This window comes from Clostridioides sp. LIBA-2809 (assembly GCF_056688965.1).
On record NZ_CP197004.1, the window covers coordinates 4,059,159 to 4,174,501 of the forward strand.

Genomic DNA, 115,343 nt, shown 5'->3' on the forward strand with positions numbered 1-115,343 from the left:
CTTCATCTAAGTCAGAACCAAATTGTGAGAATGCTGCAAGTTCTCTATATTGTGAATATGCAAGTTTTAATGTACCTGCAACTTTTTTCATTGCTTTAATTTGCGCAGAACCACCAACCCTTGATACTGATATACCAGGGTCAACTGCTGGTCTTACACCTGAATAGAATAACTCTGGTTGTAAGTATATTTGACCATCTGTTATAGATATAACATTTGTTGGTATATATGCAGAAACGTCACCAGCTTGAGTTTCTATTATAGGTAAAGCAGTCATTGAGCCTCCACCTAATTCATCTGATAACTTAGCTGCTCTTTCAAGTAATCTTGAATGTAAATAGAATACATCTCCAGGATATGCTTCACGTCCTGGTGGTCTTCTAAGTAATAATGACATTTCTCTATATGCAACGGCTTGTTTACTTAAATCATCATATACTATAAGTACATGTTTTCCATTATACATAAATTCTTCACCCATCGCTGCTCCAGCATATGGTGCTATATATTGAAGTGGTGCTGATTCAGATGCTGTTGCTGAAACTACTATTGTATAGTCTAAAGCTCCACCTTTTTCTAGTGAATTAACTAATTGAGCTATAGTAGAACGTTTTTGCCCAATTGCTACATATATACATATAACATCTTTTCCTTTTTGATTTAATATAGTGTCAATAACTATAGATGTTTTACCAGTTTGTCTGTCACCTATTATTAACTCCCTTTGTCCTCTACCAATTGGTATCATTGAATCTATTGATTTGATTCCTGTTTGTAATGGTTCATAAACAGACCTTCTATTTATTATACCAGGTGCCTCAGATTCAACTGGTCTAGTTTTTGTATATGCTATAGGTCCTTTTCCATCTATTGGTTGACCTAGAGAATTTACAACCCTACCTATTAAAGCTTCTCCAACTGGAACTTCAACTATTCTTCCAGTTCTCTTAACTATATCGCCTTCTTTTATTCCACTGTCATCTCCAAGTATAACAGCTCCAACTACTTCTTCTTCTAAGTTAAGTGCCATACCATATATTTCACCTGGGAACTCTAGTAACTCACCAGACATAGCTTTTTCTAATCCATATACACTCGCTATACCATCCCCAACTGTTAAAACACTCCCTGTATCTGTCAACTCAACTTTATTCTCATAATTTTTTATTTGCTGTTTAATTATAGAACTTATTTCTTCAGGTTTTAAGTTCATGGGTTCACCGCCATTCTTAAGATATTACTTCAGATAGCTTTTCTTTCATCTTATCTAGACGAGTTTTTACAGTGCCATCTATCTGTTCATTTCCAAGTCTAACTAGAACTCCCCCTAGTATAGTCTTGTCAACTACATTTTCTATAGTAACATTTTTGTTGTATTTACTTGAAAGTTTAATTTCAAGTTCTTTAATATCTGTTTCACTCATTGGAATAGCACTTATTGCTACACCAGCAATTACATTATTTTTCTTATTTAATAATTCTTTATAAGCTAATTCTATATCTTCTAAATATGATATTCTATCTTTATCTACCAAGACTTTTAGGAAGTTTTTTATGTTCAAACTTACTTCCTTACTAAAAATAATTTCTACCAAGTTTTTCTTTTCTGATTTTGAAACTAATGGTGATTTTAAAACTTTGTAGAAATCTTTACTAACTTTAGTCATCATATCTACTACTTTTTCTAATTCTTTGAACAATGCATCAGTTGAATTTTCTTCTTCTCCTAATTGAAATAGGGCTTCGGCATATCTGTTGGCTATTACATTTATCATTTAGCTTCCCCTACCTCTTTTATAAAGTTTTCTATCAATTCCTCATGCTTAGATTTATCTAAATCTTTTTCAATGACCTTAGATGCTGCAAGTAGTGCTATATTAGATATATCATTCTTAATTTCATTTATAACCTTTTGTTTTTCTTGTTCTACATCTTTACTTGCTTTTTCTTTTATATCAAGAGCATCTTTCTTTGCAGTATTTACTATATCATCTGATTTCTGTTCTGCTCTTATAGTTGCTTGTTTTATGATTTCTTGACCTTCATCTTTGGCAAAATTGATTTTTGACTCATATTCTTTTTTCAGAGCTAAACCTTCATTTTTTGCTTTTTCGCCTTCTGCCAAATCGTTTTTAATATCATTTTCTCTTGATTCAATTATATTTAATACTGGCTTAAATAAAAGCTTTCTCAGAAGTAAAAATATTATAAAAGTATTAACAATTTGGAACACAAATTCCCATGTTATACCTACTAGTGCTTTCTCCATAATTATCCTCCTTTCCATAAATCATAACTACTTATAATCACGAGAAGATAAAACTCTTCTCATGATTATAAGTTTGAGATGATTTACCTATAAACCTATCTCAAAATATTTAAGGACCAAATCTACATTCCTAAGTATTTAAAGAATGGATTTACGAATAGAAGTATTATTGATACAACCAAACCATATATTGCTGAAGACTCTGCTATAGCAACACCTAGTAATAAAGTTGAAGTTATATCACCTTTAGCTTCTGGTTGGTTTCCTACTGCTTCTGCAGCTTTACCTGCTGCTACACCTTGCCCTATACCTGCACCTATACCTGTTGCAACTGCTATTCCTGCACCTATTGCTGATGCTGCCGCTACTATTGCTGTTTCCATAATTATTTCCTCCTTAAAACTTTAAATTTTTAAATTATTTTATTTTTATCTTAATATAAGTTGATTTCTTAATCTAATTCTCCTGCACTTGATATAAACACCATTGTTAACATTATGAATATATATGCTTGTAACAATCCTGCAAATAAGTCAAAATACAAGTGCAATGGTACTGGTATTAATATCTGTCCAATTGGTATTGATAATCCTGGTATTAAACTGGATACAAAACCTAAAAGTTGATAAAACAGCCCCATTATAATTGTTCCACCTAAAATATTCCCAAATGGACGGAAACTTAACGATATTGGTCTAGCTAACTCACCTATAATATTGATTGGTAACATTATGGCAAGTGGTTGAGCCAATTCTTTAAAGTACGATAATCCCTTAAATTTAACTCCTGCAAAATAAATCATAAAAAATGTAATCATTGCCCATGCAGCAGTTGTATCCAGGTCGGTTGTTGGTGATCTTAATCCAAGTAATGGGCTTAAATTTGAGCATGCGAAAAATAAAAACAAACTTCCTATGTATGGTATCATATATGGCATTCTTTTTATTGTGTTTTTACCCATAACATTTGTAACCATTTTAGCAAGACCACCTATTGCAAATTCCAAAAATATTTGGATTTTACTAGTTGGAACTTTTTTTAAGTTTCTAGTCAAGAAATAAGATGCTATCGCTAAAAAGGCCATTATTCCCCAACTCACTAGTATTGTTTCACTAATTTTAAAGTTTCCTATGAGATAATAATGCGCTTGACTCATACTTATGCCTCCTTCCTCTTTAATTTATTTATAAAGTTTTTTGATAATATGACAAACTTTGTACTCAATAATCCTAATGCTGTTCCGATTATGTTTAAATGTGGTACTTTAGCTGAAGCAATTAGAACAACCGCCATTATAAATAACCTAATGGTATATTGTGCTGATGCATAAGCTTGTGCCTTTCCAGCAGAAAATGTCACCGATTTTTCCAGTGATATTGCCAATAATCTAAAATTTAACATAGCTATTATAGAGCCAAATATAAGTCCTAATAATACTGGCTTACTTAATGTTGATGTTATCAACATTAGCACAATTAAAATTACATCAAATATTACTATACCCTTTGTTACTGACCTTACTTGGTTAAGTAATTTTATATCCAATATATCACTTCCTTCGTGTATATACTATTAGAGTTTTATAAACACCACTGAAAGCTCCTCCAACACCTAACAATAAAAATATTATCGTCAGAACTGGACTAGTATTTAATTTACTATCTAAAAATTTTCCTAAGAAAGTACATCCTAATATTGATATTACAATCATCAATCCTATTTGACTTATTAAACTAAACAACTTTGCAATTTCCATATGTGTATTTCTTTTACTCATAAATAGTATCCCTCATTATTACAAAATAAATAACATTTAATTAATCTATATCATAAATTTATTTAATTATAAAATATATCTTACTACTAATCAGATGATTTTTCAAACACTTTCTTTTAATCATCCTATTCCATTGTCATAATTTAGCATTTATTGTCATGTCATTATCCTTTACTAAAATTTTATAAGCTCTATTCCTGCTTCTTTTAGCAATTCTGTAGACATGTCATCTGGATAATCACCTTCATAAACAATTTTTAATATACCTGCATTTATGCACATTTTTGCACACAAAACACAAGGCCTTGTAGTAACATACAAAGTTGCCCCATCTACACTAATACCATTATGGGCAGCTTGTATTATGGCATTTTGTTCAGCATGTAATGCTCTACATAATTCATGTCTTTCCCCTGAAGGAATATTTAGCTCCTCCCTTTTACATCCAATATTTTCACAGTGTTCAAGATTTCTTGGAGAGCCATTATATCCAGTTGTTAATATTTGTTTGTCCCTTACAATGACAGCACCTACTTGTCTTCTAATACAAGTTGAACGCTTTTTCACTACTTCTGCAATTTCCATGAAGTATTCATCCCATGATGGTCTCATAATTTACTTTTCTCCTCTTTGCTTATGTACTGGTCTTATATATTTATTAGATTTCAAGCTAAATAAATACTTATTTTTATATTATATACACATGTTAATTGAATGTCCAATAAAAAAAGAGCATTTTTACCATTTAAATTTTAAATACCCGTTATATGCTCTCTTTAATCTATTAAATTTATTATATCATCTTAATAAAATATTAATAGCCTTATCTAATATAAATTAATTTTTTGGATAGATTCCTTTGTTTAATATGGCTTCTAAAACCCCTCCAGCTATGCATCTAGCTTTATCTGATATTGTGAAAGCATTCTTAACTTCTTCTTTTCTAGGGTCTATGTCCAGTATTTTTAAATTTTTAGTTACCTTTGCTCCGTCTTTTAATAATCCTCTAAGCACTCCAGATATTGTTGCTCTAACTTCATGTTTTTTTTCATAATCACTAATATAACAAAGTAAGTCTCCCTTTTCAACTATGTCGCCTATCTTACATACATTTTCCATTATTCCAGTATACTGTGAATGCATTACCCTCTCTTTGGCAAAACCTTTTATTGCACCTGGTATTCCTGTATTTTTTTCTGCTCTACCATCAGTTATTATTCTTCCTAGGTTATGACCTCTCATTGTTTCTATCACAATATCTACGTCTTCTCCTGCACAAAACCCAGGACCTAACGCTATTGTAAGTGGTGCCATTTCTCTAGTTGTACCTAAGTTTTTCTTAGCTAATATTCCATCAACCAAAACAATCGGATTTATCTTAGATAACATTTCTCCTTTTGGGTCTATAATCAGTGCTACTTTATCTTGAGACAAAGTTTCTTCTATTTCTTTTTCAGTATTACAAAGTATGCACTCCACACCTTCAACAACTACCTTTTTTTCATAAACAGCTTCACAAAAAGAAATTTGTCTTCTTATAGCTAACGGTTCTTCTATTTCTAGAGCAATCACTTTAAAACCACTATTGTGTAATTTATGAATAACTGCTGTTGCTAAATCTCCTGCTCCTCTTACCACTATACAATTTTTCATGTATTATCACTCCTAATAGTATCATTCATACTTTATTTTTAATTAAATTAATACATATCAATTTAATTGTAAGCAACTAACATGCCACATTAAAAAACGCCACTATTTTGTAGATTCCTGTAAAATAGCCATTCTTTTTTAATTGGTAAAAACTTTTTATTCTCAATTTGAGAAATTTATCAATTCAAGAATTACTATTTTGAGAAAAATACATAAAAAGGAACCTTCTTACATAAAATTATATACTACATAAGAAAGTCCCTAAGAAATATTTATAGTTATTTATTTTTATTTAGTTCCAAATAATCTATCGCCAGCATCACCAAGACCAGGAATTATATATCCATGTTCATTTAATCTTTCATCAACTGATGCAACATATATATCAACATCATCGTGATATTTTTGTACTTCTGCTATACCTTCTGGAGCAGCTACTAAATTAGCTAGTTTTATACTTTTAGCTCCTTTAGATTTAAGTAAATCTATAGCTGCTACAGCAGACCCTCCTGTTGCAAGCATAGGGTCAACTACTATTATATCTCTTTCTCCTATGTCTTGAGGAAGTTTACAATAATATTCAACTGGTTTTAATGTTTCTGGGTCTCTATATAACCCTACATGCCCAACTTTTGCTGCTGGCATTAAACTTACTAATCCATCTACCATTCCAAGACCTGCTCTTAAAATTGGAATTATTGCTAACTTTTTACCTGCAACTACTTTAGATGATGTTTTTTGAATAGGAGTTTCTATTTCGACATCTTTTAATGGTATATCTTTTGTTATTTCATATCCCATAAGCATTGCAATTTCAGTTAAAAGTTCTCTAAAATCCTTAGAACCAGTATTTTTATCTCTCATTAAAGTTAATTTATGTTGTATTAATGGATGGTTTGTCTCTACCACTTTACTCATTTTGATAATTCCTCCTGATAAAACTGTAATTTTTATTATTTATTGTGTTTTTCTTCTATTGATTTAATCATATTTACTCTTCTAGCATGTCTATCACCTTCAAAATCTGTATTAATCCATGCCTCAACTATTTCAAGTGCTAGACCTTTTCCTAAAACTCTTTCACCTAATGACAACATATTTGCATCATTATGTGCTTTTGACATTTTTGCAGAAAATACATCTGATACAACTGCACATCTTATTCCAGAAACCTTATTTGCAGCTAGAGATATTCCTATACCTGTACCACAACATAATATTCCATAATCTACTTCTTTATCTATAACTGCATTTGCAACTACTTCTCCATAAACAGGATAATCAACAGAATCTGTCGCATTATTAGTTCCATAATCTACACATTCTATACCTCTACCTTCTAAATAGCTTATTATTTCTTTTTTTAAATTATATCCTCCATGGTCACAACCTAATCCTATCTTCATTTGTTTATCCTCCAATTCATATTTTTTTTACTATTTCGTTGACAGAATACATTATTTCTTCCATAGTATCTCTATAAGTATCTAAATTTCCACCAAATGGGTCAGATATATCTGCCTCATTTTCATTTACAAACCCTTTAAAAGTATACACTTTTTCTTTGCATTTTGGAACTGCTTGTACTAAAATTTCTTTATGATACTTGGTCATTGTTAGTATTATATCTGAGTTATCTATTAATTCCTTAGTAATTACTTTACTTCTATGATTTGACAAGTCTATCCCTAATTCTTTTAATACTTCTATAGAATTTTGGGAAGCATTCATACCATCTACTGTAGATATACCTGCTGATGATATGCAATATCCTTCAATATTTCTTCCTGATTTTTCAATTTCCTTCTTTAATATAGCCTCAGCCATAGGGCTTCTACAAGTATTACCTGTACATACAATAAGTATATTCATATTTTACAACTCCCTTTTAAGCCTTTATTACTTTATATCCTGCTGACTTAAGTAGTCTATTCATAATTGCTTGTCCAACTCCAGTCTTAGGGAACTCCTCTGAATATATGACATCAATACCCTTTTTATCCATTTCTATAAGAGCATCAAACAGATTACTTGCAACTTCTTCAAGAGTGCTTCCTAAATCTATCACTTCTCCATCATAAAACTCTCTATTTCTACTAATACACATTACACCTGTTTTTAGGCCTTTCTCTCTATTAGATTTTATCATATCATTTATCTTTGTTGCTACATTTTCTCTTTTTCCAGATATAATATATACATCTGCATTTGGAGAATAGTGTTTATACTTCATTCCAGGAGCCTTAGCTTTTTGATTATCCTCTTTTTTACTTAATGATGGGTCGAGCTTTACTTCTCCAAGAATTTCTTCTAAAACTTCTTTAGTTATACTTCCTGGTCTCAATATCATTGGAGTTTCTTCTGTTAAATCTAATACTGTTGACTCCAACCCAAAGTTACTATCTCCACCTAAAACTATCCCATCTACTCTTCCATTCATTTCTTCATATACATGTTTTGCTTTTGTTGGAGATGGTCTACCAGATATATTTGCAGAAGGCGCTGCAATAGGTACACCAGCTTCTTTTATTATTGCCCTGGCAATAACATTAGAAGGCATCCTTATTGCAACTGTATCAAGCCCCCCACTAGTTCTATATGGAATTATATCTTTCTTATTTAATATTATTGTTATAGGCCCTGGCCAAAGCTTTTCTATAACAAGTTTAGCTTTATCACTTATATCTTTAGCTAAATCATATACTTCTTCTTTTTCATAGATATGGACTATTAATGGATTATCACTAGGTCTTCCTTTAGCCTCATAAATCTTCTTTACTGCATTTTCATCTAACGCATTTGCACCTAGTCCATATACCGTCTCAGTTGGAAAGATAACTGTCTTACCTTCTCTAAGAAGTTTTGCTTGTATTTTTATTTCCTCATAATCAATATTATTTATATCAATACTACTTATAATAGTTTTCATCTTTTGTATGCCTGCTTTCATTTTAATTTTATATATAGTTTACAATTATTGTACCTACCAAAAAACCAATTATACAATACACACTTTTTGAATGCGGAAAAATTTCTTCCAATACAACATACATCATTGTACCTCCTGCTGTGGCAAGAAATACACCTATAAGAGACGTAAATGCTCCTCCAAAATAAACACCTAAAAAACTTCCTAGACCCATAGGTAGTCCAGCTATTACAGTAAATAAAATAACTTTACCTAGTTTCATTTTATTACAAACTAAACCCAATGCCATAGCCAATCCTTCTGGTATATTATGTAGACCTATAACTATAGCAAGAGTAATACCTAAGCTTTCAGTTGACATGAAAGAAGAACCTATAGCTAACCCTTCTGGCAAATTATGTAGTAATATACTTATGAATATAAGATACCCAGATGTCATACTTCCAGACACATCTAATTTTGTTTTTATGTACATAGTTATGAGAGCTCCAACAAATGTAAATATAACTGTATTGATTATCCCCATTTTATCCATTGATTCTTTCATCAAATCAAATACCACTACAGCTAACATTATTCCACCAGATAATCCCATAAAGAAATTTAGATATTTATCAACTTCCTTTTTAAAAATAGCTGATATTACTCCTCCTAATCCTGTCCCTATAACACCTGCCAAAAGTCCAATCATTGTTACTTTTAGTATCATATAACCCTCCTATACTTGTATATAACAATTATATACAGTAGAATATGATAACATGACCTAAAATGCAAAATAGCTGTTTCAAAATAGAAAATAATTTCTAGAAAGAAACAGCTTCTTTAAAACATTACTTATATTGCAGTCATTTTCTCTGTTTGGTCAACAGTAATTAAAGCATCTATCATTTCATCTATATCTCCATCTAAGAACGCATCTAACTTATATAAAGTTAAATTTATTCTATGGTCACTTATTCTACCTTGAGGGAAATTATATGTTCTTATTCTTTCTGATCTGTCTCCTGTTCCAACCTGGCTCTTTCTTTCTGCTGCTATATCTTTATGTTGCTCTGCCAATGCTTTATCGTAAAGTCTAGCTTTTAATATTTTTAAAGCTTGCTCTTTATTTTTTAATTGTGATTTTCCATCCTGACAAGATACTACTTCACCTGTAGGTATATGTGTTACCCTAACTGCAGAGTCAGTAGTGTTGACACTTTGTCCTCCATTACCTGAAGAACGGAAAACGTCTATTCTTAAATCATTTGGATTTATATCAACTTCTACATCTTCAACTTCTGGTAATACTGCAACCGTAGAAGTTGATGTGTGTATTCTTCCACCAGATTCAGTTGATGGTATTCTTTGGACTCTATGAACTCCAGACTCATACTTTAATCTTGAATATGCTCCCTTACCTTTTATCATAAAAGATACTTCTTTATATCCACCAACTCCAGTATCACTTGCACTTAATAATTCTATTTTCCATCTTCTTCTCTCAGCATATCTTGAATACATTCTAAATAAATCACCTGCAAATAGAGCTGCTTCATCGCCTCCAGCTCCACCTCTAATTTCAACTATAACATTTTTATCATCATTAGGGTCTTTAGGTAATAATAATATTTTTATTTCATCCTCTAAAGGTTCTACTTTTTCTTCCATCTCAGCTAATTCCATCTTAGCTAATTCTCTTAGTTCTTCATCTGACTCTTCTTGCAATATTTCTTTTGATTCTTTTATACTATCTAAAACATTTCTATACTCTCTGTATTTCATAACAATAGGTTCTAAGTCAGCATGTTCTTTTATATACTTTTGCCAAACTTTTTGATCATTTATTATATCAGGGTCACCTATTTTTTCACTTAAGTCTTTATATGTATCTTCCAATACCTCTAATTTTTTTAACATACTTTCACCTCGATTAAATGTAACATATCAATTGTTGATTATATCATATATTGTAACCTATAACAACTCTATCAATGCCTTGAATATCCTTCTTTGTATATATTTTTTTATATCCATTGCTTTTCATAATATTAATAACATCTTCAGCTTGATTATGACCAACTTCATATGCTAATATTCCACATCTATTTAAATATTTCTTACCTTGCTCTGTTATTTTTCTATAAAAATCTAATCCATCTTCTCCACCTTCAAGAGCATTATATGGCTCATAATCTTTTACTTGTGTATGCAAAGTTTCTATATCTTGCTTTTTAATATATGGTGGATTTGAAACTATGATATCAAATTTTATATTGCTATCACTTATTGCTGTAAATAAATCAGAATTAATGTATTTTATCTTTTCATCAACTTCATTTATAATAGCATTTTTTTTAGCTATTTCTAAAGCTATTTCTGATACATCAAAAGACATTACCTTAGAATTTTCAATGTATTTTGCCAAACTAACTGTAATGGCACCAGAGCCAGTACCTATGTCTAGTATACTTACATCTTTTTTTCCCTTACAGATTTCAATTATTTCTTCTACTAAAGTTTCTGTATCTGGTCTTGGTATTAACACACCTTCTTTAACAAAAAAATCTAATCCCATAAACTCTCTATTTTCAACTATATAGGCTATTGGTCTTCCATTTAATCTTTCTTTAGCAAAACCTATAAATTTTATTTCTTGTTCTTCAGTTAACTCTTTATTTAGATTTAAGTGAATATACAGTCTATCAACATCACCTAATGCTTTTTGCAATAATAACTCTGTGTCTAATCTTGGAGTATCACTTATATCTTTAAATGTATCTGAATATTTAATAATTATATCTTTTATCGTCATAATAAATATCCTTTTCTTTAATCTACCACTGCCTTTAACGCTTCTAAGGCTACCTCTAGTTGCTCATCATCAGGCTCTTTTGTTGTAAAATATTGCAACATCATTCCTGGGTATGCAACAATTTTAGTGAATCTATTATCATATTTTCCAAGAATTCTAATTACTTCATAGGATAAACCTGCTACTATAGGCACACATATGATTCTCATAAATATTCTAAGGATTGGATTTGGCCAACCAAAAAACGCAAACAGTATTATTGACACAGCCATAACTATAAATAAAAAATTCGTACCACATCTAGGATGTAATCTTTTAAATTTTCTTGCATTCTCTACTGTAAGTTCTAAATCATTTTCATAACAATATATAGATTTATGTTCTGCACCATGATATTGAAATACTCTTTCTATATCCTTGCTTCGTGAGATTAGTACTATATATGCAAACAATATCACTATTCTTATAATACCTTCTATTAAATTGAGCATAAAGTCATTAGGCATTACCTTAGAAAAAGCTCCTCCTACTAATGTAGGTATGAAAATAAATAATCCAGCAGAAAGTAGCATTGCTATGACCAATGAAAATATTATAATTATATCATTTGCCTTATCTTTAAAAATTTTCTTTATAAATAAATCAAATTTATCCTCTTCTGCTTCTTCCATAAAAAATTCTGAAGAAAAATTTAAACTTTTTATCCCTTGAATCATTGTATCTATCATAACAAAAGAACCTCTAACAAAAGGTATCTTATCTATATTCTTATCTCTTACCCAACTTTTTATTCTATCTTCTTTTAGTGCTATTTCTCCGTCACTTTTTCTAACAGCTACTGCTCTTTTGTCTTTTGATTGCATCATTACACCTTCAATAACAGCTTGCCCACCTACAGCTTGTTTTGACATCCACTCACCTCATTTTATTGTATTTAGAATACTCAATTTTACATATTTATTATTATAATACAAAAAGACAATTTAAAGTAGAATATGAATGTTTTTTTGTAATAAAATAGGAGTTGGCTTCCTCCAACTCCATTTTTATAAAAATTAATCCATTTTGAATCTTTTCTTGAATTTGTCGATTCTTCCACCTTTTTCTATGTTCTTTTGTTTTCCTGTATAGAATGGATGGCACTCTGAACATATTTCAACTTTTATTTCGTCCTTAGTTGAACCAGCAGCAAATGTGTTCCCACAAGCACAACGCACTTCAACTGGATTGTATTTTGGTTGTATTTCCTTTTGCATTATAGTCACCTCTTCTCTTTATTTAAAAAAATTAATTATATTAACTTTCTTTTTACATTATCAACTACATTATTATAGCACAACTTATTATGCCATTCAAGTGATTTTTCCATTACTTTATATAATCTATATTTACATTTATATTGCTGATATATTGCTGACTTTACAAATTCTTTATTGATTTTACAAACTCTTTATTGTCCTTAGTTCTTTTTATAAGTTCAATGACTTTATCTGTAATTTCCATTACTGAATTATTGCTCATTTCTCTTCTTAATCTCCAAAGAGCTGTCTTTTCTTCATCATCAAGCAATAAGTCATCTCTTCTTGTCCCAGATTTGTAAATATCTATTGCAGGGAATATTCTCTTTTCAGCTAACTTTCTATCTAGATGCAATTCCATATTTCCTGTACCTTTAAATTCCTCAAATATTACATCATCCATCCTAGAACCAGTTTCAACCAATGCTGTTCCTAGTATAGTTAAAGAGCCACCTTGTCTAATATTTCTGGCTGCTCCAAAGAACTTCTTAGGTCCATGAAGTGCACCAGGGTCAATACCACCAGACAAAGTTCTACCTGTAGGAGATATTGTAAGGTTATATGCCCTTGCTAGTCTAGTTATACTATCTAATAAGATTACTACATCTTTCCCATGCTCAACTAGTCTTTGAGCTCTATTTAACACCATCTCTGCAACTTTAACATGATGACTTGATACTTGGTCAAAAGTAGAATATATAACATCTCCTTCAATAGATTCTTTCATGTCAGTAACTTCCTCTGGTCTTTCATCTATAAGAAGTACTATAAGCTCAACATTTGGATGATTTTTAGCTATGCTATTTGCAACACTTTTTAAAAGAACTGTTTTCCCAGCCTTTGGAGGTGCTACTATTAATCCCCTTTGTCCTTTTCCTATAGGAGAAATTAAATCTATAATTCTTGTAGCTATTTCATTTCTATTAGTCTCCAGTGTAAGTCGTTCTTCTGGGAATATTGGTGTTAATGTCTCAAATGCGTTTCTTTGTATAGCTGTATCAGGATTTTCATCATTTATTTTTTGAACGTATAAAAGTGCTCTAAATTTCTCTCCGCTTTTTGGATGTCTAGTTATCCCTTTAATTTTATCTCCTGTTTTCATATTAAATCTTCTTATTTGAGATGGTGAGACATAAACATCTCCTTCAGTAGATAAATAATTTGAACCTCTTAAAAAACCAAATCCATCTGGCAAAATTTCAAGTACACCTACTACTTCATCTTCTTTTGATGTGTTAAATTCATCAACTATCTTAGATTCATCGACTTGTTTAGGCATATAATAGTTTTTATTATTGTTTCTGACCATTCTATTAGATATATTTGATGCCTTATTACAATCATTTACATTCGTTGTCTTATTATAATCATTTCTTTGGCTTCTGTTTTCTTGGTTTTGGGAAATATTTTGAGTATCTATTTCTTTCTTGTTGTATGATTTGGTAGGGCTCTTATATTCAACTTCTTTTTCTATACTCTCACGCTCTATATTTTCTTTTCTATTTTTTATGTCTTCTTTAATATCTTCATTTTTTTCTTTAATCTCTTCGTTTACTTTTTCCTCATTTTTACTTTTAGAATTTATAATCTCAATTAACTCATTTTTCTTATATGTAGTAATTGATTTTATTTTTAATTCTTTAGCTATCTCTCTTAGTTCAACTAAGGTTTTACTACCTAATCCTTCTAATACTTTATCATCTAAAATCAAAAAAATCCTCCTCATCTATATATTCATTTATATACATACTTATTTTGGAAATTGAAGGCATGAAAAAGAAAAGTCTTATTTAAACAGTTAAGTCTAATAATATCACTATTTATACATTATGGTCAATAAATAAAATTTAAAACACTGTTATCCATTATATTATTGTATCTCAAGTCCAATCTTAGCACGTTTTTATAAATTTATCACTATATTTATATCTTATAATAATATTTTCCCTTAAAATATGCAACTATTATAAAAATTTTTTTTTACATTTATAAATTCTAAAAACCATACATAACTAAAATGTTGTAAATTTTTAACTACATTAAGTTATATATGGTTTTTATATTTATGTATATTCACTGTAGTTATTTATCCTATTACATAGTTGCAATCATACTTAAAACAGCTGTTATGCTTGTTAATACAAGAATTCCCACAATCCCAACAGCTATTATTCTATTAATTTTTTTCTGACTTGATTTTGCCACAACACATCACCTTTCACTAATTATTTTTGAATTTCAAGTTCTCTAGCATCGCACACTTCAGATGAGTCCAATTCTTCATCTGTGCTATTGTATAACACATTTTTATCTTTATCAAATTCCTCACAAACATGTTTTAAATACTTAATAAAATCTTTCTTAAGGTCTTCTTTTTTTAGAGCAAAATCAACAGTAGCTTCTAAAAATCCTAGTTTATCACCAACGTCGTATCTCTTTCCTTCAAAGTTGTATGCATACATAGCTTCTTTCCTAGACAATATTTTTAAAGCATCTGTTAATTGCACCTCTCCACCTTTACCAGGTGGCAAATCTTTAAGAATATCAAATATTTCAGGAGTTATTATATATCTACCTAAGATAGCAATATTTGAAGGAGCTTTTCCTGGCTCTGGCTTTTCTACCATATCTTTTACCTTATAAACTCTACCTTCTATATTTTTTGCTTCTATTATACCATATTTATTAGTGTCTTCTAGATTCACTTTCTGAACACCTAATATTGTAGTTCTATACTCTTCATATGCATCTGTTAGCTGCTTTAGGCAAGGTACATCATTATCTACAATATCGTCACCTAACATTACTGCAAAAGGCTCATCGCCTATAAAGTGTCTAGCACAATAAATTGCATCACCCAATCCTTTTGGCTCTTTCTGTCTTATATAATGTATATTAATCATGTTAGATATATTTTGGACTATCTCTAACAATTCCTTTTTGCCTTTTTTCTCTAAGTCAAGTTCCAATTCTACGGATTTATCAAAGTGGTCTTCAATAGACTTTTTATTTCTACCTGTTATTATTAGTATTTCCTCTATCCCTGAAGCCACAGCTTCTTCTATTATGTATTGTAGAGTTGGTTTATCAACTATTGGTAACATTTCTTTTGGTTGTGCCTTAGTAGCCGGCAAAAACCTAGTCCCTAAACCTGCTGCTGGTATTACGGCTTTTTTAACTTTAACTTGCATAGAATCATCTCCCACTAATTAATAAATAAAAAGCCCTATCTTGATAGGACTTTAAACTTTTAGTATATTTTATCATTAATTCGATATATTTACCATGTGGATTATAATAATCTTTTATAATAGCTTTTCAAGTTCTGCTACTAAGCTGTCAAATTTTTTGATTGTATTTTCTATAGGCTTTGTATTAGTTAAATTTATACCACTTGATTTTAACAAGTTTATTGGATAATCTGAGCTTCCCTTTTTAAGAAAATTTATATAGTTATCTGAACCATTTTTTAGTATGTCTTGGGCAAAACTTACTCCTGCACTACAACCTGTTGCATATTTATAGACATAGAAACTATTGTAAAAATGTGGAATTCTAGCCCATCCGACCTTAGATAATTGGTCTAATTCATAGCTTTGTCCATAATATTTTTTAAGAAGTTGTCCCCAAACATCATTTAATACTAACGCATTTACACTTTTTCCTTTTTCCACTAACTCATGTATAGTTTTTTCAAATTCAGCATACATCGTTTGTGTATAAAGAGTATCTTTTATTAAGTCTAAATATTGTGTTATATAATAAGCTTTTTCATCATTACCTTTAGCTTCTCTTATAAGCATCTCATAAAGTAATGCTTCATTAGTTGTAGATGCAACCTCATGAGTAAATATAGATGGATTTGAATTAAAATAGTTTTGACTCTTAGAACTTAAATATTCATATACAGCATGACCAAGTTCATGAGATAAAGTTGAAACTGAGCCTAACGAATTATTATAATTCAAAAGTATATATGGATGATTTTCATAAACAGATAAGCAATACCCACCACTTACTTTATTTTCATGTGAATAGACATCTATCCATTTTTCATTGAAAGCTTTATAGACTACATCATTATATTCTTTTCCTAAAGGTGATAATGCTGAATACACTATACTCTGTGCTTTTTCATAATTAATATTATTATCAACAGCTTTAACTATAGGTACAAACATATCATATGAATGAATCTTATCTAATTTTAAGACTTTTTTCCTTAAATCTATATATTTGTGTAGACTGTCCATGTTTCCATTTACAGTTCTTATTAAATTATTGTATACTTTTTCATCTACATTATCAGACTCCAAATACATTTCTAAAGAAGACTCATAACCTCTCTCTTGAGAATAGAAAATATTCTTTTTAACTTGACCAGTAATCAAACCTGCAATTGTATTTACATTATCGTTGTAGGTTATAAGTTCATCTTGATAAGCTTTTTTTCTATTTTCTCTGTCTGATGATTCTAATTCACTAGCATATTGAGCTGGTGTCAAATTAGTTTTTCTATCCATATTCCTAAATAATTCATAAACTTGACTTGGAAGACTACTTATTGAAGACACTTTACTTAGGATGTCTTCTGACTTATCATCCAAATAATGTACTTTATTTCTTCTTATATCTCTTAAATATGCACCATATTTCCTATTTATATTTTTATTTGAAATAATTTTCTTATAATCTTTGTTTGATAATTTTAATATCTCTAATTCTAAATCCGAACAAATCCCCATATAGTTGCCATAAGATTTACTCATAGTATCATTCATATCTAAATATTTATATGAATTTTTATTAGTATCTTGTTTTAATTTTACATAGGCAGAAAGTCTATTTAATCTTATATCAAGCTTTTCCTTGATATTTAAGGCAAAAGACAAATGTGTTGGTGATTTTGTTACTTTACCTATGTAATTTTTTAATTCTTTAGTATCTTTATCAAAACTCTTAAGTTCTTTTTTCCATTGGTCATCACTTTTAAACAAAGATTGTAAGTTCCAACATGTTTTTTCATAATCTATTTCTTGTTTTTTTTCAGCATCATCTTCAGTATCATTATTCATGACAGTAACTGCTCTATCATTATTCTTTTGATATCCTTGGTCAGCTTTTATACTTATTATTAACATGCAAAAAATAGAAATAAATAAAGGTATTATTGCTTTGCACAATTTTCTATTCATAAAAAGCCATCCTTTCAATAAATTTACTTAATAATAGGATGGCTTTTTTTAGATATATTATTCAATTATTCATACTATATAAATAAATATCGAATTAATAGTTATCCACATAATAATCAACATATTCACAGGCTTTATTTACCTAGAAATTTAGTTATTTCAACATGAATCTCTCTTGATAATAGCTTTTGTTTTTTCTTTTTTTACATTTTATTAACATTTATGCCATACTTATCAACAAATTTTGTTGATTTATATGTTTTTTTTGTTAATAACTATACTTTTTTCAAAAGTCTATTAACATATTATACACAAGTTATCCACATATTATACACAGAATTTTATAAATTTTATTTTGTACATATCTTAGTAACTAAAACAGTCATATCATCTTCGATTTGTAACGCTTGTAACTCTAATGCTCTATCTAATATCAAGTTTGAAATTTCTTTTGGATTTGTAGTCTCTATATTCTTTAAGAAGTATATTAACCAATTATCTCCTAAATTGTTATTTCTTCCTGCATCTACAATTCCATCAGAAACCATTATAACATAGTCTCCTTCCTTAACCTTTACATTTTTTCTATCAATTTTTACATCTGATAATATACCCACAGGTAATGATGATGACGATATTAAGTCGACTTCTCCATCACCTCTTTTTATATAGGTAGAACACGCTCCCATCTTTATAGTTTCTAAACAGCCTCGTTTCAAATCTAAAATTCCCAAATCTAGAGTTGAAAACATCTCTTCTGAAGACTTTAATAGCAACATATTATTTATAGTATCTATAACTATTTCGTCTTTAATTTTTGCATCTATCATTTTTTCTAATATATCAATGGTAGCAGAAGATTCTTCATATGCTTTTTTACCTTTTCCCATACCATCACTTATAGCCATCATATATTTACCATCATTTATCTCCATATATGTGTAATTGTCTCCACAAAGAATATGCCCATCCCTTGACATTGCTGAAACTTCTGTAACAGCCTTATATTTTTGGGACTTAACGAATGTTGCCTTACATTTACCTCCTAAACAATGGCACCCTATTTTTCTAACAGACATATTTTCACCTACTAGGTCTGAAATTATGTTCACAATTTTATCTTCACACATACATCCATCATGACAAGTTTTCTTTTCTATTGATATTTCAAATTCACTGTTACTCTTCGTTAAGTAACTTACTTTATCAACTGTTATGTCATATCTCTCTAATTGCTCATATATATTTTTTTCTTTTTCTATATCCAACATTATATCGCCCTCTAAATCTTGAGATAACGATTTAATTGACTTTGAAATACTCCTTATCTGATTTGCTATTAATTTTCTACTTTCTGAGAACTTCACACTCCAATCATAATCTAATACAAACATTTTGTAATAATGATTTGATATTTTCACTATTGACTCTGGTTTCATACATTCCTTTCTAAAGTTTTTAGGTATATCGTTTAAACTTAACTCTCCCTTCTCCTCAATTTTTTCAAGAATGTTATATATCATAGTGTATGTATGATTAAATCTTGATTCCCAGCACATTCTTCTCATACTACAACTTTTACATTCATCATTATGAATCATATCTATTACATTGGCTATATCTCTTTGGTCTAGTACCTTATCCTTTTCCCTTATCTTGTCAAATGTATCTGCAAGGTCATCATAAGTTTTATAAATACTATTCAATCTACTATTAGTTAAGTTCTTGCTTCTCATAATATAATCGTATACGATTTCATTTGAAGCTACATTACTTTTTATTAATTTTTCAATCTTATTAAACAACCTCTCTGGCAACACTAGGACTATTAAGCAACCTAATAGTATATCTCTTAATTGCATCATATTAGAAGGAATACCAGAAGTATATAGGTATATTATTGTCCAACTTAGAATATATCCTAATATACAGAAATATTTATTTATTTTATTAAATGCACCACCTATTAATCCTGAAAAAGAATATATTCCCATATAAATAGCTGATGTCATGTTATTTAAAATGGATGCTACCCCAATAATTACACCACTAGATGCTCCCATGGTAGCTCCTCCTACTATGGAGGTCAGTAATATCAATACGGTTGATAAAATGGTCCTTATTGATATTCCAAACAAGGATATATCACCTATCCCCATTATGCTAAAGGTCAGCAGTAAACTTATTGAGATAGCTTCTTCTGTCCGTACAGACATCCTATTGTTGACATTGGCCATTAAACCTATCCCATAAGAAAACACATATATAGATATAAACATTATTATTGCTTCTACACCTGCTATAAGAAGATTGTACGTATACCTATTTGAAAAGAAAGCTTGTCCCATGGAAATTGGAAGTAATATCATTGCACCTATAAATGCTACCTTAGCAATTGAATCTGATAATTTTAATTTCTTATTCATCGCCATAAATATTGTAAGGCACACAGCATATTTTGCTACATTTCCAAAATCATTAGATGATAACAATATTCCTAATAATGTTGATATGAATACAGGTATCTTGTACTTGTCAATCTTTGATGCACATATAAAAAAGGCAATTCCTAAAGGGGCTACAGAGTCTACTATAATAGACCTACTAAGTAAAAATCCCATTACGGCGAATGCCGCCGTAGTAAAATCAATATATCCGCTTATTAATTTTATGACATTTGGTTTTACAGTCTTATTCTCCACAACTGCTACACTTCTTTGCATAAAAAAACCTCCTCTTTTGTTTATATTAAGAATTGTAACAAAGAGGAGTAATTTTTTTTGTCATAATCGGTTTTAAAAATCAAAAAATATTAATACATTTTTTTTGACTTTTGACATATTAAGCCTTCCAAATTATCGTATTCACTTACGGTTATTTCTTCTATTTCTAATTTTTCCATTATTATATTCAATATTTTTACACCAGCAGTTATAATATCCGCACGTTTTTCTTGTAGCCCTTTTAAGTTCTTTTTATCACTTAATGTCATGTTTATTAATTTTTGTAGAATTTCTTCTATTTCTTTTTTGTGTATTTTACTATTATGTATTTTTTCCATAGAGTAAACCTCTAATTCTTGATTCATTGCTGATAATGATGTAATCGTACCACCTATGCCTATAAGAGTTTTTAATCCCCTTTCTTTTATATAATTTAAAGTTTCATCAATCTCGTTATATATAAATGAACTCATATTTTCAAACTCTTCATCTTCAATGATATCATGCTTTAAAAATCTCTCTGTCATTCTAAGAGCACCTACATTTTCACTTTTATTAAATTTAATTCCATCTGAGTCGCCTATAATAAATTCTGTTGAACCTCCACCAATATCTATAACAATAATATTATCATCACCTTGTATACCTTCTAAGACACCCTTAAATCCCAAATTCGATTCTTCTATTCCTGTAACTATATCAACATCTATTCCAGTTTCTTCTTTTGCAAGTTTAACAAAGTAATCTCCATTTTTACTATCTCTAAGGGCAGATGTTCCCATACAATATACCTTCTCACACTTTTCACCATTACACTTTTCAGAGAATTCTTTTAAGGCATCTATATTTCTTTGAATAGCATCTTCTTTTATATATCCTTTACTATCTACACCATGCCCAATTCTAGTTGTATTAACAAACTTTTTTCTGTTTATGAGATTTCCATCTCTATAATCTGCTATTAATAATCTCATTGAGTTTGTCCCAATGTCTATAGCTCCTACTTTCATTATGAAATACCTCCTCAATAAAAATAAAAAGCCATCCTTAAACTGAATGACTTTTTTATCAAATCTTAAATTTTAAAATCAATACATCTGTAAACTTATTAGCAAGTTTTAATCAACGATTTATATCAACATAAACAGTTTCATTAGGCTTTACCATATTTAATCTTTTTCTTGCTATTTCTTCTAAGTCTCCTTCATATGATTTTTCATCTTTCTTTAAGCTGTTTATTTGTATTTCAGTCTTTTTTAATTGTTTATTTAGACTTGCTATTTCTTTTTTATATTCCTTGGCTTTTGTGTACTCAAATACAAACCCTGTTATCATACTAAAAACTGACATTCCTAAAAATAAACTGATAACAACAATTTGTCCTGAAAATTTTTTTCTTAAGTTCATTTTCTCTACACCCTTTTTTTAGTTTTATTTTTTTTCTTCTTAGGTTTTGTTTTTTTCTTGCTCTTTGATTTTTTATTTGATTTTCTTTTTATACCCTTCTTTGTTGCTATAAATATGTTTGGTATATAAAATATAATATCAAATAGTAGGTGTAGTGAATAGATTATAACGTAATACAAATTATTTAAAAAACTGACTATGTAGTGTATAACTTTTTTTAAAAAATTCCTCACAAAACAGATTATTTTATTGATAATTGATAAAACAATTTTACTTATGGTGTTATAGTATAAAATAAAACCAATAAACAAAGCCACAAAATGGTAATATCTTAAATCAAAAAATTCCGTAAGGTTTATTGTTAGAAATATTATAGCCGTTGCTAGAAACCAAAACAACACATCAAAGATTATTGCGAAATAATTGATAAATTTAAAGTTTCCTCTTAGACCTCTATAAAAATCAAACAATACTCCTATAAGTATTCCACCATAAATAGTAGCATAAAAAATACTTACATCTTGAGTGAAAGGTATCATCTATCTAAATACCTTTTTCAAGAAACTCTCTTGTGGCTTTTTAGGCTTTGCATACACCATAGAATTTATAGTTCCATCTATGCTAATTATATTTTCGTCTATACTTAGCTTGCTCATATCTAGGTTCTCGCCTTCAATCACCATCTCGCCTACAGAAGTTTTAAGCTCAACTCTTTTGTCATTAAAAGAATATATGTGCTCGACTCCTGAAATAACAAGCTTTGATCTATCTTTCAAAGTTATGTTCTGTTCCATAATATCCCCCCAGTAAATATTTCACTAATACTACTATTAATATACTAGAGGACTATCAATTTTATTCTAAAATTTCATACATTTCTTTTGCATCATTTTTTAACACATGCTCTTTTACTTCATTTATCTTAAGCTTCATCTTTTTCTCTCCAAATTGTATTTCTAATGTGTCTCCAATATTCACTTCTGAAGAAGATTTAGCAACTTTTCCATTTATAGTGACAATTCCTTTATCACATGCCTCTTTAGCAACAGTTCTTCTCTTTATAATCCTAGATACTTTTAAAAACTTATCTAATCTCATAATTATCACCTTCCTTAGTTCTATAGAAAAAGTGTGGCAAATTTATCCACACTTTTTCACAAGATTTCTAATTATCCATTTATTATATCCTTTAATCCTTTTCCAGCTTTGAAAACTGGTGCTTTAGAAGCTGGTATATCTATAACTTGCTCTGGATCTCTTGGATTTCTTCCTTGTCTAGCAGCTCTTTCTCTTGTCTCAAATGTTCCAAATCCAACTAATTGAACTTTTTCATTATTTACTAGTGCATCTTGAACAGAACTCATAAATGCGTTTAATGCAGCCTCTGCTTCCTTCTTTGTTAATCCACTTTTTTCTGCCATCTTTGATACTAATTCAGCTTTATTCACGATATTTACCTCCTAAAAATGTTTATAATATAGACTTCTATCTTTGTGATAAAAGTTCTAGATTTTTGACAAATTTCCTTCCACAATTTTATTGTTTTTTAGCCTGATTCCAAAATTCATCCATCTCTTCAAGTGTCATGTCTTCTAATTTTTTATTTAAATTCATTGCACTTTTCTCTACAAACTCAAATCTATTTATGAATTTATCTGTAGTACAGTTCAAGGCTTCTCCTGAGTCTATGTCTAAAAATCTAGCTAGATTTACTACCGAAAATAATAAATCGCCTAGTTCTTCCTTTATGTATTTTATATTCCCGACCCTGTGTTCGTCAAGTAATTCCTGATATTCTTCTTCAATTTTTTTAAATACATCTTCTACATTGTCCCAATCAAAGCCAACAAGGGCTGCTTTATGTTGAACTTTACTAGCCTTCATAAGAGCTGGTAGATGTTTTGGTATCCTTCTAAGACCATCTGTTACAGTGCTTTCGCCCTTTTCTTCCTTCTTTAATTCTTCCCAAGTTTTTTCAAACTTAGACATATCTAGTTTTACACCACTAAATATATGAGGATGTCTATGAATTAATTTTTTACAGATTCCATTTACTACTTCTTTTAAATCAAAGTAGCCCTCCTCATTTCCTATCTGACAATGGAATATAACTTGTAAAAGAACATCTCCTAGTTCTTCTACCATTTCATCTATATCATTATTGTCAATTGCATTACAAAGCTCATATGCTTCCTCTATAACAGAATTTTTTAATGACTGATGCGTTTGTTTTTTATCCCATTCACATCCAGATGGACTTCTAAGTGTATTAACTATTATTTCTAAGTCATGTACTGTATTATACATCTTTTTAGAACTTTTGGGTATATATAAGCTAGTTAAATAGTCAAAAAAGTTTTCATTTCTGTCCAATTCGCACAGTTTTATAAACTTTTTACTTTCTAAATCTTTGACACCTGCTCCATTTACTATACATACTTCTTGATTATAGTCATAGTATTCCATAAGCTTTAACTTTACATTAGATGCTATAAATTTATCATATACTTGAGTTATTATCATACTAGTATCTAAGTCTATATATGAATTTTCTATTTCAAAAGCATCTATCAATTTAAAGCCTTCAGATGGGTCTATGCCCAAATAGTTAAACATAGCGTCTACAAAGCTCATAGAAGGCAATATTTCTACTGTTATGTGCTTTTCATTGGCTAGTCTTTCTATTATACTTACAGTCTTTTCTGCGACTCTTGGATGACCAGGAACAGCATATATTAAGTCACCCTTTATAGCTTCTTCTATGATAAACTCAGATATTTTTAAATATACATTTTCAAAATTTTCTTCATTTTCATAAAAATAGTCTAAAGAAGTGTATTGTATAGTTTCTTTAAGTTTATCAATTATTGGATGTTTCTCTGTTCTAAAAAAGACTCTAGGGCTATTTTTTAAAGATTCTAAAACACCTTGGCTTATAAGAGAATAATCTCCTGGTCCAAGACCTACAATACTTATCTTACCCATAACATCACTCCTATTAGCAAATTTCACTTTATTTTTGTATTATTATGCAAATAAGGAGTTTTACTATTTGTATAGTATTTCCTTTATTTACATATATATTCCTATATTATCTTATAAGTTTAACTTTTTTTAACAATTTATATAATTTATCACCTTTTGGCATAGTTAAAATCTCTTCTTTTTTAACTCCGCCTATTCCAAGTATAACTACTACATATACAATTCCACCAATACATATTGCAATTATTGTAGATATGCTATTTCCTAAGAATCCAGCTAAAGCACCGTAACTCAACTTAACCATTATAAACATTGTCATAACTGTTATAAACGGCTTTATTATAAATTCTTTTTTAGGGAAGTTTACATTCATGTGTTTTTTAACATATAATAAGTTAATCATAGCTGCCACAAAGTATGCTGTAACTGTCCCAAATGCAGAACCCAATACATTAATATCTGGTATCCCTGTCAAAGTATAACTTATCACAATCTTACATAACATACCAGCACATAGGGCAATTACAGGGACTATTGGTTTTCCCATTCCTTGAATTATACCAGTTAATGTTTGTATTAAACCTAAAAATAATACACATGGAGTAAGAGTAAACAAAATAGTTCCTACAGAAGATGGTTCATGTGGAAATAAAAGACCCATTATTGGTATTGCTAAAGAAGCCATACCAAACGCACAAGGTAACACTATAAGTAAAGTTACCTTAACTGCACTCTTAGTATCTTTTCTAGCTTTTGACTTATTTCCTAATGCATATGCTTTAGAAATTGCTGGCACTAAGCTCATACTCATTGCAGTTGTTATAACTGCTGGTAAATTTATTGTGGCCATTGCCATACCTGTTAACTGACCAAACATTGAATTTGCTACTTTGTATGTAAAGCCTGCTTCCATAAGTCTTCTTATCACGATAACATTATCTATCATATTTACAAGTGGCATTACTGATGCTCCTATTGTTATAGGGATAGCAACAATTAAAAGCTTTTTAAAAATATAAGAAACTCTCTCATCTTTAAATCTTTGACTTGCATCTATCTCTGCTCTACGCTCTTTTCTTCCTAGCATATAAGCAAACATCAAGTAAATCATAGATGCTACTGAACCTATTGTAGCTCCTGATATAGCACCAGCTGCTCCAAAAGTCTGACCTAGACTTCTCATAAGTAGGTAGGCCAAAGTAAGACCTAATACAACTCTAAAAAATTGCTCTGCAACTTGAGACACAGCAATCTTAGTCATATCTTGTCTCCCTTGAAAATATCCTCTATATGCAGACATTGCAGGGACAAATAATAATGCTGGAGCAATAGCTTTCATAGAGTATAATGCACCTGGATTTTTCATTATGTTTGTTACTATGTAGTCGGCACCAAAAAATAATATACAAAATGATATTATTCCGGTTATAAATAAAACTGTATGTGATACCTTAAATATCTTATTTGCACCTTTAAAATTTCCAATGGCAACTTTTTCCGAAACCAATTTTGCCACGGCCGTTGGGAATCCAGCAGTAGCTAATGTTAAAAATAGAGTATACACAGGATAAGCAGCCTGATAGTATCCCATTCCTTCTGAACCAATCATGTTCCCAAGAGGGATTCTAAAAAATCCTCCCATTATTTTTACGATTACACCTGCTAGCCCAAGTATAAGGGCTCCCTTTAAAAAGGAGTCTTTATTTTTGTTATTGTTCATAACATAACCTCCATACTGTTTATATAACAAACTTTAATATACCATATTTTTGATGCTATATTCAATATTTTACACAAAAACTTCAAAAGACCTTCATTTAAAAGGTCTTTATGATAAAATTATTGAACTTGTTTTCCTAAAAAGTTAGCAGCAATTTTCAAAGATTTTTCTTCATTTTCTGCAATTGTATCTTTATCTTTTGAAACTACTACAATTGAACCTATACAGTCACCAGATGCACTAATTATAGGCATAATAACTTGACTAGTATATTCTTTTTGGTCTTCTTTAAATAAAGGTAAAAGGTTTTTATCTTTTGAATATTTTACTGTCCTTTCACTTATTATTGCTTCTAGCTCATCACTTATACTTTTTTCTTTATAATCTTTTTTAGGAAGTTTAGATACAGCTATTATAGAATCTAAGTCTGTTATCAATACACCATATCCTAGCACTTCAGCTAATGTTTCAGCATATTCTTGAGAGAATTCATTTAATTCTCCTATTGGAGAGTATTTTTTAAGTATGACTTCTCCATCTTTTGCTGTGAATATCTCTAAAGGGTCTCCTTCTCTAATTCTTAATGTCTTTCTTATCTCTTTTGGTATAACTACCCTTCCAAGATCATCTATTCTTCTAACTATACCTGTTGCTTTCATATTTTTTAATCCCTCCATAAATTACTTTAAGTTTATTTTTACCATTGTTAAGAAAAATATACAAAAAAAGCTATATCTTATCTAGATATAGCTTTTTTAAGCATATTACTCTTTTTTTAGTTTTTAGATTGTGATTTTATTTATTACTTTTTCATCTTTTTCCACTTTAGCTTCTTTAGTTAATTTTTCTATTTGCTCTTGATACTTATTTTTTAACAATTGGTCTTTTATAGTTTCTTTTGCATCTTCAAATGATGTTTGCTCATTTACTTTGTCTGTTACTTTAATTATATGATATCCATATTGAGTTTCAACTAAATTAGATACTTCACCCTTTTTCATAGAAAAAGCAGCTTCTTCAAACTCAGCAACCATTTGTCCTCTTGAGAAGAAACCTAATTTACCACCATCACTTGCTGTAGAGTCTTGTGAATATTTTTTTGCTACTTTTGCAAAATCTTCACCTGATTTAACTTCTTTAAGAGCTTCTTCAGCCTTTTTCTTAGCTTCTGCTTTTTTCTCATCTGAAAGTGGCTTGTTATTCTCATCTACTGTTTTTAATAAAATATGAGAAGCTTCTACCTCATCTTTTTTAAATTCATCTTTGTGCTCATCATAGTATTTTTTCATTTCTTCATCTGATATTTTAGTCTTTTTAGCGAAACTACTTTGATAGTTTTGCATAGCTAAATCTTTCTCTTGTTGGTCTTTTAAAAATGCATCATCTATTCCTAACTTTTTAAGCTGTTCTTTATATTTTTCATCCTTACTCATAGCATCTTTTAAATCTTTAAGACTTTTTTCAACATCTTCTTTCTTAGGAAGTAAGTTATCTTTTTTAGCTTGAGAATATATTACTTCTGTAGTTATAAGTTGGTCAAGAATTAAATCCTTAAACTTGTCCTTATACTTTACACCTTTTTCAACTTCCTTATCCCATATATCTTTTCCATAAGTTTGTTCCATAGAATCTTTATAAAGAGCTATAGTTTTTTTAAATTCATCTGATGATATCTTTGCTCCTTCAACTGTCGCTACAGTTTCTTCTTTACTAGAACTACAGGCAGTCATAGATACTACCAAAATCATAGCTATTGCCAATGTTATTACTTTTTTCAAATTTAAAACATCCCTTCTTAAATTTACAAGTTATTTCACCTTGCACATTTTTTCTAATAATTCTTCTAATTCTGTAACTATATTATAACCTATTTTCTGTTTAGTTCTATACTTTGTTATTGGAACTAATAATATTTCATCTTTTAATTGTCTTATTTTTTCTATTTTCAATACCTTACACAATGATTTTATATAAGCTATTGTAAGTAGTGTCTGAACTGGTTTAGGTATATCAGAGAATCTGTCCTCAAGTTCTTCTTGTATCTCCAACATATCTTCTTTATTTTCAATAGAAGCTATTTTTTTGTACATTTCAATCTTAATCAATTCATCTTTTATATAATTATCTGGAATGTATGCATTTACACTTAAATCTATTTCAACATCAATTTCTTCCACAATAGGCTCACCTTTAACCTTTTTAATTGCATCATTAAGCATTTTAACATACAAATCATAACCTATGACTGCCATATGACCATGTTGCTGAGAGCCTAAAATATTTCCAGCACCTCTTATTTCAAGGTCTCTCATTGCTATTTTAAAACCTGAGCCAAACTCTGTAAATTCCCTAATAGCTTTTAATCTCTTCTCTGCTATCTCACTCAGAGTTTTGTCTTTTTCATATAAAAGATACGCATATCCTTGTCTGGAGCTTCTTCCAACTCTACCTCTCAATTGGTAAAGTTGAGCTAATCCCATTTTATCTGCATCATATATAATCATTGTATTTGCATTGGATATGTCCATACCCGTTTCGATTATTGTAGTACAAACTAGTACATCATATTCTTTATTTAAAAATCCTAGGATTATATTTTCTAATGATTTAGAAGTCATTCTTCCATGTGCAACAGCTACTCTAGCATCTGGTACGAGCTTTTGAATCATACTTGCCATTTCTTCAATATGCTCAACTCTATTGTATACGAAAAATACCTGTCCACCTCTACTTAATTCTCTCTCTATTTCATCTTGAATTACGCTTTCCTTACTCTCTGTAACATATGTTATTACAGGGTGTCTTTCTTGTGGAGGTTCTTCTATAACACTCATGTCTCTTATTCCACTTAAAGACATATGTAAGGTTCTTGGTATAGGAGTTGCTGAAAGTGTAAGTACATCTACTGTAGATTTAATTTTCTTTAAAGCTTCCTTATGTTTTACCCCAAATCTTTGTTCCTCATCAATAACTACAAGACCTAAATTTGGTAAATTTATATCTTTGGATATTATTCTATGTGTTCCAATCAAAATATCTACTAATCCTTTTTTGGCATCTTCAATAATTTGTTTTTGTTGTTTTGGCGTTTTAAATCTGCTTAAAACTTCCACTCTCAAAGGATAATTTTCAAATCTCTCTTTAAATGTATTATAGTGTTGTTGAGCTAGTATGGTTGTTGGAACTAGTACAGCAACTTGTTTTTGGTCCATACAAGCTTTAAAAATACTTCTAATCGCCACTTCTGTTTTTCCATAACCAACGTCTCCACATACAAGTCTGTCCATTACCTTACTTGATTCCATATCTTTTTTAGTTTCTTCTATTGCCTTTAATTGGTCTTCTGTCTCTTGATATGGAAATAATGACTCAAACTCTGCCTGCCAAGGTGTATCTTTTGAAAACTTATATCCTTGTATTTTTTCACGTTTTGCATAAAGTTCAATTAAGTCCTTTGTCATGTCCTCAATTTCTTTTTTGACTTTTGCTTTTGCCTTTGTCCATTCATTGGTTCCAAGCTTATTTAACTTAACTTTTTCTACCTCTGCACCAATATATTTCTGTACTTTATCCATCTGGTCTATTGGCACATATAGATTATCTCCACCTTGATAAACTATTTTCATATAATCTTTTTTAATAGCATTGACTGTAATCTGTTCAATCCCTGTGTATCTACCTACACCACTATTTTCATGTACTACATAATCACCAACACTTAAATCTAAAAATGATTCTATCTTTTTCCCTTTTTTAGCTTTTTTATTGCTAGCTTTAGATGCTCTTTTATAAACACCTATCATTTCATTATCTGTTATAACAACAAACTTTATTGATTTATACTGGAAACCACTGTTTATATGTGCAGGTACGATTACAATTTGAGAAGATTTAATTTCAATATCTCTATCTTTAGAAACAGTTGTTTCTAAGCCTTTATCCAATAAATCTTTTCTTAATTTAGTTGCTCTTTCCAATGTATTTGTTGCTAAAATTATTTTGTATCCATTATATTTCAGTCGATTTAATTCTTCTATAAGCAAATCTACTTTTCCATTGAATGTAGGAACTTCTCTACTTTCAAAGTTGATTATAGATTTTATAGAAAAATTATTTATAGACTTTGGCAATAGTGAGTTTAAAACTACAGACTTGTCTTTTACTAGATATTCTAAGTCTGCATAATGATATAATAATTTTCCTTGGTTTTTAATAGCCAAGCCTCTTTCAAGATTCAGTTTGTAATTTTCTCTAAACTCATTTATATAATTTTCGCATCTTTCTTTAAGCCTTGTTATATCATTGATAAATACTATTGCATCATCTGCTAGATAGGTAAATATACTTTTGTTTTCTTCTGGATAAATATAGTCTATATAGTTTTCTACACCTTCAAAATAAGTCTTGCTTGATATATAGTCTATATTTTGAAATGTACCTTCATCAGTAATCTTAGTTGTTTCTTTTTTTAGTTTAACTAATGCATCTGTAGTTTTCTCTGGATAAATAAATTCTCTAGATGGCGTTATAGAAAATTGTTGTAATTTATCAATTGATTTTTGTGAATATACGTCAAAAGTTCGTATGGAATCTATCTCATCATCAAATAATTCCATACGAATTGGATTTGTATATTCAAGTGAAAACACGTCAATAATTCCACCTCTTATACTAAACTGACCAAACCCCTCTATTTTTGAAACTCTTTCATACCCTAATGAAACTAGTTTCTCAGTTAGTTTTTCTAAATCTAAACTGTCTCCCACCTTATAATGAGATACACTATCAAGTAAAACTTGTTTTGGTATGTATTTTCTTAAAACCGCTTCAATAGAAGTTACTAAAATTATTTTTTCCCTATTTGCTAGTTTTAACAATACCTTTAATTTCTTTGCCTCTTCGTTTCTGTCCTTTGCATCTAAGTGATAAAAATAAATATCTTGAAATCCTAAATATTCAACTTTATCTTCAATATAAAAACTTAAATCTTCATATACTTTCTTGGCTTCTAAATCACTACTAGTTATAAAAATCATTTGTCGTGACAAATCATTAAACATAGAATAAGATATATGAGGTTTTTGTACTGGCAAAAGTCCATTAACCAATAATGAGCCTTTTGTATTTTTTATACAGTTTATTATATCTTTATACTCTTTTGAATTTTGCAAAGGATATAAAAAAACATCATTCATTTAAATCTCCCTCTCACTATCCATTGTATTTGTTCATAGACATATCTATGTTTTCTCTTATTATAGAGTCAATAGCACATGCCGCTTTTTCTAATGCTTCATTTATATTATCAGATTCTTCTTTTCTAAATCTAGAAAGTACAAAATCAGCTAAATCTTGCCCAATTGCTGGCTTAGATACACCTACTCTTACTCTTGGAAAATCATTTGAACCTAGGCATTTTGTTATAGACTTCATACCATTATGCGTTCCTCCACTTCCCTTTTTTCTTATACGTATCTTTCCAACCTCTAAATCTATATCATCATATACTACTACTATATTACTTAAATCAACCTTGTAATATTTATATATATCTATTAATGTTTCCCCACTTAAATTCATATAAGTTTGTGGTTTTACTAATAATACTTTTTCAGTACCTACTCTACCTTCTCCAATTAAAGCCTTATGCTTTATTTTAGTAACACTAATGTTGTATTCTTTTGCAAGAATATCTATAACATCAAATCCAACGTTATGTCTAGTCTTCTCATACTTCTTTCCTGGATTACCTAACCCTACTACTACGTACATTTCTTACCTCCTGTTATATAAATTTGTATAACAAACTATAATAAAAATCAAATATATTATACTCTGTAAATATTATTATAATTGTCGATAGGGAAATAAAAGGTGTAAAAGGAATTTGCTTTTTTATGTTTATACCTTTAAATATTTTAGTTATGTATAAAACAATAAAAAACAAAAACGCTAAAATAAATGATAAAACTATCACATAAAATACATAATTATTTCCCAATGCAAAGCAACATAAGCTATAGAGACCTACATCTCCATAGCCTAATCCTTTTGTTAATTTAGCAATAATATAAGGTATAATAAAGCCTATCGCTAGTCCAATTATATGATTTATATAGTCAAATTGCACAACATTGCAAAAGACCAAAAAAATTATACCTTGAACTATTATACCACTAACTATTGTTATATCATATACATATATTGTGTAGTAATCTATAATGGATATAATTATTAGAAATGGAATTAATACCATATATTGTACACATTCTACACTAATTCCAAATTTTATATATATTAATAAAGATAAAACTACAGTTATTATGTAAATAAAAAACATATTATATAGATTTTTCTTTGCTCTATCACAAAAAATACATAGAGATTTATTTATCAAATGTGCAAAAAATAAGGAAATTATTATTATATACTCCATAGCCTATAGCACTTTAGTAATAGGGTTAATAATAATATTGTCCTTATCGAATACTTTAATTCACTTTTATAAAAATTAAAACTTGATTAAATTTAACTATTATCTACATAATCATAGAAAAATAAAGTTCAAGTAATTGTTTACCACATAAGATTGTTATTAATGCTCCAATTGATATAAATGGACCATAAGGTATAACAGAATTGTATTCCTTTTTCTTTATCTTACTTAAGATTATCACACAAATTCCATATACTGCTCCCACATAAACACTTAATAGAGCAGTCAAAAGTCCATTTTTAACACCCATATAAAGACCTATCATTGCAAATAGTTTAATGTCTCCTCCACCCATACACTCTTTTTTTACTATAAATTCAATCAAAATCACAATAAGCCAAACGCTTCCTCCACAAATAAAAACTCCTATAATTGAACTTTTAATTGGTATTTCTTTAAAAAGGAGATTAAAAATTATAGCGAATATAGCTCCAAAAATCAGTATTTTATCTGGGATTATAAAGTGGTCAATATCTATAAATGTTATTATAATCAGCAAAGATACAAGAACGAAATAATAAATAGTTGTTGTAGATATTCCATATATCATGAATACTGTTAAAAATAAAATTCCTGTAATTAATTCTACTATAGCATATCTAATAGAAATTTTCTCACAACAATATCTACATTTTCTACCACTAATTAAATAGCTTAGTACTGGTATTAAGTCTATAGGTTTTAGTCTAGTGTTGCAACTCATACAATGTGATGGAGGTCTAGAAATAGAAATTCCCTCTGGAATCCTAAAAATACAAACATTAAAGAAACTTCCAAATACTAGACCCACTATAAATACATATAAATTAACGATTATAATGTCCATTATAATTTACTCCACCTATCATTCTTGTCAGAAATTCTTGGTCAGTACATCTACTAAGTGCCATATCTTTTGTAATTTTTCCGTTTTTATAAAGTTCCATTAAATCTTGGTCCATAGTCTTCATACCTGCTTTGACGCCAGTTTGTATCATGTTTGGAATTTGATATGTTTTACCTTCTCTTATTAAGTTTTTTATTGCTGGAGTAGCAAACATCAATTCAATTGCAGCTATTCTACCTTTTCCATCTGCTGTAGGAAGTAATTGCTGTGATACTACCCCTTCACAAACTGTAGATAGTTGAGTTTTTATTTGTTGCTGTTGAGATGGTTGGAACATATCCACTATTCTATCGATTGTCTTAGCTGCTCCAACTGTATGTAGTGTTGAAAATACTAAATGACCTGTTTCAGCTGCTGTTAATGCTATTGATACAGTTTCAGGGTCTCTCATCTCTCCTATTAGTATTACATCTGGGTCTTGACGCAAGATAGCTCTAAGAGCTGAGTGAAAACTTTCAGTATCAGTTCCTACTTCTCTTTGATTTACTAAGCTTTGTTTATGGCGATGTACATATTCTATTGGGTCTTCAAGTGTAATTATATGTTTTTGTTGTGTTTCATTTATTATATTTATCATACTTGCAAGTGTTGTACTTTTACCACTTCCTGTTGGACCTGTAACTAAAACTAGTCCTTTATGTCTGTCAGTAAATGATTTTATATTTTCTGGAAGACCTAATTTCTCAAAAGTTGGTATCTCCGCTGTTATAGTTCTTATTGCTATTGCGTAATTTCCTTTTTGTCTATATGAGTTTACCCTAAATCTCTCACCTGTTTTTAGAGAAGCTGAAAAATCAGCTTCTCCATGTTCTTCTATTACTTTAAACATAGATTCCCCTGCTATGTCTTTTGCCATTTGCATTGTTATTTCTGGTGTAAGTATCTGTTCACTTAGTTTTACAAATCCACCTTTTACTCTAGCTACAGGATTTGTTCCAACTGTTATGTGTATGTCTGATGCATTTAGTCTTATACCTTGCTCCAATAAATCATAAATATACATAATATTTAATCTCCATATCTTCTATTAGTTTACTTATTTTTTTAGCAATAAATATATAAAGTTATTTTATTACTTGTTCATTTATACTAAGTTATATTTTTTTGTTTAGTTTACTTTTTTGTATGAACTTATGTCATGACTAATTGAAATTTTATCTTTTATGTCATAATTATCTAATATATTTGAATCTACATTTATATTAAATTTAACTTTAGCTTCAACTTCATATTTTGAATTTAAGTTTTCTTCAACACCTAATCCAAGAATATTTTTTTGCCCATCTTTAACTTCTACCTCTTTTATTCCATTTTTATCACCAGTTACTATTAAACTTAACTCTGCACCTGAGCCATTTTCTTTTAATTCTGGCCAGTTTTCCTTTGTCATGTCATAGTCAGCTTTATAAAAAGGTATTTTTATAGTGGCATCTTCTGTTTTATCAACTTCTTGAGGTTTTAATTCTTTCAGTCTACATTTTATCTCTGCTAAAAGCTCATTCTGTATATAGTCAAAAGTTGTTATCAAGGCCATATTGTCATATTCTACTGGTATCTTCTCATAAGACAAACTTTTTAATTGATTGCATTGTTCTGATATCTCATATAGTAAATCTTTATATTCCAGAAAATTTTCTGCTGTATTTTTATTTCCATTAGAAATATTATCACTTAATTTTTCAAATTTTTTTACATTATTTCTCAAGTGAACTCTCAAAGCATTAAACCCTTCATTTTGACTTGGTAAAATCTTTAACAGGTTTTCTAACGTCTCCCATTTACTATTCCAGCTATATCTATTACTATTTATTATAGGATTTTGTATTAAGTCATGATACTGTTGAGAATTTGGAATTCCATCAGATACTTCTACTTTTTGCTCATCAATATGAAATGTATGTCTATACTCAATCATATTTTGCATTGCCAAGGAAATATTATCTAACGATTTATAAGTGTATGAAAACGTAGGATTTAATTGTTCTTTTTCAATTTTACCTTCTTCTAAAAACATTTTTAAAAATAGATCATTATTCACCAACTTTGTCTCAATAATCGTAGTTGAATCTATATCACTAGACAAAATATTTTCACTTATTTTACTTATATCTCCAGAAGTATAATTCTTCCATATTTTTAATATAGAATCTCTATGTGATAGAATATTTGAATCTATATATTCAAAATCTCTATCATCAATTATATTTGAATTCTGTAATTTTTTTAATTCTGTACTAGCTTTTTCTAAATCAGAAGAAGCCTTACTTAAATAAGACTTTATATTATTCATATAACCTAGTCTTTCTTCTGGAAGATTTTCCTCGTCTTGATTATTAATATCTATATCTGATATGTTTCTTAATGTTGACCTAGATATAGATTTTTCTTTATTTTCACTTTTAAATTCATTGTCCATTTTTTCAAGCTCATCATATAATTTTGTATATGCTTTATCAACACTATTTTCCACACATGTCTCTGCCAAATACTTTGCTTGTATACCCTCATTAGTAGTTTTTGTAGATTTTATTCTATTAGCTATCTGATTTGAAAATGTCAACCCAACAATAGAAAGCAATGCTACTACAACCAAAACTAGAACTAAAGCTGCCCCTCTTTCACTTTTATATTTATTCCACTTCCTCAAAATCTCACCCCCAAGTAAAATTATTTATCCTTAAATATTTCAGTTACAACTTTAACTTCTTTTTTACTTGAATAGTCACTCATACTTTTCCCAGTTGCAGTTATTTTATATATTTGACCATTTTTATCTTCTACAGTAATCTTTATCTTATTTGCAATACTTTCTTTGTCAATTAAATCTCCATCTTTATTTTCTATTGTTGTAATCTTTTCATATGGAGTATCATATAAACTCACATCGTCTTTGCTAAGTACTTTATCATACACAACTTTTTTTGACTTATCTATTAGTTTTTCATACACGACAGTTCCATCTTCTCGCTTTTCTAAGCTATCAAAATCAAATTCTCCACTCTTTATTTTTCCCCTCAGATTTTCTATTTCACTTTGAACATAGTTTAAGGAACTTATATCTGTATCATTTTTAGTGTTAGCTTTGTTATTAGTATTGATAATATTAAAAAATGCAAATAGTATAATGCCCATAATAGCCAGAGCTACTAATACTTCCATTAAGGAAAATCCTTTTTCATTACTCTTTTTACCCATATTTTATCAACCTACTTATTTTTAAATAAATTCTCATTACCCAATTCTAGACATAACATCAAATGTATAAGTCTTATTATTTAAATCACTATCTTTCTGACTTTCTTGTGTTGATTCATTATAGTATATACTTACAGTATAAATAGATTTATCAGCTTGCTTCTCTATTTTAAATGGTGTTTCCTTCATTTCTTTATTATTTTGAACTAGTGGTTGATTAGATATTATTTCTTCTCTAACCGCATTTTCGGCATCAGGAGTATCCTCTTGAATTCTCGTTACAGAATATACTCCTGTATTATTTTTAGTTTCTATAGAAACTTCATACCTTACGATATTATCTGGTGTCTCTATATTATATTCATAATTACTACCTGAACTAGCTTTTCTTACCTCTTTGCAGTTTTCTAAATCCCTATTTAGATATTTATTAATCAAATTAACATTTACTTGAGCATCTGTAATGATTTGTTGTTTCTTTACTGCTGATGTTATACCATTAAACACTTTATAAGAAATACTTAAAACTACAGTTAATATAAATACTGCTACTATTATTTCTAATAAGGTAAGACCCTTTTCATTATTTTTGTACAAGTTTATCACCTATCTTTAAAGCCTATTTAGCTTTATTTTGCACTAGACTTAAATGGATTATATTTTCCTGGTCTCCATGAAGATGGATTATCTGTATCAAGTATCATAGTAGTATTATCCTTAGTGTACATTATAAATTTAAATGTAGCATCTACTACACCTTCTGCTTCTGGAGCCACAACTTCTTTTTGTGTTTCTTTCTCTGTAGCTGCTCTAAGTACACAAGTATTACATAGATAACTAGTAGACCTATCTAAAAGCTTATCATTTTTTAAAATTTCGCCTTCTTTTATCAATGGACAATCATTATATAAGTGCCATTTATCTTCGCCTTCTACCCAATATATTTTTGTATCTTTATTTATGTTCACATTTTTAATTAAATCCTTATTGCTTGTCGTTTCTTTTTCTTCTTTTTCTGGCTCTATGTATGAAGTCATTGTATAATCTAATATCTGAGTAACATTTTTTTGCTCTTCTAAATAAGCCATTAATTTTTTGACATTTCTATAATCCCCTCTAACACTTATTGTTGTTGATACACCATAAAAATGTTCATATTCTCTAATACTTCCAACATCGTAACTAGTTAAGTCAATATTATATACTTTCATTTTCTTATCTAATCCTATTAAAAAAAGTCCATCTTGCATATCATATAAAAGATTTTTACTTTTTTCTTTCAGCTCACTTTCAACTTCTTTAAGTTGTTTTTCATATTTTGGCATAAGAGCTGTTTTCTCTTTATATGTATTTAATTTTTCTGTAGATTGTTTTACAGAATTTTTTGTAGCAACATATTTTTGGTATTGAGGATAAAGCCCAAAGTAGCCATATGATAAAATAGCTAATAAAATTATGACTTTTATAAGAATTCCTTTTAAGCTAACCTCCATTTTAAATATATCTTTTATATCTTTTTTAAATATATCTTTATTCATTAGTTAATACACCTTCTTTCAGGTATAATGTCATACTAAATGTATAGTTAGAATCTTCTTCATTATTTTTTATGCTATGTAATTTAACATCTTCAAAATAATACAAGCCCTTTAATTTATATAAAAATTGACCTACATAAGAAGAATCTTTAGCGTTTCCTTCTATGTTTATAACATTTGGTATCTTATCATATAATGGTGTTTTATCATCTTTTTCTGTATCATCACTATCAGTTTCACTATCTCCAGTTAATGCTTCTGATACATTTGTAGTCTTATCTTCATTTAAATCACTGCTGGTTTTATCTCCATCACTATTACTTTTCGTATTTGATTTTGTTTCACTTGATTTATTTGTGGTAGTTTTATTGTTATTTGAGTTCTCAGTTTTATTAGTAGTTCCAAGGTTTTGATAAGTCGTTGATAAGTTCGTTAGTTCAACTCTACTTGGAGTATTTTTATCTATATCATCCAATAAATTTTCCCATTTTACCTTTTTCCCAATTAACATATCATATACCTTTATTTCTTCAGTTTTGCTTTGTATCATTTTTTCTATGTTTCCAATCTGATAATATGCAGATTCAATATTTCTTATTTCATCATTAACATTTTCAAGCTCTTTATTGGCTAGATTATTAAAAAAAATCAAACATAAATATGGAATAGCAAGAACTAATATAACTATTGGTGCTATTTTCAGTATGTTTTTCATTTGTTTGGCTTTCATCTGTTTTTTGAGTATATCCATTGGTAAAAAATTTATATTTTCAAAATCTTTTTTACCTTTAGGTTCTATCATACTTCCTAGAATCTCTACGATTGAGTTTATATCGTCTTCGTCTATATCTCCAGTTATCATATCAGATATATCCATTATTTCAGTAAGACCTTGAGAAACATAATTTGAAAATGCAGAACTAAAAGCCTCGTAAATCAATTTATTGGAATATCTTTTTCCTAAGATTAATATAGTGTCTGTAACTTTACCAAAGTTTCTTGATGAATAGTAATTCATAAGACCTTTTGATTCTTCTACTACATTTAATAACTGCATTTCCATGTCTTTTGCAGTTATTCTTATAGGTATGTTATCACTAATAAATAAAGTATCTTTCTTATATATATTTATAATTGTACTATTGTCACTTATATTAGTTACCATTATGTCACTGTAATCTAAATTTTTAAGGATTCTTAAATAAGCTGTTGATAACGTATCTATTCTATCTAATATTAAATCGAACTCATGCATTATCTCTACAATTGCGTTTATTTCTTCCTTTTTTATAGCTCCAATGATAAGATTCAAACTTGACTCCTCACCAGTTGAGCTATCTGATGTTTCACTAGATACTTCATATGAAAACACATATTCATCTGATTCCAAAGCCATCATCTCATCCATTTCTAGCTTCATAAATCCATCTAAATCCTTTTTATCCATCTTAGGGAGTTTTTGGGGTTTTAGAATTACATCTCTTGTATTTAAACAAAAAACTACGTGTCTTGATTTTAACTTCACATTTTCTAATGCGTATCTCAATAGAGCATACTTTTCCTTAGAAAAATCTTGTGCAATATCCTCTATTGAAAACGCATTAAAATTTTTTATATAAAACTTATCTTTATCATGTTTATATCTGCCCTCAACTATGGAAATAGAATCGCCATAATATGATACATAAACCTTGTTCATTTGTCCTTTCCCTCCTACATAGCATCATATATACTAAGCATTGGCATAAATATTGATACAACCAGTACCGCAACTATAATACCAACTGCAATTATTAAAACAGGTTCTATCATTGATGCCATCCTATTTAAATAAATTTCGGATTCATACTCATAGAATTCGGCCATCTGTCTACTTATATTCTCTAACTCCCCTGTCTGCTCCCCTATAGCTATCATCTGTACTAGTACAGAATCAAAATATGTATATCTTTCTAAGTTCTCTGCTAAGCCCTCACCTCTTGTTATTCCATCTTTGGCTGATGCCAAAATCTTTTCTGCCATGGTATTATTTACACTATCTATAATATAATCAAGCCCCTGAACTAAAGGGTATCCTGTTGATACAAATAGATACAATGCTCTTGAAAACCGTGTAGCCACCATACAGTTTATTCCTTTTCCTAAAATAGGAATCTTATTTATGACTCTATCTTTATGTGCTCTACCAATGGGTGTTTTTAGATACTTCTTAAATTGGTAAATAGACAATATAATAGCTAGAAGTACTATTATCCAAAAATTCTTCATAAACACACCAAACCCCATAACAATTCTTGTTATAAGTGGCAGAGATGCTCCTACTGTTGTAATTGAATTCACCATCTTAGGCACCATAAATGCTGTAAATATAAAAATCATTACAAAGGAAGAAATCAAAACTATTAATGGATATGTTGCCGCATTTCTAAGCTTTTGCTTAACCCTGTGTTCACTATCATAAAATGAAGCCATACTTTTTAGTACTTCATCTAATTTACCTGTAGCCTCACCTGTAGCTATCATAGCTCCAAGTAATTTTGGAAACTTTGATTTTGGTGAAAGCATTGAATCTGCAATAGTAGAACCTATTTTTATTTCTGCTACTATACGATTAATCTCTTCTCTCAAGGTAACATTAGTTGACCTTCTAGCTAATGTTTCTAGACCTGAGATACTATTTATACCAGAAGATACTATAATAGCAAACTGTCTACAAAAGTGGCTTATCTGGTCAGCTCCTAAGTCTTTTTTTCTCTTTCTACTAAAGACACTTATGTTTTTACTTTTACTTTCTTTAATTTCAAGAACTCTAAGATTTCTTTTTCTAAGGAGACTTCTAGCTTCATTAAAATCATTGGCTTCAATTACATCAGTTTGTTTTTTTCCATCCTCTTTTATTACTGTATACTTAAAACTTTTCATAATATCATCCTTTAATCAGTCATCAAAATTATTCTAATCATTTCTTCTACTGTTGTCTTTCCATTTAAAACCTTTTTAACTATATCCTCTTTCAGACTAATCATGCCTTGTTTTCTAGCCACCTTTAAAATTTCTCTTTGATTGGCAGATGAATCTATTAACTCTTTTATTTCTGGTGTAATTTCAAGCATCTCAAATATACCTAGACGCCCCTTATATCCTGTATTATTGCATCTTTCACATCCTTCTCCTTTATAAATAGTTACTGATTCATTTACATCAATACCAAGAGCCTTTTTTTCTCCAATGTCTGCTTCATATGAAACCCTACAATGCTCACATATTTTTCTTGTAAGTCTTTGAGATATTACCCCTAAAACGGATGAAGTTATCAGAAAACTTTCTACATCCATATCTAAAAGACGTGAAATTGCTCCAACTGCTGTATTTGCATGTAATGTACTTAAAACTAAATGTCCTGTAAGAGAAGCTCTAATTGCTATTTCTGCAGTTTCAGTATCTCTTATCTCCCCAACCATTATTATATCTGGGTCTTGACGCATAAAAGCTCTAAGCCCACTGGCAAAGGTAAGACCTGCTTTTTCATTTATCTGAGATTGATTTACACCAGGTAATTCATACTCTATAGGGTCTTCTATTGTTAAGAGGTTTCTATTTTCTGTATTTAATTGATTTAACATTGAATATAGTGTAGTTGTCTTTCCACTTCCAGTAGGGCCAACTACCAATATAAGTCCATAAGGAGTGTTTATCAACTCGTCATATATCTTAGAGCCATGTTCATCTATTCCTAGTACTTCTTTACTAACCATAAAATTACTCTTATCAAGAACCCTCATGGCTATCTTTTCATCCCTATTAGTTGGCATTGTAGAAACCCTAAAATCTATAGGTTTGTTATCTACTTTTAAATAGATTCTGCCATCTTGCGGTATTCTCTTTTCAGATATATTTATATCTGACATTATCTTGATACGACTTACTACTGCTTTGTATGGTGCTGAGTTCATCCTCATATATTCCCTTAACATTCCATCTATCCTAAATCTAACACGCATGTAATTTTCGCTTTGTTCTATATGTATATCACTTGCTTCCATTCTAACAGCATTTTCTAGTATGTTGTTTACTAATCTTACTATTGGAGCTGCATTTACATCTTCTTCAAGTATTACTGTTTCTCTTACTCCACCAGTTCTATTCTTGTTGTACTCAGTCATAGCTTTATTTATTTCTGAATGTGCATAAGCATGACCTATTGCTTTGTTTATATCTTCTGCACTCGATATAAATATCTCTACATCTTTACCTGACATACGTCTTACATCTTGAACTGCTTCTCTATCTTGTGGGTCTGACATGGCTAGACATATCTTGTTTCCATCTATTTTGAATGGAAATACAGCATATCTTTTGCATATATTTTCTGGAACCATTTTTGTAGCTAATGTGTCTATTTCTGTTCCTTCTAAAAATACACTTTCTATATCCAAAAGTTCTTTTAATACACTTATTAATAAGTTACTATCTATAAGACCTTCTTGTACTAGAAATTCTCCTAGTCTTTTTCCACTGTTTTTTTGCTCTGATAATGCCCATTTAAGCTGGTCTTCTGTTATGTATCCTTTTTCAACCAGTTTGTCTCCTATTCTAACTTTTTTAGCCACAGATTTCACTCCTTTACTATCTCAATTATATCATCATTTGTGATTGGACATTAAATAAAATAGTATAAAAGACAGGAAGATTTTCTTCCTGTCTTTTTTATTATATTTATCATTAAGTTTACATATAATTAAATATTGAAGATACTACTCAGCACTAGTTTCTAAATTATCTATAAGAATTATATATATTTTACCATTAAAAGCATCATCTAACTCATGCTCTTTAGCTACATCTACATTTGTATAAACCTTATCTTTTCCTATGTCAGATACTAGTTTATCTGCTTGTTCTTTTGTTATTGTTACGCCATCTATCAATAATGCTAATTTTTTACTATCACTAACTTTAACTAAACCATAAGTTCCACCAATATCAGAATTTTCTATATCAGATTCCAAGTATGATTTTAAGTGTGTTTTTATATCTGTAGGTAATGTGTTAGTATCTGCATAATAAGATAATGCTGCACTCTTAACTGAACTATAATCAGACTCAACACTTGCTACCTTAGCCTTATTTATATTACTAAATAAAGCTGGAACTGCTACTACTGCTAATATACCTATAATTGCAATTACTACCAATAATTCCACTAAAGTGAAACCTTTTTTATTCTTTCTTAACTTCATTTTTATTCCCCCTCAAATTTTTTAATTAATACTTACTTATAATATATCTGGTTAAAAATCTAAGTAAAATTATTTACACGTACTAACCAGATTTATTTCTAGCATATAACCATTTTAAAACAAAAAATGCTATGAAAATAAAAGTATCCATAAATAAATACAATTCCATAGCCGGTTGCACCACTAACTCCATATGTTCTAAGGTGCCCAAATCACAGAACATATATCAACGTTTCTATTTTTATTAAATTCAGGGTAATGCATAATTATATATACATATCCACTTATATTATATAATAGTTACCAAATTTTATCAACTAAGTTTATATTATTTATATATACCAATAATTTACATATTGAAACACAGTTCATACAAATAATTATACTATACAAAAAAAGAAACATCTCCCTACAATTATCATATATCGTAAGGAGATATTTATAAATTATCATTTAGTTTTATCATTGTCATTTCCATCCTTTGCTAATATTTATTTGAAAGCTAGAAGCTATTACAATATAGTATTTTATTAAAATCATCTATTATAAACATTCTATCTCTTTTAATTATGATTCAGCCACAATCACTATATAAATGAAACTCTTCATTTACAGATATGCTCATTGTGCAAAATTACTTTCTTTACAGTAACTTTATATAATCCAGAACCCTCTCACAAACATCAAAGATATAGAATAGATACTATTTTCAATTCTTATAAATAAACTTTCAATAGACTTTTATATTCCTTCTAGATTGTGGCTGAATCATTTAAGTATTAGGGGTTCATCTTCTGACCTTCCCATTGGAAACACCTCTTTCTTTGTTTATATTTACATAATACTACATAATCTGAAATTTTTCAATACTTTTTCCAAATATTTTTTATATTCATAATATTCATTATTTATGCACTTTTTCATATTTCTTTTTACGTATCTATTATAAATTCTAAAACATAATCTTTTTCTAAAATCGCATATACTCTTATAATAAATAAAAGACAGCTCTATAAATTTAAGTATCAAAAAAGAGTTGCTCAAAAGTTTTATATCCTTTTAAGCAACTCTTATAAGTCCAATAAATTAGAATAATTTACTTACTGATTCGTTAGAGAATATCATTCTTATAGCATCTCCAAATAAAGGAGCTACAGTTTTTATCTTTATTTTATCTATTCTTTTTTCTTCAGGAAGTTGTATAGTATCAAGAACTATTAACTCACTTATCTCTGAATTAGAAATTCTCTCAATAGCTGGTCCTGATAATACACCATGAGTACAACAAGCATAAACATCTTTTGCACCAAACTCTTTAAGTGCATTTGCCGCATTAACTATTGTTCCAGCTGTATCTATCATATCATCTAATAGTATAACATTTTTACCTTTAACATCACCTATTAAGTTCATAACTTCACATACATTAGCTTTTGGTCTTCTCTTATCTATTATAGCTATTGGCACTTCTCCATTTAAAGAATTAGCAAATTTTCTTGATCTAGTAACACTTCCTAAATCAGGAGATACCACTACTAAATCTTCTATTTTCTTTTCATTGAAGTAATCTGCTAATATTGTTCCACCTAATAAGTGGTCTAGTGGTATATCAAAGTATCCTTGTATTTGAGCTGCATGTAAATCCATTGTTAATACTCTATCTGCTCCAGCAGCAGTTATTAAGTTTGCAACTAATTTAGCAGTGATTGGATCTCTTGCCTTAGCTTTTCTGTCTTGTCTTGCATATCCATAGTAAGGAATAACAGCTGTTATTCTTCCTGCTGATGCTCTCTTTAATGCATCAATTAAGATTAATAACTCCATTAAGTTATCATTTACTGGGCTATTAGTAGATTGTACTACAAACACATCACAACCTCTTACTGTCTCGTTCATGTTTACACATATTTCACCATCACTGAATGTACCTACTTCACAGTCTAGCACTGATACACCTATATAGTCAGCTATTTTCTGTGCTAACTCTTTCGATGAATTACCTGCAATAATTTTAATCTCGCTTCCGCTAGTATTCATTTATGTAACCCTCCTGAAAATTTTAAAATCCTAATGAATATAATTTATAATAATTTCGAGCTAAATTTATTAGCCAAAATAATAAACTAATGATTACTTACCTTCTTCATCTTTTTGCTTTTTCTTCTCTACCCAGCCTTCTTTAATAACTTGTCTTTCTCTAGCTATTGCCAAAGCTCCATCTGGAACATCGTGTGTTATTGTTGAGCCAGTTGCTATATATCCTTTTTCTTCTACAACTACTGGTGCAACTAGGTTGGAATTTGAACCTATAAATGCATTATCTTTTACTATTGATTTAAATTTATTTTTACCATCATAGTTTACAAAGACTACTCCACATCCTATATTTACATTTTTACCAACATGTGCGTCTCCTATGTAAGAAAGATGAGATGCTTTTGAACCATCTTCTATAATAGCATTTTTTACTTCAACAAAATCACCTATTTTTACATTGTTTCCTAAGTTACTCTTTGGTCTTAAATATGCATATGGACCAATAGTAGTATTTTCTCCAACTTTACTATCAATTATAGTTGAATTTTTTACTTCTGTACCATCACCTATTTCTGAGTTTGTTATAGATGAATTCATTCCAATTATACAATCTGAGCCTATCTTTGTTTTTCCTTGTAACATAACACCTGGATATATTATAGTATCATTACCTATCTCAACATCAGATTCTATATAGGTAGAGTTAGTGTTTATTATAGTCACTCCATTTACCATATGAGATTCATTTATTCTTCTTCTCATAATCTCTTCTGCTTTTGATAATTCTACTCTTGAATTAACACCCATAAGCTCTTCAATAGTTGAACCTGCAAATGCACCAACTTTAAGACCTTTATCTCTCATTATTTTAGCAGTATCAGTTAAATAATATTCGCCTTGTGCATTGTTATTATTTAACAAATCCAATGCTTCTCTAAGGCTCTTACCATTGAAACAATAAATTCCAGAGTTTATCTCACTTATCATTTTTTCTTCTGAATTTGCATCTTTTTGTTCCACTATTCTAAGAAGGTCGCCCTTCTTATCTCTTATTATTCTACCATAACCTGTTGGATTTCCAACTCTTGTTGTAAGAACTGTGGCATGATATTTATTTTCTATATGATATTCAAATAATTTTTTTAGTGTCTCTTCCTTTATAAGTGGAGTATCTCCACAAAGTACAACTATTATATCTTCATCATTAATATATTCTTTAGCCATCTTTACAGCATGTCCTGTTCCAAGCTGTTCTGTTTGCATAGCTATTATAGTTTCTTCTGCTAGTTTTTCCTTTACTACATCAGCTTCATGCCCCAAAATCACAACAGTATCTTTTACACCTGATTTTTTTGAAACATCTATAATATGGTTAACCATTTCTTTTCCACATACTTTATGAATAACTTTTGGGTATTTAGACTTCATTCTTGTTCCTTTGCCTGCGGCAAGGATTATAGCTTTAAAGTTCATTGATACACTCCATTCAATCTAATTTAATTTTATTCGTATTATTCTCTCAATCAATATACATTATAATACATTTATTTGACAATTTGTATACAACATATACATTATCACTAATAATATAGCACTTTTTTACTAAAAAGTACATATTTTAATACAAATTCTACATTTAAAAAGAGCCTAAATGTTCGGGCTCTCTCCATTTTATATATTTATTATTATTCAGCAGCTACTTCCCATTGAACTAATGCTTCATGATATGCTTGTAAAACTGCATCTTCTAAAACTTGTCTCATTTCTGCATTTATTGGATGAGCTATATCTCTGAAATTTCCTTCGCCTACTTTTCTGCTAGGCATTGCTATAAATAGGCCATTATGGCCTTCTATAACTTTTATATCATGTACTACAAACAAATTATCGAAAGTTATTGAAACTATGCATTTCATCTTACCTTCTTCTGTTAATTTTCTTACTCTTACGTCAGTTATCTTCATACCAAAATATCCCCCTTTGATTTTGACAGAAATTAATTTATATTAAAATTATTATCGCTGGAATAAATTAATATAAACTGTTTTTTAAGTAATTCTATGAACAACTAGGGATATCCTCTTTTTATTTTTACATATTTTTCTAAATATTTTTTTTATTAATCTTCATCTATCTCAAATTCAAATTCTGAATCTTCTTCATCTAAATCTTCATTTCTATATTCATCTTTAAAAGTCTTTAAATTTGGCTCTACTACTATTTTATCTCCATCGACATCCAACTGAATTAATGAGATATAATCTTTTACCATCTTTTCTGAAGGATTTGTTGTAGATATGAATACTCCAGTACCTATAACTTCTGCACCAAATTCATTCATAAGGTCTACCATTCCTTTTATAGTACCTCCACCCCTCATGAAATCATCTATAATTATAACTTTACTGTCTGGCTTAAGGGCTTTTCTTGGCAAACTCATACTCTCAACCTTAGAGCTTCTATTTCCACTCACATATGTCATACTAAGAGTAGGACCTTCTGATACTTTTATATCTTTTCTTATTATAACTAGAGGTAAATTCATAGCTTTTGCAGTCATAAGTGCCATAGGTATACCTTTTGTCTCCATTGTCACAACATAATCTGCATCTACATACTCAATATTTGAGGCAAATATCTTTCCTATTTTAGCAGCTATTGTAGGGTCATAAATTAAATCAATCAAGTATAAAAAACCACCAGATAATATTCTAGACTTGTCGCATATTTTCTCACATAATTCCATTAAGAACTCTGCATTTTCTGCTATAGAAGTTTTAGGTATATATTTTACTCCTCCTGCTGCTCCTGAGATAGTTATAACTTTACCTAAATGCAGTTTTTCAAATACATTCTTTACGACTAATAAATCTTCACTTATTGTTGATTTTGCTGCATTAAATTGATTTGTAAAATAACTTAATGTATATATTTTATTTGGATTGTCAGATAGTATTTTAACTATCGCTCCAATTCTCTCTGTTCTTTTAAATTTCATTACTATTTCCTCCTACAAGTACCTTTATATAACGTTAAACTAACTAATGCATAACAATTCTTATTGTGGTATAATATTACTTATGTTTTATTATATTCAAAAATAAAATACATATAATATTATATGCATATTAATTATAAAATATTGAACATTATATTATTATACCACAAAAATAGTTCATATTGTAGGACTTAATTAAAAAGAAAGGTGGTTTTATTATGAATATACACTTTATAGGAATTGGCGGTATCAGCATGAGTGCATTAGCTGAAATATGTATCAATAAAGGTTACCAAGTTTCAGGTTCGGATTCAAACGAATCATACCTATTAGACAAACTTAGAGACCAAGGGGCAACTATCTATATTGGTCAGAAAAAAGAGAACATATCAGATAATGTAAATATGGTTGTTTATACAGCAGCAGTTCATCCAGACAATGAAGAACTTATAGCTGCTAAAGAAAAAAATAAATTAGTAATGAACAGAGCTACTTTTTTAGGTCAAATCATGAGGGAATATAAGAATTCTATAGCAGTTTCTGGAACACATGGAAAGACTTCTACAACATCTATGTTATCCACAATCTTTGAATATGCAGACTTAGACCCAACTATACTAGTTGGTGGTAACTTAAGTATGATAGGTGGTAATGTTAAGATAGGTAATTCTGACCACTTTATAACTGAAGCATGTGAATATGTAGATAGCTTCCTTAATTTTAACCCTAAAATATCTATAGTCCTAAATGTTGAGGAAGACCATCTTGATTATTTCTCTGGTATAGATGAAATCAAGGCTTCTTTTAACAAATTTGGTAAGCTCTTACCTCCAGATGGCTATTTCATAATAAATGGTGATGATGAAAATGTCGATGACATATTATATGATGTTAAAGCTACTATTATAAAATACGGTAGAGACTCTGATAATGATGCTGTAATAAAAGATATTCACTTTGACAATGGTGGTCATGGAATATTTAAAATAGAATATCAAGGAAAAGACTTAGGAGAATTTGAACTTTCTGTATATGGTCTTCATAACATATACAATGCATCTTCTGCTATAATAGCAGCTCTTGTTTCTGGTATTGATTTAGAGACTATAAGAAAAAATATAAAAATTTATAAAGGTGTAGGAAGAAGATTTGAAGCTAAAGGATATTATAAGAATGCTTTAGTAATAGATGATTATGCACATCATCCAACTGAATTAAAAGCTACTTTAGCTGCTGCTAAAAAATTAAAAAAATCTACTTTATGGTGTATCTTCCAGCCACATACTTATACTAGAACAAAATCTCTTTTAGGCGAATTCTCAGAGGCATTCTATGCTGCTGATAAAGTTATAATAACAGATATATATGCTGCTAGAGAAAATGACCCAGGAGATATACATTCTAAAGATTTAGTTGAAAAATTATATCAAAACAATGTAGATGCTATCTACATAAAAGAATTTGAAGATATAGTAAAATATTTACATGAAAATGTTAACGATAATGATTTAGTAATAACTGCTGGTGCTGGTCCAATTTATAAAGTTGCAGACTTGTTGGTTGAAAAATAATATATAAAAAATAATTTAGGCTATCAAATATCTCATTTGATAGCCTTCTTAAAGTCCTATTTCTTTCCAATCTCAAATATCTCATTTTTAAGGTAATCAAACAAACTTGTATGAACTTCATAATAAGATACAGTTTTCTTAGAAGTAACTTTCACATAATCTTTTCCCATTGTTTCAACTTTTACAGCAAAATTATCGCCTTTTATGTCTATAGTAAAGTTATATTCACTTCTTTCCTTACTTTTCTCAGGCTGAACTTTTCCTACAACCCTCTTTGAAATCATCTTATGTGCTAAATCATCAAACTTCCATCTATGAACTTTTTTAATTTCTTTTCCATGAGATATAGTCACTTCTTTCCAATCTTTATAGTGACTTAAAAGGTCAAATGAGGTATATATACTTTCATCTAAAAGCTTCTTAAAAGCATTCTTAGAATCAACTGGAACTTTATAATACTCTTCCTTGTTTACAGTATATACTCTAAAAAAATTAAGGTCTGTAGAAAATTTAACGCCATCATCAGAATATCCTTCATAAACTGCTTCATAAGAAGATGTAGTATTTCTTACTTTCTTAAAATCTGAGAAAAAGAACTTTATGTCATTCCACATATCCTCTTCAATTTTTATGTTTTCTATATTTTTGTCTGATATATAAATCTTCTTCTTCTCTTTTATTTGAGTCATTAAAGACCTAGTATCTTCTTCTTCTGTTTCTACCTTCTTTGGAACTTCACTTTTATCCTTTTCCATATTCAATCCTATTTTGAAGGATATAAAGTATATTATAAAGAAAACAACTACTCCTATTAATATCGCAGCTTTTTTCTTTAGTTTTCTTTTCTTACTCATTTAACCACCCCTAGAGTTTATAATCATAAAACAATTATATAACTTTTTACACTTTTTTTTAAGGTTTAATTATTTATTACACTTATTTCCTTGACAATTAGTACATGGTTCAACGTGAACCGTTATACCTTTTACAAATTCCATATGTCTTATTATATGTTTTTCCAATTTAGTAGCAATGTCATGACCTTGTTTAACTGTCAAATTTTCATCAACGCATATAGTTAAATCAACATATGCCATAGCCCCATGTTTTCTAGTTTTTATATCCCCTAGATTCTTAACACCTTCTGTATCAGCTACGATATAATTTAATTCTTTTATTTCTTTTTCATCAACTGAAACATCCATCAATTCATTAACAGAACTTATAAGTATATTGATTCCTACCTTAGCTACAAATATAGCTACTACAACTGATGCAATTGGGTCTAAAGGTTTAAAGCCTAAAATAGAACCTCCTATACCTATAAAAGCAGCTACTGAAGATAATGCATCCGACCTATGATGCCAAGCATCAGCTTTTAAGGCTGGAGAATTTATCTTTTTAGCAACTTTTATTGTTATTCTATATTGATACTCTTTTATCAAGATTGAAATAACTGATACCACTAATGGTAATATTGATGGGACATGTAATGCATCTAGGTTAAATAAAGATTTAATTGCTTCTATACCTATTGTTATAGAAACAAATATAAGTAATATTGATAATACGAATGATACCAATGTTTCTGCTTTCTCATGCCCATAATTATGCTCTCTATCTCCTGGTCTAGAAGATACATAGTTACCTATTAATACTCCTACAGAACTTATGATATCTGATGCTGAGTGTAATCCATCTGCAATCATTGCACTAGAATTACCAATAACCCCAGCTATCATCTTAATTATTGTTAATACTATATTCCAAAGTATCGACTGTATGGTTATTTTATTTGCTTCCTCATACCTTGTTTCCATTTTTATTCCTCCTTATAAAACAACTCTAACTATTCTGAACCTCCCATGACTAAAGTCACAGGGTTCCTGCTTCATAGAATTTTGCATACTAAAATATGTCTTACAAACTCTCCACAGGCTATCCCCGTAGTTCCTACGGCTCTTACATAAGTTATCTATTTTAAACTCTTATTAGTCTTAATCCTTCTTTTAATATATTTATACTTGCATTTATATCTCTATCGTGAGTTACATTACAACAAGGACAAATCCATTCTCTTATATTTAAATTCTTCATTTCCTCGTTTTTGTACCCACATTTATTGCATATTTGTGAACTTGCAAAGAATTTACCTACCTTTACAATTTGTCTACCATACCAATTAGCCTTGTATTCTAATTGACGAACAAATTCTGACCATGACACATCAGAAATTAAGCGAGATAGTTTACTATTTCTAGTCATATTCTTTACTTGTAAATCTTCTATGCAAATAATATCATTCTCTCGTATTAATTTAGTAGATAGTTTTTGTAGAAAATCCTTCCTTTGATTAGCTATATGTTCTTGAAGTCTTGCAACTTTTAATCTTGCTTTATTTCTATTTAAACTACCAATTGTTTTTCTCGATAGTTCTCTTTGTAATTTAGCAAGTTTGTTTAATGACTTTTGAAGATACTTAGGATTTTCTATAAAGTCTCCACAACTTGAGATACAAAATTCTTTAATTCCTAAATCTAAACCTATCTGATTATTAGTATTTTCAAATGCTTTAATATCTATATCAGTACAACATAATGATACATAATATTTACCACTTGGTTCTTTGGATACTGTAGCATTAAGTATTCTTCCTTGAGGTACTTGTTTATCTCTTACTTTAACCATACCAAGTTTAGGTAATTTTATATATTGACCACAGTACATAATATTTCCATTTGTAAAGTTAGTTCTATATGAAAATCTATTAGTTTTCTTTGATTTAAATTTAGGAAATCCTGCATTTTCTTTAAAGAATTTTTTATATGCGTTTTCTAAATCTTTTAAGGTGTTTTGTAGTGAAAATTTGTCAGGTTCTTTAAGCCACTCTAATTCTCTTTTTAAATTGGTCAAATCAGAACTGCACTGTTTATAAGTAAAAGTTTCTTTATCATTTTCATAAAATTCTATTTTTTTAGCAAGATACTTATTATATACAAATCTACAACATCCAAAAGTTTTATTAATTAACTCTTGTTGCTTTTTATTTGGATACATTCTAAACTTATATGCTTTTTCCACTACTATCACCTCACTTTACTTGTTTTTATGATTATGTAATACTGGATGTCTATATTTTACACACCATACTATATGGTATTGTACTAAATATACATATCTGAGCTACTTCAATTTTTACTCACCCATCCTAATATTAACAAGGTAAATTTTTTTAAACAAGTATTTTAAAGGTTTTTATATTTATTTCTAAATAACATATGTAAGAACCGTAAGTCCTAACTTTTATCATTTTGAGGTTGTCGTTCACATAAGTTCGCTACTACCTATGCAGTTCTCTTATGAACTTCTTACACTTTCATGTAAGCACAGACTATATCTTATCCTTCGGCGTTATTCGTTAAGGTCTACCCACTTCCACTACCAATAGCTTGTAGTGTACTTCCCTCAAGAGGAATAGTCGTTGAAGTTTCTCCTACTTAGGAGCTTACCTGCTGATTGCCCATTTTAAAGTACTTAGGGTTTAACCCTATACCATCTAACCAATTTTTTCTACTTTCGTAACTTTCACACTTAGGTTTATTTCATCCTTATGTTTTAGTTTGGTTAGCTTTAGGGGTTTCCAGCAATTCAAGTAGTATTGGATAGGTTATATCCTATCTCCACATATAAGTTTCCCTATATGCTGACTATTTTAGCTACTAACTCAAGACTTAAAGTCACGAGTATGCGTAGCTATTTTTTAATCAAAATATACATCTGGACATAGATTAAATCTACTATTACATGCAAATGTATACTCTTTACTTTCAATAAAGATTATCAATCTTCTATAAAATGAAAAATCACCTAGCTTAAGCTAGGCGATATATATATTATACACTATTATTTAAATTTATGCTTCTTTTATTATCTCTACTACCATCTTAGCAGAATCATATAAGTCTTTTATAGCTATATGTTCACTTAATGTATGAGCATTTTTCATACCTATTCCTAAAGTTATAGCTTCGATACCATTTTTACTTAATATATTTGTATCACTGCCTCCTCCTGTAGATTCAGTATGACCCTCTATACCTAAGTTTGAAAAAGCTTTCTTTGCAAGTTTTATTATTTCAGAATCTTCGTTAACATCTATTGGAGTATATGCTCTGTTTACATCTATCTCAATTTGAGCTCCAAAATCTTTAGCAGCTTTTTCAAAAGTATCTACCATATGTTTAGTTTGAACATCCAATTTATCTTCTTTTAAACTTCTAGCTTCTGCAACTATATTAACTTCACCTGTTACTATATTTGTAGCTGTTCCACCGTTTATAATTCCTATGTTAGCAGTTGTTTCTTCATCTATTCTAAGTAAATTCATATTTTCTATTGCTCTAGCTGCTACCATTATAGCACTTATACCAGCCTCAGGCTCAAGACCTGCATGAGCAGTCTTTCCTAATATCTTAACATTTATTACATCTTGTGCAGGAGCTTTTACTATTATTTCTCCAGGAGAACCACCACTATCTAATACAAAAGCATATTTAGAATCTATTTTTCCATAGTCTAAATTTTTAGCTCCAACTAATCCACATTCTTCACATATAGAGAATACAACCTGTATATCAGTATGTTCTATGTTATTTTCCTTTATATATCTTAAGCCTTCTAATATAGCTGCTATACCTGCTTTATCATCAGAACCTAATATTGTAGTACCATCACTTTTTATTATTCCATTTGCTTCATCCACTATAGGCTTTACTCCTATACCTGGAGTTACTGTGTCCATATGTGAACTAAATAATATTTTCTTACCTTCTTTATTTCCTTTTAATGTAGCTATTATATTGCCAGTTTCTCCATTTGTTTTTTCACCAGCATTATCTACTACAACTGAACAACCTATTTCTTCTAATTTTTCAACTAATACTTTAGCAACATTCCCCTCTTTTAAAGATAAACTGTCTATCTGTATTAATTCAAGGAACTCGTTTAAAATTCTTTGCTCGTTTATCATAATCTTCCTCCATAATATAATAGGTATTTCAACATATATTGTAGTGTAATATTTAAATATTATCAATAGTTTTTAAGTTTTTATATTACTTTCCTTAATTTTTTTTAGTAAAGTGAAAGTCAAGGCTAAATTCTTGCATTTTTATTATTTCTATCTAACTATATTTCTTTGTCTAGAATCTATAAAACATAACCAATATCCTAAGCTATTTGTTCTATTGTCACAAGCTTGATATCTTAAGAACCCTGTGCTTCCATTGTCTGGCTGTTCACTTCTATTTCCTGGAATAGCATAGATATAATGTTTTCTTTTATTATATTCATCATATTGAACTCCAAATAAGTAATGTCTATATTTATATGAATGCAATACTGCATCACTATACATCGTATAATTCAACACATTTAAATATCCTAAATGTGGCATTGTATATCCACATAGAGTTGTAGGATTTATCTCTATTTTCCACCATCTTGTCTTATCTATATAATCTGTTGCAAAAGGTTTTACTTCTCTAAATAATTTCAAACCTTTCTTTATTTGTCTAGGCATAAGTAATGTACTAGCTTGTTTATTTCCACTATCCCCCTGACTTACTCCATTGGCTCTTTTTATTTTTTCAATATTATTCTGCTCTTTCTGAGCTTTCTTTGATTTAGTAGGTTTTAAAGAAACAACAGATTCCTCTTCTCTGTTTATTTCAAAATCTTCTTCATCATCTTCATTATCTTCGTCACATTCATCATCATATTCCATATCTCTATATTCTTCTTGCGCCTTAACCTTATTGTAGTTTTCTATTTCCTTATAATTATTAAATTCTTCTATTTCCTCATCACTAGAATCTTCTATGTCCGTTCTTGCTTTTAATTCTCCATCTTCAACGTCTTCATCATCTTCCCAATAATCTTCGTACTCATCTTCATCATATTCTTCTATAATATATTCTTCATCATCGTCGCTACCTTCTTCTCTATCACTATCTTCCTCATTGTCTATCTCTTCATATTCTTCGTCTTCTTCCAGCTCTTCATATTCTTCATCTTCTACCTCTTGGAATAATATGTCCTCATAATTTTCAATCTTATTTCCTTTAAATCCAATTAATGGTATATTTCTTCCATACAACAATGCAATACCTTTTATTTCATCATCATAATCCTCTAAGTCTAAAACAAATTCACCTCTTCCTTGTTCGTTTAAAATTATATTTCCTAGGTCTATTAACCCATGGTCACCTTTTATTGCCACTGCTTTATACCCATCTTTAACATATTTTAGATTTTCTACATATAATGCAATAATTGCTTTTTCATCATTTACTTCAACTTTTGCAAAAGCTTTTGGCAGTACTCGTTCTTTGTATCTAAAGTTTATGTCTTTAGCTTCTAGTATTATATAGTCTCTTTTAAACTTTCTTTTAGAACCCACTGCAATCCCCCCTTAACACAGTTTCTCTAAACAATATATGTTAATAAAATAAAAAAAAGTACCTTCTATTTAGAAGATACTTTTGTATTTATTATATTTGAAAGAATTGCAAACTCTTCTATACTAAGAGTTTCACCCCTTCTTTTTTCATCTATATTAGCTTCTTTTAATATTTCTCTTATTTCGTCTTTATTAAGAAAACCAAGACCTCCCAACGAATTGAGAAGAGTTTTTCTTCTTTGCCCAAAAGATGCTTTTACTGTTTTAAAGAATAGTTCTTCGTTATGAACATCATATTTTCTTTCAGCTCTTACATGTAGACCTATAACTGTAGAATCTACATTTGGTTGTGGTATAAACATATGTCTTGGAGCTTTTGCTACAATCTCTGTTTCACAATAATATTGAACAGCTATAGATAATGCTCCATAATCTTTAGTACTTGGTATAGCATTCATTCTATCTGCAACTTCTTTTTGAACCATGACTACTATGTCTGTTACAGGTATATCTTCTTCTAAAAACTTCATAACTATTGGCGTAGTTATATAATATGGAAGATTTGCCACAAGCTTAACTGGCCCACCATTTAATTTATCTTTTATTAGTTCTTGTATATCTACTTTTAATATATCTTTATTTACTACTTCTGTGTTATCTAAATCTGACAATGTATCTTTCAGTATAGGTATTAGATTTCTGTCAATTTCTATAGCCACTACTTTTTCTGCTACTTTACCCATTTCACGAGTAAGAGTACCTATTCCAGGTCCTACTTCTATTATGTTGTCGCCTTCTTTAATCCTAGCTCCAACTAATATTTTATCAATTATATTACTATCTATCAAAAAATTTTGACCTAAAGACTTTGAGAATTTAAAATTATATTTTTGTACTACTTCTTTTGTTGCACTATGTGAAGATAGTCTATCCATTATTTACTCCTTTTAACTTATTTTAAGATTTAATTTTTTTAATTATACATATTTGTATGTGTTTAAAACAAAGTATTTATTAGAAATAATTTGTCTTAAATTAACCTGTAATTTCACATCTATTTTATATAATATTTTTCATATACTAAATATTCCATTTAGAGTTGTTTTAATGCATCTATAAATTCTTCTCTTTCAACTCCATAATTATTCAATCTATTTAAAAATTGTTTTGCGTTTCCATATCCAATTCCAAGTATTTTACCAAGTGCATCTCTTCTATGTGATGCATCTTCGTTACCTATAAGACCATTTCTAATTAGGTCAACTTGTTTAAATTCATTTCTTTTTTCTGTATTTTCAGTTCTAACTTTATTCAAAGCTGCTATTATACTTTTAGGAGTAGCATTTTCAATTCCTATGTCTCCATCTTTTTTAGCTTCTTCTCTTGGTAGAAATGCATGTTTACATCCTGGAACTTCTGATGCTATTTTTTTTCTTATTTTTTCACCTGCAAAGTCTGGGTCTGTAAATATTATGACACCACGTCTTTCATTAGCAGCTTTTATACGCTCCATTACACCTTTTGGAAATCCAAATCCCCCTGTAGTTATAAGTTCTGCATCTATTGCTCTCTTAACTGCTGTAACGTCATCTCTACCCTCTACTACGATTATTTCTTTTATCATATAAATTCACCTTTTATTCGTTTTTAGTTTTTCTTTACATCTATTTATTTTAAGGTTTTTATTTGATTTAATCAAGGTACTAAGCTATTTATTTTTATTTGAAAACATATCTTAATTAAAAAATCATTTTTATTAAATGAATACTACTTTGTTTTTTATAACCTTATTTACAAATAGTAGTAGAGATACTTTGCTTTATATTTAATATGTTAATATCTTTTATTAATATTAAGTATATTATGCCATCTATAGAACATTTGTATATGTCAAAAGGTGAATTCTATATATCAGAATCCACCTTTTTATACACATAAATTATCATTTCATTTTGATACATTCTATTTTAAATTACTTTTCTATAAGTTTAACTCTCTTTTTCTGTCTTTCCATCATATTTTGATGTCCATTTATTTAGTATAGCTTCTCTATTTCTAGCTGATAATTTTAAATCATTATCTATCATTTGTTCTAATGGCTTTTTAGGGAATCCTTCTGGTATTGGATTTCCTGTATCAATTGTAGTAACTGCAAAATTCTTAGAATACTCATTCATTGCTTCTTTACTTATCGCCCAATCTAAAAATACTTTTGAAGCTTCCTTCATATTGTCTTTTTTCACAAGAGCATTTGATTCTAACTCCCATCCAGAACCCTCTTTGGGAAATACAACTTCTACTGGATATCCTTCCTCTTTTAATTTTATACCTCTATTTCCAAAAGATATACCTATAGGGTATTCTCCAGAAGCTGCTGATATTGCTGGTGCTGAACCAGATTGAGTATATACCCCAATATTTTTATGTAGCTTATCCATGTATTGCCATGCTTTTTCTTCACCCATAATTTGTATAAGTGCTGATACTGTTAAATATCCTGTTCCTGCAGAAGATGGGTTAGGCATAGATATAAGACCTTTATATTCTGGTTTTATTAAATCTTCATAAGAGCTAGGAACTGGTATGTTTTTATCTTTTAATTCTTTAGTATTTACTGTTATACCTGTCATCCAAGCATCTATTCCAACCCAAGAAGGAACTTCCTTATCATCTTTAAAAGCAGGATTTATCTTATCAAAGTCTTTTGGAGTATATGGTTCTAACATTCCTTGATCATCTAAAATTATCATACTTGTAGCTGCAACTCCCCATACAACATCTGCTTGAGGATTATCCTTTTCAGCCAGTAGTCTTGCTGTTATGTCTCCTACTGATGCTCTAAAAACATTCAATTTAACATCTGGATATTTTTCTTTAAATGTAGCTAAATATGTGTCTATACTATCTTCTTCAATTGCTGTATAAACTGTTAACTCTCCTTTTGTCTTACTATCAGTCTTTGAATCTGAACCTGATGAGGCAGTACTGCACCCTGTTATTACACTCAATAAAAGTGTTGATAATACTCCTAAAGAAACTAGCTTCTTAAATTTCATTTTTTCTCCCCTAGGCAACATCTTTTTGTTGCCATTTTTGTGTGTTATTTTTTAGTTTTTTTGTTACAAATTCGTACAACAATCTTACTATTATATTTGTTAAGAGCACTAATACTGCCATAGCAGCTGATGGTCCTATATACCCTATCTCATCTAACTTTAGTATTGATATTGATGCTGTTTGAGTTTGAGGAGTATATAAGAATATTAATGCTGAAACAGTAACCATTGAATTCATAAAATAATATACTGCTATTTCAAGTATCGATGTTATAGACATAGGAACTGTTACATTGAAAAACACTTTATAAAATGGTATATTTATAGATTTTGCAACTAGTTCATATTCTTTATCTAGCATCTTTAGCGATGAATTTGAAGTTATGAAAGAAACGGTATAGAAATGAACTATATTTACTATAACTAGTATCATTGTACTCCCATATAGAAAGTTTAATGGATTATTTGATGAGTTAAAAAAAGTTATATATGATATACCTAAAACCAATCCAGGCAATGCCATAGGTATCATTGATAAAAAGTAAGCTATTTGTCTTAATCTAGGGAATTTATCTACTTTTTCTATCATATATGCACTAAAAAATACAAATATAGTTCCAAATATCGCTGTTAAAGTTGATATTTTTAAACTACTTAAATATGTTTTTATTCCATTTCCAGATATTCCTTTAAATGTATAATGCTCTATTGTGAAATTTAAATTATATGGCCATAACTTTATAACTGAACCTATAACTGAAACGAATATCAAGATAAAGATTAATAAAGTTATAAAACTACATGCTATTAAAAACACTCTATCTCTAAGCTTATTTTCCTTAATCTTATATGGTATAGATTTTGCAGTTATAGTCATCTCCTGTTTCTTGCTTGCCATCTTGTCTAATGCAAAAGCTATTAGTACAGGAATCAACATTACCATAGAAACAGTTGCTCCCATTGGTATATTAAATTGTCCAACCACTTGTTTATATATGTCAGTAGCCAATACATTATAGTTTCCTCCAACTACCTTTGCCGCTCCAAAATCTGTAAATGCTAGTATAAAGGATACAAAGAATGAACTAATTAGTGAATACTTTATACCTGGAATTGTGATTTTATAGAACTTTTTAAATCCACTAGCTCCCAAGCTATCTGCTGCTTCATAAAGTCTGTAATCTGCCATTGAAAGTGCGACAGACAATATTAAGAATGCTTGTGGAAATGTAAATAGTATCTGAGAAATAATTATTCCTAATGGACCATATAATTGTACCTCAAATCCCATAATTGTAAAAAACCCCTTATTTCCAAAAAGATATATAAGTGAAATACCATATAACATAGCTGGCGCAAAAAGTGGAAAAATTCCCATAGTTTTAAAAAAGTTCTTAAATTTTATATTTGTTCTTGTTATTGCATACGAATATATAAATGCTAAACATAGTGATATTAAAGACGAAACTGTAGATACAAAAACTGAGTTCTTAAACGATTTTATAAGGCTTGGATTTTCAATATACTTACTAAAGTTTGAAAAGCCTATAAAATTTCCACTTGTATCTAGAAAAACATTTTTTAATAATGATACTAATGGAAATAATATAAATACCATTAGTAAAATTACTGAAAAAGTTAAAGTATACTTTTGTATAGTACTATCACTTATTTTTCTTTTATTTTTTACTTTTATCATTCATTCACCCCTAGCTATTAAGCACATCCCTCTGATTTATACGCTATAATTCCTTTTGGTATCTTAAAGTTTATTTTAGAACCTATACACAGATTCATTTGTTCCATAACTTTTGAAACTACATCTATTTTTATTTGCTTAGAACAATACTCAACTGTAATTCTATAGTTAAATCCTCTAAATTCAATATCCAAAATCTCACCAACTTTTATATCCTCATCTTTAGAATCTCTATTAAATTCTATACTTATATCTTCTGGTCTAATTGCGATTTTATTAATACCATCATCTATAAAATTAATTGTTCCTATAAAGTCAGCTACAAAAGGTGTGTTGGGATTTTTATATACTTCTTTTGGTGTTCCGACCTGTATTATTTCTCCATTATTCATAACAACCATCTTATCAGATAAACAAAGTGCTTCATCTTGGTCATGTGTTACCATTATAGTTGTAATTCCTAGTTTTCTATGTAAGCTTCTAATTTGCTCTCTAAGTTTTAACCTTACTTTTGCATCTAATGCAGATAAAGGTTCATCAAGAAATAAAAAGTCTGGTTCTAAAGCAATTGCACGAGCTAATGCTACTCTTTGTTGTTGACCTCCGGATAATTGTGATGGATATTTTTTCTCATATCCACTCAATTCTACAATTTCTAGAACTTCTTTAACCTTTTTTTTGATATTAGATTTACTTATATTTTTATTTTCTAATCCAAAAGCTATGTTTTTGTAAACATTCATATTTGGAAATAATGCATATGACTGGAAAACTATACCAAAATTTCTACTTTCAGGCGGTGAATTGGTCATATCCTTATCGTTTATTATTATTTTTCCATCATGTTTATCTTCAAGACCTGCAATTATCCTAAGCAATGTACTTTTACCACAACCACTTGGACCTAGTAAACAGATAAACTCTCCTTTTTCAATGTCAATAGATATATCTTTTAGTACTTTGACTTGTCCATAACTTTTACTTACATTTTTTACTTGTAAAAAAGACATTTATAAAACCCCTCCCAAAGCCAACCTGAACCTAAATAGGTCTTCTCTATTTAAACTCTTGCTTTCAAGTTAATAGTTATCTGAAAGCAATTTACTTTTTATTTTCCTTCTTTATATCTTCTTTCATCATATATTCTAGAATTACTTAAATAAAAATTTACATACCTATTTTAATAATCGGTTAATAACGTAATTACTTGATATATTATAGTTATATTTTAATCTTAATATTAAAAATAACTTATTTTAATCTGTAATATCTATACTTCTAAATTAATAGTAATAAGTAAAATATGTTGATTGTTATAAGTTAATACATAATTATTTATAAATATTGAGTTTATATTGGTTCTGAAAAATATTTTGAAAATTTTAACACGTTAAAAGAGCCTAGATATAAAATTTATATTCTAGGCTCTTTTTTATTTGATTTTATTATTAAACTTAACTCTCTTTTTCTGTCTTTCCATCATATTTTGATATCCATTTATTTAGTATAGTTTCTCTATTTTTTGCTGCTGATTTTAAATCATTATCTATCATTTGTTCTAATGGTTTTTTAGGGAATCCTTCTGGTATTGGATTTCCTGTAGAAACTGTAGTAACAGCATAATTCTTAGAATACTCATTCATTGCTTCTTTACTTATCGCCCAATCTAAAAATACTTTTGAAGCTTCTTTTATATCATCTTTTTTTACAAGAGCATTTGCTTCTATATCCCATCCAGAACCCTCTTTTGGAAATACAACTTCTACTGGATATCCTTCCTCTTTTAATTTTATACCTCTATATCCAAAAGATATACCTATAGGATATTCTCCAGAAGCTGCTGATGTAGCTGGAGCTGAACCAGATTGAGTATATACACCAATGTTTTCATGTAATTTGTCCATGTATTGCCATGCTTTTTCTTCACCCATAATTTGTATAAGTGCTGATACTGTTAAATATCCTGTACCAGAAGAAGATGGATTAGGCATAGATATAAGACCTTTATACTCTGGCTTTGTTAAATCTTCATAAGAACTAGGAACTGGTATGTTTTTATCTTTTAATTCTTTAGTATTTACTGTTATACCTGTCATCCAAGCATCTATTCCAACCCAAGAAGGAACTTCCTTATCATCTTTAAATGCAGACTCTATTTCCTCAGAACCTTTTGGGGCATATGGTTCTAACATTCCTTGCTCATCTGCAACTAATAAGCTTGTAGCTGCAACTCCCCATACAACATCTGCTTGAGGATTATCCTTTTCAGCCAGTAGTCTTGCTGTTATGTCTCCTGTTGATGCTCTAAAAACATTTAATTTAATATCTGGATATTTTTCTTTAAATGTAGCTAAATATGGTTCTATACTATCTTCTTCAATTGCTGTATAAACTGTTAAATCTCCTTTTGTCTTACTATCAGTCTTTGAATCCGAACCTGATGAGGCAGTACTGCACCCTGTTATTACACTCAATAAAAGTGTTGATAATACTCCTAAAGAAACTAGCTTCTTAAATTTCATTTTTACCTCCCCTAAGCAACATCTTTTTGTTGCCATTTTTGTGTGTTATTTTTCAACTTCTTTGTGACAAATTCGTACAAAAGCCTTACTACTATATTTGTTAAAAGCACTAATACTGCCATAGCAGCCGATGGCCCTATATATCCTATCTCATCTAACTTTAGTATTGATATTGATGCTGTTTGAGTCTGAGGAGTATATAAGAATATTAATGCTGAAACAGTAACCATTGAATTTACAAAATAATATACTACTATTTCAAGTATTGATGTTATAGACATTGGAACTGTTATGTTAAAAAACACTTTATAAAATGGTATATTTATAGATTTTGCAACTAGTTCATATTCTTTATCTAGCATCTTTAGCGATGAATTTGAAGTTATAAAGCAAACTGAATAAAAATGAACTATATTTACTATAACTAGTATCACTGTACTTCCATATAGAAAGTTTAATGGATTATTTGCTGAGTTAAAAAAAGTTATATATGATATACCTAAAACCAATCCAGGTAATGCCATAGGTATCATTGATAAAAAGTAAGCCGTTTGTCTTAATCTAGGAAATTTATCTACTTTTTCTATCATATATGCACTAAAAAATACAAATATAGTTCCAAATATTGCTGTTAAAGTTGATATTTTTAAACTACTTAAATATGTTTTTATTCCACTTCCCAAGATACCTTTAAATGTATAATGCTCCATTGTAAAACTTAAATTATATGGCCATAGTTTTATAACTGAACCTATAACTGAAACGAATATCAAGATAAAGATTAATAAAGTTATAAAACTACATGCTATTAAAAATACTCTATCTCTAAGCTTATTTTCCTTAATTTTATATGGCATAGATTTTGCAGTTATAGTCATTCCTTGCTTTTTACTTGCCATCTTATCTAATGTAAAAGCTATCAGTACAGGAATCAGCATTACCATAGAAACAGTTGCTCCCATTGGTATGTTAAATTGCCCTACTACTTGTTTGTATATGTCAGTAGCCAATACATTATAGTTTCCTCCAACTACCTTGGCCGCTCCAAAATCTGTAAATGCTAATATAAAGGATACAAAGAATGAACTAACCAGTGAATACTTTATACCTGGAATTGTAATTTTACAGAACTTCTTAAATTCACTAGCTCCCAAGCTATCTGCTGCTTCATAAAGTCTATAATCTGCCATTGAAAGTGCAACAGATAATATTAAGAATGCTTGTGGAAATGTAAATAGTATCTGAGAAATAATTATTCCTAATGGACCATATAATGGTACCTCAAATCCCATTGTTGTAAAGATTCCTTTATTTCCAAAAAGGTATATAAGTGAAATACCATATAACATAGTTGGTGCAAAAAGTGGAAACATCCCCATAGTTTTAAAAAAGTTTTTAAACTTTATATTTGTTCTTGTTATTGCATACGAATATATAAATGCTAAACATAGTGATATTAAAGACGAAACTGTAGATACAAAAATTGAGTTTTTAAACGATGCTATAAGACTTGGATTTTCAATATACTTACTAAAATTTGAAAAACCTATAAAATTTCCAGTTGTATCTAAGAATGCATTTTTTAATAATGATACTAATGGAAATAATATAAATACTATTAGTAAAATTACTGAAAAAACTAAGAAACATTTCTGTATCGTGCTATCACCTATTCTTCTTTTATTCTTTGCTGTTATCATTTATTCACCCCTAGCTATTAAGCACATCCCTCTGATTTATACTCTACAATTCCTTCTTTAGGTATCTTAAAGTTTATTTTAGAACCTATACATAGTTTCATTTGTTCAGCAACTTTTGAAACTACATCTAACTTCATTTGTTTAGAACAATACTCAACTGTAATTCTATAGTTAAATCCCCTAAATTCAATATCCAAAATTTCTCCTACTTTTATATCCTTATCTTTAGAATCTCTATTGAATTCTACTTTTATATCTTCTGGTCTAATTGCTATTTTATTAATACCATCATCTATAAAATTAATTGTTCCTATAAAGTCAGCTACAAAAGGTGTGTTGGGATTTTTATATACTTCTTTTGGTGTTCCAACCTGTATTATTTCTCCACTATTCATAACAACCATCTTATCAGCCAAACAAAGCGCTTCTTCTTGGTCATGAGTTACCATTATAGTTGTAATTCCTAGTTTTCTATGTAAGCTTCTAATCTGCTCTCTAAGTTTTAACCTTACTTTTGCATCTAATGCCGATAAAGGTTCGTCAAGAAGTAAAAAGTCTGGTTCTAAAGCAATTGCACGAGCTAATGCTACTCTTTGTTGTTGACCTCCTGATAATTGCGATGGATATTTTTTATCATATCCACTCAATTCTACAACTTCTAGAACTTCTTTAACCTTCTTATCGATATTAGATTTACTTATATTTTTATTTTCTAATCCAAAAGCTATGTTTTTATAAACATTCATATTTGGAAATAATGCATATGACTGAAAAACTATACCAAAATTTCTACTTTCAGGCGGTGAATTGGTCATATCCTTATCGTTTATTATTATTTTTCCATCATGTTTATCTTCAAGACCTGCAATTATCCTAAGCAATGTACTTTTACCACAACCACTTGGACCTAGTAAACAGATAAACTCTCCTTTTTCAATGTCAATAGATATATCTTTTAGTACTTTGACTTGTCCATAACTTTTACTTACATTTTTTACTTGTAAAAAAGACATTTATAAAACCCCTCCCAAAGCCAACCTGAACTTAAATAGGTCTTCTCTATTTAAGCTCTTGCTTCCAAGTTCATAGTTATGCTGAGAATAATCCCCATGGTAATCTGAACCTCCTGTAACTACCAAGTTGTACTTCTTAGCATAAAAAAGTGATTCTTTTTCCAATTCTTTATTGTGTGAAGGATGATATGCTTCTATGCCATCTAATCCTACTTTTACCATATCTTCAATAGCACTAAAATTGTCCATTTGACCTGGATGGGCTAATACACAAATTCCACCAGAGTTTTTTATAGCTTTTATTGCATCTCTATAATCCACATACTTTAAGGATACATATGCCTTACCATTTCCTCTGTGAAACAATTCTTTATATAGACTGGAATATATATTATCTGTATATCCTTTATCTATAAGAGCTTTCATTATGTGCTGTTTAAATATTCCAGTTTTTGATGAGTATTTCTTTACATCTTCTAGAGATATTTTGTATCCTAAATCTATAATTTTATTTACCATCTTAACAGATGCTTTATGTCTATCACATACCATTGGATTACATAGACTTTTTATTTCTTGACTATTTAAATCTATGTTATATCCTAGAATATGAACTCTTTTTCTATTTTTGTAATCATAAGCCGAGATTTCTATACCTGGTATTATTGTTATTCCATAATGTTCTCCAAGTACAAGAGCTTCATCTAATCCAGATAAAGTATCATGATTTGTTATTGCTAGTACATTTATATTCTTTTCTGATGCTTTTTTTATTATTTCTTCTGTAGTTAAATTATTATCTGATATACTTGTATGACAATGTAAATCTGTTAACAATCTTTATACCTCCCTTTTATAAACTGTATTTCCATTTACAATAGTATTTACAATCTTTGGATATTCGCTATCAATATCTACTAAAACTAAATCTGCCTTTTTATTTTCTTCTATGCTACCTCTTTCATCGTATATACCAACTGCTTTAGCTGGATTTGAAGTAAATAAATTGACTGCTCTATTTAAATTGTTAGTTTTTTCTGCAACTATGCACATAGACTTTATCATAGCTGATGGAAGATAATCCGAACAAACAATGTCACAACAGTCTTCCAATATAGCATCCATTGCTGTTAAATTGTTATTGTGAGATTTTCCCCTTACAATATTTGGTGCACCCAGACAAGTTAAGACACCTAGCTTCTTTGAATATTTTGCAACCTCAAGAGTTATAGGAAATTCAGATACATTGACTCCTATATTTTTTATAAAATCCATCTTTTCTAATGTATCATCATCATGTGAAGCAATATTTATATTTTTATTTTTTGCTTTTCCTATAACATTAGCTATTTTATTCCAATCCAAATTATCATGTAAATCTACTAAACCATCTAGCCATGTATCAACATAATTTTCTGTAACTCCCCATATTTTAGTAGCATATTCTCTATAAAATTTTGGATTTGTATACTGACCTTGACCTGGAGAATGGTCCATTATTGATAAATAATCTATTTTATTTTCCTCTAATAATTCTGAAACCTTATCTAAACCTTCATGATATAATACTTCGTATCTTAGATGAACCTTATGATTTATACTCTTACTATCTACATTTTTGTATGAATCAATATTTTCAATCATCTTTAAAGAATTGTCAATACTTCTAACCCCTACTCCATCACCTAAAGATATAGAATGATAAACTGTAGTTATTCCATTTGCAGGTAATTTTTTATCAAGTTCATAAAATGCCATATTAAATGGTAATAATGTACTTGGTCTTGGCTCTATTTCCTTTTCAATAGCATCACTATGAATATCTATGATACCAGGTATGACATACAAGTTTTTTGCATCTATTATTTCATCTATCTCATTAAAATCAAATGCATAGTCAATCTTATCATTTGATACTTTTTTTATTGTATCTCCTTCTATAATTAAATGAGCATTTTCAAGTATTGAATCTTCTAATACAATATTTGCATTATGAATTAGTTTTATCATCTAGGCTACCCCACTTTCACTCATAGTCCCTTTTGCCATAGTAAAGGTCTTATCTATAACAGTTTCCATAAATTCTATATCATGAAAAATTCCTATCATTGTAGTTCCTTGACTTTTAAGTTCCAACATTTTTTCTTTTACATATATTTTAGATTGATTATCAAGCGATGCAGTTGGTTCATCAAGTAGCAAGAGTCTAGGTTTTTTAACCATAGCTTGAGCAAGATTTAATCTTAACTTTTCTCCACCAGAAAAATTATTTGGATAAGCATCCCATAAATTTTCCTTTATTTCAAATTGATTAAGTATATCTTTTGCCATATCATATGCACAAATTTTTTCAAACCCACTCTCAATTAATGAATGTACTACTAGTTCAATTGCAGTTATACGTGGCAGTGTCTTTAAAAACTGTGATACATACCCTATTTCCTTTTTTCTAAGGTTTATCATTTCTCTGTCCCCAATTTTAGCTAAGTCTACATTTCCATATATTTCTGAGTTAAATATTATTTCTCCAGTTGTTGGTATGTATGTTTTATAAATACTTTTTAATATAGTTGACTTACCTGCTCCAGATTTACCTATTATTCCTAAGAACTCCCCTTTTAAAACTTCAAAATTTATATTATTACATGCTTTTATAGTCTTGTTTAATGCATGTAGCTCAAAATCTTTACTAAAATTATTTACCTTAAGTATAGTTTCTTTCATTTTATTCAAAGCCCCCATTTTACTTATTTACAAACAATATTTATAACAGTGAATTTATAAGTTGCTGAGTATATGGGTGTTGTGGGTCTTCCATTATTTGGTCTGTAAGACCAGACTCAATAACACTTCCATTTTTCATTACAATTGTCCTATCAGCAAGCATTTTGATAACATCAAAGTCATGAGATACAACTACCATAGAAATTTTCAGTTCTCTTTGAATTTCTCTTATTAAATCCAAAACTTCGGCTTGTACAGATACATCTAAACCTGTTGTAACTTCATCTAGTAGCAATATTGGAGGATTATTTGAAAGAGCTTTTGCTATTTGAACTCGCTGTTGCATTCCCCCACTAAAGTATTTTGGTTTATGGTCTATTCTCTCTACAGGTATGTTAGTTTTTATTAGAAGTTCTTTGGCTCTATCCCTTATTTTTTCAACGTTATATAAATTTGCCATTAATAATTTTTCTGCTATGTTACCACCACTGCTAAAATCCAAGTTTAAACCAAGATGAGGATTTTGATATACAATACCCATAAAATGATTCTTTATATACCTCTTTTTCTGGTCTGAAAGTTCTAATATATTTTCATCTTTATTGTAATGTGATATATATACCTCTCCACTGTTGGCATGTTCTTGAAAAAATAGTATTTTTAATAATGTACTTTTTCCTGAACCAGATTCACCTACAATACCAAGAACTTCCCCTTCATAAAGTTCTAGATTTACATTATTACATGCAACTATAGAGCCACAATATTTGCATATATTGTTACTTTCATATCCTGTGCTTTCAAAACACTTTTCACATCCATCTCCATAAATAAGATTGATATTTCTCCCTATTAATACTTGTTTATCTACATTTTCTAATCTTTTAGTTTTATTTATATTACTCATTCCAAGCACCTCCAATTGTCACATCTACACCGTTATTTCTTAACCTAACCTTTTCACAATAACTTGTATCTGAGCAACTATAGTACTTTTCATTAGTGTCACTATCATACACTTCATCCAAAAATGTGTTTGTACTTTTACATAAACTACAATACTTTCCTTCAAATTTTTCCTCTTCAAATTTATAATCTTCAAATTCTAAAGGTTCCACTTTTGTATATGGAGGAATTGCATATATCCTTTTTTCTCTTCCTGCACCAAATAAGAATAAATTGTCTGACATGTTTAATTTTTTTATGTCAAACCTTGGTATTGGAGATGGATTCATTAAATATCTATCATTTACTTTACATGGATATTCGGCTGCTATTGATATATCATCAAATCTAACTATATCTTCATAAAGATATACCCACATCCTGCTATAATCTTCTTCTGAATGCATTCTTCTCGTTTCAACTTCACTAGGTTCTACTATTCTAAGTGTTTCTGGTATTGGTACTTGAAATATCAGTATTTGGTTAGATTTTAGTTTTTCTTCTGGTATTCTATGTCTTGTTTGAATCAATGTAGCATCTAATGTATCTTTTGTGGTTTCTACATTGCTTACATCTGCGACAAAGCTTCTTATATTACAAGCATTTGTAGAATCATCACTTCCTTGGTCAATTACTTTTACTACATCACTTTTACCAATTAATGATAGTGTCAGTTGTAGACCTCCAGTACCCCATCCTTTAGCTATAGGCAATTCTCTTGAACCAAAAGGAACTTGATAACCAGGTATTGATACTGCTTTTAATATTTTTCTTCTTATTTCCTTCTTCGTGTTTTCATCTAAAAAACCATAGTTATATATCACCTAAACTTACCTCCATAAACTATTTTATTCTTTCTACATCCGCTTTAAAATCTACATAATGAGGAAGCTTAAAGTGAGATATAAATCCTAATGAATCTATTCCATCTATATGAAGCAATACAAACTCTTCATCTTGTGCTAGTTTTTCACTATTTGGTTCCAAAGATTTATCTAGTATAGCCATAGATATAGCCTTATTCTCGTTGTTCCCCATACAAAGACCATATCCTAAAGACATTTTATTTCTATCTTCTGAACTTTTTTTAGAACTTTCAGTCTTGTTTTGTGATGCTTTGGAAACTATTTCACATTCAGTAACCAACATGTCACCAACTGTTATTTGCTCATCTTCATAGATAGGATGTTTTATTTTTATAGATACATTACCTGTTCTAAGTTCACTTATATATGGATGTTCATCACCAAAACCTCTTACAATAGTATAAGCAAAACCTGATACCACTCCACTTTCACCTCTGGTTAAAGCCTGTAATTTTGCCGACCTAGAAACTGGAAATCTTAGACTATTTCTTGTGATATCATCTATCACTTCCTCTGATTTATCTTCACACACTTCTTCTTGTAATAAATTTTCTTCTCTAAATATATTAGATATCTTTGTAAACTTAGGTATTTCATCCACTTTTTCTAATTCATTTATGAAACTATCTTTAAAGTCTCTATTCTTTTTTTCGTCTTCTTTTAATAATTCTACATTTAGTATTCTATTCTCATAATCTCTTGTTGCTCCAAGATATTGACCTCCTGGTATATCTTTAAATGTAGCTGATATTCTCCTCTTTATTCTCATTTCTTCTGTATTTATAGGTTCTGAATATGTAACTCTAGGCATTGTTGACCTTAAAGCTCTTATATAGAAAGATGCTTCTAATATATCACCTTGAGCTTGTTTTATAGCTAATGCAGATAGTTCCTTGTTGTATAAACTACCTTCAGACATTACTTTATCTACAGCATAAGACATCTGCTCTTTAATCTGCTTTACATCTATAGGCAAACTCTCTCCTTTTACTCTATAAAATTCAAGTATATTTTTAGCCTGTAATATAGCTTCTTCTCCACCTTTAACTGCTACATAAGCCATTTTTATAGTACCTCCCAACTTAATTTTGACGACCTTGGTATAAAAACAAGTTCTCCTTTTTTATCCACTAAAATCAAATCTACTCCTATTGGATAATCTTTATTTATAGTAGATAATCTTTCTAGAAATTCTTTTTTAACTCCATCTATATATAAACTATTTTTAGATTTTATACCAGGACCACTTAAATCAAGTTTTATATACTTAATTTGATAATCTATTGATAAATCATTTACTTGATGTATTATAGTTGCACTCTCATCTGGATATTCAAAAGAACCTATTCTAACTTGCAGTATATCTATTTCTGAATTAATATCTAAAAATAGATAATCTGACTTTTTATAATCTACTTGATTTGACATTGTAAGTGCTCTTATGTTTTTTATATCTTCTTGAGTATGATTTTCTACATAGAAGGTAACCTCTTGGTCTAATAGAGTAATTGCTATACCAATTGCTCCATTTGATAGTTTTGTATTATTTTCTATATTTATATTATCTATGTTATTTAATTTCCCAGGAAATGAAGCACTATCTAGCAGTTTTCTATATATTTCTTGTGTATAATTTACCATGATTCTCCTCCTATTTAATCCATAGTATTGAATTGAACTTTTGTTTTATTAATCAAACTAAACTCGTCAATAATCTCTTGCTCATATCTTAAGCTCTCTTCATATACACTTTTATTTATATAATTTTTTAACTCATCAAATTTAGTGTTATTGCTATGTAGAACTGCATCTATAGCTGCTAAATAAACAACTTTCTTATCATCATTTTCTGCAACTATTCCATAACCTAAACTTTCATCCACCTTTACACTACATTCTGTCACTAATATCTCTCCTAAATTAAATGTTGCATTATTTACACTTTCATTAGCTCTTACCATCACTGTAGCTAAGTTAGGTTCTTTGATTATAGAAATACTTGATATGTTTTTTATCATTGAATATATTTTTTCTAGTTTCCCTAAATCCATATTTATCAATATCTTAGTACTATCAACTGTATACAAGATTTTGCCTCCTTAATTTACTTTTCGTTTACTTACCTAAGAATATAATAAACAACTTAAGTTAAATAGATATTATGTTTCAGTTAATTCTAATGGATATCTTGTAAATTCTTTTTTAACAATGTTAAGAAATTATATATTGAAAATGTAAATTAAATCACTAGAAATAAAAAAGTAGGTTTTCCCAAAATAGATATAATCACCTTTTTCATTGTTAAAATGATGAAAATATATTTGATTTCATAAAAAAAAGAGTGCCTCATGAACTAAAAAGTTCATCTTGAGACACTCCCTCATTTTGTACTTATAATGATTTATTTTAATATATCATTATAAGTTTTAATTGTTTATTTTATATTAAAAAACTTTTTTGCATTTTCTTTTGTAGCTCTACATACTTCTTCATATGATATACCTTTTTCTTGAGCTATTTTATCAGCAACAAAAGCTACTTGAGAAGGGTTATTTCTCTTTCCTCTGTGTGGCTCTGGTGACATATATGGTGAATCAGTCTCTATAAACAGCCTTTCCAGAGGAATTTCTCTTACTACTTCTCTAGTTTTCTTATTATTCTTAAAAGTAACTGTTCCTGAAATTGATATATAACAACCCATTTTAACATATTCTCTAGCTAATTCCACATTGCCACTATAACAATGGAGTACACACCCTATTTCAGGACTTTTAGTACTTTTTATTATCTCAAAAGTATCTCCATGTGCATCTCTATCATGTATTATTATTGGAAGTTTTAACTCATTAGCTAACTCAATTTGCTTCTTAAACCACTCTTTTTGCTCTTCTCTTGGAGAATAATCATAATAATAATCTAACCCAATTTCTCCAATAGCTACAACTTTTTCATTTTCAGTTGCAAGTTTTCTTAAAGTATCTATTGCTGTATCATCTAGCTTTGATACATCATGTGGATGTACTCCAACTGCTGAATATATAAAATCATACTTTTTTGCTAGTTCAATTGCTGTTATTGATGTTTCTATATCTGCACCTGGATTTACAACTAAATCTACACCTTTTTCTTTTAATGAACCAATAAGTTCATCTCTATCTTCATCAAAACTTTCATCGTTTAAATGTGCATGTGAGTCAAATAACATTTTTAATCTCCTTACTGTTTAATTGCCTATTAACGAACCTCGCATCCATCTTTAGCCCCTTGTGTAAATGGTAGAACATATGGGTCTCCATCATCACCTGCTGCTAGTATCATACCTTGAGATTCTACACCTCTTAATTTGACTGGTTTTAAGTTACATACTACTGTAACTTCCTTACCTACCAAGTCTTCTGGCTTATAGTATTCAGCTATTCCTGATACTATTTGTCTTGTTTCTGGTCCAATTTTAACTTGTGATACTAATAATTTATTTGCTTTTGGATGCTTTTCACAGCTTATTATTTTTCCTACTCTAAGCTCTATTTTATCTAAATCATCAATAGTAATTTCTTCTTTATGCTCTAATGGCTTTTCTTCTACTGGAGGTTTCCCAGAAAACATCTTAGTTAATTCTTCTATTTCTTTTTCTACATCTAATCTTGGGAATAAAGGTTCACCTTTAAATACCTTTACATTTTCGCCAATAAGGCCAAATGTTTTTGTACTTTCCCATGTAGTTATATCACCTTGACCTTTTATTCCTATATGCTCATATATCTTATTTGCTGTTTCATTCATTATAGGATTTATTAATGTTGCAATTATTCTTATAGATTCACATAAATTATATAAAACTGTATCTAATTCATCTTTCTTAGTTTCATCTTTAGCTAGTGCCCAAGGCATAGTCTCATCTATATATTTATTAGTTCTTCTAACCAACTTCCATACACTCTCTAATGCTTCATGGAATTGCATTTTGTCCATTTCAGCTTCAAAGTTTTCTCTAGTTGATACAGCTTGTTCTTTTAAATCTGCATCAAAGTCAGTTGAAACTTTTGCTGTTGGTATTATACCATTATTATACTTTTCAACCATGGCTACTGTTCTGCTTATTAAGTTTCCTAAATCATTTGCTAGGTCATAATTTATTCTTGTTACAAAATTTCTATGGGTATAACTTCCATCTTGTCCAAATGCAAACTCTCTTAATAAGAAATATTTAAGTGTATCTATTCCATATCTTTCTATTATAGGTTCTGGATAAACCACATTACCTTTTGATTTACTCATCTTATCATCAGCAAATAATATCCATCCATGTCCAAATACTTGTTTTGGAACTTCTAAACCTAAAGCCATTAAAAGTGCTGGCCATATTATTGTATGGAATCTCACTATTTCTTTACCTACTATTTGAACATTTGCAGGCCAATATTTTTTGAATTCTTCATCATTGTCAGTCATATATCCTAATGCCGTTATGTAATTACATAAAGCATCTACCCATACATAAATTACATGTTTTTCATCAAAAGGAACTTTTATACCCCAGTCAAAAGTTGTTCTTGTTACGCTTAAGTCCTCTAATCCTTTATCTAAAAAGTTTGCTACCATTTCGTTTTTTCTAGCAGCAGGGAAACAGAAGCTATCATCCTTAAATAACTCTTTTAATCTATCTTCATATTTAGATAGTCTAAAGAAATAAGATTCTTCTTTCACTAAATATGTTTCTCTTCCACAATCAGGGCATTTATTTCCTTCCAATAATTGAGATTCTGTCCAGAAACTTTCACAAGGAGTACAATATCTACCTTCATATTCTCCTTTATATATATCACCTTGCTCATATAATTTAGTAAATATTTTTTGTATTATGTCTGTATGTCTTTTTTCTGTTGTTCTTATAAAATCATCATAAGATATATCCATAGTATTCCATAAAGCCTTTATATCTTTTATCATTCCATCAAGATATTCTATCTCTGACATTCCTTGTTCTATAGCTTTCTTTTGGATTTTTTCACCATGCTCATCTGTTCCTGTTAAGAACTTTACATCATATCCACAAAAACGCTTAAATCTAGCTATCGTATCTGCTGCTACTGTTGAATAAGTATGACCTATGTGTAATCCTCCACTTGGATAGTATATTGGTGTTGTTACATAAAAACTCGGTTTGCTCATATTATTTACCTCCTAATTTTTTTATCGTTCTAGTTTTATAAATATTTCATTGAAATAATAAAAAATCGCCTCCTATGAGCTAACATAGGGGCGAGATTATTCACGGTACCACCCTAATTCATCTATAATAATTATGTTTCACATGAAATGTAGAAATTCACTTTATAGACATCTTAATAGACTATAACGTGCCCAACCGTTTTATCCTAGCATATATGCTCAGATAAAAAGCTCCAAGACCATCTTCAATAAAGCTTTTGACACTAGCTTTCACCTAACCTAGCTCTCTGATAGAAAAAACCTTTATTTACTCTTCTTTTCATAGCTTATAATTTATATTACTATTTATTTCTATATAATCACTATATTATAAAATTTTTCCCACATTGTCAACAAATTATACAAATATTACATAGCAAATAAAAACAGCTGCTATAACACCAGCGACATGACTAATCATAGCACATGACAATGTATGCCTAGTATTTTTTATCTTTAGACTTCCATAGTATATTGCCATTGTATAAAAGATAGTTTCAGAAGAACCTACAATTGTAGCACCCATTTTTTCTACTAAACTACCTATTCCAACCCTATTTGCAAGTTCACTATACATACCTAAAGCACCACTTCCAGATAAAGGTTTTACACTTATCAGACCTATTAATTCTTTTGGTATACTCATCATATTAGCTATTGGTGTAAATAACCATTCTAACATATCAAGACCTTTACCTGTTTTGAATATTCCTATTGCCAGGAATATTCCTATTATATATGGTAATATGTCCCATGCTGCCTTTAGTCCATCAATTGCCCCTTTTACAAAACTATCATACACATCTATTTTTTTATATTTACCATAAACTACTATGTACAAAATTATTATTGGTATAAGTAAGTTTGAAAACACTTCCATGTATCTACATCCCCTTTATCTATATCTTCTTTGAAAAAATTTACATGTTATTATCGCTATTGCTGTAGATATAATGGTTGCAAATAAGGTTGTAAAAATTATTTCACTTGGATTTTGAGCTCCCATATCCATCCTTAATTTAATTATGGTAAATGGAATTATTTGTATAGATGATATATTTATTACCATAAACATAATCATATCATTAGTTGCTGTATCTTTTTTGTTGTTTAAAGTTTGAAGCTCACTCATTGCCTTTAAACCAAATGCTGTTGCACCATTTCCAGCACCCAGCATATTTAAAGCAATGTTCATAACTATATAAGACATTGCTTTGTGACCTTTTGGAATAGAAGGAAACAATCTTCTCATTATAGGATTTAATTTCTGGCCTATCTTTTCGATTAGACCTGATTCTTTTGCAATATTCATTACACCCATCCAAAGTGCCATTATACCAGCTAGACTTATTGCAAATTCTATACCTTTTGATGTTTCACTTAATATAACTTTATTTAATTCACCCATATTTTTAGAAATCAAACTTCCTATTATTCCTATTGATACCATATAAAACCATATTTTTCCTATCCTAATCATCCTCCTCTTTAAATAATTTTATGATAGTTAGGTAATACTTTATACTTGAAAGTTGTACTATATTATGTTTTAGTATAAGTGTGGGAGTTTTTATAATTTTTAATATTTAATAATAATTAAGGAGAGAAATAATGAGAAATCTAACACTTCTTACTGATTTATATCAGCTGACTATGTTAAATGGCTATTTTGAAAAAAATATTCACGAAGACATTGTTGTATTCGATATGTTTTTTAGAAAAAACGCTTGTGATGGAGGGTATACTATAGTTTGTGGTATTGATCAGGTTGTTGAATACATAGATAATCTTCATTTCTCAGATGAAGATTTAGAGTACTTAAAAAGCTTAAATTTATTTTCTGATAAGTTTCTAAAGTTTTTAAAAGAATTTAAGTTCACAGGAGATATATATGCTGTTGAAGAAGGAACTATCATGTTTCCTAATGAGCCATTGATTACTGTTAAGGCACCTTTATATCAAGCTCAACTTATTGAAACAGCATTGTTGACAATAGTCAATTTTCAATCTCTTATTGCTACTAAAGCCTCTAGAGTTTGTTTTGCAGCTCAAGGAGACCCTGTATTTGAATTTGGATTACGCCGTGCACAAGGTGCAGATGCAGGTATATATGGTGCTAGAGCTGCTGTAGTTGGTGGTTGTACTGGAACTGCAAATGTATTAGCTGGGAAAATGTTTGATATACCTATAATTGGTACACATGCTCATAGTTGGGTACAAAAATTTGATACTGAACTTGATGCATTCCAAGCATATGCTGATGTTTATCCAGACAAATGCTTACTACTTGTAGATACTTATGATGTATTAAACAGTGGTGTACCTAATGCAATAAAAGTATTTAAAAATATTTCCGAAAAAGGATACAAACCTATGGGTATAAGACTAGATTCTGGAGATTTAGCTTATTTATCTAAAGAAGCAAAAAAACAATTAGATAGTGCTGGTTTTTCAGATATTAGCATTACTGCATCTAATGACCTTGATGAATACACTATATCATCACTTAAAGCAGAAGGAGCTACTATAAATTCATGGGGAGTAGGCACAAAGCTCATTACATCTTTCGATTCACCTTCTCTTGGAGGAGTTTACAAATTAGCTGCATCTTGTGAAAATGGAACTCTTGAACCTAAGATAAAAATTTCTGAAAATCCAGAGAAAATAAATAATCCTGGTTACAAGAAAGTTATAAGAATATATAACGAAGACAATAAAGCAGAGGCAGATTTAATTATGTTACATGATGAAGTTATAGATGAATCTAAACCTTTAGAAATCTTCCATCCTACATATACATGGAAAACGAAGATATTTACAAACTATAAAGTTAAAGAGCTTCTTAAACCATTGTATATAAAAGGAATATGCAAATATAATAAAAAACCTGTTCTTGAAATAAAAAATCATGTACAATATGAATTAAGTACTATCTGGGAACAATACAAAAGACTTTCAAAACCACACATTTATAAGGTTGATTTATCTAGAAATCTTTGGTATTTAAAAACAAAAATGATAGATTCTAAAAAAGTTTTATAGCATTAATTATTTTTATTTAAGGGGGACTGTTTATTTATGGATGTTACAGATTATAGAATCATAGAAATTTTACAGGATGATGGGAGAATTTCTATGAAGGACTTAGGAAAAATAGTTGGTTTAACTTCTCCTGCAGTTTCAGAAAGAGTCAAAAGATTAGAAGAATCTGGTGTTATAGAAGGGTATAAGGCTATTGTTAACCCAGATTCATTAGGTAGAGTTATAAAGGCATTTATTCATATTTCTCTTCCAAGTAATGGATATACAGAGTTCATTGAATCAGCTGGAAAGGACCCTAGAATTGTAGAATGTCACCATATAACAGGTGATGATTGCTTACTTTTAAAAGTCATTGTAAAAGATATGTACGAATTAGAAAATGTGATTGATACTATAAAGAAAATAGGCTCTACTAAGACCTCTGTTATACTATCAACACCAATACAAGCAAAATCAATATTGTAATATAAGTTAAATACTAATGGTTTATTGACTAATAGACCATTAAGTATTCTTAATGAGATTCCAATTTTTGATATAAAAAAAGTTGTCTTTCATAATTTTATAACAAAGACAACTTCTTTTATGTTTTTGAAATCTACATATTTTAAACTTTATCTAACCATTTAAAATTCAATTATGTTAACTAAATTTATACATGCGTATAATTACTCTTATACAAGTAATTTGTTAGAATGTATTCCATATATGTCTTTAATACACTCACTTCTTCACTTTTATCTAATAGTTTTATTGTAGAAACTATATCTGCATATCCAAGAAGTATTATGCCTATAGTATCTTCATCCACTAGATTAAATACATTAATTAATTCTTTTCTACTCAAATCATTTTTCTTATACAAGGACAGCAGTATCATGTGATATCTTACATATTTGCTTATAAGTTTATATGTCTCTGTTGATAAATCTAACTTTATCCCCATATTGTCTATTATTTGAGCACCTATTTTTTCATGATTTGTAAAATGAACTCTTCCTGTTTCGTCTAAAGTCATACTATCAGGCTTACCTATATCATGTAGAAATATTCCTAACTTTAGTGCATGTAACTTATTTATACCATCCCCAATACATACATTTAAATAATTTGATACATGTTCTCTTAAATGTATTGGGAAAAAATCTTTATCATTTAACACTATTTCTAATTCTCTTAATGCATTTATAGAGTGTTCAAAGCAATTAACAACATGATACTTACATTCTCCTACAGACTTCATACATTTTACTTTAGGTATTATTTTTTCTAGTTCTTCCTTTTCATCTAGCTCTACAAACGTTTTGTATGTATATTTTCTCTTTAAACTCTCTATTATAATTTTTTCTATTTCCATAAAATCACCTCAGATTCAGGTTTTATAAATCCAGGACTTGTTTATAAACTACATCCTTTTTTAATTTTCTATCTTTACAAACTATTTTTATTGCATCTTTTTTGTTCATACCACTTTCAATTAGTTTTAAAACATATTCTCTGTCTGTAAGAGCATCATAATCTTCTTTTTTTGACTTTTCACCATGAAATCCTTCTACGATTAATACGAACTCGCCTCTTACTTCTTTTTCATCAAATATTTTTATAACAGTTTCTATATCTTCTCTGATTATCTCTTGATATTTTTTTGTAAGTTCTCTATTTATGGAAATTTTTCTATTTCCAAGAATCTTAAACATATCTTTTAGTGTATCCTTCAATCTATGTGGTGATTCATAAAAAATTATAGTTCTACTTTCTTCTTTTATTTCTTCTAGTTGCCCTTTTCTAACTTTTTTATCTCTATCTAAAAAGCCCTCAAAAACGAATTTATGTGTATCCATACCAGAACCAACCAAAGCAGTTACAAATGCTGTTGCACCTGGTAAAACTTCTATTTCTATATTGTTTTGTATAGCTTGTTTTATTATTTCTTCTCCTGGGTCAGATATCCCAGGCATACCTGCATCGCTTATCAAGGCTATATTTTCGCCATCAATTAGTTTATTTATTAAATAATCACCCTTTGAATCTTTATTGTGTTCATGATAACTAGTCAAAGGTTTTGAGATTTCAAAATGATTTAAAAGCTTTATACTATGTCTTGTATCTTCTGCTGCAATTAAATCCACTTCTTTTAATACTCTTAAAGTTCTATATGTTATATCCTCTAAGTTTCCTATTGGTGTTGGACATATGTACAATTTCCCACTCATCTATAACTCTCCTATATCTTCATTATTATATATTGCTTTTAATTCTTTTGTATAATTCCCATCTTCTCCATAAACATACAATGGGTCTAATATTTTAAGCTCTGGTCTTCCATCTTTTACAAATTGAACTAAAACCAAATTAGGTGCTTTTTTAGGTCTTGGATGTACAAATTGGATAACTTTTGGCTCTAGTTTATATTTTCGCCCTAAAGTTATTATATCAACTAACCTTGTTGGCCTATGTATCATGAAAAACTTTCCTCTAGGCATAACTAATCTAGATGCAGCTTTGATTACATCTTCTAAATTACACTTTACTTCATGTCTTGATATTGCTTTTTTATCATTTGGATTTTTTATTCCATCGATATGCATATATGGAGGATTTGATGTAACTACATGATAACCATTTATATCTAAAACTTTATCTATAGATTTTATATCCTCATTTATAATCTCAACTCTTTCTTCCAAATTATTTAATTTTACAGAACGAGTTGCCATTTCATATACATCTTCTTGTATTTCTACACCAATAATTTTTTTAGCTTCACTTTTTCCTGCTATTAAAATAGGTATGATTCCTGTTCCTGTACCTAGGTCTACAACTTTAGCATCTTTTTTTATTTTAGTAAAATTAGCTAATAAAACTGCATCTATACCAAAACAAAATCCATTAGTATCTTGTATAAGTCTAAGACCTTTTAATTGTAAATCATCTATTCTTTCTGAATCTTTTAATTGCATATTCATAAACGCTCCTCAAATATTAATAACTTCAAGTATTATTTGCTTTAAAAAAGGTAGGAAAAGCCCTACCTTAAATTTAATCTTCTAATTTCTTTAACTCTCTTAGTGTGGCTTCATCTAATCCATCATTATCTTTGCATTTACCGCCACAGCCATCACATTTTTTAGGCTCTCTAAGTATTTTTATCTCTTCTCTTGTATATATCTTTACTGTTTTATCCTGAAACTCTACTTTAATTTGCTCTAATAGAGGATTTACTTCTACAACTTTTCCTTTTCCATCATCTGATTGCACTAGTGCACCTACAATAGGCATTTTTTCTATCGCCTCACTATATACATCATGCTCATATTTTAAACAGCAGAACAATCTTCCACATATTCCAGATATTTTTGTTGGATTTAAAGACAAGCTTTGATCTTTTGCCATCTTTATTGAAACTGGTTGAAAATCACCCAACCATGATGAACAGCAAAGTTTTCTACCACAAGGTCCTAGACCTCCTATGGATTTTGCTTCATCTCTAACACCAATTTGTCTAAGCTCTATTCTCGTTTTAAATATAGCAGCTAAATCTTTTACAAGTTCTCTAAAGTCTATTCTTCCTTCTGCTGTAAAGTAAAAAATCAATTTATTTCTATCAAAAGTATATTCACAATCTATTAGAAACATTGTTAACTCATGTTCTTTTATTTTTTGTTGGCATAATTCAAAGGTTTCTTTTGCCTTTTCTTTATTTTCTAGATATATTTTTTTATCTTCTTCTGTAGCTATTCTTATAATTGGTTTTAAAGGGGAAACTAGTTCGCTCTCATCCATTTCTTTTGGCCCTACTACTACTTTTCCATACTCTAAACCTCTTGCAGTTTCTACAACTACATCCATTTCTTGCTCTATATTAAAATCAACAGGGTCAAAATAATATATTTTTCCTGCACTTTTAAACCTTATACCTACTATTTTTATCATTTAATCACCTCGTATATATTTAAAGACATAACTTGTATGCTTATATTGAAATTGCAATTGCTCTTTATTTTACTCTTTGCATCTTCTATTATATCAATAATCTTAGACAATTGAGAATAACTAATTTTTCCACTCATATTTTGAATAAAAACTAGCTTATCTACATTTATTAGCATATTTTTATTAACATTTTCTTTTAATAGGATAATATCTCGAAAATAGTTTATCATAATATCCAATAAACTTATAATCTTACCTCTGTATTTTTCCATATTATTTGGTATGTTTAGAATCTCTACTATGTTTTTATCTAACATTACTTGAATATACTGTTGTATATCTTCTCTCATCACTGAAAACTCAGTAGACTGAGATAGATTTAAAGCATTCTCAATACTTCCCCTTGAAAAAGTAGCCAACAGTTGAGCTCTTTCTTCCTCTATACCTGCATTTATCAAATAATTTTTTAAATCTTGCATTGGTATAGGTGAGAACTTTATTATATCACATCTAGATTTTATAGTTTCTAATAAAGATTCTTTGTTGTTTGTGACTAAGATTATTATAGCATAATTTGGAGGTTCCTCCAGTGTCTTTAAAAGTGCATTTTGGGCTTCTACAGTCATTTTTTCAGCATTGTTAATTATATATATTTTATAGTCCTTATGAGGTCTTATTACTATGTCTGATTGTAAACTTCTGATTTGAGCTATTTTTATGCTATTTCCATCTGGCTTTATGAGTACATAGTCTGGACTGTTTTCTAGATTTACATAGTCAAGCAACAGCTTGGATAGTTCATCAGCAAACTTCTTTTTCCCTATCCCATCTATTCCCTCAAACATATACGCATTATTAAGTTTATTTTTCTTTATAGAATTTGTTAAATATTTCTTTGCAAAACTTTGCCCTATAATATTTTCAAAATACATATTTATCTCTCCATAGATTTTATTGAATCAAGAACTATTTCATAAACTTCATTATGTATACTTTCAATACTTCTCAATTCGTTATCTGAAACACAATTTATTTTTTTCCAATTATATTTATCTGCTATGTATAAAGCATTATTATAAGATTTCTTTAAATACTCTATATCACTTTCATGAATATCTTTTTCTTCTTCTCCTGTAATCTTATTTTTTCTATTTTCCATAAGTTTCTCACTAAACTCAATAGGGACATCTAGAAATATAACACAATCAGGTTGTGGTATCTTAAATAAATTAAATTCATAATCAGCTAACCAGTTCAAATATTCTTCTCTATCAGAAGCATCCATTTTAGAAGCCTGGTGTACCATATTAGAAGTTGTATATCTATCTGCGATAATTATTCCACCTTCATTGTAAAACTTCTCCCAATCGGTTTTAAATGAAGCATATCTATCTGCAGTAAAAAAAGTTGATGCTATATATGGGTCTACATCTGAGGCATTTTTACCAAAATCTCCTTTTAAATACATTTTTACCAAAGCAGATGATGGAGACTCATAATTTGGATATTCTACCTTCTTAATCATATAGCCTTCTTTTTCTAATCTTTCATATAATCTTTTTGTCTGAGTTGCCTTTCCACTTGCATCTGAACCACTTTCTATAATTATTAACTTACCTTTCATTTTCATCTCCTCCATACAAACACTTTTTACTTTTTAATATAATTTTTATTTAGACAACTTTATATAAATATTCTATACATTACTTATTACAACTATAAGTTTTTTACTTCGCATTATAATTCTAAACTTTGTATTATAAATTTAAATATTTTCTAAATCTATTACTTCTATAAAATTTAAATCTACATCTTTTAATCCACTTACAACCATACCTTTAGAATTACAGAATATTAAATAATCTATTATTTCTTTGCTGATAATTTCTCCAGGCGATATTATGCTTATTCCAGGTGGATATGGGACTATACACTCACCACAGACTTTACCTATGCTGTCATATATTTTAACACTTTTTTTAGTTTTATAAAATGCTTCTCTAGGTGTTAATATTTTCTTTGGAATAAGAGTGGGATATTTTTTATTTTCTAACTTTGTAAATTTAAAGTCTTCTTTTACAATATTGTTCAATGCTGTTTCTAAACTATTGAAATCATTAGTACTATTTCCTATCGTGCATATTAAAAGAACTCCATAATAATTAGATAATTCTACTTGTATATTATATTTATTTCTTAGAATATTTTCTAGTTCATAACCTGTTAGACCTATATTTTTAGAAGATATAAATATTTTTGTTTTATCATTTGTATCGTATATCTCAATATTTTTGTTAATATTATTCTTAAAAACTCTAATTCTATTTAAAAGCTCTTTCATTAGTTCTTGTCCCCTATTTTCATATATATCTACTGCTAATTCCAAAGAAGATAACAATATATATGAAGGACTTGAGGATTCTGTGATTCTCAACATATTTAAGAGTTTATCTATGTCAATTCTATTTCCTTTTATATGTATCATTGATGATTGGGTAAATGATGGAAGTGTTTTATGAGTACTCTGCACAACTATATCTGCACCTTGCTCAAGAGCTGTTTTAGGAAGTCTATCACTAAGACCTAAATGAGCACCATGTGCTTCATCTATTATCACCACCATTTTTTTATCATGTGCATAATTACAAATATATTCTAAATCATATGTCATTCCATAATATGTAGGATATGTAAGAAGCACTGCTTTTGCATCTAAATTTTTATCTATTACATCAATTACATTATTTATGGATATTCCCTTTAAGACATTCGTATCTTCACTTATCTCACAAGAAATATACTCTATATCTATATCTCCCAAAATACATGCATTTATAACAGACTGATGACAATCTCTATTTACAATTATTTTACTTTTAGGAGTACACACTGACATTATCGCGGACTGTATTCCACAACTACTTCCATTCACTAGATAATATGTATAATCGCTTTTAAATACTCTTGAGGCTTTCTTCTGAGAACTCTTTATAATCCCTTCTGGCGAATGCAAGTTATCTGTTCCTAATATTTCAGTAGTATCCATTTTATACAAATTTTCTAATACATTTCTATATCCTAATTTCTCATAAATTCTGCCCTTTTTATGACCAGGCATATGAAAAGATATCACTTCTTCATCTACAATCTTACTTAATTCATTAATTATAAACATATATTATATAATACTCCTTTTTTCACATAGTATTTCTTTTTTCATAATACATCTTTTTAAAAACTTCAATTCTTATCTATTTTACCATTAAAAAAGATACAAATTAAGATTTTTATAAAATTAAATACCCCATCCTAAATATTTAGAATGAGGTATTTAATATAAAAGTATAAATTAAATTATTCTCTATCATCAGACATTAAGCTTGGTATTAAGTATAATCCAGCTAAACCTACAATGAAGTATATTATTCTACTTACCATTTCATATGTTCCACCAAAAATACTACCTATTAAATCTGTACCTAGGATACCAATTCCTCCCCAGTTAAGAGCACCGATTATAGCTAAAATTAAAGCAACTTTTTTCATTTCTATCACTCCTCAAGAATTAAATTTTTATAATAGTCCATAATTCCTGTGTTTAGTTTTCCCGAAATGAAAAAAGAAATACATATTTTTTGTTTTTTTTTACAAAAAATAAAAAAATTACGTGGCTACGTCCTACTCTCCCAGGCAGTTTCCCACCAAGTACCATCAGCGCTAGAGAGCTTAACTTCTGTGTTCGGAATGGGAACAGGTGTATCCTCTCTGCTATTGTAACCACATAATCTTTATGCTTAATATTTCTATTAAGTTATTAGAATCTAGTAATACTAGTTTCTTTAGAGTTAGCACTCTAAAAACTACATATATATTTTACTGAATGGACATCAAATAATTTGGTCAAGTCCTCGACCTATTAGTATCGATAAGCTAAATACATTGCTGCACTTACACCTTCGACCTATCAACCAGATAGTCTTTCTGGGGTCTTACCCTTGCGGTGGGAAATCTTATCTTGAAGTTGGCTTCGCGCTTAGATGCTTTCAGCGCTTATCCATTCCGTACATAGCTACCCAGCCATGCCCTTGGCAGAACAACTGGTACACCAGAGGTACGTCCATCCCGGTCCTCTCGTACTAAGGACAGGTCTTCTCAAATTTCCTACGCCTGCGACGGATAGGGACCGAACTGTCTCACGACGTTCTGAACCCAGCTCGCGTACCACTTTAATGGGCGAACAGCCCAACCCTTGGGACCTACTACAGCCCCAGGATGTGATGAGCCGACATCGAGGTGCCAAACCTCCCCGTCGATGTGGACTCTTGGGGGAGATAAGCCTGTTATCCCCAGGGTAGCTTTTATCCGTTGAGCGATGGCCCTTCCACGCAGAACCACCGGATCACTAAGTCCGATTTTCATCCTTGCTCGACCTGTATGTCTTGCAATCAAGCTCTCTTTTGCCTTTACACTCTACGTACGATTTCCGACCGTACTGAGAGAACCTTTGAGCGCCTCCGTTACCTTTTGGGAGGCGACCGCCCCAGTCAAACTGCCCACCTGACAGTGTCCCAAGACCAGATTCATGGCCTATGGTTAGAGTCCCAGTACTACAAGGGTGGTATCCCAAGGATGGCTCCGCCAAAACTGGCGTCCTGGTTTCAAAGCCTCCCACCTATCCTGTACATGTAGTACCAAGACCCAATGTCAAGCTACAGTAAAGCTCCATGGGGTCTTTCCGTCCTGTCGCAGGTATCCGGCATCTTCACCGGAATTACAATTTCACCGAGTCTGTTGTTGAGACAGTGCCCAAATCGTTACGCCTTTCGTGCGGGTCGGAACTTACCCGACAAGGAATTTCGCTACCTTAGGACCGTTATAGTTACGGCCGCCGTTTACTGGGGCTTAAGTTCACTGCTTCGATTGCTCTAACAGATCCCCTTAACCTTCCAGCACCGGGCAGGCGTCAGCTCCTATACATCGTCTTGCGACTTAGCAGAAACCTATGTTTTTGGTAAACAGTCGCTTGGGCCTATTCTCTGCGGCCACCGGATGGTGGCACCCCTTATCCCTAAGTTACGGGGTCATTTTGCCGAGTTCCTTAACAACAGTTCTCTCGCGGGCCTTAGGATACTCTCCTCACCCACCTGTGTCGGTTTGCGGTACGGGTACCTTTAACCTCGATAGAGACTTTTCTTGACAGTGTGAAATCAGCTACTTCGCTACTAAATTTCGCTCCCCATCACATCCCAGCATTATCAAAGCGGATTTACCTACTCTGACTGCCTCAATGCTTGGGCACACATAACCAACAGTGTGCTTAGCTTATCCTACTGTGTCATCCCATCTCTCAAACGGTTATCGGTAGTACAGGAATATCAACCTGTTGTCCATCACCTACGCCTTTCGGCCTCAGCTTAGGTCCCGACTAACCCAGGGCGGACGAACCTTCCCCTGGAAACCTTGGGTTTACGGCCTGTGGGATTCTCACCCACATCTCGCTACTCATGCCAACATTCTCACTCCCATACTGTCCACATGTCCTTACGGTCATGCTTCAACCCGTATGGGAAGCTCCCCTACCCATCATTACTGATGCCGTAGCTTCGGTAGTAAGTTTTAGCCCCGGAAATCTTCGGCGCAGGATCACTCGACCAGTGAGCTATTACGCACTCTTTGAATGAGTGGCTGCTTCTAAGCCAACATCCTGGTTGTCTGTGCAATCCCACATCCTTTACCACTTAACTTACATTTAGGGACCTTAGCTGACGATCTGGGCTGTTGCCCTTTCGACTATGAATCTTATCACCCACAGTCTGACTCCCAAGTATAAGATGACGGCATTCGGAGTTTGATAGTCTTCGGTAGGTGCAATACCCCCTAGGACATTCAGTGCTCTACCTCCGTATCTCTCACCTTGAGGCTAGCCCTAAAGCTATTTCGGGGAGAACCAGCTATCTCCGGGCTCGATTGGAATTTCACCGCTACCCACAAGTCATCCCCGAGCTTTTCAACGCTCGTGGGTTCGGACCTCCACGAAATTTTACTTTCGCTTCATCCTGCTCATGGGTAGGTCGCCCGGTTTCGGGTCTACGTCAAGTAACTGAACGCTCAGTTAAAACTCGCTTTCGCTACGGCTCCACACCTTAAGTGCTTAACCTTGCTACTTAACGTAACTCGTTGGCCCGTTCTACAAAAAGTACGCGGTCACACAAGAAATGTGCTTCCACAGCTTGTAAGTGCAGGGTTTCAGGTTCTATTTCACTCCCCTCCCGGGGTTCTTTTCACCTTTCCCTCACGGTACTATACGCTATCGGTCACTAGGTAGTATTTAGCCTTGGAGGGTGGTCCCTCCTGCTTCCCACAGGGTTTCACGTGTCCCGTGGTACTCTGGATCATATCTAAAGTCTTCTCGTTTAACATACAGGACTATTACCTTCTGTGGTGGGTCTTTCCAAACCTCTTCAATTACGATACCTCTTCGTTATGATATGTCCGCAACCCCAATAAAGAAAACTTTATTGGTTTGGGCTATTCCGCGTTCGCTCGCCGCTACTTACGGAATCGAATTTCTTTCTCTTCCTTCAGGTACTTAGATGTTTCAGTTCCCTGAGTTCCCCTCATTAAGCTATGTATTCACTTAATGATACTTAGACATTACTCTAAGTGAGTTTCCTCATTCGGAAATCTTCGGATCAAAGTTTACGTGCAACTCCCCGAAGCTTATCGCAGCTTATCACGTCCTTCATCGGCTCCTAGTGCCAAGGCATCCGCCCTGCACCCTTAATAACTTGACCAGTTAAAAAGGTTTGATAGATTAAAGTCTATCAACTTGATAATTTTTAAAAGTTATCAGCTTTATATATTACAAATTAGATGTCATATCACTAAATATATATGCAGTTTTCAAAGTGCTAACGCACAGCGCCAACGGATAAATCCCGTTGATTAAAGTGCTAACGCACGTCGCCAACAAACAAACTTCACATTCGTTCAGTTTATTCTGTTGCTTAAAGTGCAAATTTTGAGTATTCGTAAAAACGAACCCTCAAAATTAAACAGTAGGTAATTCTCCTTAGAAAGGAGGTGATCCAGCCGCACCTTCCGATACGGCTACCTTGTTACGACTTCACCCCAGTTATTGATTCCACCTTCGACGACTTCTTCCAAAAGGTTAGATAATCGGCTTCGGGCGTCTCCAACTCCCGTGGTGTGACGGGCGGTGTGTACAAGACCCGGGAACGCATTCACCGCAGCATTCTGATCTGCGATTACTAGTAACTCCAGCTTCATGTAGGCGAGTTTCAGCCTACAATCCGAACTGAGAGTAGCTTTAAGGGATTAGCTCCACCTTACGGCTTGGCAACCCTCTGTACTACCCATTGTAGCACGTGTGTAGCCCTAAGCATAAGGGGCATGATGATTTGACGTCATCCCCACCTTCCTCCAGGTTATCCCTGGCAGTCTCTCTAGAGTGCCCAACTTAATGATGGCAACTAAAGACAAGGGTTGCGCTCGTTGCGGGACTTAACCCAACATCTCACGACACGAGCTGACGACAACCATGCACCACCTGTCACCAATGTCCCCGAAGGGAAGTCTCCGATTAAGGAGATGTCATTGGGATGTCAAGCTTAGGTAAGGTTCTTCGCGTTGCTTCGAATTAAACCACATGCTCCGCTACTTGTGCGGGTCCCCGTCAATTCCTTTGAGTTTCACTCTTGCGAGCGTACTTCCCAGGCGGAGTACTTAATGCGTTAGCTGCGGCACCGAGGGGGGTAACCCCCGACACCTAGTACTCATCGTTTACAGCGTGGACTACCAGGGTATCTAATCCTGTTTGCTCCCCACGCTTTCGTGCCTCAGCGTCAGTTACAGTCCAGAGAGCCGCCTTCGCAACTGGTGTTCCTCCTAATATCTACGCATTTCACCGCTACACTAGGAATTCCACTCTCCTCTCCTGCACTCAAGTCTCCCAGTTTCAAGAGCTTACTACGGTTGAGCCGTAGCCTTTCACTCCTGACTTGAAAGACCGCCTACGCACCCTTTACGCCCAGTAAATCCGGATAACGCTAGCCCCCTACGTATTACCGCGGCTGCTGGCACGTAGTTAGCCGGGGCTTCCTCCTCAAGTACCGTCATTATCTTCCTTGAGGACAGAGTTTTACGACCCGAAGGCCTTCATCACTCACGCGGCGTTGCTGCATCAGGCTTTCGCCCATTGTGCAATATTCCCCACTGCTGCCTCCCGTAGGAGTTTGGACCGTGTCTCAGTTCCAATGTGGCCGATCACCCTCTCAGGTCGGCTACTGATCGTCGCCTTGGTAAGCCGTTACCTTACCAACTAGCTAATCAGACGCGGGTCCATCCTGTACTGGCTCACCTTTGATATTTAAGAGATGCCTCTCAAATATGTTATCCCGTATTAGCATACCTTTCGGTATGTTATCCGTGTGTACAGGGTAGGTTACCCACGCGTTACTCACCCGTCCGCCGCTCTTTACCGAAGTAAATCGCTCAACTTGCATGTGTTAGGCACGCCGCCAGCGTTCATCCTGAGCCAGGATCAAACTCTCAAATAAAAGTTTATCAGGCTCAGATACTATTGTTATTAAAATATCTGGCTTTATGGTTTGTTTCTTGTTTTATAAATTAACCTACTGTTTAATTTTCAAAGTTCATTTTTCATGTTTGCCCTTTTCTTAAGGACAAGTAATACTATATCATCTTAAAAATGATTCGTCAACACTTTTTCAATATTTTTTTATTTTTTATTTTTAAAAAGGTTATAGCTCTTTGTTTTTTTTAATCAATTTAATTAAAACTAATAGATATAACCCTTGATATTACAAGCAATACCTGCATATATAGTTTTACCTATTTTGCAATTTTATTTTCATAAGAATATGAATTAGCTCTGACTCTATCTGCCCAAACATTTATACTCTTAACTTTATTAACCTTAGTTGTACCTTCAAAAATATCCATTGCATCTTTACAAAAATATACCATAACATCAAGAACTAAAAATCCAACACAAAATAAACATAAAAAATCAATTACTTGAAACATCAGACATTCCCCCAATAATTTTTTATATATAGTATTCTCAGAAATTATTCCATTTCCCTTCCCAAAAATTATTCTAAATATTTTCATAATAAATTACTTTCAATCATATTTTCTAAATATAAAATCTCAATCAACAAAAATTAATATCATTTTGTAATATTTGTTGGTAATTTATAAATTAAATATCTAAAAATTTATTTGTAATATATAAAAAGCATTCTACATTGACATTTTAAATAAAATAAAGCTATTTATTGCTAATTTAACAGCTATACTTTATTTAAAACTTGGTAGAATGCTTATATTTTTTAGTTCTCTTCTTCTTTATTTGGATTATTATCAATAGGTTTCATAGTAGGGAATAATAATACATCTCTTATAGATGGAGAGTTAGTCAATAACATAATTACTCTATCTATACCGATTCCTAATCCTCCTGTAGGAGGTAAACCTACTTCTAATGCTTTTAAGAAGTCTTCATCCATTTCAAAAGCTTCATCATCACCTAATTCTCTTTTTCTCAATTGATCCATGAATCTTCCTTTTTGGTCAATTGGGTCATTAAGCTCAGAAAACGCATTAGCTAATTCCCACTTATTAGCAAATGCTTCAAATCTATCAGTCCTTCTTGGGTCTTCATTATTTCTCTTAGATAATGGAGATACTTCAACTGGATGATGAGTTATAAATGTTGGTTGGATTAATTTATCTTCTCCAAATTCTTCAAAGAAAGCATTTATTACTTCTCCTCTTCTCATTCCAGGTTTTATTTCTATACCTTTTTCTTTAGCAACTTCTAACGCTTCTTCGTCTGTATCTATAGTAGAAAAATCTACCCCAGAATACTCTTTAACACACTCTTCCATACTCATTCTTTTCCAAGGAGGTGTAAAGTTTATTTCTGTTCCTTGATAGTTAATTATCATACTTCCTGTAGCAACTTCAGCCATATGTGCGATAACATTTTCTGTTATTTCCATCATATCAGTATAATCAGCATATGCTTGATATAGTTCTATTGCAGTATATTCAGGATTGTGTTTTAAATCCATACCTTCATTTCTAAACATTCTTCCCATTTCATAAACTTTATCAAATCCACCAACAATAAGTCTCTTTAAGTATAATTCATTAGCTATTCTTAAATACATTGGTATATGTAAAGTATTATGATTAGTTATAAATGGTCTAGCATTTGCTCCACCTGCTATAGTGTTTAATATTGGAGTCTCAACTTCTAAAAATCCTCTATCATCTAAGTATGTTCTCAATGCTTTTAATGCTTTTGTTCTAGTTAAAAAAGCATTTTTTACTTCTGGGTTTACTATTAAATCAACATATCTTTGTCTATATCTTAATTCTTGGTCTTTTAATCCATGATATTTTTCTGGTAGTACTTGTAGAGATTTACATAGTAATACTACAGATTTAGCCTTTACAGATATTTCTCCCCTTTTAGTTTTAAAGATTTCCCCTTCAATTCCAACTATATCTCCAATATCATATGTTGAAAATACACTATACTCTTCTTCCCCTATAGCATCTAATCTTACATAAGATTGAATTCTTCCTTCTTGGTCTTGAATATCTATAAAACCAGCCTTACCTTGTATTCTCTTACTCATTATACGTCCTGCTATTTTTGTAGTTTCACCTTCAAGAGAATCAAAATTATCTTTTATCTCAGCAGAATAATGAGTTCTATCATATCTACTCTCTTTAAAAGGGTCTCTATTTGATTCTTGTAATTTTTTTAGTTTATCTCTTCTTACTTGAAGTACTTCACTAAGGTCTTCTTGAATTTGTGCTTCTTCATTGCTTTGTTGATTATTTTTCATTTTTTTCCTCCAGATTATCTTCTTATTTCTAATATTTCAAACTTAGCAACTCCATCAGGAACTTGCACTTCTACAACCTCTTTTACAGCTCTTCCTAAAAGTGCTTTCCCTACAGGAGATTCGTTTGATATTTTTCCATCATATGGGTCTGCTTCTGTCGAACCAACTATAGTATATTCAACATCTTCGTCAAATTCTAAATCCTTAACTTTAACTATTGATCCTATTGTAACAACATTAAGGTCTATTTTGCTTTCATCTATGATAACAGCTTTTCTAACCATATTTTCTAATTTTAGAATTCTTTCTTCAACTTGTGCTTGTTCCTTTTTAGCTTCATCATACTCAGCATTTTCAGATAAATCACCAAAAGATATAGCAACCTTTATTCTCTCTGCAACTTCTTTTCTCTTTACAACCTTTAAGTTTTCTAATTCTTCTTCTAATTTATCATATCCCTCTTGTGTCAATAAAAACTCTTTATTTTCTTCCATTATAAATACAACTCCTTCACAAATTTCTTAGGAATTTTCCTAATTATATTTTAAAAATTTTATAATCTTTTTTTAATTTATGCGCTATATTATAAGTCACTATTATTTTTATGTCAAGGAGTCTTCCATATAGTACTCCAATTTCGACACAACTTCTTGATAGTCTTCTATTTTGTTAATTTCATCTCTTAATCTTGCAGAATTTCTAAGTCCTTTTAAATACCAAGCGATGTGTTTCCTCATTTCCCTTACAGCTACATACTCTCCATGTTCTTCTACTGCAAGTTTTAAATGCTTAATGGCAGTACTTATTTTTTCGTTAAGAGTTGGCTCTGGCAAAATCTCGCCTGTATTCATATAATGGTTTATTCTTTTGAATATCCACGGGTTACCTTGAGCACCCCTACCTATCATTATAGCATCACAACCAGTTTTGTCTAACATATTTATTGAATCTTCTATTGTAAATACATCACCATTTCCTATGACAGGTATGTTTAAACTATTCTTAATTTCTGCAATTATATTCCAATCTGCTTTGCCTGTATAAAACTGTTCTCTAGTCCTTCCATGTATTGCTAGAGCACTTATTCCACAAGCTTCTGCTATCTTTGCTATTTCAACAGCATTTACACTATTATCATCCCATCCTTTCCTTATCTTTAAAGTTACTGGTTTTTTTGAATTCTTCACTACTGCCTTTAATACCTTCTCCGTAAGCTTAGGATTTTTCATAAGTGCTGACCCATCTCCATTTTTAACTACTTTTGGAGCTGGACATCCCATATTTATATCGAGAATCTCATTTGAATAATCATTCATTATCTCTGCTGCTCTTCCCATAAAATCTGGCTCTGAGCCAAATATCTGAACAGCTACTGGATGTTCTTCCTCTTCTATCTTAAGCATTTTTTTAGTATTTTCATCATCATAGCAAAGTGCCTTACCATTTATCATTTCTGTATATAAAAGTCCACAACCTTGTTCTTTACAAATTAATCTAAATGGAAGGTCTGTTACCCCTGCCATAGGTGATAGAAAAACTTTATTTTTCAATTCTAAATTTCCTATTTTCATTGCTTTTCTCCTATTTTTTCCTTTATTTTATGATTTGATTTTAAAGTTCATATTTCCTCATTATAATATACCACATAAAGCTAGGAAACTATCATAAAAAGGGAATTGGATATATAACCCAATTCCCTGTATATTAATTATTCTTGGTTTTTTTCATATATTATTCTCAATCCTTCTAGTGTTAAAAAACCATCTACATAATCTATACTTTTTGTCTCTGAAGCAATCAGTTTAGCTAATCCACCTGTAGCTATAACTTTAACATCATCACAATTTAATTCTTTCTTCATCATGCTTATTATTTTATCCACTAAACCAACATATCCATAAATTATTCCAGATTGCATAGCTGATACAGTACTCTTACAAATAGTCATACCTGGTTTAGTTAATTCTACCCTAGGTAATTTAGACGCACTTTGAAATAATGCCTCACTAGATATTTTTATTCCTGGTGCTATTGTCCCACCTAGATATTCACCTTTTTCAGAGATAGCGCAAAACGTAGTTGCTGTTCCAAAGTCAACAAGTATACTTGGTGCTCCATACTTTTCTATGCCTGCTACAGCATTAACTATTCTGTCTGCTCCAACTTGTTTTGGATTATCATATTTTATATTTAGACCTGTTTTTATGCCTGGACCTACTATTAATGGATGTTTTTTACAGTATTTTATACAAAAGTTTTCAAGAGAATGCATAACATTTGGTACTACAGATGATATTATCACATCATTAATAGAATTTATATCAACATTATCATACTCAAATAAACTACTTATTAGAATTCCATATTCATCAGATGTTTTTTCTCTATCTGTTTTAATTCTCCAATAATTAACTAATTTATCACCTTTATATATACCTAAAACCATATTAGTATTTCCAACATCAAATACTAGAAGCATATGTCATTAACCTTCTTTCTATTTTTTGCTTTTCTTAAGTACAGTGGCAACGGCAGCTACTACTAAAGCTCCTACTATTGCTTCTGGTACCCCATTTGCTGCGGCAAGAGCCATTATTACTTTTCCTGCTGAACCACTTTGACCCATTGCATGAAGATATTTGTCAGCATATAAGACATATATCATTCCTAAAACTCCAGCTGTATTTAACAAGGAACCTATAGCTCCTGTAATTAAACCTGATATGTATACCTTATTTGTAGCCTTAATTATTAACTGATATACATAATAAGCCAATATACCTATCATAACTCTTGGTAATATTGAAACTAACGGATTTATAAAAACAAAGGATGTTATGGTTGGATTTATTATAGCATTTAGGAGACTTGATACTCCAAATATAAATCCTATTGCACCCCCAACTATTGGACCCTCTATAATAGCTCCAATAATAACTGGTATATGCATTATAGTTGCTTTTGTAGGTCCAACTGGAATAAATCCCAATGGAGTCATAGATAGCATAATAGAAATAGCTGATAGTACTCCTATTATAGTCATTTTTCTTACATTTACTTTTCTTACTGATGCACTTGTGTTCATCATAAAAAATACACCTCCGTTCCAGCTCATAACGATGCCGGACTACTTAATTTTTTCGTTTTTTGGTCTTTTTTCTTATATTTCTGAGTCAGGCTACCATTCTAGGATGCCCGCTCTAACAAGAATAATTTTATCAAGATGAGTTGCTATTGTCAACAATTTGACAAGAAAAATATGCTAATTTCATCATATTTCTCGTTTTTTTACTATATCTTTATACGCTATTATATTTTCTACACTATCCGCTTTTTTTACTGCATTTATTATACTTTTTTCCACAACCTCTACAGCTAATGAACCCAATAATGTTATATCTGCTTCTATTTCTCCTGCTGATATTGTGAATATTGTATCTCCATCATGAGGTGTGTGAATAGGAAAAATAGCTTTAGCATATCCATCATGTCCCATTTGAGATATCTTTTTACATTCAGCTTTAGTTAACTTAGCATTTGTTGCAATTACTCCAATTGTAGTATTATCTATACTAAATCCACCTTTACTTTCGCCTTGTTTCATTAGCTTATATGTATCAATGGTCTCTGTCTTTTTATCATTTAAAGCACCTGCTATAACCTCACCATTTTCATAAACATCTCCAAGAGCATTTACAGCAACCAATGCAGATACAATTAGACCATTATCCAATTTTATGGAATAACTTCCTATACCACCTTTCATGGCATACTCCTGACCTCTTATCTTTCCAACAGTGGCTCCACATCCCGCTCCATAATTTCCTTGATTTAAAATATCCTTGCTTGCAACTTCACAAGCTCTATAACCCATTTGTAAATCTGGTCTACACTTAAAATCTCCTGCGCCCAAATCAAATAACACTGCTCCAACAACTATAGGTACTTTTCCTACACCTACATCAAACCCAATTCCTTTTTCCTCCAAGTATCTACTTACACCACAAGTAGATTCAAGACCATATGCAGAACCTCCAGCTAAAACTACTGCATGAACTTTTTGAACCATATTCACAGGGTCCAATAAATCGGTTTCTCTAGTCCCTGGAGCAGAACCTCTTACATCAACACCACAAGTAGCTCCTTCTTCACATATTACTACTGTACATCCAGTAAGACCATCTCTATCCTCAACTTGCCCAACCTTTAGTCCTTCTATATCCAAAATATTATTATACATATCCTTTTTCTCCTCTTATAGAAACTTCACCCGAAATGATTTCTTTTACAATTCCATCACTACTTTGAACTAATAGATTCCCATCCTCATTTATGTCTAAACATTTCACTAATTCCTTATCAGTGCCTTTTAATACATATATATTTTTATCTATAATTGCAGAATAATCTCTACATATCTTTAGAGTTTTTTCTTTAGAGTTATTTACGATATAATCTAAATATAGCTTTTCAAATTCAGTCAACACATTTCTAACAATATCTACTCTAGATAATTTGTATCCTTCTTTATACAATGATGTAGCTTTCTCGGCTATTTCTGGCTCAAAATCCATTATCTTAACATTTATTCCAATTCCAAGAACAACATAATTTGTTCTCTCAATTTCAGCAGACAACTCTGTTAATATACCACATATTTTTTTACCATTTAAAATAACATCGTTTGGCCATTTTATTAAGGTGTTTGCCCCTAAATTATTTAAAGCCTTCGTTACACTTGCTCCTGCTCTGAACCTCCCATGACTAAAGTCACAGGGTTCCTGTTTCATAGAATTTCGCATACTAAAATATGTCTTACCAATTCTCCACAGGCTATCCCCGTAGTTCCTACGGTTCTTACATAAGTTATCTATTTTAAACTGCTATTAGTCTTAATCCTTCTTTTAGTATATTTATACTTGCATTTATATCTCTATCGTGAGTTACATTACAACAAGGACAAATCCATTCTCTTATACTTAAATTCTTCATTTCCTTGTTTTTGTACCCACATTTATTGCATATTTGTGAACTTGCAAAGAATTTACCTACCTTTACAATTTGTCTACCATACCAATTAGCCTTATATTCTAATTGACGAATAAATTCTGACCATGACACATCAGAAATTAAACGAGATAGTTTACGATTTTTAGTCATATTCTTTACTTGTAAATCTTCTATGCAAATAATATCATTCTCTCGTATTAATTTAGTAGATAGTTTTTGTAGAAAATCCTTCCTTTGATTAGCTATATGTTCTTGAAGTCTTGCAACTTTTAACCTTGCTTTATTTCTATTTGAACTACCAATTGTTTTTCTCGATAATTCTCTTTGTAATTTAGCAAGTTTGTTTAATGACTTTTGAAGATACTTAGGATTTTCTATAAATTGTCCACAACTTGAGATACAAAATTCTTTAATTCCTAAATCTAAACCTATCTGATTATTAGTATTTTCAAATGCTTCAATATCTATATCAGTACAACATAATGATACATAATATTTACCACTTGGTTCTTTGGATACAGTAGCATTAAGTATTCTCCCTTGAGGTACTTGTTTATCCCTTGCTTTAACCATTCCAAGTTTAGGTAATTTTATATATTGACTAAAGTACATAATATTTCCATTGGTAAAGTTAGTTCTATATGAAAATCTGTTAGTTTTCTTTGATTTAAATTTAGGAAATCCTGCATTTTCTTTAAAGAATTTTTTATATGCGTTTTCTAAATCTTTTAAGGTGTTTTGTAGTGAAAATTTGTCAGGTTCTTTAAGCCACTCTAATTCTCTTTTTAAATTGGTCAAATCAGAACTGCACTGTTTATAAGTAAAAGTTTCTTTATTGTTTTCATAAACTTCTATTTTTTTAGCAAGATATTTATTATATACAAATCTACAACATCCAAAAGTTTTGTTAATTAACTCTTGCTGTTTTTTATTTGGATACATTCTAAACTTATAAGCTTTTTCCACTACTATCACCTCACTTTACTTGTTTTTTATGATTATTAATATACATATCCGAGTAACTTCTATTTTTCATCACCCATTATAATATTAACAAACGTAATTATTTAAAACAATTATTTCGAAGGTTTTATATTTATTTTTAAATAACATATTTAAGAACCGTAAGTCCTAACTTTTATCATTTTTGAGGTTGTCGTTCACATAAGTTCGCTACTACCTATGCAGTTCTCTTATGAACTTCTTACACTTTCATGTAAGCACAGACTATATCTTATCCTTCGGCATTATCCGTTAAGGTCTACCCACTTCCACTACCAATAGCTTGTAGTGTACTTCCCTCAAGAGGAATAGTCGTTGAAGTTTCTCCTATTTGGAGCTTACCTGCTGATTGCCCATTTTAAAGTACTTAGGGTTTAACCTTATACCATCTAACCAATTTTTTCTACTTTCGTAACTTTCACACTTAGGTTTATTTCATCCTTATGTTTTAGTTTAGTTAGCTTTAGGGGTTTCCAGCAATTCAAGTAGTATTGGATAGGTTCTATCCTATCTCTACATATAAGTTTCCCTATATGCTGACTATTTTAGCTACTAACTCATGACTAAAGTCACAAGTGTGCGTAGCTATTTTTTAATCAAAGTTATAAAGGGTGCCTTAAATGGCTCCATATCTGGTTTTAAAATAATACTCATCCAAACTCCTTCATGAGGTTTGGAATCCCAGGTTCTTCCTAATCGACCTTTTCCCATATCTTGATGTTCACTTAAAATCACAGTTCCATCTATATTATTTGTAGCTATTCGTTTTGCATATTCATTAGTTGAATCTACAGTTTCAAGGTGTATTATATTCTTTCCAATAAACTCCGTATTTAATTTATAGTAAATATTCTGTGGACTTAATAAATCCGTTGGATTTTCTGATAATCTATAACCTTTTTTATTTACAGATTCTATATTGTATCCTTCTTCTTTTAGGGCTTTCATGTGCTTCCATATAGCTGCACGTGATACCCCTAATTGTTTTGATAATTCTTCTCCTGAAATAAATTCAGATTTTTTATTTAATATAATTTCTATTATCTTATCTCGCATATTTCACCTCTAATATGACATAATTTCATGACTTATTTTCTTCTAATAAATAATTATACATTATTAATAGACTTTTAATACTATTAATTTTAAATTTCCTTTTCAATATCTTATCACAATAATATTTATATTTTATGTGGAGGATTTATTATTTTACTTAAATCTTCGTAAAATAATAAAAAACTGAAAGTATCAATCAAATTAACACTTGCAAATATACTTTGCTCATTAATTTAATATTATACTTTCAGTTTTAGTATTTAATCTATAACAGATAATAACCTTAAAATAATCAATATTTTAAAACTATTTATCCTCATCAGATTTATTATCTAAATTTTTATTTATATCAATAACATTGTTTCTTTCTACTTCATCTTTTTCTAATTTTATAGTTAGTTGTTCTTCAACTTCTTTAGGAGAATTTTCCTCTGTAATTGCATTTTCAATATCATTTAATGGTAATTCTTTATTAAATGCTTTTACAAATTGCTCTGCATCTAAAGTTTCATATATAAGTAAAGCTTGTGCTACATACTCTAATCTATCCATATTTTCTTGCAGTATACTTCTTGTCTTATCGTATGCACCATCAACTATACGTTTTGTTTCTTGGTCTATCTCAAAAGCAACTTCTTCAGAATAATTTCTCTTACTTGAAAAACTATTGCCTAAGAATACTTCATCATCACTATCAAATGACATTGGGCCAAGCTTAGAACTCATTCCATATTTTGTTACCATACTTCTTGCAGTAGCTGTAACTCTTTCTAAGTCATTTGAAGCACCTGTAGATACATCTTTAAGTACTAACTCTTCTGCTACTCTACCTCCAAGTAAAACTACAATGTTTTCTTTCATTTCATTTTTCGTAGCATAGAATTTATCTTCAACAGGAAGTTGCATTGTAAATCCTCCAGCTCTTCCTCTTGGTACTATTGTAACTTGATGAACAGGGCTTACTTCCTCAAGTACATGAGCACAAACTGCATGCCCACCTTCATGATATGCTGTAAGTCTTCTTTCTTTTTCACTTATTACTTTTGATTTTTTAGCCACACCTGCTATAACCTTAGTTATAGCTTCTTCTATAGTATCCATCTTAATTTTCTTTTCTCTTTTTCTAGCTGTCAATATTGCAGCTTCATTCATTAAGTTCTCTATATCAGCAGGAGTAAATCCTGGTGTTCTCCTAGCTAACACATCCATTTTCACATCATCACTTAGTGGCTTATTTCTCGAATGAACTTTAAATATAGCCTCTCTACCTTTTACATCTGGCGTACCAACAACAACTTGTCTGTCAAATCTTCCTGGTCTAAGTAAAGCTGGGTCAAGTATATCTGGTCTATTTGTAGCTGCCATGATTATTATACCTTGGTTTACTCCAAATCCATCCATTTCAACTAGAAGTTGATTAAGAGTTTGCTCTCTTTCATCATGACCTCCACCAAGACCTGCACCTCTTTTTCTACCAACTGCATCAATCTCGTCTATAAATATTATAGCTGGAGCACTTTTCTTAGCTTGTTCAAATAAGTCTCTTACTCTAGAAGCACCAACCCCAACAAACATCTCAACGAAATCAGAACCACTTATACTGAAAAATGGAACTCCTGCTTCTCCTGCAACAGCTCTTGATAGATATGTTTTACCAGTTCCAGGAGGACCTACCATAAGCATACCTTTTGGTATCCTTGCACCCAATTCAATATATTTCTTAGGATTCTTTAAGAAGTCTACTACTTCTTGTAAATCTTCTTTTTCTTCATCCAATCCAGCTACATCCTTAAATGTAACTCTAGTCTTTTCATCATCTTTATGAACCTTAGCCTTTGACTTACCAAAGCTCATAACCTTTCCGCCTCCACCTTGAGACTGATTCATAAATACAAACCAAAGAATTACCATAAAGAATATTAATAGTAATGTAGGCAACATTTCAACAAACCAAGGTGTAGATGGTTTAGCTTCACCACCAAAAGTTAGTTTACCAGCCTTAGCTTGGTCTAACACCTCATCTGCAAGTTTATTTCCCATTACTTCTGTTGGAACATATGACTTAAACTTTGTATTTGTATCTTTTATAGTACCTTCTACGGAAGTTTGATTTACAAAGTATAATCTTGATATATTCTCATCAGTTAATTCTCTATACACTTCGGAGAATTTTAAATCTTTTATTTTTTCTGTAGGCTTACCTGAGAATTGAACTATACCCACTATAATTATAAAAACGAGTAGATAAAAACCTGCCCCTTTTAGCAACTTATTCAATATAGAAGCCCTCCTTTCATACATTGCTTTGCTCTATAATTTGTTAAAATTAATTTTTAATACTTCTTTTGTGCTTTCGTCAATTTTATAATTCTCACTGATTTTATAATCTCCAACACATATTATTCCCTCACTATCTGTGATTATAGGAATTTTACACCTTTCTTCTCTTGGGATTTTTAAATCTATGAATAAATCTTTCACTTTTTTACTTCCCATAGCAAGCTTTATCTTATCACCTTGCCTTCTGCTTCTTATTACTATACCCCCTTTTACCTTATTAAAATCAAACCCTTTAGATGAATTGTCTAATTTCATACTCTTATACCTATCTATACTCATTATTTGGGTCTCAATAATTTGTTTTAATTCTTTTATTTTAATAAACCCATTACTAGGTACATTGTAATAAAATTCAATCTCCTCATTAACAATTTCCTCATTGGTTAATATTATACTGTCTTTTTTTCTATAAACAAATATATTTCTTGGAAGAGTTAACATTTTATTTACTTTCGAATTATCCTCTAAAGACATTATATCCTCTATATGTCTTTGGTCAACAAAATTAGTATCTCCTAGTATATGTTTTATAGAATTTCTAAGAACCCTAACTTTGATAGCATCATGCAAGCAAATAAAATCGTCTAAATTTATCTCTACAAAGCCCTTTTCTTTTACACTTGAAACTTCTCTAAATTTAGCTTCTGCCTCTTTCTCAATATAATCGTTATCAATTTTTAAACTATTGCTCATCCTCACTATAGATTCTATTACATTTGAATTAAAATTATCCTTCATATATGGTAAAAGGTCTAACCTTATTTTATTTCTAGTGTATATATTTTCTAAGTTGGTTTTATCTATTCTAGGATTTAAATTATAAGCTTCACAATAATCCTCTATATCACTTCTTTCCACATCTAATATTGGTCTAATTATACAATTATCTCTAATATAATCAATTCCCTTTAGACCTGTTAGACCTGTTCCTCTCATGATACGCATCATAACAGTTTCAGCTTGGTCATTAAGATTATGACCTATAGCTATCTTATTAGCTTTAATCTTATCCTTAATTTCATAAAACATTTCATATCTTAACTTCCTTGCTCCTTCTTCTAATGATAACCCCTCATTTTCACAATATTTTGGTACATTAATAGACTTTACAAAGAATACTATTCCCATATCCTCACAAAGTTTAGATACATATAATGCATCTTTTTGAGCTTCTATCCCTCTTATCTGATGATTTAAATGTGCTGCATATATTTCTATATTAAAATCTTTTTTTAATCTATTTAGTACATGCAATAAACAAACTGAATCAGGTCCTCCAGAGAGACCTAAAACTATTTTATCGCCTTTTTGTATTAAATTATGTTTATTTATAGTACTTAGTACCTTATCAAATATCATATTTATCCCTCTTACACTTAGTTTTATTCACTTTTAAGTATACTTTCTATAAAAAAACGCTAAACCCTTGTATCAATTTTAAGAAATTAAAGTTTAATATAAATATAATAATACCAAATAAATTAAATAAAAGGTAGTTTTTTCACTACCTTTATAAAATTTCTAGAAAATAGCTATAGTTATTATTTAATACCTATGTATATATCTATTTTATTCCTACCTAAAAATAAATCTTGTATCTTTATATTATAGTCTATTTTCAATTTTATGTGTTCCCCTTCTTGTATATTTATATCCAATTCTCTTGTATCAATATCAATTAATAGAGTACCTTGTGGGGTCACATATTTTGTAGCGCTACTTTCTCCACACTTAAACAGCATTGTTGAGTTAATAGCACCAAATTTTTTGATACTAACTTCATCTTTAAGTATCTTTATAGTATTAGTTATTTCTATATTTTCTTCTTTTTCTTTGTAAATAACATATATTCCATCATTTTTATAAAAAATTTTACCAAAGGCAGTCATCTCTATGGTGTCCATATTTCCTTTTTCATCATATTGTCTAGTATTTATACTTATTTTTACACTCAACGATTTTTCCTCCATAGATTCCTCATATACGCTAATATTTTTGTATTTCTACTTTTTGAATCTTATCAATTTTTTTCTTTAAGAATTCTCTTGCTATATCCGAAAACTTCTCATGTATGTCTGATACATAATATTGATATGTTCCATGAACTTCTGTATCGTTTATAATATTTTGTACCTCTAAAATCGTTTTTAAATCCTTAGCAGTCTCTTTAGCTGGATTAACTAATCTTATATGTTCTCCAACTTCTTCGCCTATTGTTCTCTTCAAGATAGGATAATGAGTACACCCTAATACTAAAGAGTCTATGTTTTTTTCTTTCAATTCTTGTAAATATATCTTTGCCGTCAATTTAGCTACTTCTGTATTTGCCCAACCTTCTTCAACAATAGGCACAAATAAAGGGCATGCTTTGTTAACAATTTCTATACTTTCATCTATTTTAGATATTTCTAAATTATATGCTTTTGAACTTATAGTTCCTTCAGTTCCTATTATACCTACAATTTTATTTTTTGTAGAACTTACAGCTGTTCTAGCTCCTGCCTCTATAACACCAATTATAGGTATATCATATTTTTCTTGAGCTTCTTTTAAACTTCTTGCAGTAGCAGTATTACATGCTATAACTATGGCTTTTACATCTTTAGTTTTTAGAAAGTTTATAGCTTGAAAAGTATATTTAATTATAGTTTCTTTAGATCTTGAACCATATGGTATTCTGGCAGTATCTCCAAAGTATATTATATCCTCATTTGGTAATATCTTCATTATCTCTTTTAGAACAGTTAATCCGCCTAATCCCGAATCAAAAACTCCTATTGGCTTATTACTCATTTTTATACAACACCTACTTTACAATTTTGTGTTTAACAACAACTTATTTATCGCTAAAATTTATATTTATATTCACAGTTAATATATTATTACCTAAATGATTATTATAGTTTATTTTAAACAAAAAATAAAGGAGCTATCTTAAATTAGAAAATAATTTCTAGAAAAAGACAACTCCTTTCGATATTTCAAAAATTTATATTTATTTTGCAAACACATGATTCCCTATTTTCATATATGGACTTAGTCTATTTATCCATTTGCAAGTGGCTATTTCTGGATTCCAAAAATATACTGCTTTATTAGTTGGGTCAGTTCCATAAAGTGCTTCTTGAGCTGCTTTACATGCTGAATCTGTTGGTGTCATATTTATTGACCCATCAAGCACAACTGAGAAAGCATTTTTTTGATATATGACTTCTTCTATTGTGTCTGGAAATCTAGGGTCCAATATCCTATTTATTACTACAGCTGCCACAGCTACCTGTCCCTCATAGCTTTCTCCTCTAGCTTCTCCTGCAACCAACCTAGATAATAGCATCAAGTCATCATTAGATAAATTTATGACTTCTTTCTTTGCTATATTTTTTTCTTGTTTATTTATTTTATTAACTTTCTCTGTTGGTTCATATGCAAATACCTCTTTAATAGGCATAAATATACAAGTCAAAGCTAATAGTATAGCCATCAGTTTACTCCACCTGTCCATGATTAAAACCACTCCTTACAATCTTATTTTTAAAATTTTTTCTCTAAATCCTTTACTACTTCAAGTACTTTAAACTTAATTTTTACTCTACTTGTTTTCTTTGGTGTATCTTGTTTTATTAACTTATATTCTTTATCAGTTAATACTTCTTTCAACTTATCATCTGTGGATTTATCTATTACTCCATTAGATTCATCAACAAAGCATAATGGTGGAAACATAACACACCACCAATTTTTTCCTTCGCCTTTTCCAATGATAATTTTTAAAGCTTTATATTCACCAGCTGGAAGAACTATATTAGAATATTGTTTAGTAGGGAAATTACTGTATTGTATACCTACCTTTACACTGTAATTATATCCATTTTCAAGAATAATATTTTTACTTATTTCTTCCAAATTGCTATATTCCCTTTTTATAATTGCTTCACTTTCTTCTATGCTTTTTGAATTTTGAAGCTTTGGCTGTAGGTATTTTATTACTTCATCTCTAACTTTTAACTTAAGTTCTTGGTCTTCATCTGTATTACTATTTGCTATAACATGAAATCTTATTAATTTATCTTTATAGTCTTTTGATATACTATCGACCTTTTTTACTTCACCATTTATTACTATTGTCATTATTGATATAACTGATATAAGACTTAATATTAATATTCCCAATCTAATCTTAACTTTTCTCACTGAAAATCCCCCTTAAGATAAATTTATATCATCAATTATGTCCAATTTAATTTAATTTATTCATAATATTTTTTAATATTAATAAAAAAAGCTATTTTAAAACGATTATAATCATTTTAAAATAGCTTTTTTCACTTTATATTTTATAAGTCTTTATTAATCATAGCCTTATCTATCATAAACTGTTCTGCTTTTTCTATATGTTCTGTAGCGTACTTCTTAGATAGCTCACTATCTCCCTTAATTATAGCATCAAGTAAGTATCTGTGTTCTTCAACAATATTATGTGATGTGTCATAATCAGACATGTAAGTAACTCTAAACCTATATACTTGTTCCCATAATGAGTTTATCAATTGGATTAATTTTTTATTGTTTGTTGCTTTAAATATACATTCATGAAACTCTACATCAAGTTTTAATAATGAATCTACATCACATTCTAAAGTGCTTTTTTTAAAGTCTTCTGATATATCTTTAAGCCTTTTAATATCTTCATCACTGATTCTTTCAGCAGCAAGATATGCTGCTAAACCTTCTAAGCTCGCTCTTACTTCTAATACATCCATAATATCTTTTAATGACATATTTGCCACATAAGCACCTTTTCTAGGCAACATAACAACTAAACCTTCTAATTCAAGCTTTCTTATTGCCTCTCTTACTGGAGTTCTACTTACTCCCAATTGTTCTGCTAGCTGTACTTCCATTAGCCTTTGACCAGGCTTTAATTTTCCTTCTAAGATTGCTTCTCTCAAATTTTCAAAAACTACATCTCTTAATGGCTTGTAATTATCCAAGTTCAGTTTAGTTAAATTCTCCACAAATTTCAACCCCTTTTTGACTGCTATTAACAACATATACCTGTTTATATTTTTTTAATAATTCTTTTTTTCCAATTAGAGCATCTTCTTTACTTTCAAATAATCCAAAAACTGTAGGACCACTTCCACTCATCATAGAACCTAAAGCATTATTTTTCATCATGATTTGCTTTATATTATCTATTTCTTTGTGCTTACTTATAGTAACATTTTCAAGAACATTTACCATATTTTCTGATAAAGCTTTTATATCTTCAGATTTTAAACATTCTATCAAATATTTATTATTTGGCCTTTTTTTAATATTATTCAAATCTAATCCTTGATAAACTTCCTTAGTAGAAACAAATAAGTCTGGTTTACATATTAATATATTTATATCACGTGGCAAACCTTTGATATCAGTTAGCTTTTCTCCAACTCCTTGAGCTAAAGCAGGTTTTCCTGATATGCAAAATGGAATATCTGCTCCTAAATTAAATCCTATGTCTTTTAATTCATCTTCAGATAATTCAAGCTTCCACAATTGATTTAAACCTACTAATACTGCGGCTGCGTTAGAACTTCCTCCAGCCATTCCCGCTGCTACAGGGATATTTTTTTCTATGAATATTTCTACACCTTTTTTTATATCAAATTTATTCTTAAGTATTTTGGCGGCTTTATAAACAATATTATCTTCATCTAAAGGAATATCTAAACTAGTGCTTTTTACCTTTATTTCATCTTCATCTAATTCTTTTACTTTTACTATATCGTATAAATCTATCGTTTGCATTATCATTTCAACAAAATGATAACCATCTTGCCTTTTTCCTAAGACATCAATGGATAAATTTATTTTTGCCTTACTTTTTAGTTTTATAAAATCCATTCTATCCTCCTTGTTTAAAGAATAATGCATCACTAACAATAATATTATACTACAAAAAATAAAATAATAGGGTATTATAATACCCTATTATACTTAATTACTTTAAATTTTTTAATATTAATCTACTAATACGACTTTTTTTTCTAAAATAAGACACTTGCCAGGCTTAATTGGTTCATCAAGTTTTATATCATTAAGCTCTGCAATTTCATTTTCTGTTGTATTGTATTTTTTTGCGATGTTCCAGAAAGTATCTCCCTCTTTACATATATATACAATTATACTAGGAGCCTTAGACAAATCATATACACCTTGGTCTTCACCTTTGATGATAAAGTTTTCTGCCTTTTTATCTAGTGCTTCAGTAAATCGCTTAATTTTTATAACTAAGTCTATTTGGTCTCTATTCAAATCAACTTCAATTTTATCAATGCATGCTGTATTAAATACAGATGCTGTATCAGTTAAATTATCCATCTCTATATCATGTTCAAATGGAATTTCTTCACTAATTTTGTAAACTAATTTTAGACCCTCAACTGGAACAAATAAAATCTCAACTTTTATAATCCCTTGTATAATACTTTTATTTTCTTCAATATAACTATTTTCTATAGACATAGTTGGACAAACGCTTACAATATCTTTTATTTGTATATCATCATTATCATTTCTTATGCCTTCTCTAACCATAAATGTCTCTTCACTATTTCTTAAAGTCTTGTTTAATTGAATAGGCTTATGGTCAAATTTTATTATTTTCTGAGGAGAATATGCATCTTGTAATACTTCTCTCGTCACCTCATCTGTAACTTTCACTTTACAACAAGCCATACAATCTATTTCTAAAAGACCTGTATTACTTTCACTATTTTGTTTGAAAATATGATTGAAGTCTGACATGGACAATAAGACTTCCTCAATCATACCATCACTAACTCCAGGTACTTCTACAAATTGAGTAAACTCAATACCTACTCTATCTAACTCTACAAGTTCACCCTCATATGTACAAGCTAATGGATTTATTTCTAATACTCCACCAATAATAACCTTATTGTCAGTCACTCTGCTTTCTTTTACTTTAACAGATGGATTCAAACTTATTATAGACTGAATTTCTTCTGTGTTTATAGTTATAGTATCTCTTATAGAACTTTCTGCTTTTTCTATTCCAACTATATCTTGAAAACAAATTTCTTTTCTATGCTTTTGTATTCCTTCTACTTGTGATACATCCTTTACTATATCTAATCTTTGCTTTTCAAATAAACTTCCTCTTATATTCATAAGAGCTCCTACTTTGATTTTTCTCTCATTCATTATAGTACAATCCATATGCTCTACTTCTGAAAATAACATGTATTCCATATCTTGAACAACATTATCTTTTTCTATAACTTCGTTTATATCTACTTTTCCATCTACATTAGAAATAGTATTTTTATCATCTGCAATATAGATTACATTATAATTAAAGCTTCCCCTACAAAGTATCTTCCCATCTGCCATTTCAATTTTTTTAAGTGATATGTACCCTTCTGTCTTTACAATTTCATATACATCTAATTTTTTGTCTGGTACTACCGCCTCCGCCTCAATAAATGTTTGAAATTTTCCAAAGTCTATTCTATTGTCAATCTTAATTACATCTTTAATTAATTCCATACTTTACCTCCTTAAGTATTATAAAAGTATCACACTATATTTATATTTAAGGAGCAAAAAAAAAATTACACCTATTTTTAATAGGTATAATTTTAACTTATCTGTAATTTATCTTGATCTCTAAAAACTTGCAATTTTACATTAGATGTTAATAAATCTGAGTAACTATAAGATACTCTAGGGTATCCATTACTTTCATCATCTAATTTTATAACGAACACGCTTGGATAAACTTTTTCTAGTATACCCTCTTTTGTAATAATCTGCTTTCTTCCTTTATTAGCTTTCAACAATATTTTCTTTCCTATATGTCTCTCTAAGCTTACTCTTATCTTATCCAGAGTTTGAACAGTAGCCACAATATCACCTTCTTTAACGTTTATATGTTTACATAATATCACATATAAACATTTTTGTCAAATGTTTAAACTAATTATTTTATATATTTTTTGCAAAAATGTCAATACTATTTTTGAAGATATACAGTATAATTATGCTAATTTTTGTTAATGTAATATTGTTTTTGGCATTGCCCATCTAAATTTCCCTCTTGTTTCAGAACCGCCGATACCCTTAACACCTGTAATAGTCTGCTCTATGACCTCGTCAATAGGCACTACTACATCAATTCTTGAACAAGCAATTTTCTCAACTACAAAAACAGGGTCTAAAGCATGTATCATTATTCTTCCAGGTGAACTTGCATAATTTGCTCCTGCACTTATTATTTTTTCATAATTTGATTGGCATGCTCCTGCAAATATAACAAGATTATCCAAATTTGGTTGCCATTTACGTGCTTCTTTTACCGTTTTCATAAAGTTTAAAGAGTTTCTATAGTTGCTCATATCTTCTATATCTCCTCTTTTTATTGTCATTGCATCATGACCTGTTATTACTAGTATATCCGGATTATATTTTTCTAGTAGTGCTCTTACTTCTTTATACTGGTTTTGCTCTGAAACTGCTACTCCTACAGCAGGTATTCCAAGTTGAGCGTATACATCCAAACAAATTTTTAGATATTCTTTATCTCCATCTATCTGTAATACTTTTCCAGGCATTCCATATGTGTTAGGATTTAATTGAAGTTTTGGAACTGCTCTTGTCATTCTCTTTTGTCTTTCTTTAGCTTTTCTCACTGACTTATATAATAAATTTTCTACATTTTTATCTATTAATATATCTTTTATATCAGGTGCTTTTACTAATTCTAAATCATCAATATAAGCATCTGCTATTACTCTAAATGCAATACCCTTTAGTATAGCTATTTTTTCATTATTTTCATCTACACCAAAAGAGACTATTTTAAATACTATATCTTTGTTATGTGACTTTCTAGCTACAATGTCTCCTACCTTCATAGTTAAACCTCCAATAAATTTTTATCTTAGTTTATACTATGTTCGATATAAAACTTTGTTTCCTAATGTCAAAAAAACATTTCTTATAATACGTCTCTTATTACTCTTAAAGCATTTTTATAGTATATCTTTTCTATTTCATCTTCACTAAATCCTTCTTTTTTTAGGGGTTCGTATAATTTACCCATTTGAGATATATCCTCAATCTCAACCTTTGAATCTATCCCATCAAAATCTGAGCCTAGAGCCACAACATCTATTCCTCCAACATTTACAATATGTTTTATATGTCTAAGCATATCTTCAAGCTTACTTTCGCTTTTATCACTTAAAAACATATGGAAAAAGTTTATACCTGTAACTCCGCCTTTATTTGCCAATACTCTAATCATATCATCAGTTAGATTTCTAGAATGATTCATCATTGCTCTTGAATTAGAGTGTGTAGCAATTATTGGCTTAGAAGAAATCTTCGCAATTTCATAAAATCCTCCATCTGAAATATGTGAAACATCAACTAACATTCCCAATTCATTCATTTTATGTACTACTTCTCTTCCAAAATCAGTAAGACCTTTTTCTCTATACTCTACTTTATTATGAGGAAAACTCAATTCATTCACATGATTCCAACTTATTGTCATCATTCTAACCCCTAAGTTGTAAAATTTAGTTAAATTTTCTATCTTACCTTCAAGTACTGCACCTTCCTCAATAGATAAAAGTGCTGTAAGTTTTCCTTCTGATTGATTTTTCATAATTTCTTCATAGTTAGTAGCTAAAGCTATCACATCACTATTTTTTTTCATTTCCTCATGAAATTTATTTGCCATGCTCATACAATAATCAAAAGGATGCTTTACTTCTTCAGTATCAACAAAAAGGGCAAATGTTTGAGCTAATGAATCCCCTTTTTTCAATCTGTCTATATCAACAGAATACTTGTTAGACTTAAGTTCGCTTGTTTCTACATTTTCCATTAGCTTTGCTATAGTATCACAATGTAAATCAATAAATTTCATATTTATACCCCCTGTATATTTTATATTTATATCCAAAAATAGAAATAGTTGTCCTTATAGACAACTATTGACAACTATTTTTTAATATTCTTTTTGATATTACTTAATCTTATTCCTCTTTTAAGTTAGGTATTACTCTTTTAACCTCTTCAATTTGATGCCATGTCTTATCTATATTATTTTCACTAATATATTTTTTTAAATCAGTTAAAGATGTAAAATCTTTAACTGATAAATTGTCATCATCATCTGCAAATCTTAAAATAAACATAAGACTACCTTACTTTCCACAACATTTCTTATATTTTTTTCCACTTCCACATGGGCATGAATCATTTCTTCCTATTTTTGCTTCTTTAACTATAGTTTTAGATTTTTTGTACGCTTTTATTATTTCTTTTCTTTGGTCTGCTGGTAATATTTCTTCCCAACCTTGTAGATTATATAACCAATGAGCTTCAACAGTTACCATATTGTTATATAATTTTTCCCAATCTATTTTTATAGAAACTTCTTTATCAGCTTCTACACCTTCTAAAACTATATCTTCTTTTAAACTTTCACTTATTCCATCTATGAATCCCATGAAAAATTCATTAGTAGTTCCAAATTTTTCAGCTAATTCACCTACTTTACCTTCAACAACATCCATTTTATTGTTTAATATTTCATTGTATATTCCAGCTTCAATTTTTAAATATGCTTCCCAGAATTTTACCTCTGCTTCTTGACTTTCATGATTATCACTTAAATTTCTCCATTCAGTATATAAACTCATACTTTTTTCCTCCTAAGTACATCTATATTTTTATAGTTTTTATAGTATAAAATCTTTTAGTTAGATTGGAAGTTTCTTCTTTTTGATTATACCATATTCTATTTAAAGTTAACTCTTATATTATATCATAATTAAACAATTCTTTTAACACTTTTATAGCATACTCTTGGTTTATAAAGTAAGGGCTTGTAGCAATTGTTATTACTTTAGCTTTTTTAATTAAGTTTTTTATCTTATCCAGTTTGAAATCAAACGGTATATACTCCATATCACTTGAAAATATATCCAAGTCTATATCAAGAACAAACTCGGGCTCTATCTCTAAATCAAATCCATATAAACTGTCTATTATTATTAATTCTGAAAATATTTTATGTTTTAGTGCTGGTTTTATAAAACTTCCTACATTTAGAACCTCA

The 115,343-nt window shown here is 30.0% G+C and carries 110 protein-coding genes, 3 rRNA genes, 1 pseudogene, 1 riboswitch and 1 other annotated feature (2 of these 116 cut by a window edge); of the genes and pseudogenes, 3 read left to right on the forward strand and 111 right to left on the reverse strand.

The annotated features are described in order from the left end of the window. The 49 genes from atpA to purR all read right to left on the reverse strand — a co-directional run. A protein-coding gene (gene atpA, locus ACTG44_RS19095) for a F0F1 ATP synthase subunit alpha (protein WP_021386417.1) crosses the window boundary here: on the reverse strand, positions 1-1,213 show its 5' portion. Its footprint begins 290 nt before the window's first position; the window shows 1,213 of its 1,503 coding nt (coding positions 1-1,213); the start codon lies at positions 1,211-1,213; its stop codon lies off the left edge, out of view. A gap of 16 nt (positions 1,214-1,229) precedes the next feature. Then, positions 1,230-1,775: a F0F1 ATP synthase subunit delta gene (locus ACTG44_RS19100; RefSeq protein ID WP_021386420.1), complete on the reverse strand. Its 546-nt coding sequence runs from the start codon at positions 1,773-1,775 to the stop codon at positions 1,230-1,232. Next, positions 1,772-2,269 carry a F0F1 ATP synthase subunit B gene (gene atpF / locus ACTG44_RS19105; RefSeq protein WP_021386412.1) on the reverse strand — a complete coding sequence of 166 codons (498 nt, stop codon included), beginning with the start codon at positions 2,267-2,269 and terminating at the stop codon, positions 1,772-1,774. Before atpF ends, ACTG44_RS19100 begins: the two co-directional genes overlap by 4 nt. Positions 2,270-2,391: 122 nt before the next feature. Continuing rightward, positions 2,392-2,652 (reverse strand): ATP synthase F0 subunit C, encoded by a 261-nt coding sequence (atpE, locus tag ACTG44_RS19110; RefSeq protein WP_021386434.1) that lies wholly within the window; start codon positions 2,650-2,652, stop codon positions 2,392-2,394. Positions 2,653-2,720: 68 nt separating this feature from the next. Then, positions 2,721-3,425 carry a F0F1 ATP synthase subunit A gene (locus ACTG44_RS19115; RefSeq protein ID WP_021386413.1) on the reverse strand — a complete coding sequence of 235 codons (705 nt, stop codon included), beginning with the start codon at positions 3,423-3,425 and terminating at the stop codon, positions 2,721-2,723. Positions 3,426-3,427: 2 nt separating this feature from the next. Then, positions 3,428-3,814, reverse strand: a complete 387-nt coding sequence (locus tag ACTG44_RS19120) for an ATP synthase subunit I (protein WP_021386396.1) — start codon at positions 3,812-3,814, stop codon at positions 3,428-3,430. Positions 3,815-3,818: 4 nt separating this feature from the next. Continuing rightward, complete coding sequence (locus ACTG44_RS19125) at positions 3,819-4,046, reverse strand: AtpZ/AtpI family protein (RefSeq protein WP_021386436.1); 228 nt, start codon at positions 4,044-4,046, stop codon at positions 3,819-3,821. Between the two features lie 174 nt (positions 4,047-4,220). Next, positions 4,221-4,658 carry a deoxycytidylate deaminase gene (locus tag ACTG44_RS19130; protein WP_021386393.1) on the reverse strand — a complete coding sequence of 146 codons (438 nt, stop codon included), beginning with the start codon at positions 4,656-4,658 and terminating at the stop codon, positions 4,221-4,223. A 225-nt stretch (positions 4,659-4,883) separates the two neighbouring features. Continuing rightward, entirely contained in the window at positions 4,884-5,699 is an 816-nt protein-coding gene (gene yqeB / locus ACTG44_RS19135) for a selenium-dependent molybdenum cofactor biosynthesis protein YqeB (protein ID WP_021386419.1), read from the reverse strand. A 288-nt stretch (positions 5,700-5,987) separates the two neighbouring features. Continuing rightward, the gene (gene upp / locus ACTG44_RS19140) at positions 5,988-6,617 is read right to left on the reverse strand and encodes a uracil phosphoribosyltransferase (RefSeq protein ID WP_003437840.1); all 630 of its coding nucleotides are present in this window, start codon (positions 6,615-6,617) and stop codon (positions 5,988-5,990) included. 35 nt (positions 6,618-6,652) lie between these two features. Continuing rightward, positions 6,653-7,105, reverse strand: coding sequence for a ribose 5-phosphate isomerase B (gene rpiB / locus ACTG44_RS19145; RefSeq protein ID WP_479919573.1), 453 nt, complete (start codon positions 7,103-7,105; stop codon positions 6,653-6,655). A 16-nt stretch (positions 7,106-7,121) separates the two neighbouring features. Next, entirely contained in the window at positions 7,122-7,571 is a 450-nt protein-coding gene (locus ACTG44_RS19150) for a low molecular weight protein arginine phosphatase (RefSeq protein WP_021386416.1), read from the reverse strand. 16 nt (positions 7,572-7,587) lie between these two features. Next, entirely contained in the window at positions 7,588-8,628 is a 1,041-nt protein-coding gene (locus ACTG44_RS19155; RefSeq protein WP_479919574.1) for an L-threonylcarbamoyladenylate synthase, read from the reverse strand. Between the two features lie 28 nt (positions 8,629-8,656). Further along, entirely contained in the window at positions 8,657-9,337 is a 681-nt protein-coding gene (locus ACTG44_RS19160; protein WP_021386431.1) for a ZIP family metal transporter, read from the reverse strand. A gap of 128 nt (positions 9,338-9,465) precedes the next feature. Then, entirely contained in the window at positions 9,466-10,530 is a 1,065-nt protein-coding gene (gene prfA, locus ACTG44_RS19165; RefSeq protein WP_021386387.1) for a peptide chain release factor 1, read from the reverse strand. 43 nt (positions 10,531-10,573) lie between these two features. Next, positions 10,574-11,425 (reverse strand): peptide chain release factor N(5)-glutamine methyltransferase, encoded by an 852-nt coding sequence (gene prmC, locus ACTG44_RS19170; RefSeq protein ID WP_021386400.1) that lies wholly within the window; start codon positions 11,423-11,425, stop codon positions 10,574-10,576. A gap of 17 nt (positions 11,426-11,442) precedes the next feature. Continuing rightward, positions 11,443-12,336: a DUF1385 domain-containing protein gene (locus ACTG44_RS19175; RefSeq protein WP_021386432.1), complete on the reverse strand. Its 894-nt coding sequence runs from the start codon at positions 12,334-12,336 to the stop codon at positions 11,443-11,445. Between the two features lie 144 nt (positions 12,337-12,480). Next, positions 12,481-12,681, reverse strand: a complete 201-nt coding sequence (gene rpmE / locus ACTG44_RS19180) for a 50S ribosomal protein L31 (RefSeq protein WP_021386394.1) — start codon at positions 12,679-12,681, stop codon at positions 12,481-12,483. A gap of 163 nt (positions 12,682-12,844) precedes the next feature. Beyond that, positions 12,845-14,449 (reverse strand): transcription termination factor Rho, encoded by a 1,605-nt coding sequence (gene rho, locus ACTG44_RS19185; RefSeq protein ID WP_479921037.1) that lies wholly within the window; start codon positions 14,447-14,449, stop codon positions 12,845-12,847. Positions 14,450-14,948: 499 nt separating this feature from the next. After that, on the reverse strand, positions 14,949-15,914 hold the full coding sequence (galU, locus tag ACTG44_RS19190) for a UTP--glucose-1-phosphate uridylyltransferase GalU (RefSeq protein ID WP_479917759.1): 966 nt from the start codon (positions 15,912-15,914) through the stop codon (positions 14,949-14,951). Positions 15,915-16,028: 114 nt separating this feature from the next. After that, the gene (gene pepF / locus ACTG44_RS19195; RefSeq protein WP_479921038.1) at positions 16,029-17,918 is read right to left on the reverse strand and encodes an oligoendopeptidase F; all 1,890 of its coding nucleotides are present in this window, start codon (positions 17,916-17,918) and stop codon (positions 16,029-16,031) included. 350 nt (positions 17,919-18,268) lie between these two features. Then, on the reverse strand, positions 18,269-20,641 hold the full coding sequence (gene spoIIE, locus ACTG44_RS19200; protein ID WP_479921039.1) for a stage II sporulation protein E: 2,373 nt from the start codon (positions 20,639-20,641) through the stop codon (positions 18,269-18,271). 89 nt (positions 20,642-20,730) lie between these two features. Then, positions 20,731-21,651 (reverse strand): Ppx/GppA phosphatase family protein, encoded by a 921-nt coding sequence (locus ACTG44_RS19205; RefSeq protein ID WP_479921040.1) that lies wholly within the window; start codon positions 21,649-21,651, stop codon positions 20,731-20,733. A gap of 112 nt (positions 21,652-21,763) precedes the next feature. Beyond that, positions 21,764-22,048: an FtsB family cell division protein gene (locus ACTG44_RS19210; RefSeq protein ID WP_021386423.1), complete on the reverse strand. Its 285-nt coding sequence runs from the start codon at positions 22,046-22,048 to the stop codon at positions 21,764-21,766. 5 nt (positions 22,049-22,053) lie between these two features. Beyond that, positions 22,054-22,587, reverse strand: coding sequence for a spore cortex biosynthesis protein YabQ (gene yabQ / locus ACTG44_RS19215; RefSeq protein ID WP_021386407.1), 534 nt, complete (start codon positions 22,585-22,587; stop codon positions 22,054-22,056). Continuing rightward, positions 22,588-22,842, reverse strand: a complete 255-nt coding sequence (locus ACTG44_RS19220) for a YabP/YqfC family sporulation protein (RefSeq protein WP_003421411.1) — start codon at positions 22,840-22,842, stop codon at positions 22,588-22,590. Between the two features lie 61 nt (positions 22,843-22,903). Next, on the reverse strand, positions 22,904-23,146 hold the full coding sequence (locus ACTG44_RS19225) for an RNA-binding S4 domain-containing protein (protein ID WP_021386414.1): 243 nt from the start codon (positions 23,144-23,146) through the stop codon (positions 22,904-22,906). Positions 23,147-23,217: 71 nt separating this feature from the next. Beyond that, complete coding sequence (locus ACTG44_RS19230) at positions 23,218-23,496, reverse strand: HU family DNA-binding protein (protein ID WP_003421415.1); 279 nt, start codon at positions 23,494-23,496, stop codon at positions 23,218-23,220. 88 nt (positions 23,497-23,584) lie between these two features. Beyond that, positions 23,585-25,033, reverse strand: coding sequence for a bifunctional methyltransferase/pyrophosphohydrolase YabN (yabN, locus tag ACTG44_RS19235; RefSeq protein ID WP_479921041.1), 1,449 nt, complete (start codon positions 25,031-25,033; stop codon positions 23,585-23,587). Between the two features lie 106 nt (positions 25,034-25,139). Continuing rightward, entirely contained in the window at positions 25,140-26,753 is a 1,614-nt protein-coding gene (locus ACTG44_RS19240; protein ID WP_479919576.1) for a putative polysaccharide biosynthesis protein, read from the reverse strand. A gap of 119 nt (positions 26,754-26,872) precedes the next feature. Continuing rightward, the gene (spoVT, locus tag ACTG44_RS19245; protein WP_021386391.1) at positions 26,873-27,412 is read right to left on the reverse strand and encodes a stage V sporulation protein T; all 540 of its coding nucleotides are present in this window, start codon (positions 27,410-27,412) and stop codon (positions 26,873-26,875) included. A gap of 123 nt (positions 27,413-27,535) precedes the next feature. Then, positions 27,536-28,531, reverse strand: a complete 996-nt coding sequence (locus ACTG44_RS19250; protein ID WP_021386426.1) for a peptidylprolyl isomerase — start codon at positions 28,529-28,531, stop codon at positions 27,536-27,538. 30 nt (positions 28,532-28,561) lie between these two features. Then, positions 28,562-31,948, reverse strand: coding sequence for a transcription-repair coupling factor (gene mfd, locus ACTG44_RS19255; RefSeq protein ID WP_479917765.1), 3,387 nt, complete (start codon positions 31,946-31,948; stop codon positions 28,562-28,564). A gap of 16 nt (positions 31,949-31,964) precedes the next feature. Continuing rightward, complete coding sequence (pth, locus tag ACTG44_RS19260) at positions 31,965-32,525, reverse strand: aminoacyl-tRNA hydrolase (RefSeq protein WP_021386404.1); 561 nt, start codon at positions 32,523-32,525, stop codon at positions 31,965-31,967. 13 nt (positions 32,526-32,538) lie between these two features. Continuing rightward, a complete protein-coding gene (locus ACTG44_RS19265; protein ID WP_479921042.1) occupies positions 32,539-33,189 on the reverse strand; it encodes a prepilin peptidase in 651 nt (216 codons plus the stop codon). 103 nt (positions 33,190-33,292) lie between these two features. Further along, positions 33,293-34,075 (reverse strand): prepilin peptidase, encoded by a 783-nt coding sequence (locus ACTG44_RS19270; RefSeq protein ID WP_479921043.1) that lies wholly within the window; start codon positions 34,073-34,075, stop codon positions 33,293-33,295. After that, positions 34,056-35,138 (reverse strand): type IV pilus twitching motility protein PilT, encoded by a 1,083-nt coding sequence (locus ACTG44_RS19275; RefSeq protein WP_021386438.1) that lies wholly within the window; start codon positions 35,136-35,138, stop codon positions 34,056-34,058. Before ACTG44_RS19275 ends, ACTG44_RS19270 begins: the two co-directional genes overlap by 20 nt. 105 nt (positions 35,139-35,243) lie before the next feature. After that, entirely contained in the window at positions 35,244-36,782 is a 1,539-nt protein-coding gene (locus ACTG44_RS19280; RefSeq protein ID WP_479921044.1) for a hypothetical protein, read from the reverse strand. 20 nt (positions 36,783-36,802) lie between these two features. Continuing rightward, a complete protein-coding gene (locus tag ACTG44_RS19285; protein WP_479921045.1) occupies positions 36,803-37,330 on the reverse strand; it encodes a prepilin-type N-terminal cleavage/methylation domain-containing protein in 528 nt (175 codons plus the stop codon). 36 nt (positions 37,331-37,366) lie between these two features. After that, positions 37,367-37,936 carry a PulJ/GspJ family protein gene (locus ACTG44_RS19290; protein WP_479921046.1) on the reverse strand — a complete coding sequence of 190 codons (570 nt, stop codon included), beginning with the start codon at positions 37,934-37,936 and terminating at the stop codon, positions 37,367-37,369. Positions 37,937-37,959: 23 nt separating this feature from the next. Next, positions 37,960-38,868: a type 4a pilus biogenesis protein PilO gene (locus ACTG44_RS19295; protein WP_479921047.1), complete on the reverse strand. Its 909-nt coding sequence runs from the start codon at positions 38,866-38,868 to the stop codon at positions 37,960-37,962. Further along, positions 38,861-40,567 (reverse strand): PilN domain-containing protein, encoded by a 1,707-nt coding sequence (locus ACTG44_RS19300; protein WP_479921048.1) that lies wholly within the window; start codon positions 40,565-40,567, stop codon positions 38,861-38,863. Before ACTG44_RS19300 ends, ACTG44_RS19295 begins: the two co-directional genes overlap by 8 nt. 14 nt (positions 40,568-40,581) lie before the next feature. Beyond that, complete coding sequence (locus tag ACTG44_RS19305; RefSeq protein ID WP_479921049.1) at positions 40,582-41,790, reverse strand: type II secretion system F family protein; 1,209 nt, start codon at positions 41,788-41,790, stop codon at positions 40,582-40,584. An 11-nt stretch (positions 41,791-41,801) separates the two neighbouring features. Then, complete coding sequence (locus tag ACTG44_RS19310) at positions 41,802-43,478, reverse strand: GspE/PulE family protein (RefSeq protein ID WP_479919581.1); 1,677 nt, start codon at positions 43,476-43,478, stop codon at positions 41,802-41,804. A 144-nt stretch (positions 43,479-43,622) separates the two neighbouring features. Beyond that, on the reverse strand, positions 43,623-44,108 hold the full coding sequence (locus ACTG44_RS19315) for a type II secretion system protein (protein ID WP_479921050.1): 486 nt from the start codon (positions 44,106-44,108) through the stop codon (positions 43,623-43,625). Between the two features lie 160 nt (positions 44,109-44,268). After that, positions 44,269-44,354: riboswitch (cyclic di-GMP riboswitch) on the reverse strand. Between the two features lie 840 nt (positions 44,355-45,194). Next, the gene (locus tag ACTG44_RS19320; RefSeq protein ID WP_021386410.1) at positions 45,195-46,145 is read right to left on the reverse strand and encodes a ribose-phosphate diphosphokinase; all 951 of its coding nucleotides are present in this window, start codon (positions 46,143-46,145) and stop codon (positions 45,195-45,197) included. Between the two features lie 93 nt (positions 46,146-46,238). Further along, positions 46,239-47,618, reverse strand: coding sequence for a bifunctional UDP-N-acetylglucosamine diphosphorylase/glucosamine-1-phosphate N-acetyltransferase GlmU (glmU, locus tag ACTG44_RS19325; protein ID WP_479921051.1), 1,380 nt, complete (start codon positions 47,616-47,618; stop codon positions 46,239-46,241). A gap of 212 nt (positions 47,619-47,830) precedes the next feature. Further along, on the reverse strand, positions 47,831-48,109 hold the full coding sequence (gene spoVG, locus ACTG44_RS19330) for a septation regulator SpoVG (RefSeq protein WP_003421453.1): 279 nt from the start codon (positions 48,107-48,109) through the stop codon (positions 47,831-47,833). Between the two features lie 155 nt (positions 48,110-48,264). Next, a complete protein-coding gene (purR, locus tag ACTG44_RS19335) occupies positions 48,265-49,143 on the reverse strand; it encodes a pur operon repressor (RefSeq protein WP_169468806.1) in 879 nt (292 codons plus the stop codon). Positions 49,144-49,361: 218 nt separating this feature from the next. Here purR and murC point away from each other — a divergent pair, with 218 nt between their 5' ends. Continuing rightward, positions 49,362-50,714, forward strand: a complete 1,353-nt coding sequence (gene murC, locus ACTG44_RS19340; RefSeq protein WP_021386408.1) for a UDP-N-acetylmuramate--L-alanine ligase — start codon at positions 49,362-49,364, stop codon at positions 50,712-50,714. Positions 50,715-50,770: 56 nt separating this feature from the next. Here murC and ACTG44_RS19345 read toward each other — a convergent pair whose 3' ends face one another. The 26 genes and pseudogenes from ACTG44_RS19345 to ACTG44_RS19470 all read right to left on the reverse strand — a co-directional run bounded on the left by ACTG44_RS19345 (position 50,771) and on the right by ACTG44_RS19470 (position 78,390). Then, a complete protein-coding gene (locus tag ACTG44_RS19345; protein ID WP_479921052.1) occupies positions 50,771-51,568 on the reverse strand; it encodes a hypothetical protein in 798 nt (265 codons plus the stop codon). A 69-nt stretch (positions 51,569-51,637) separates the two neighbouring features. After that, positions 51,638-52,534: a cation diffusion facilitator family transporter gene (locus ACTG44_RS19350; RefSeq protein ID WP_479921053.1), complete on the reverse strand. Its 897-nt coding sequence runs from the start codon at positions 52,532-52,534 to the stop codon at positions 51,638-51,640. A gap of 160 nt (positions 52,535-52,694) precedes the next feature. Next, on the reverse strand, positions 52,695-53,804 hold the full coding sequence (tnpB, locus tag ACTG44_RS19355) for an IS200/IS605 family element RNA-guided endonuclease TnpB (protein WP_479917768.1): 1,110 nt from the start codon (positions 53,802-53,804) through the stop codon (positions 52,695-52,697). A gap of 21 nt (positions 53,805-53,825) precedes the next feature. Beyond that, positions 53,826-53,891: pseudogene (locus ACTG44_RS19360) on the reverse strand (transposase); the annotation flags it as partial. A 736-nt stretch (positions 53,892-54,627) separates the two neighbouring features. Continuing rightward, a complete protein-coding gene (locus ACTG44_RS19365; protein ID WP_021386442.1) occupies positions 54,628-55,743 on the reverse strand; it encodes a tripeptidase T in 1,116 nt (371 codons plus the stop codon). 150 nt (positions 55,744-55,893) lie between these two features. Next, on the reverse strand, positions 55,894-57,174 hold the full coding sequence (locus tag ACTG44_RS19370) for a hypothetical protein (RefSeq protein ID WP_479921054.1): 1,281 nt from the start codon (positions 57,172-57,174) through the stop codon (positions 55,894-55,896). Between the two features lie 65 nt (positions 57,175-57,239). Next, positions 57,240-58,109 carry a 16S rRNA (adenine(1518)-N(6)/adenine(1519)-N(6))-dimethyltransferase RsmA gene (gene rsmA / locus ACTG44_RS19375; RefSeq protein WP_479921055.1) on the reverse strand — a complete coding sequence of 290 codons (870 nt, stop codon included), beginning with the start codon at positions 58,107-58,109 and terminating at the stop codon, positions 57,240-57,242. A 158-nt stretch (positions 58,110-58,267) separates the two neighbouring features. Further along, positions 58,268-58,798 (reverse strand): ribonuclease M5, encoded by a 531-nt coding sequence (rnmV, locus tag ACTG44_RS19380; protein WP_021386441.1) that lies wholly within the window; start codon positions 58,796-58,798, stop codon positions 58,268-58,270. Between the two features lie 364 nt (positions 58,799-59,162). Next, on the reverse strand, positions 59,163-60,230 hold the full coding sequence (locus tag ACTG44_RS19385; protein WP_479921056.1) for a putative 2-aminoethylphosphonate ABC transporter substrate-binding protein: 1,068 nt from the start codon (positions 60,228-60,230) through the stop codon (positions 59,163-59,165). Positions 60,231-60,240: 10 nt separating this feature from the next. Continuing rightward, positions 60,241-61,929 carry a putative 2-aminoethylphosphonate ABC transporter permease subunit gene (locus ACTG44_RS19390; protein ID WP_479921057.1) on the reverse strand — a complete coding sequence of 563 codons (1,689 nt, stop codon included), beginning with the start codon at positions 61,927-61,929 and terminating at the stop codon, positions 60,241-60,243. A gap of 17 nt (positions 61,930-61,946) precedes the next feature. Then, complete coding sequence (locus tag ACTG44_RS19395) at positions 61,947-62,939, reverse strand: ABC transporter ATP-binding protein (protein ID WP_479921058.1); 993 nt, start codon at positions 62,937-62,939, stop codon at positions 61,947-61,949. Positions 62,940-63,383: 444 nt separating this feature from the next. Next, complete coding sequence (locus ACTG44_RS19400) at positions 63,384-64,451, reverse strand: putative 2-aminoethylphosphonate ABC transporter substrate-binding protein (protein ID WP_479921059.1); 1,068 nt, start codon at positions 64,449-64,451, stop codon at positions 63,384-63,386. An 11-nt stretch (positions 64,452-64,462) separates the two neighbouring features. Beyond that, entirely contained in the window at positions 64,463-66,151 is a 1,689-nt protein-coding gene (locus tag ACTG44_RS19405; RefSeq protein ID WP_479917773.1) for a putative 2-aminoethylphosphonate ABC transporter permease subunit, read from the reverse strand. A 17-nt stretch (positions 66,152-66,168) separates the two neighbouring features. Beyond that, positions 66,169-67,164, reverse strand: a complete 996-nt coding sequence (locus tag ACTG44_RS19410; protein ID WP_479921060.1) for an ABC transporter ATP-binding protein — start codon at positions 67,162-67,164, stop codon at positions 66,169-66,171. Next, complete coding sequence (locus tag ACTG44_RS19415; RefSeq protein ID WP_021386467.1) at positions 67,165-68,001, reverse strand: PHP domain-containing protein; 837 nt, start codon at positions 67,999-68,001, stop codon at positions 67,165-67,167. A gap of 3 nt (positions 68,002-68,004) precedes the next feature. Beyond that, a complete protein-coding gene (locus ACTG44_RS19420) occupies positions 68,005-69,174 on the reverse strand; it encodes an alpha-D-ribose 1-methylphosphonate 5-triphosphate diphosphatase (protein WP_479921061.1) in 1,170 nt (389 codons plus the stop codon). Beyond that, positions 69,175-69,888: a phosphonate C-P lyase system protein PhnL gene (locus tag ACTG44_RS19425; RefSeq protein WP_054271965.1), complete on the reverse strand. Its 714-nt coding sequence runs from the start codon at positions 69,886-69,888 to the stop codon at positions 69,175-69,177. It abuts the gene before it with no gap. A 40-nt stretch (positions 69,889-69,928) separates the two neighbouring features. After that, on the reverse strand, positions 69,929-70,795 hold the full coding sequence (locus tag ACTG44_RS19430; protein ID WP_479921062.1) for an ATP-binding cassette domain-containing protein: 867 nt from the start codon (positions 70,793-70,795) through the stop codon (positions 69,929-69,931). After that, entirely contained in the window at positions 70,788-71,657 is an 870-nt protein-coding gene (locus ACTG44_RS19435; protein ID WP_021386460.1) for an alpha-D-ribose 1-methylphosphonate 5-phosphate C-P-lyase PhnJ, read from the reverse strand. The genes ACTG44_RS19430 and ACTG44_RS19435 overlap by 8 nt, the downstream gene beginning before the upstream one ends. Before the next feature lie 19 nt (positions 71,658-71,676). Then, positions 71,677-72,762 carry a carbon-phosphorus lyase complex subunit PhnI gene (locus tag ACTG44_RS19440; protein ID WP_479921063.1) on the reverse strand — a complete coding sequence of 362 codons (1,086 nt, stop codon included), beginning with the start codon at positions 72,760-72,762 and terminating at the stop codon, positions 71,677-71,679. A gap of 2 nt (positions 72,763-72,764) precedes the next feature. After that, on the reverse strand, positions 72,765-73,340 hold the full coding sequence (phnH, locus tag ACTG44_RS19445) for a phosphonate C-P lyase system protein PhnH (RefSeq protein WP_021386458.1): 576 nt from the start codon (positions 73,338-73,340) through the stop codon (positions 72,765-72,767). A 14-nt stretch (positions 73,341-73,354) separates the two neighbouring features. Then, complete coding sequence (gene phnG / locus ACTG44_RS19450; RefSeq protein ID WP_044214042.1) at positions 73,355-73,786, reverse strand: phosphonate C-P lyase system protein PhnG; 432 nt, start codon at positions 73,784-73,786, stop codon at positions 73,355-73,357. 347 nt (positions 73,787-74,133) lie between these two features. After that, positions 74,134-74,904, reverse strand: a complete 771-nt coding sequence (locus tag ACTG44_RS19455; protein WP_479921064.1) for a TatD family hydrolase — start codon at positions 74,902-74,904, stop codon at positions 74,134-74,136. Between the two features lie 29 nt (positions 74,905-74,933). Further along, positions 74,934-76,871: a methionine--tRNA ligase gene (gene metG, locus ACTG44_RS19460; protein WP_479921065.1), complete on the reverse strand. Its 1,938-nt coding sequence runs from the start codon at positions 76,869-76,871 to the stop codon at positions 74,934-74,936. 83 nt (positions 76,872-76,954) lie between these two features. After that, positions 76,955-77,203, reverse strand: a binding site (T-box leader). Between the two features lie 65 nt (positions 77,204-77,268). Next, positions 77,269-77,790, reverse strand: a complete 522-nt coding sequence (locus ACTG44_RS19465; RefSeq protein ID WP_021386457.1) for a spore maturation protein — start codon at positions 77,788-77,790, stop codon at positions 77,269-77,271. A 15-nt stretch (positions 77,791-77,805) separates the two neighbouring features. Next, positions 77,806-78,390 (reverse strand): nucleoside recognition domain-containing protein, encoded by a 585-nt coding sequence (locus ACTG44_RS19470; protein ID WP_044214044.1) that lies wholly within the window; start codon positions 78,388-78,390, stop codon positions 77,806-77,808. A 131-nt stretch (positions 78,391-78,521) separates the two neighbouring features. Here ACTG44_RS19470 and ACTG44_RS19475 point away from each other — a divergent pair, with 131 nt between their 5' ends. Together ACTG44_RS19475 and ACTG44_RS19480 are read left to right on the forward strand one after the other, a co-directional pair. Next, entirely contained in the window at positions 78,522-79,952 is a 1,431-nt protein-coding gene (locus ACTG44_RS19475) for a nicotinate phosphoribosyltransferase (protein ID WP_021386454.1), read from the forward strand. A 36-nt stretch (positions 79,953-79,988) separates the two neighbouring features. Next, entirely contained in the window at positions 79,989-80,417 is a 429-nt protein-coding gene (locus tag ACTG44_RS19480) for an Lrp/AsnC family transcriptional regulator (protein WP_021386461.1), read from the forward strand. Between the two features lie 187 nt (positions 80,418-80,604). Here the strand turns inward: ACTG44_RS19480 and ACTG44_RS19485 are convergent, their stop codons facing one another. The 36 genes from ACTG44_RS19485 to ACTG44_RS19660 form a co-directional block, all read right to left on the reverse strand. Then, positions 80,605-81,309 carry an HD domain-containing protein gene (locus tag ACTG44_RS19485; protein WP_479921066.1) on the reverse strand — a complete coding sequence of 235 codons (705 nt, stop codon included), beginning with the start codon at positions 81,307-81,309 and terminating at the stop codon, positions 80,605-80,607. A 22-nt stretch (positions 81,310-81,331) separates the two neighbouring features. Then, positions 81,332-82,165: a 16S rRNA (cytidine(1402)-2'-O)-methyltransferase gene (gene rsmI, locus ACTG44_RS19490; protein WP_021386462.1), complete on the reverse strand. Its 834-nt coding sequence runs from the start codon at positions 82,163-82,165 to the stop codon at positions 81,332-81,334. Further along, complete coding sequence (locus ACTG44_RS19495; RefSeq protein ID WP_079747087.1) at positions 82,166-82,912, reverse strand: tRNA1(Val) (adenine(37)-N6)-methyltransferase; 747 nt, start codon at positions 82,910-82,912, stop codon at positions 82,166-82,168. It abuts the gene before it with no gap. A 79-nt stretch (positions 82,913-82,991) separates the two neighbouring features. Continuing rightward, complete coding sequence (locus ACTG44_RS19500; RefSeq protein WP_021386447.1) at positions 82,992-83,885, reverse strand: PSP1 domain-containing protein; 894 nt, start codon at positions 83,883-83,885, stop codon at positions 82,992-82,994. Further along, the gene (locus ACTG44_RS19505; RefSeq protein WP_021386465.1) at positions 83,882-84,817 is read right to left on the reverse strand and encodes a DNA polymerase III subunit; all 936 of its coding nucleotides are present in this window, start codon (positions 84,815-84,817) and stop codon (positions 83,882-83,884) included. Before ACTG44_RS19505 ends, ACTG44_RS19500 begins: the two co-directional genes overlap by 4 nt. Before the next feature lie 2 nt (positions 84,818-84,819). Further along, entirely contained in the window at positions 84,820-85,509 is a 690-nt protein-coding gene (locus ACTG44_RS19510) for a dTMP kinase (RefSeq protein ID WP_021386466.1), read from the reverse strand. Between the two features lie 141 nt (positions 85,510-85,650). After that, the gene (locus ACTG44_RS19515; RefSeq protein ID WP_479921067.1) at positions 85,651-87,060 is read right to left on the reverse strand and encodes an aminotransferase class I/II-fold pyridoxal phosphate-dependent enzyme; all 1,410 of its coding nucleotides are present in this window, start codon (positions 87,058-87,060) and stop codon (positions 85,651-85,653) included. Positions 87,061-87,239: 179 nt separating this feature from the next. Beyond that, positions 87,240-87,431 (reverse strand): DUF378 domain-containing protein, encoded by a 192-nt coding sequence (locus ACTG44_RS19520; RefSeq protein WP_021386455.1) that lies wholly within the window; start codon positions 87,429-87,431, stop codon positions 87,240-87,242. A gap of 119 nt (positions 87,432-87,550) precedes the next feature. After that, positions 87,551-87,667 (reverse strand): 5S ribosomal RNA (rrf, locus tag ACTG44_RS19525). Between the two features lie 114 nt (positions 87,668-87,781). Then, positions 87,782-90,679 (reverse strand): 23S ribosomal RNA (locus ACTG44_RS19530). A gap of 282 nt (positions 90,680-90,961) precedes the next feature. Continuing rightward, a 16S ribosomal RNA gene (locus tag ACTG44_RS19535) occupies positions 90,962-92,464 on the reverse strand. Together the 16S, 23S and 5S rRNA genes form the textbook arrangement of a ribosomal RNA operon. A gap of 295 nt (positions 92,465-92,759) precedes the next feature. Next, positions 92,760-92,954 (reverse strand): hypothetical protein, encoded by a 195-nt coding sequence (locus tag ACTG44_RS19540; RefSeq protein ID WP_021386474.1) that lies wholly within the window; start codon positions 92,952-92,954, stop codon positions 92,760-92,762. A 308-nt stretch (positions 92,955-93,262) separates the two neighbouring features. Then, on the reverse strand, positions 93,263-94,792 hold the full coding sequence (gene lysS / locus ACTG44_RS19545) for a lysine--tRNA ligase (RefSeq protein ID WP_479919600.1): 1,530 nt from the start codon (positions 94,790-94,792) through the stop codon (positions 93,263-93,265). Between the two features lie 14 nt (positions 94,793-94,806). Continuing rightward, on the reverse strand, positions 94,807-95,286 hold the full coding sequence (greA, locus tag ACTG44_RS19550) for a transcription elongation factor GreA (RefSeq protein WP_021386470.1): 480 nt from the start codon (positions 95,284-95,286) through the stop codon (positions 94,807-94,809). Positions 95,287-95,394: 108 nt separating this feature from the next. Further along, on the reverse strand, positions 95,395-96,363 hold the full coding sequence (dusB, locus tag ACTG44_RS19555) for a tRNA dihydrouridine synthase DusB (RefSeq protein WP_479917781.1): 969 nt from the start codon (positions 96,361-96,363) through the stop codon (positions 95,395-95,397). Positions 96,364-96,500: 137 nt separating this feature from the next. After that, a complete protein-coding gene (locus ACTG44_RS19560; protein ID WP_021386477.1) occupies positions 96,501-97,271 on the reverse strand; it encodes a type III pantothenate kinase in 771 nt (256 codons plus the stop codon). Positions 97,272-97,289: 18 nt separating this feature from the next. Next, complete coding sequence (locus ACTG44_RS19565; protein WP_021386471.1) at positions 97,290-97,880, reverse strand: ECF transporter S component; 591 nt, start codon at positions 97,878-97,880, stop codon at positions 97,290-97,292. A gap of 183 nt (positions 97,881-98,063) precedes the next feature. Further along, positions 98,064-99,032, reverse strand: coding sequence for a P1 family peptidase (locus ACTG44_RS19570; protein ID WP_479921068.1), 969 nt, complete (start codon positions 99,030-99,032; stop codon positions 98,064-98,066). Continuing rightward, positions 99,025-99,666 (reverse strand): biotin--[acetyl-CoA-carboxylase] ligase, encoded by a 642-nt coding sequence (locus tag ACTG44_RS19575; protein ID WP_479921707.1) that lies wholly within the window; start codon positions 99,664-99,666, stop codon positions 99,025-99,027. The genes ACTG44_RS19570 and ACTG44_RS19575 overlap by 8 nt, the downstream gene beginning before the upstream one ends. A 1-nt stretch (position 99,667) precedes the next feature. Beyond that, positions 99,668-100,777: an IS200/IS605 family element RNA-guided endonuclease TnpB gene (gene tnpB, locus ACTG44_RS19580; protein ID WP_479921069.1), complete on the reverse strand. Its 1,110-nt coding sequence runs from the start codon at positions 100,775-100,777 to the stop codon at positions 99,668-99,670. A gap of 612 nt (positions 100,778-101,389) precedes the next feature. Continuing rightward, positions 101,390-101,860, reverse strand: coding sequence for a biotin operon repressor (locus ACTG44_RS19585; RefSeq protein WP_021386487.1), 471 nt, complete (start codon positions 101,858-101,860; stop codon positions 101,390-101,392). 306 nt (positions 101,861-102,166) lie between these two features. Then, positions 102,167-104,137 (reverse strand): ATP-dependent zinc metalloprotease FtsH, encoded by a 1,971-nt coding sequence (gene ftsH, locus ACTG44_RS19590; protein ID WP_021386495.1) that lies wholly within the window; start codon positions 104,135-104,137, stop codon positions 102,167-102,169. A 33-nt stretch (positions 104,138-104,170) separates the two neighbouring features. Continuing rightward, on the reverse strand, positions 104,171-105,559 hold the full coding sequence (tilS, locus tag ACTG44_RS19595; RefSeq protein WP_021386490.1) for a tRNA lysidine(34) synthetase TilS: 1,389 nt from the start codon (positions 105,557-105,559) through the stop codon (positions 104,171-104,173). A 182-nt stretch (positions 105,560-105,741) separates the two neighbouring features. Continuing rightward, positions 105,742-106,170 carry a YwiB family protein gene (locus tag ACTG44_RS19600; RefSeq protein WP_052328894.1) on the reverse strand — a complete coding sequence of 143 codons (429 nt, stop codon included), beginning with the start codon at positions 106,168-106,170 and terminating at the stop codon, positions 105,742-105,744. 16 nt (positions 106,171-106,186) lie between these two features. Continuing rightward, positions 106,187-106,993, reverse strand: a complete 807-nt coding sequence (gene murI, locus ACTG44_RS19605; RefSeq protein WP_021386488.1) for a glutamate racemase — start codon at positions 106,991-106,993, stop codon at positions 106,187-106,189. 202 nt (positions 106,994-107,195) lie between these two features. Then, positions 107,196-107,681 carry a cell wall hydrolase gene (locus ACTG44_RS19610; protein WP_021386494.1) on the reverse strand — a complete coding sequence of 162 codons (486 nt, stop codon included), beginning with the start codon at positions 107,679-107,681 and terminating at the stop codon, positions 107,196-107,198. Between the two features lie 50 nt (positions 107,682-107,731). Continuing rightward, a complete protein-coding gene (gene spoIIR, locus ACTG44_RS19615) occupies positions 107,732-108,391 on the reverse strand; it encodes a stage II sporulation protein R (RefSeq protein ID WP_021386486.1) in 660 nt (219 codons plus the stop codon). Between the two features lie 143 nt (positions 108,392-108,534). Beyond that, on the reverse strand, positions 108,535-109,215 hold the full coding sequence (locus tag ACTG44_RS19620; protein ID WP_479921070.1) for a GntR family transcriptional regulator: 681 nt from the start codon (positions 109,213-109,215) through the stop codon (positions 108,535-108,537). Next, on the reverse strand, positions 109,199-110,089 hold the full coding sequence (gene ispE / locus ACTG44_RS19625) for a 4-(cytidine 5'-diphospho)-2-C-methyl-D-erythritol kinase (RefSeq protein ID WP_021386484.1): 891 nt from the start codon (positions 110,087-110,089) through the stop codon (positions 109,199-109,201). Before ispE ends, ACTG44_RS19620 begins: the two co-directional genes overlap by 17 nt. A gap of 117 nt (positions 110,090-110,206) precedes the next feature. After that, positions 110,207-111,757 (reverse strand): DUF3794 and LysM peptidoglycan-binding domain-containing protein, encoded by a 1,551-nt coding sequence (locus ACTG44_RS19630; RefSeq protein ID WP_021386491.1) that lies wholly within the window; start codon positions 111,755-111,757, stop codon positions 110,207-110,209. A 92-nt stretch (positions 111,758-111,849) separates the two neighbouring features. Further along, positions 111,850-112,116: a Veg family protein gene (locus tag ACTG44_RS19635; protein ID WP_009892135.1), complete on the reverse strand. Its 267-nt coding sequence runs from the start codon at positions 112,114-112,116 to the stop codon at positions 111,850-111,852. A gap of 147 nt (positions 112,117-112,263) precedes the next feature. Continuing rightward, positions 112,264-113,124 carry a sporulation peptidase YabG gene (gene yabG, locus ACTG44_RS19640; protein WP_021386497.1) on the reverse strand — a complete coding sequence of 287 codons (861 nt, stop codon included), beginning with the start codon at positions 113,122-113,124 and terminating at the stop codon, positions 112,264-112,266. An 83-nt stretch (positions 113,125-113,207) separates the two neighbouring features. After that, positions 113,208-114,146 carry a dipeptidase gene (locus tag ACTG44_RS19645; RefSeq protein WP_479917785.1) on the reverse strand — a complete coding sequence of 313 codons (939 nt, stop codon included), beginning with the start codon at positions 114,144-114,146 and terminating at the stop codon, positions 113,208-113,210. A 109-nt stretch (positions 114,147-114,255) separates the two neighbouring features. Next, positions 114,256-114,417, reverse strand: a complete 162-nt coding sequence (locus ACTG44_RS19650) for a hypothetical protein (RefSeq protein ID WP_021386480.1) — start codon at positions 114,415-114,417, stop codon at positions 114,256-114,258. A 9-nt stretch (positions 114,418-114,426) separates the two neighbouring features. Next, a complete protein-coding gene (locus ACTG44_RS19655; RefSeq protein WP_479921071.1) occupies positions 114,427-114,924 on the reverse strand; it encodes an SEC-C metal-binding domain-containing protein in 498 nt (165 codons plus the stop codon). Positions 114,925-115,039: 115 nt separating this feature from the next. Continuing rightward, positions 115,040-115,343 carry the end of a peptide arginase family protein gene (locus ACTG44_RS19660; RefSeq protein ID WP_479921072.1) on the reverse strand. Its footprint extends 407 nt past the window's final position, so 304 of the gene's 711 nt are visible here — the last part of the coding sequence; its start codon lies off the right edge, out of view; the stop codon is at positions 115,040-115,042.

Coding starts and splice junctions, on each gene's coding strand:
- ACTG44_RS19100 (WP_021386420.1), bottom strand. CDS start 1,775: ATGATAAATGTAATAGCCAACAGATATGCCGAAGCCCTATTTCAATTA.
- atpF (WP_021386412.1), bottom strand. CDS start 2,269: ATGGAGAAAGCACTAGTAGGTATAACATGGGAATTTGTGTTCCAAATT.
- atpE (WP_021386434.1), bottom strand. CDS start 2,652: ATGGAAACAGCAATAGTAGCGGCAGCATCAGCAATAGGTGCAGGAATA.
- ACTG44_RS19115 (WP_021386413.1), bottom strand. CDS start 3,425: ATGAGTCAAGCGCATTATTATCTCATAGGAAACTTTAAAATTAGTGAA.
- ACTG44_RS19125 (WP_021386436.1), bottom strand. CDS start 4,046: ATGAGTAAAAGAAATACACATATGGAAATTGCAAAGTTGTTTAGTTTA.
- ACTG44_RS19130 (WP_021386393.1), bottom strand. CDS start 4,658: ATGAGACCATCATGGGATGAATACTTCATGGAAATTGCAGAAGTAGTG.
- yqeB (WP_021386419.1), bottom strand. CDS start 5,699: ATGAAAAATTGTATAGTGGTAAGAGGAGCAGGAGATTTAGCAACAGCA.
- upp (WP_003437840.1), bottom strand. CDS start 6,617: ATGAGTAAAGTGGTAGAGACAAACCATCCATTAATACAACATAAATTA.
- rpiB (WP_479919573.1), bottom strand. CDS start 7,105: ATGAAGATAGGATTAGGTTGTGACCATGGAGGATATAATTTAAAAAAA.
- ACTG44_RS19150 (WP_021386416.1), bottom strand. CDS start 7,571: ATGAATATACTTATTGTATGTACAGGTAATACTTGTAGAAGCCCTATG.
- ACTG44_RS19155 (WP_479919574.1), bottom strand. CDS start 8,628: ATGAAAACTATTATAAGTAGTATTGATATAAATAATATTGATTATGAG.
- ACTG44_RS19160 (WP_021386431.1), bottom strand. CDS start 9,337: ATGATACTAAAAGTAACAATGATTGGACTTTTGGCAGGTGTTATAGGG.
- prfA (WP_021386387.1), bottom strand. CDS start 10,530: ATGTTAAAAAAATTAGAGGTATTGGAAGATACATATAAAGACTTAAGT.
- prmC (WP_021386400.1), bottom strand. CDS start 11,425: ATGACGATAAAAGATATAATTATTAAATATTCAGATACATTTAAAGAT.
- ACTG44_RS19175 (WP_021386432.1), bottom strand. CDS start 12,336: ATGTCAAAACAAGCTGTAGGTGGGCAAGCTGTTATTGAAGGTGTAATG.
- rpmE (WP_021386394.1), bottom strand. CDS start 12,681: ATGCAAAAGGAAATACAACCAAAATACAATCCAGTTGAAGTGCGTTGT.
- rho (WP_479921037.1), bottom strand. CDS start 14,449: ATGAGGAGGATTTTTTTGATTTTAGATGATAAAGTATTAGAAGGATTA.
- galU (WP_479917759.1), bottom strand. CDS start 15,914: ATGCAAGTTAAAGTTAAAAAAGCCGTAATACCAGCAGCAGGTTTAGGG.
- pepF (WP_479921038.1), bottom strand. CDS start 17,918: ATGAATAGAAAATTGTGCAAAGCAATAATACCTTTATTTATTTCTATT.
- spoIIE (WP_479921039.1), bottom strand. CDS start 20,641: ATGCAAAGAAGTGTAGCAGTTGTGGAGAATAAGACTGTAAAACCAAAT.
- ACTG44_RS19205 (WP_479921040.1), bottom strand. CDS start 21,651: ATGAAAGTAGGAGCTATAGACATTGGGACAAACTCAATGAGATTATTA.
- ACTG44_RS19210 (WP_021386423.1), bottom strand. CDS start 22,048: ATGAACTTAAGAAAAAAATTTTCAGGACAAATTGTTGTTATCAGTTTA.
- yabQ (WP_021386407.1), bottom strand. CDS start 22,587: ATGATACCTTTCACTCAAGATGTAAGTATTTTTTATGCTACTATTTAT.
- ACTG44_RS19220 (WP_003421411.1), bottom strand. CDS start 22,842: ATGGAACAGAACATAACTTTGAAAGATAGATCAAAGCTTGTTATTTCA.
- ACTG44_RS19225 (WP_021386414.1), bottom strand. CDS start 23,146: ATGAGATTAGATAAGTTTTTAAAAGTATCTAGGATTATAAAGAGAAGA.
- yabN (WP_479921041.1), bottom strand. CDS start 25,033: ATGGGTAAGATAAGTATTGTAGGTCTTGGACCAGGAGATTATTCTCTT.
- ACTG44_RS19240 (WP_479919576.1), bottom strand. CDS start 26,753: ATGAACAATAACAAAAATAAAGACTCCTTTTTAAAGGGAGCCCTTATA.
- spoVT (WP_021386391.1), bottom strand. CDS start 27,412: ATGAAAGCAACAGGTATAGTTAGAAGAATAGATGATCTTGGAAGGGTA.
- mfd (WP_479917765.1), bottom strand. CDS start 31,948: ATGAATGATGTTTTTTTATATCCTTTGCAAAATTCAAAAGAGTATAAA.
- pth (WP_021386404.1), bottom strand. CDS start 32,525: ATGTACGTAGTAGTAGGGTTAGGTAATCCAGGAAAGAAGTATGAGAAG.
- ACTG44_RS19265 (WP_479921042.1), bottom strand. CDS start 33,189: ATGGAGTATATAATAATAATTTCCTTATTTTTTGCACATTTGATAAAT.
- ACTG44_RS19270 (WP_479921043.1), bottom strand. CDS start 34,075: ATGGACATTATAATCGTTAATTTATATGTATTTATAGTGGGTCTAGTA.
- ACTG44_RS19275 (WP_021386438.1), bottom strand. CDS start 35,138: ATGTATATTTATGATTTATTGGAGCAAGGTATAAGACTAAATGCATCA.
- ACTG44_RS19285 (WP_479921045.1), bottom strand. CDS start 37,330: ATGGGTAAAAAGAGTAATGAAAAAGGATTTTCCTTAATGGAAGTATTA.
- ACTG44_RS19295 (WP_479921047.1), bottom strand. CDS start 38,868: ATGAATAAAGATATATTTAAAAAAGATATAAAAGATATATTTAAAATG.
- ACTG44_RS19300 (WP_479921048.1), bottom strand. CDS start 40,567: ATGAACAAGGTTTATGTATCATATTATGGCGATTCTATTTCCATAGTT.
- ACTG44_RS19305 (WP_479921049.1), bottom strand. CDS start 41,790: ATGAAAAGTTTTAAGTATACAGTAATAAAAGAGGATGGAAAAAAACAA.
- ACTG44_RS19315 (WP_479921050.1), bottom strand. CDS start 44,108: ATGAAGTTAAGAAAGAATAAAAAAGGTTTCACTTTAGTGGAATTATTG.
- ACTG44_RS19320 (WP_021386410.1), bottom strand. CDS start 46,145: ATGAATACTAGCGGAAGCGAGATTAAAATTATTGCAGGTAATTCATCG.
- glmU (WP_479921051.1), bottom strand. CDS start 47,618: ATGAACTTTAAAGCTATAATCCTTGCCGCAGGCAAAGGAACAAGAATG.
- spoVG (WP_003421453.1), bottom strand. CDS start 48,109: ATGAAGATAACTGACGTAAGAGTAAGAAAATTAACAGAAGAAGGTAAG.
- purR (WP_169468806.1), bottom strand. CDS start 49,143: ATGAAATTTAAAAGAACAGAGAGAATTGGAGCGATAGTTAAAATACTA.
- murC (WP_021386408.1), top strand. CDS start 49,362: ATGAATATACACTTTATAGGAATTGGCGGTATCAGCATGAGTGCATTA.
- ACTG44_RS19345 (WP_479921052.1), bottom strand. CDS start 51,568: ATGAGTAAGAAAAGAAAACTAAAGAAAAAAGCTGCGATATTAATAGGA.
- ACTG44_RS19350 (WP_479921053.1), bottom strand. CDS start 52,534: ATGGAAACAAGGTATGAGGAAGCAAATAAAATAACCATACAGTCGATA.
- ACTG44_RS19365 (WP_021386442.1), bottom strand. CDS start 55,743: ATGATAAACGAGCAAAGAATTTTAAACGAGTTCCTTGAATTAATACAG.
- rsmA (WP_479921055.1), bottom strand. CDS start 58,109: ATGGATAGACTATCTTCACATAGTGCAACAAAAGAAGTAGTACAAAAA.
- rnmV (WP_021386441.1), bottom strand. CDS start 58,798: ATGATAAAAGAAATAATCGTAGTAGAGGGTAGAGATGACGTTACAGCA.
- ACTG44_RS19385 (WP_479921056.1), bottom strand. CDS start 60,230: ATGAAATTTAAGAAGCTAGTTTCTTTAGGAGTATTATCAACACTTTTA.
- ACTG44_RS19390 (WP_479921057.1), bottom strand. CDS start 61,929: ATGATAAAAGTAAAAAATAAAAGAAAAATAAGTGATAGTACTATACAA.
- ACTG44_RS19395 (WP_479921058.1), bottom strand. CDS start 62,939: ATGTCTTTTTTACAAGTAAAAAATGTAAGTAAAAGTTATGGACAAGTC.
- ACTG44_RS19400 (WP_479921059.1), bottom strand. CDS start 64,451: ATGAAATTTAAGAAGCTAGTTTCTTTAGGAGTATTATCAACACTTTTA.
- ACTG44_RS19405 (WP_479917773.1), bottom strand. CDS start 66,151: ATGATAACAGCAAAGAATAAAAGAAGAATAGGTGATAGCACGATACAG.
- ACTG44_RS19410 (WP_479921060.1), bottom strand. CDS start 67,164: ATGTCTTTTTTACAAGTAAAAAATGTAAGTAAAAGTTATGGACAAGTC.
- ACTG44_RS19420 (WP_479921061.1), bottom strand. CDS start 69,174: ATGATAAAACTAATTCATAATGCAAATATTGTATTAGAAGATTCAATA.
- ACTG44_RS19425 (WP_054271965.1), bottom strand. CDS start 69,888: ATGAAAGAAACTATACTTAAGGTAAATAATTTTAGTAAAGATTTTGAG.
- ACTG44_RS19430 (WP_479921062.1), bottom strand. CDS start 70,795: ATGAGTAATATAAATAAAACTAAAAGATTAGAAAATGTAGATAAACAA.
- ACTG44_RS19440 (WP_479921063.1), bottom strand. CDS start 72,762: ATGGCTTATGTAGCAGTTAAAGGTGGAGAAGAAGCTATATTACAGGCT.
- phnH (WP_021386458.1), bottom strand. CDS start 73,340: ATGGTAAATTATACACAAGAAATATATAGAAAACTGCTAGATAGTGCT.
- ACTG44_RS19455 (WP_479921064.1), bottom strand. CDS start 74,904: ATGTTATTTGACTCACATGCACATTTAAACGATGAAAGTTTTGATGAA.
- metG (WP_479921065.1), bottom strand. CDS start 76,871: ATGAGCAAACCGAGTTTTTATGTAACAACACCAATATACTATCCAAGT.
- ACTG44_RS19465 (WP_021386457.1), bottom strand. CDS start 77,790: ATGGAAGTGTTTTCAAACTTACTTATACCAATAATAATTTTGTACATA.
- ACTG44_RS19470 (WP_044214044.1), bottom strand. CDS start 78,390: ATGATTAGGATAGGAAAAATATGGTTTTATATGGTATCAATAGGAATA.
- ACTG44_RS19475 (WP_021386454.1), top strand. CDS start 78,522: ATGAGAAATCTAACACTTCTTACTGATTTATATCAGCTGACTATGTTA.
- ACTG44_RS19480 (WP_021386461.1), top strand. CDS start 79,989: ATGGATGTTACAGATTATAGAATCATAGAAATTTTACAGGATGATGGG.
- ACTG44_RS19485 (WP_479921066.1), bottom strand. CDS start 81,309: ATGGAAATAGAAAAAATTATAATAGAGAGTTTAAAGAGAAAATATACA.
- rsmI (WP_021386462.1), bottom strand. CDS start 82,165: ATGAGTGGGAAATTGTACATATGTCCAACACCAATAGGAAACTTAGAG.
- ACTG44_RS19495 (WP_079747087.1), bottom strand. CDS start 82,912: ATGCAATTAAAAGATTCAGAAAGAATAGATGATTTACAATTAAAAGGT.
- ACTG44_RS19500 (WP_021386447.1), bottom strand. CDS start 83,885: ATGATAAAAATAGTAGGTATAAGGTTTAAAAGTGCAGGAAAAATATAT.
- ACTG44_RS19505 (WP_021386465.1), bottom strand. CDS start 84,817: ATGTATTTTGAAAATATTATAGGGCAAAGTTTTGCAAAGAAATATTTA.
- ACTG44_RS19510 (WP_021386466.1), bottom strand. CDS start 85,509: ATGAAAGGTAAGTTAATAATTATAGAAAGTGGTTCAGATGCAAGTGGA.
- ACTG44_RS19515 (WP_479921067.1), bottom strand. CDS start 87,060: ATGTTTATAATTAATGAATTAAGTAAGATTGTAGATGAAGAAGTGATA.
- ACTG44_RS19520 (WP_021386455.1), bottom strand. CDS start 87,431: ATGAAAAAAGTTGCTTTAATTTTAGCTATAATCGGTGCTCTTAACTGG.
- ACTG44_RS19540 (WP_021386474.1), bottom strand. CDS start 92,954: ATGTTTCAAGTAATTGATTTTTTATGTTTATTTTGTGTTGGATTTTTA.
- lysS (WP_479919600.1), bottom strand. CDS start 94,792: ATGAAAAATAATCAACAAAGCAATGAAGAAGCACAAATTCAAGAAGAC.
- greA (WP_021386470.1), bottom strand. CDS start 95,286: ATGGAAGAAAATAAAGAGTTTTTATTGACACAAGAGGGATATGATAAA.
- dusB (WP_479917781.1), bottom strand. CDS start 96,363: ATGAAAATAGGAAATTTAGAATTGAAAAATAAAGTTTTTCTATCACCT.
- ACTG44_RS19560 (WP_021386477.1), bottom strand. CDS start 97,271: ATGCTTCTAGTATTTGATGTTGGAAATACTAATATGGTTTTAGGTATA.
- ACTG44_RS19565 (WP_021386471.1), bottom strand. CDS start 97,880: ATGATGAACACAAGTGCATCAGTAAGAAAAGTAAATGTAAGAAAAATG.
- ACTG44_RS19570 (WP_479921068.1), bottom strand. CDS start 99,032: ATGTATAATAATATTTTGGATATAGAAGGACTAAAGGTTGGGCAAGTT.
- ACTG44_RS19585 (WP_021386487.1), bottom strand. CDS start 101,860: ATGCGAGATAAGATAATAGAAATTATATTAAATAAAAAATCTGAATTT.
- tilS (WP_021386490.1), bottom strand. CDS start 105,559: ATGATATTTGATAAGGTACTAAGTACTATAAATAAACATAATTTAATA.
- ACTG44_RS19600 (WP_052328894.1), bottom strand. CDS start 106,170: ATGGAGGAAAAATCGTTGAGTGTAAAAATAAGTATAAATACTAGACAA.
- murI (WP_021386488.1), bottom strand. CDS start 106,993: ATGAGTAATAAGCCAATAGGAGTTTTTGATTCGGGATTAGGCGGATTA.
- ACTG44_RS19610 (WP_021386494.1), bottom strand. CDS start 107,681: ATGGCTATACTATTAGCTTTGACTTGTATATTTATGCCTATTAAAGAG.
- ispE (WP_021386484.1), bottom strand. CDS start 110,089: ATGGATTTTATAAAACTAAAAAGTAAGGCAAAAATAAATTTATCCATT.
- ACTG44_RS19630 (WP_021386491.1), bottom strand. CDS start 111,757: ATGGAATTAATTAAAGATGTAATTAAGATTGACAATAGAATAGACTTT.
- yabG (WP_021386497.1), bottom strand. CDS start 113,124: ATGAAGGTAGGAGACATTGTAGCTAGAAAGTCACATAACAAAGATATA.
- ACTG44_RS19645 (WP_479917785.1), bottom strand. CDS start 114,146: ATGAAATTTATTGATTTACATTGTGATACTATAGCAAAGCTAATGGAA.
- ACTG44_RS19650 (WP_021386480.1), bottom strand. CDS start 114,417: ATGTTTATTTTAAGATTTGCAGATGATGATGACAATTTATCAGTTAAA.
- ACTG44_RS19655 (WP_479921071.1), bottom strand. CDS start 114,924: ATGAGTTTATATACTGAATGGAGAAATTTAAGTGATAATCATGAAAGT.